91 protein-coding genes, 7 tRNA genes and 3 pseudogenes (1 of these 101 cut by a window edge) are annotated in these 115,343 nt (G+C 41.6%); 49 read left to right on the forward strand and 52 right to left on the reverse strand.

The window, feature by feature from the left end:
* The 5 genes from NG22_RS02480 to NG22_RS02500 all read right to left on the reverse strand — a co-directional run.
* A protein-coding gene (locus tag NG22_RS02480; RefSeq protein ID WP_053404252.1) for a hypothetical protein crosses the window boundary here: on the reverse strand, window positions 1–358 show its 5' portion. 17 nt of this gene lie to the left of the window's left edge; only the first 358 of its 375 coding nucleotides appear in the window; its start codon is at window positions 356–358; its stop codon lies beyond the left edge, outside the window.
* Window positions 359–396: 38 nt separating this feature from the next.
* Complete coding sequence (locus NG22_RS02485; RefSeq protein ID WP_053404253.1) at window positions 397–999, reverse strand: hypothetical protein; 603 nt, start codon at window positions 997–999, stop codon at window positions 397–399.
* Window positions 1,000–1,266: 267 nt separating this feature from the next.
* Complete coding sequence (locus NG22_RS02490; protein ID WP_053404254.1) at window positions 1,267–1,689, reverse strand: hypothetical protein; 423 nt, start codon at window positions 1,687–1,689, stop codon at window positions 1,267–1,269.
* Between the two features lie 58 nt (window positions 1,690–1,747).
* The gene (locus tag NG22_RS17965; RefSeq protein WP_053404255.1) at window positions 1,748–3,010 is read right to left on the reverse strand and encodes a hypothetical protein; all 1,263 of its coding nucleotides are present in this window, start codon (window positions 3,008–3,010) and stop codon (window positions 1,748–1,750) included.
* Window positions 3,007–3,456: a hypothetical protein gene (locus tag NG22_RS02500; protein WP_157600825.1), complete on the reverse strand. Its 450-nt coding sequence runs from the start codon at window positions 3,454–3,456 to the stop codon at window positions 3,007–3,009. Before NG22_RS02500 ends, NG22_RS17965 begins: the two co-directional genes overlap by 4 nt.
* Before the next feature lie 156 nt (window positions 3,457–3,612).
* On the opposite strand from NG22_RS02500, the gene NG22_RS17715 reads away from it, so the two are divergent.
* The 4 genes from NG22_RS17715 (at window position 3,613) to NG22_RS02515 (ending at window position 13,953) form a co-directional block, all read left to right on the forward strand.
* Window positions 3,613–3,786: a hypothetical protein gene (locus NG22_RS17715; protein ID WP_157600826.1), complete on the forward strand. Its 174-nt coding sequence runs from the start codon at window positions 3,613–3,615 to the stop codon at window positions 3,784–3,786.
* Between the two features lie 421 nt (window positions 3,787–4,207).
* On the forward strand, window positions 4,208–5,386 hold the full coding sequence (locus NG22_RS02505; protein ID WP_053404257.1) for an FISUMP domain-containing protein: 1,179 nt from the start codon (window positions 4,208–4,210) through the stop codon (window positions 5,384–5,386).
* A gap of 122 nt (window positions 5,387–5,508) precedes the next feature.
* Window positions 5,509–12,708 carry a T9SS type A sorting domain-containing protein gene (locus tag NG22_RS02510; RefSeq protein WP_172674308.1) on the forward strand — a complete coding sequence of 2,400 codons (7,200 nt, stop codon included), beginning with the start codon at window positions 5,509–5,511 and terminating at the stop codon, window positions 12,706–12,708.
* A 75-nt stretch (window positions 12,709–12,783) separates the two neighbouring features.
* Entirely contained in the window at window positions 12,784–13,953 is a 1,170-nt protein-coding gene (locus NG22_RS02515) for a hypothetical protein (RefSeq protein WP_053404259.1), read from the forward strand.
* Window positions 13,954–14,075: 122 nt separating this feature from the next.
* Here NG22_RS02515 and NG22_RS02520 read toward each other — a convergent pair whose 3' ends face one another.
* Window positions 14,076–15,398 (reverse strand): ATP-binding protein, encoded by a 1,323-nt coding sequence (locus NG22_RS02520; RefSeq protein ID WP_053404260.1) that lies wholly within the window; start codon window positions 15,396–15,398, stop codon window positions 14,076–14,078.
* 93 nt (window positions 15,399–15,491) lie between these two features.
* On the opposite strand from NG22_RS02520, the gene NG22_RS02525 reads away from it, so the two are divergent.
* The 8 genes from NG22_RS02525 (at window position 15,492) to NG22_RS02560 (ending at window position 21,528) form a co-directional block, all read left to right on the forward strand.
* On the forward strand, window positions 15,492–16,406 hold the full coding sequence (locus tag NG22_RS02525; protein ID WP_053404261.1) for a hypothetical protein: 915 nt from the start codon (window positions 15,492–15,494) through the stop codon (window positions 16,404–16,406).
* The gene (locus NG22_RS02530; RefSeq protein WP_053404262.1) at window positions 16,403–16,990 is read left to right on the forward strand and encodes a hypothetical protein; all 588 of its coding nucleotides are present in this window, start codon (window positions 16,403–16,405) and stop codon (window positions 16,988–16,990) included. The genes NG22_RS02525 and NG22_RS02530 overlap by 4 nt, the downstream gene beginning before the upstream one ends.
* Window positions 16,991–17,043: 53 nt before the next feature.
* Complete coding sequence (locus tag NG22_RS02535) at window positions 17,044–17,946, forward strand: hypothetical protein (protein ID WP_053404263.1); 903 nt, start codon at window positions 17,044–17,046, stop codon at window positions 17,944–17,946.
* A gap of 297 nt (window positions 17,947–18,243) precedes the next feature.
* The gene (locus tag NG22_RS02540; protein WP_053404264.1) at window positions 18,244–18,555 is read left to right on the forward strand and encodes a hypothetical protein; all 312 of its coding nucleotides are present in this window, start codon (window positions 18,244–18,246) and stop codon (window positions 18,553–18,555) included.
* 43 nt (window positions 18,556–18,598) lie between these two features.
* On the forward strand, window positions 18,599–19,354 hold the full coding sequence (locus NG22_RS02545; RefSeq protein WP_053404265.1) for a hypothetical protein: 756 nt from the start codon (window positions 18,599–18,601) through the stop codon (window positions 19,352–19,354).
* 107 nt (window positions 19,355–19,461) lie between these two features.
* Window positions 19,462–20,403 (forward strand): hypothetical protein, encoded by a 942-nt coding sequence (locus NG22_RS02550; RefSeq protein ID WP_172674309.1) that lies wholly within the window; start codon window positions 19,462–19,464, stop codon window positions 20,401–20,403.
* Window positions 20,385–20,837, forward strand: coding sequence for a hypothetical protein (locus NG22_RS02555; protein WP_053404267.1), 453 nt, complete (start codon window positions 20,385–20,387; stop codon window positions 20,835–20,837). Before NG22_RS02550 ends, NG22_RS02555 begins: the two co-directional genes overlap by 19 nt.
* Before the next feature lie 280 nt (window positions 20,838–21,117).
* Entirely contained in the window at window positions 21,118–21,528 is a 411-nt protein-coding gene (locus NG22_RS02560; protein WP_157600828.1) for a hypothetical protein, read from the forward strand.
* A gap of 37 nt (window positions 21,529–21,565) precedes the next feature.
* On the opposite strand, the gene NG22_RS02565 is transcribed toward NG22_RS02560, so the two are convergent.
* The 12 genes and pseudogenes from NG22_RS02565 to ilvD all read right to left on the reverse strand — a co-directional run bounded on the left by NG22_RS02565 (window position 21,566) and on the right by ilvD (window position 37,089).
* Entirely contained in the window at window positions 21,566–21,766 is a 201-nt protein-coding gene (locus NG22_RS02565; protein WP_053404269.1) for a hypothetical protein, read from the reverse strand.
* 137 nt (window positions 21,767–21,903) lie between these two features.
* Entirely contained in the window at window positions 21,904–23,205 is a 1,302-nt protein-coding gene (locus NG22_RS02570) for a phospholipase D family protein (RefSeq protein ID WP_053404270.1), read from the reverse strand.
* A 402-nt stretch (window positions 23,206–23,607) separates the two neighbouring features.
* Window positions 23,608–25,344 (reverse strand): NACHT domain-containing NTPase, encoded by a 1,737-nt coding sequence (locus NG22_RS02575; RefSeq protein ID WP_053404271.1) that lies wholly within the window; start codon window positions 25,342–25,344, stop codon window positions 23,608–23,610.
* 470 nt (window positions 25,345–25,814) lie between these two features.
* Window positions 25,815–26,603: a ParB N-terminal domain-containing protein gene (locus tag NG22_RS02580; RefSeq protein WP_053404272.1), complete on the reverse strand. Its 789-nt coding sequence runs from the start codon at window positions 26,601–26,603 to the stop codon at window positions 25,815–25,817.
* Complete coding sequence (locus NG22_RS02585) at window positions 26,600–27,265, reverse strand: ParA family protein (RefSeq protein WP_082305119.1); 666 nt, start codon at window positions 27,263–27,265, stop codon at window positions 26,600–26,602. Before NG22_RS02585 ends, NG22_RS02580 begins: the two co-directional genes overlap by 4 nt.
* Before the next feature lies 1 nt (window position 27,266).
* Window positions 27,267–27,569: a hypothetical protein gene (locus NG22_RS02590; protein WP_053404274.1), complete on the reverse strand. Its 303-nt coding sequence runs from the start codon at window positions 27,567–27,569 to the stop codon at window positions 27,267–27,269.
* Between the two features lie 214 nt (window positions 27,570–27,783).
* Window positions 27,784–30,906, reverse strand: a complete 3,123-nt coding sequence (locus NG22_RS02595) for a DNA primase (RefSeq protein WP_053404275.1) — start codon at window positions 30,904–30,906, stop codon at window positions 27,784–27,786.
* Between the two features lie 317 nt (window positions 30,907–31,223).
* On the reverse strand, window positions 31,224–31,445 hold the full coding sequence (locus NG22_RS02600) for a hypothetical protein (protein WP_053404276.1): 222 nt from the start codon (window positions 31,443–31,445) through the stop codon (window positions 31,224–31,226).
* A gap of 531 nt (window positions 31,446–31,976) precedes the next feature.
* Window positions 31,977–33,034: pseudogene (gene ilvC / locus NG22_RS02605) on the reverse strand (ketol-acid reductoisomerase).
* A 47-nt stretch (window positions 33,035–33,081) separates the two neighbouring features.
* A complete protein-coding gene (gene ilvN / locus NG22_RS02610; RefSeq protein ID WP_053404277.1) occupies window positions 33,082–33,633 on the reverse strand; it encodes an acetolactate synthase small subunit in 552 nt (183 codons plus the stop codon).
* Between the two features lie 40 nt (window positions 33,634–33,673).
* Window positions 33,674–35,398, reverse strand: coding sequence for a biosynthetic-type acetolactate synthase large subunit (gene ilvB, locus NG22_RS02615; RefSeq protein ID WP_053404278.1), 1,725 nt, complete (start codon window positions 35,396–35,398; stop codon window positions 33,674–33,676).
* 11 nt (window positions 35,399–35,409) lie between these two features.
* On the reverse strand, window positions 35,410–37,089 hold the full coding sequence (ilvD, locus tag NG22_RS02620; RefSeq protein WP_053404279.1) for a dihydroxy-acid dehydratase: 1,680 nt from the start codon (window positions 37,087–37,089) through the stop codon (window positions 35,410–35,412).
* 704 nt (window positions 37,090–37,793) lie between these two features.
* Here ilvD and NG22_RS02625 point away from each other — a divergent pair.
* The 3 genes from NG22_RS02625 to NG22_RS02635 all read left to right on the forward strand — a co-directional run bounded on the left by NG22_RS02625 (window position 37,794) and on the right by NG22_RS02635 (window position 39,738).
* Complete coding sequence (locus NG22_RS02625) at window positions 37,794–38,042, forward strand: hypothetical protein (RefSeq protein WP_053404280.1); 249 nt, start codon at window positions 37,794–37,796, stop codon at window positions 38,040–38,042.
* Window positions 38,043–38,086: 44 nt separating this feature from the next.
* Window positions 38,087–39,262, forward strand: coding sequence for an oligosaccharide flippase family protein (locus tag NG22_RS02630; RefSeq protein WP_157600830.1), 1,176 nt, complete (start codon window positions 38,087–38,089; stop codon window positions 39,260–39,262).
* Window positions 39,263–39,447: 185 nt separating this feature from the next.
* Window positions 39,448–39,738 (forward strand): hypothetical protein, encoded by a 291-nt coding sequence (locus NG22_RS02635; protein WP_053404282.1) that lies wholly within the window; start codon window positions 39,448–39,450, stop codon window positions 39,736–39,738.
* 202 nt (window positions 39,739–39,940) lie between these two features.
* Here NG22_RS02635 and NG22_RS02640 read toward each other — a convergent pair whose 3' ends face one another.
* From NG22_RS02640 to NG22_RS02650, 3 genes are all read right to left on the reverse strand, one after another.
* Window positions 39,941–41,200 carry an outer membrane beta-barrel protein gene (locus NG22_RS02640; RefSeq protein ID WP_053404283.1) on the reverse strand — a complete coding sequence of 420 codons (1,260 nt, stop codon included), beginning with the start codon at window positions 41,198–41,200 and terminating at the stop codon, window positions 39,941–39,943.
* Window positions 41,201–41,460: 260 nt separating this feature from the next.
* Entirely contained in the window at window positions 41,461–41,847 is a 387-nt protein-coding gene (locus NG22_RS02645; RefSeq protein ID WP_053404284.1) for a hypothetical protein, read from the reverse strand.
* 120 nt (window positions 41,848–41,967) lie between these two features.
* Complete coding sequence (locus tag NG22_RS02650) at window positions 41,968–42,675, reverse strand: DNA alkylation repair protein (protein WP_053406869.1); 708 nt, start codon at window positions 42,673–42,675, stop codon at window positions 41,968–41,970.
* Window positions 42,676–42,765: 90 nt separating this feature from the next.
* Here NG22_RS02650 and aat point away from each other — a divergent pair, with 90 nt between their 5' ends.
* From aat to NG22_RS02665, 3 genes are all read left to right on the forward strand, one after another.
* Complete coding sequence (gene aat / locus NG22_RS02655; RefSeq protein WP_053404285.1) at window positions 42,766–43,485, forward strand: leucyl/phenylalanyl-tRNA--protein transferase; 720 nt, start codon at window positions 42,766–42,768, stop codon at window positions 43,483–43,485.
* A gap of 94 nt (window positions 43,486–43,579) precedes the next feature.
* Entirely contained in the window at window positions 43,580–44,776 is a 1,197-nt protein-coding gene (locus NG22_RS02660; protein WP_053404286.1) for an MFS transporter, read from the forward strand.
* A 209-nt stretch (window positions 44,777–44,985) separates the two neighbouring features.
* Window positions 44,986–46,218, forward strand: a complete 1,233-nt coding sequence (locus NG22_RS02665) for an IS256 family transposase (protein WP_053404287.1) — start codon at window positions 44,986–44,988, stop codon at window positions 46,216–46,218.
* A 105-nt stretch (window positions 46,219–46,323) separates the two neighbouring features.
* Here the strand turns inward: NG22_RS02665 and NG22_RS02670 are convergent, their stop codons facing one another.
* The 3 genes from NG22_RS02670 to mgtE form a co-directional block, all read right to left on the reverse strand.
* A complete protein-coding gene (locus NG22_RS02670) occupies window positions 46,324–46,554 on the reverse strand; it encodes a hypothetical protein (RefSeq protein ID WP_157600831.1) in 231 nt (76 codons plus the stop codon).
* Window positions 46,555–46,725: 171 nt separating this feature from the next.
* Window positions 46,726–47,604, reverse strand: a complete 879-nt coding sequence (locus NG22_RS02675; RefSeq protein WP_053404289.1) for an Rpn family recombination-promoting nuclease/putative transposase — start codon at window positions 47,602–47,604, stop codon at window positions 46,726–46,728.
* 182 nt (window positions 47,605–47,786) lie between these two features.
* Window positions 47,787–49,163: a magnesium transporter gene (mgtE, locus tag NG22_RS02680; RefSeq protein ID WP_053404290.1), complete on the reverse strand. Its 1,377-nt coding sequence runs from the start codon at window positions 49,161–49,163 to the stop codon at window positions 47,787–47,789.
* 768 nt (window positions 49,164–49,931) lie between these two features.
* Here mgtE and NG22_RS02685 point away from each other — a divergent pair.
* Window positions 49,932–50,003: transfer RNA gene (locus NG22_RS02685), tRNA-Arg, on the forward strand.
* 550 nt (window positions 50,004–50,553) lie between these two features.
* Window positions 50,554–50,898, forward strand: coding sequence for a hypothetical protein (locus NG22_RS02690; protein WP_053404291.1), 345 nt, complete (start codon window positions 50,554–50,556; stop codon window positions 50,896–50,898).
* Here NG22_RS02690 and NG22_RS02695 read toward each other — a convergent pair.
* Complete coding sequence (locus NG22_RS02695) at window positions 50,882–52,114, reverse strand: IS256 family transposase (RefSeq protein ID WP_053404292.1); 1,233 nt, start codon at window positions 52,112–52,114, stop codon at window positions 50,882–50,884. The two genes, NG22_RS02690 and NG22_RS02695, sit on opposite strands and share 17 nt — an antisense overlap.
* Between NG22_RS02695 and NG22_RS02700 the strand changes: the two genes are divergently transcribed.
* Window positions 52,113–52,406: a hypothetical protein gene (locus NG22_RS02700; protein WP_053404293.1), complete on the forward strand. Its 294-nt coding sequence runs from the start codon at window positions 52,113–52,115 to the stop codon at window positions 52,404–52,406. The two genes, NG22_RS02695 and NG22_RS02700, sit on opposite strands and share 2 nt — an antisense overlap.
* Window positions 52,407–52,609: 203 nt before the next feature.
* On the opposite strand, the gene NG22_RS02705 is transcribed toward NG22_RS02700, so the two are convergent.
* From NG22_RS02705 to NG22_RS02775, 16 genes are all read right to left on the reverse strand, one after another.
* Window positions 52,610–53,449, reverse strand: a complete 840-nt coding sequence (locus tag NG22_RS02705) for a hypothetical protein (protein ID WP_053404294.1) — start codon at window positions 53,447–53,449, stop codon at window positions 52,610–52,612.
* A 2-nt stretch (window positions 53,450–53,451) separates the two neighbouring features.
* Complete coding sequence (locus NG22_RS02710; protein ID WP_053404295.1) at window positions 53,452–55,080, reverse strand: glutamate synthase-related protein; 1,629 nt, start codon at window positions 55,078–55,080, stop codon at window positions 53,452–53,454.
* A 190-nt stretch (window positions 55,081–55,270) separates the two neighbouring features.
* Window positions 55,271–55,714, reverse strand: coding sequence for a 50S ribosomal protein L9 (gene rplI / locus NG22_RS02715; protein WP_053404296.1), 444 nt, complete (start codon window positions 55,712–55,714; stop codon window positions 55,271–55,273).
* Between the two features lie 31 nt (window positions 55,715–55,745).
* The gene (gene rpsR / locus NG22_RS17320) at window positions 55,746–55,997 is read right to left on the reverse strand and encodes a 30S ribosomal protein S18 (RefSeq protein WP_071932170.1); all 252 of its coding nucleotides are present in this window, start codon (window positions 55,995–55,997) and stop codon (window positions 55,746–55,748) included.
* Between the two features lie 3 nt (window positions 55,998–56,000).
* A complete protein-coding gene (rpsF, locus tag NG22_RS02720; RefSeq protein WP_053404297.1) occupies window positions 56,001–56,372 on the reverse strand; it encodes a 30S ribosomal protein S6 in 372 nt (123 codons plus the stop codon).
* A 210-nt stretch (window positions 56,373–56,582) separates the two neighbouring features.
* A complete protein-coding gene (locus NG22_RS02725) occupies window positions 56,583–57,503 on the reverse strand; it encodes a chromosome segregation protein SMC (protein ID WP_157600832.1) in 921 nt (306 codons plus the stop codon).
* A gap of 57 nt (window positions 57,504–57,560) precedes the next feature.
* On the reverse strand, window positions 57,561–58,337 hold the full coding sequence (locus tag NG22_RS02730; protein WP_053404299.1) for an O-methyltransferase: 777 nt from the start codon (window positions 58,335–58,337) through the stop codon (window positions 57,561–57,563).
* Window positions 58,338–58,851: 514 nt separating this feature from the next.
* A complete protein-coding gene (gene apaG, locus NG22_RS02735; RefSeq protein ID WP_053404300.1) occupies window positions 58,852–59,238 on the reverse strand; it encodes a Co2+/Mg2+ efflux protein ApaG in 387 nt (128 codons plus the stop codon).
* A gap of 304 nt (window positions 59,239–59,542) precedes the next feature.
* Complete coding sequence (gene lepB / locus NG22_RS02740; protein WP_053404301.1) at window positions 59,543–60,640, reverse strand: signal peptidase I; 1,098 nt, start codon at window positions 60,638–60,640, stop codon at window positions 59,543–59,545.
* A gap of 11 nt (window positions 60,641–60,651) precedes the next feature.
* Window positions 60,652–61,368, reverse strand: coding sequence for a 4-hydroxy-tetrahydrodipicolinate reductase (gene dapB, locus NG22_RS02745; RefSeq protein WP_053404302.1), 717 nt, complete (start codon window positions 61,366–61,368; stop codon window positions 60,652–60,654).
* Window positions 61,369–61,397: 29 nt separating this feature from the next.
* On the reverse strand, window positions 61,398–62,057 hold the full coding sequence (locus NG22_RS02750) for a DUF5683 domain-containing protein (protein WP_053404303.1): 660 nt from the start codon (window positions 62,055–62,057) through the stop codon (window positions 61,398–61,400).
* Between the two features lie 5 nt (window positions 62,058–62,062).
* The gene (locus NG22_RS02755) at window positions 62,063–62,968 is read right to left on the reverse strand and encodes a ParB/RepB/Spo0J family partition protein (RefSeq protein ID WP_053404304.1); all 906 of its coding nucleotides are present in this window, start codon (window positions 62,966–62,968) and stop codon (window positions 62,063–62,065) included.
* Between the two features lie 74 nt (window positions 62,969–63,042).
* Window positions 63,043–63,816 (reverse strand): ParA family protein, encoded by a 774-nt coding sequence (locus tag NG22_RS02760; RefSeq protein ID WP_053404305.1) that lies wholly within the window; start codon window positions 63,814–63,816, stop codon window positions 63,043–63,045.
* A 6-nt stretch (window positions 63,817–63,822) separates the two neighbouring features.
* Complete coding sequence (locus tag NG22_RS02765) at window positions 63,823–64,503, reverse strand: metal-dependent hydrolase (RefSeq protein ID WP_053404306.1); 681 nt, start codon at window positions 64,501–64,503, stop codon at window positions 63,823–63,825.
* A gap of 309 nt (window positions 64,504–64,812) precedes the next feature.
* Complete coding sequence (locus NG22_RS02770; RefSeq protein ID WP_053404307.1) at window positions 64,813–66,315, reverse strand: sigma 54-interacting transcriptional regulator; 1,503 nt, start codon at window positions 66,313–66,315, stop codon at window positions 64,813–64,815.
* A 99-nt stretch (window positions 66,316–66,414) separates the two neighbouring features.
* On the reverse strand, window positions 66,415–67,515 hold the full coding sequence (locus NG22_RS02775; RefSeq protein WP_053404308.1) for a VWA domain-containing protein: 1,101 nt from the start codon (window positions 67,513–67,515) through the stop codon (window positions 66,415–66,417).
* Between the two features lie 506 nt (window positions 67,516–68,021).
* Here NG22_RS02775 and NG22_RS02785 point away from each other — a divergent pair.
* From NG22_RS02785 to rplT, 5 genes are all read left to right on the forward strand, one after another.
* Window positions 68,022–68,828 (forward strand): formate/nitrite transporter family protein, encoded by an 807-nt coding sequence (locus tag NG22_RS02785; protein WP_053404310.1) that lies wholly within the window; start codon window positions 68,022–68,024, stop codon window positions 68,826–68,828.
* Between the two features lie 363 nt (window positions 68,829–69,191).
* Window positions 69,192–71,141 (forward strand): threonine--tRNA ligase, encoded by a 1,950-nt coding sequence (thrS, locus tag NG22_RS02790; protein ID WP_053404311.1) that lies wholly within the window; start codon window positions 69,192–69,194, stop codon window positions 71,139–71,141.
* A gap of 286 nt (window positions 71,142–71,427) precedes the next feature.
* Window positions 71,428–71,955, forward strand: coding sequence for a translation initiation factor IF-3 (gene infC / locus NG22_RS02795; protein ID WP_053404312.1), 528 nt, complete (start codon window positions 71,428–71,430; stop codon window positions 71,953–71,955).
* A 99-nt stretch (window positions 71,956–72,054) separates the two neighbouring features.
* Window positions 72,055–72,249: a 50S ribosomal protein L35 gene (gene rpmI / locus NG22_RS02800; RefSeq protein WP_053404313.1), complete on the forward strand. Its 195-nt coding sequence runs from the start codon at window positions 72,055–72,057 to the stop codon at window positions 72,247–72,249.
* A gap of 108 nt (window positions 72,250–72,357) precedes the next feature.
* A complete protein-coding gene (gene rplT, locus NG22_RS02805; protein WP_053404314.1) occupies window positions 72,358–72,702 on the forward strand; it encodes a 50S ribosomal protein L20 in 345 nt (114 codons plus the stop codon).
* Window positions 72,703–73,195: 493 nt separating this feature from the next.
* On the opposite strand, the gene NG22_RS02815 is transcribed toward rplT, so the two are convergent.
* Window positions 73,196–73,819 carry a hypothetical protein gene (locus NG22_RS02815; RefSeq protein WP_053404316.1) on the reverse strand — a complete coding sequence of 208 codons (624 nt, stop codon included), beginning with the start codon at window positions 73,817–73,819 and terminating at the stop codon, window positions 73,196–73,198.
* Between the two features lie 635 nt (window positions 73,820–74,454).
* Between NG22_RS02815 and NG22_RS02820 the strand changes: the two genes are divergently transcribed.
* Both NG22_RS02820 and NG22_RS02825 read left to right on the forward strand, forming a co-directional pair.
* Entirely contained in the window at window positions 74,455–78,222 is a 3,768-nt protein-coding gene (locus NG22_RS02820) for a T9SS type A sorting domain-containing protein (RefSeq protein WP_053404317.1), read from the forward strand.
* 2 nt (window positions 78,223–78,224) lie between these two features.
* Entirely contained in the window at window positions 78,225–79,877 is a 1,653-nt protein-coding gene (locus NG22_RS02825) for a hypothetical protein (protein WP_053404318.1), read from the forward strand.
* 298 nt (window positions 79,878–80,175) lie between these two features.
* Here the strand turns inward: NG22_RS02825 and NG22_RS02830 are convergent.
* The 6 genes from NG22_RS02830 to NG22_RS02855 all read right to left on the reverse strand — a co-directional run bounded on the left by NG22_RS02830 (window position 80,176) and on the right by NG22_RS02855 (window position 80,877).
* Window positions 80,176–80,249, reverse strand: a tRNA-Met gene (locus NG22_RS02830).
* Between the two features lie 57 nt (window positions 80,250–80,306).
* Window positions 80,307–80,383 (reverse strand) — tRNA-Met (locus NG22_RS02835).
* Between the two features lie 45 nt (window positions 80,384–80,428).
* Window positions 80,429–80,505: transfer RNA gene (locus NG22_RS02840), tRNA-Met, on the reverse strand.
* 46 nt (window positions 80,506–80,551) lie between these two features.
* Window positions 80,552–80,628 (reverse strand) — tRNA-Met (locus tag NG22_RS02845).
* A gap of 39 nt (window positions 80,629–80,667) precedes the next feature.
* Window positions 80,668–80,744: transfer RNA gene (locus NG22_RS02850), tRNA-Met, on the reverse strand.
* 59 nt (window positions 80,745–80,803) lie between these two features.
* Window positions 80,804–80,877, reverse strand: a tRNA-Met gene (locus tag NG22_RS02855).
* A 216-nt stretch (window positions 80,878–81,093) separates the two neighbouring features.
* Here NG22_RS02855 and NG22_RS18260 point away from each other — a divergent pair.
* The 9 genes and pseudogenes from NG22_RS18260 to NG22_RS02900 form a co-directional block, all read left to right on the forward strand.
* Window positions 81,094–81,576: an LptF/LptG family permease gene (locus NG22_RS18260; RefSeq protein ID WP_053404319.1), complete on the forward strand. Its 483-nt coding sequence runs from the start codon at window positions 81,094–81,096 to the stop codon at window positions 81,574–81,576.
* A 35-nt stretch (window positions 81,577–81,611) separates the two neighbouring features.
* Window positions 81,612–82,943: an LptF/LptG family permease gene (locus NG22_RS02865; protein WP_367379216.1), complete on the forward strand. Its 1,332-nt coding sequence runs from the start codon at window positions 81,612–81,614 to the stop codon at window positions 82,941–82,943.
* Window positions 82,944–83,063: 120 nt separating this feature from the next.
* Window positions 83,064–83,339: a 30S ribosomal protein S15 gene (gene rpsO / locus NG22_RS02870; protein ID WP_053404321.1), complete on the forward strand. Its 276-nt coding sequence runs from the start codon at window positions 83,064–83,066 to the stop codon at window positions 83,337–83,339.
* A 243-nt stretch (window positions 83,340–83,582) separates the two neighbouring features.
* Window positions 83,583–85,804: pseudogene (pnp, locus tag NG22_RS02875) on the forward strand (polyribonucleotide nucleotidyltransferase).
* Between the two features lie 183 nt (window positions 85,805–85,987).
* Window positions 85,988–86,851, forward strand: coding sequence for an RNA polymerase sigma factor RpoD/SigA (locus NG22_RS02880; protein WP_053404322.1), 864 nt, complete (start codon window positions 85,988–85,990; stop codon window positions 86,849–86,851).
* Window positions 86,852–86,985: 134 nt separating this feature from the next.
* Window positions 86,986–87,939: a thioredoxin-disulfide reductase gene (trxB, locus tag NG22_RS02885; RefSeq protein WP_053404323.1), complete on the forward strand. Its 954-nt coding sequence runs from the start codon at window positions 86,986–86,988 to the stop codon at window positions 87,937–87,939.
* A 26-nt stretch (window positions 87,940–87,965) separates the two neighbouring features.
* A complete protein-coding gene (locus tag NG22_RS02890) occupies window positions 87,966–88,979 on the forward strand; it encodes a M23 family metallopeptidase (RefSeq protein ID WP_053404324.1) in 1,014 nt (337 codons plus the stop codon).
* Window positions 88,980–88,986: 7 nt separating this feature from the next.
* Window positions 88,987–89,712 carry a bacillithiol biosynthesis deacetylase BshB1 gene (bshB1, locus tag NG22_RS02895; protein ID WP_053404325.1) on the forward strand — a complete coding sequence of 242 codons (726 nt, stop codon included), beginning with the start codon at window positions 88,987–88,989 and terminating at the stop codon, window positions 89,710–89,712.
* A gap of 172 nt (window positions 89,713–89,884) precedes the next feature.
* Window positions 89,885–90,235: pseudogene (locus tag NG22_RS02900) on the forward strand (GNAT family N-acetyltransferase); the annotation flags it as partial.
* On the opposite strand, the gene NG22_RS02905 reads toward NG22_RS02900, so the two are convergent.
* The 4 genes from NG22_RS02905 to NG22_RS02920 all read right to left on the reverse strand — a co-directional run bounded on the left by NG22_RS02905 (window position 90,232) and on the right by NG22_RS02920 (window position 95,109).
* Entirely contained in the window at window positions 90,232–90,726 is a 495-nt protein-coding gene (locus NG22_RS02905) for a hypothetical protein (RefSeq protein ID WP_157600833.1), read from the reverse strand. The pseudogene NG22_RS02900 and the gene NG22_RS02905 sit on opposite strands and share 4 nt — an antisense overlap.
* A 303-nt stretch (window positions 90,727–91,029) precedes the next feature.
* Complete coding sequence (pflA, locus tag NG22_RS02910; protein ID WP_053404328.1) at window positions 91,030–91,803, reverse strand: pyruvate formate-lyase-activating protein; 774 nt, start codon at window positions 91,801–91,803, stop codon at window positions 91,030–91,032.
* Between the two features lie 144 nt (window positions 91,804–91,947).
* Window positions 91,948–94,200 (reverse strand): formate C-acetyltransferase, encoded by a 2,253-nt coding sequence (gene pflB, locus NG22_RS02915; RefSeq protein ID WP_053404329.1) that lies wholly within the window; start codon window positions 94,198–94,200, stop codon window positions 91,948–91,950.
* 33 nt (window positions 94,201–94,233) lie between these two features.
* The gene (locus NG22_RS02920; protein WP_053404330.1) at window positions 94,234–95,109 is read right to left on the reverse strand and encodes a formate/nitrite transporter family protein; all 876 of its coding nucleotides are present in this window, start codon (window positions 95,107–95,109) and stop codon (window positions 94,234–94,236) included.
* 488 nt (window positions 95,110–95,597) lie between these two features.
* Here NG22_RS02920 and NG22_RS02925 point away from each other — a divergent pair, with 488 nt between their 5' ends.
* The 12 genes from NG22_RS02925 to NG22_RS02975 all read left to right on the forward strand — a co-directional run bounded on the left by NG22_RS02925 (window position 95,598) and on the right by NG22_RS02975 (window position 115,118).
* A complete protein-coding gene (locus NG22_RS02925; protein WP_053404331.1) occupies window positions 95,598–96,134 on the forward strand; it encodes a hypothetical protein in 537 nt (178 codons plus the stop codon).
* Between the two features lie 40 nt (window positions 96,135–96,174).
* On the forward strand, window positions 96,175–97,029 hold the full coding sequence (locus NG22_RS02930; protein ID WP_053404332.1) for a hypothetical protein: 855 nt from the start codon (window positions 96,175–96,177) through the stop codon (window positions 97,027–97,029).
* A 108-nt stretch (window positions 97,030–97,137) separates the two neighbouring features.
* Complete coding sequence (locus NG22_RS02935) at window positions 97,138–100,167, forward strand: ATP-binding cassette domain-containing protein (protein WP_053404333.1); 3,030 nt, start codon at window positions 97,138–97,140, stop codon at window positions 100,165–100,167.
* A 3-nt stretch (window positions 100,168–100,170) separates the two neighbouring features.
* A complete protein-coding gene (locus NG22_RS02940) occupies window positions 100,171–100,923 on the forward strand; it encodes an EI24 domain-containing protein (RefSeq protein ID WP_053404334.1) in 753 nt (250 codons plus the stop codon).
* A 41-nt stretch (window positions 100,924–100,964) separates the two neighbouring features.
* On the forward strand, window positions 100,965–101,459 hold the full coding sequence (locus tag NG22_RS02945) for a YkgJ family cysteine cluster protein (RefSeq protein ID WP_053404335.1): 495 nt from the start codon (window positions 100,965–100,967) through the stop codon (window positions 101,457–101,459).
* 237 nt (window positions 101,460–101,696) lie between these two features.
* Window positions 101,697–102,245, forward strand: coding sequence for a carboxypeptidase-like regulatory domain-containing protein (locus tag NG22_RS17970; protein ID WP_216597583.1), 549 nt, complete (start codon window positions 101,697–101,699; stop codon window positions 102,243–102,245).
* A 2-nt stretch (window positions 102,246–102,247) separates the two neighbouring features.
* On the forward strand, window positions 102,248–104,683 hold the full coding sequence (locus NG22_RS02950) for a SusC/RagA family TonB-linked outer membrane protein (protein ID WP_216597584.1): 2,436 nt from the start codon (window positions 102,248–102,250) through the stop codon (window positions 104,681–104,683).
* A gap of 13 nt (window positions 104,684–104,696) precedes the next feature.
* Window positions 104,697–106,337: a RagB/SusD family nutrient uptake outer membrane protein gene (locus NG22_RS02955; protein WP_053404336.1), complete on the forward strand. Its 1,641-nt coding sequence runs from the start codon at window positions 104,697–104,699 to the stop codon at window positions 106,335–106,337.
* A gap of 27 nt (window positions 106,338–106,364) precedes the next feature.
* A complete protein-coding gene (locus NG22_RS02960; protein WP_053404337.1) occupies window positions 106,365–107,447 on the forward strand; it encodes a SusE domain-containing protein in 1,083 nt (360 codons plus the stop codon).
* Window positions 107,448–107,748: 301 nt separating this feature from the next.
* Window positions 107,749–111,279, forward strand: coding sequence for an alpha-amylase family glycosyl hydrolase (locus tag NG22_RS02965; protein ID WP_053404338.1), 3,531 nt, complete (start codon window positions 107,749–107,751; stop codon window positions 111,277–111,279).
* Window positions 111,280–111,509: 230 nt separating this feature from the next.
* Window positions 111,510–112,577 carry a class II fructose-bisphosphate aldolase gene (gene fbaA, locus NG22_RS02970; protein WP_053404339.1) on the forward strand — a complete coding sequence of 356 codons (1,068 nt, stop codon included), beginning with the start codon at window positions 111,510–111,512 and terminating at the stop codon, window positions 112,575–112,577.
* Window positions 112,578–113,228: 651 nt separating this feature from the next.
* On the forward strand, window positions 113,229–115,118 hold the full coding sequence (locus NG22_RS02975) for an alpha-amylase family protein (RefSeq protein WP_053404340.1): 1,890 nt from the start codon (window positions 113,229–113,231) through the stop codon (window positions 115,116–115,118).
* Window positions 115,119–115,343 lie beyond the last annotated feature (225 nt).

The following is a 115,343-nucleotide window of genomic DNA, read 5'->3' on the forward strand; positions in this document are numbered from 1 at the left end:
TGGTTAATCTGAAGACAAAATCATACACCAATTTTTCAGTGGTTTGCTGGTCAAATTGTGTATTGATTTTTACAGTATGTCCATTCGCAGGAATATCCACTTCCTGGAATCTATCATTGAAGGGCAATGATTTATCAGCCGTGAGCGCATCCTGATGCGTGACCTGCAGCAGGGCGCCACCATTGTCTTCCAGCCCTACCCGAAAGGCATCCAATCCGCCTTGCTTGATGGGGTAAATCGCTACGCCCGTGCAGCGTTCGTAGGAAGAATTGAGCTTGACCTCTGAGCGAATTACGGTAGAGGCTGTGCCGGCCGGTACTTCGATGGTCTTGGTCTGGAGGAAGGTTTCTTTTCTCATAAGAAGGAAAAATGGGGGCCGGAGCCCCGATCATCAAATTATTTCGGCATGGTCTGGGCGCCCATGAGTCGAACCTGGAAGAAATGTCTTCCGGCAGATTCATCCATGGCCTGATCCGGATTGAATTCGATCACCATTTCAATGATCTTCTTTTCAATCAAGAGAATGGGGGTGTCCAGGTGATAAGTGTCTTCTTCACCCTGCACCTTGGTGGATTTGGCCGCGTGGGTGAAGCGCTCCACCGGCAGCGATAAAAGCGTTTTTCCATCCTGTTTGATCAGGAATTTGGAGTTGAGCAATTCGGCCGGAAAGCTGGCATAATCCGAAGAGTACTTTACCGATGCCGGGGAGCCGACATAGTCTTTGGCCTTCATGATATAACCCAATTTGATTTTATCCACCGCCACATTTTGGCCTACATCCAGGGTATTTTCATTGAAATCAGAAACCCCAACCACCTTTTGATTGGTAGATCTTAACAGTGGATGTACCGAACCGGCATTGCTGATATCGGAGGCATGCACCACATCGGCATCCGTAATTCGGATAGATTTTTTGGCAAATTCCTCCTGCGTCTGACGCGGTAATCTGCCTTTTCTTTTGTGCAAAAACTGAATTGCACGGGAGAATTGTTGAGTCATGATTTGATAGTATTAGATATCTTTTTTTATGGAGCTTAGCCGAATTATTCACCGCTAAATTGATTTCGATTTTGTAATCTCCTTAGATTATTGGTATAGATTGAATGCATTAAAAAGCTTGAATAATTTATATTTGGCCTTGCTTACTTTCTCACCATTCATCTGCTTCGTTGAAAAAAAATCGAAATAGAGGCCTATTCCTTCATTTTTTCCGCCTCGCATCTAAATGATGATTTAAGTATGAATAATCCGGCTACGACCTCCGAATTAACCTACAGTGTCCTCTAGTCCGATGAGCTCGTCATCGTAATCAATGGCCCCCACGGTATCTTCGATTTCTCCACCTTCGCCACCATTGAGCATATAGGTGTTGCCGTATTCATCCTGCACCAGGGAAGGATTTCCCAGGCCGTCAATCTGATAGATGTTGCCATCCTCATCCTGAATGAGTTCTCCCATTCCATTGATGCCTACCCCAACGGTGGGGACATAAGGTTTCAATACGGATACCTTCTCGGCCACTTTTCCGGCCACCCCGATGGCACCTTTCACCGCCATGCCCACTCCTATGCTGGAGAACTTTGGAGACTTCAGTGCAATGGCCATTCCGGCTGCCAATAGTCCTATTTCAGCTAAGGGATTGTTGATACGATTTCCGATTACGGAGGCGATGGTAATTCCTCCGGCCACCCCGCGATTTCTTTTAATTGAGTTGAATATTGTTTCATGGTAAATATGATAAGCGAAACTATTTTTTCATTACAGCGATCAAGGCCAAAGCGCCCATTCCCATCATCATCATGGTTTGAGGGTTCATCTGGCTGCCTTGTTGGGTTTTCATGATTTCAAAGGCCGCAGCATTGGCGGCAGCTTCTCCCTGTGCTTTGGCTATGGAAGCACTTTCATGCACCGACATCCCATTTCCTTGTTGCGGACGAATGATATTCATAACCGTATCCAAAGTGTCCTTCAGGAAGTTACCGCTACTTCCGCCACTGGGCATCAAAGCATTTGGTGTAATTCCAGGAAGCGTCGGTGCAGTATTCAAGGTTTGTATTCCTTTGGGTTGTAGCGGAGCGACACTCACCGGTTTAGGCGGAGAAATCCGGGCCATTTTTTTGGCTTTTCTGCGTTCTCGGATTTTCTTAATTCCTTTTCCTATGGCTTTTACTCCTTTGCCTACCAGACTGGCGACTGGTGCTAAGAAAGAGAGTAATCCCAACTGTCCCAGTCCGCCGAGCCCAAGCATTTGCCGGGGCTGCATTTCATAATAGGTGGTACCATCGAAGAATAGCATGTCGTCTTCCGGTCCGTAGATGCCCTGAATTTCTTCCGAATAATAGAGCTGATGGCTTTTTGAGGTGGATTTAACCAAAGGCTGGAATGATTCTTCCACTCCCTGCAATCCATTGAGATAGCGAATGGGTAACATGCTTTTATCGTATTTTTTACTGAATGGCTTTTCCTGATCGAACTGGCTGAGCACCGGATCAATGGTGGCATAGGGCTTGGGCATAGAGCCGTCTTTATTCGGAACAATCACATAGACATGCTGATAACTTTCCCGGCCATTGTAGGCCGTTTTTCGAAGCTTGTGCGCAATGCCCAAATTGTACAAAATGGAGCTGGCTAAAATCGAATAGCAATCACAATCCACGCCTTCGGCCCGGTCTGCCCATGACCTTGCAGGTCGACGCAATTGTTCTTCGTGTCGGGCGTCAGGGGTGTATTGGATATGGTGATAGATGAAATTCCAAATGTTTCGGGCCGTCTCGTATTCATTCTTGCCTTTCAAAACAGTGGAAATCCGTTGGGTATCTTTTAGGGTTTGCTCAATGATTTGCCCCATGAATTTGAGGGTATCAAAGCTATCGCCCGAATGTGTCAATAAAGGATTGGTCCTTTCCGGTTTGGGGAAATACCGATCGAACTCCCTGCCGGATTTAATCTTCCGCTTACCACTGGCCACAAGGCCCAAATGATCATTGCCGTTCAAATATCTCACAATCATAGCTGAAAGGTTTTGGTGTGAGACAATGACTGCCCATTCAGCTTTCCGGTGACTTTCGCCACGATGGTGGCTCCTTTCAAACTGAAATTGCTCAGCATATTCCGAACGGTCGAAAAGGGCAGCTCCAGGGTGATATTATTGATGCGCTGGGTGGTTCCGGCTTTGATCTCAAATGACTGATGGATCGAATATCCTTCCACCAACGGATTCAAAACACCAGGAGCCTTCTGGTGAAAAAGCTTCACAAAAACATCCTGCACACGAGCATCAATATTCGAAACATTGATCACCTGCAGATCCACCTTGAAAGTCAATTTGGTCAGGTCCACCGAATGAAGTCGAACCGCTTTTAAATCCAATTTCACCTGATCAGATAAATGAGCGAATTGGTTGTAAAGCATGCCCGCACCTATAATTGCCGATATGATAAGTCCTGCTTGGATCATATCGATTTAACTGCATCCCCTATCGCTCATCAGGCATTTTTAGGCAAGCGCGACCATTTTCAGGCTATAAAGTGCAACAAAGTGCATTATAGTTCATGAACTGCCGAATAATTTGCGCAAAAGATAGTTATTCTACATGAACCAACATTTAACCTGATGAATGCAGAAGAACTCAATGGGATGTACACAAGGATTGAAGTGGCTCGTATGCTCAATATTCACCGCAACACACTGCGCCTTTATATGAAACGCTATGGAGTGGAAGTCGAAAAAAGGCGGTTGTCGATAAAGGATGTGAAGCGGATTTTTGAGGCCTTGGGGATGGGGTGAGGAGTTAAATTTACTGCCTTATTAAATATAAATAATCCAAGATTAATAAATATTGGTGCGCATGAGGTACTTTTTAATATTTTTTAAGTTTAAAGTCGGTTATTGCGCTTTTTGTTTTATGTAGGTAATTACCTTTAATACTTAATCATAAACTAATGCTCAATAGGGATTAATTTGATATAAAACTAAATTATACCCTAAAGGATTAAATTTGGCCATTTAATCTCCGAAAGGCCTATATATCTATTTTTATTTTTGAAGATGTATGGTTTTTGAGTGTTTCTGATTAATCTGAATGTAATGTTTTATCTATTAAATCAATTTAATTCTTGTTTTAGTGTAATTATTGGTTAAAATTCGCCTAATGTTCATAAACTTCACAAAGGTGAAAAAAGGTTAAATTATAAAATTTCCAATAATTATGAAGATGGAATTAAACCAAATGTTTTTTAAAAAAAGCCTGATAGCAATGACGGCTATCGCAGTTCTTTTTACAGGTTGTGGTGATGAGGGTGGAGACCCACCGGCCCCAACACCGGATCCGGATCCTGACCCGGAAACAGAATTAGTGCTTCCCGGCATGAAAGTAAGTGTGTTAGATGATTATCTAAATAAAGAGGCTTCTAATACCGAATCAGATTGGCATTTGTATGCCGATGTCATGAAGCTGAAAGTGGAATTTTCTGCACCAACGGGTGAGAATGAGGAAGCAGCTACTGTAGATGCTCCTGTTTTAACATTTACTGCCGGAGAAGAGGAAGTAAAATATGATTTAGTGAAAGAAGGCGATTATTATGTCACGACGGAAATTCAGGATGAGTTTGCTGACCAGTATTTAACCGGCTTTGACATGGTCATTACCGCAAAGGTAAATGATGAGGATTACGAAGGAACAGAAACCGAAATTGTTCAGGACATTACGGTAACCACCGGTAAGTTTGGTTCTGTAGTTTTCTCTTTTGACCCGGATAACCGCTACAAAACAGTTCAGATTTGTGATGAGAATGGAGAGAATTGTCAGGTATGGATGGCGGAGAATTTGAGGTGGACAGGAACAGACGGTAGTATTGCGAATCGAGTATATCAAATTGAGGGTGAAAGTGATGTTATTCCTGATTATGTTAAGAATTATGGGCATTTGTATACTCAGGATGAGAAGTTTGAATTAATGAATGACTATTTAGAGGATAGTGACTGGAGAATACCAACCTGTACAGTTGTCGATAGAACTAACTTTGAAGGTGATTGGGCACAACTTTGTAAAAATGTTGTGGGTGGTGATCCAGAAGAAGGAGGCGATGTTCTAAGTCCAGCATACTATTCTGGAACTTTTGAGAAGTTGAACAATGCTGAATTTTGGAGTGATAGTTTCCAAAAAGAAAACTGGACTAATGAATATGGCTTTTCTCTTTTAGGCGGAGGGGCCATTATATATGATGGTTATGTTGTCAATTTTAAAGATAGGGCATTGTTTCATGTTGATCTTCAAGATGTAGATGATAGTAAAAACCATAAGGCAGTTCATTTTTATAATGATAAAACTAGAGTTTATACTGGAGATGTTTATACTACCGCAATTAGACTAGTTAAAATTCTATAATGATGAGGAGAGGATTATTTGCTTTCATTTTTACCTTTTATTCATTTCTAAGTTTTGGTTATGGGGTAAGACACTCTAGTCCAGATGTTCCGAAGTATTCTGTTTTGAAGGTCACCAACTCAATGTTAGAAATACTAAACGAAGGATCGCCTATAGAAGCGGCTTATCGTGAACTATTTAGATTCAATATTGATAGTTTCTCAGAAAACTGGGATGGAAACTTATACAAAAAAGAAGGAAATACATGGACTCCTTTAGAGGTGAATTCTTATTTTACACAAAAGGATATTAGTGATGGTAAAATAATCCTATCTCTTCTAAATTCCGGAAAGACTCATGGGCAGTCTATTAGCTTTGTTTATACAGCAAGTTATACTGGTAGTGGAACTGTTCCCATCGACCCCAACACCGGTACATTTACCTTTAATGTCGTAGACGAAGGCGCCCCAACCTTTAATTTAGCGCATACAGGCGCCAATATCTTGCTTGATGACCATTCTTTTAATAGTGGCGCTTCTAATGATGATTTTTACCTAATTAAGTCGTTCAGCCCAAACTTTAGTGGTACTATTAAAAAGTTTAAGAATCAAAACTGGATTGATTTAACTAATGGTGAGATTAATGAAAGTCAAGAGGAGGAACAGCCTATTGGATGGACTCATTCTGAGATAATAAATAATAAAGTCGGATTTTTCTCTAATGAATCAGGTAAGTTTGCTGTAGAAGTTGAGGTTTATGAATGGAGTAATGGCTTCCTGTGGTGGGGTAAAGGATATTCTAAGAAGAATATTACGAAATGGTTGTATTTCGATGTAGACGGAATTACTGAGCCCTTATTCACCATGAGTGCCATAGGAGCACGAGAAGATATTCAGGTAGGAAGTACGACCGGAACAGCAATTTTTTCAGACATTAATAACTTATTATCTTATAATGCTGCTGCTGGCAAACACTTGGTTAAAGAATTAGAGATTAGTGGTTTACCAAAAAGTGTTGGGAATTCTTTATCCAAAAGTGGCGGTGCAGGAGATTATAATATCACAATTACCGATAGCGGAGATAAGTGGAAGTTATCCGGCACTAAATTTATGCCTATAGCAGAGATGAATGCTGCTTTTAAAGCGTTGCTGTATTCGAAAGGCTGTGGGACTTCCAATTTGTTGACGAATAGCTTTACGGTAAAGGTCAATAATCCAGCAGGTAACGACCTGATGTCCGAAGACGGGAGTATTAATTATCAATATCAACCAATATTGTCTACATTGAATCCATCTAGTCGGCAAGCCTTGGTTCAATCTCCTTTTGAGTACCATATTCGTAGTACTAATGCTTGTGATAATGAAAGCGAGCTATCGGTTTCCTATACTGTGAAAATATCAAAAAACGAATCCAATCCAGAAACAGGTGGGATTGCTTGGCTTTTCTATGACGCTACTGAGCAAAAGATTTATGGTTTCCCTTTTCCCCAACACAAGAATGAAATAGCTTACGTCTTCATCACGGCTAACTACCAGGATGGGCACAATATTCCATCCGATACTTTTGTTATGCAGATTTCAGCGGTAGAAGGAGGGGTTGATGTAGCTTTGGATGGTGGAGATTTTGAGTTAAACAGTTGTGAATATGATGCACTTCCTCAGGTAGAAATCCAGGGGAAAAACACCAATTCATTCGAAAATGGTATCTACTATACGATTGATTTAGCTTTAGGCTATGAATTTTATAATTCTGATAAAACTGGCCTAAGTGTTGAGTTTCAAAAATCAGATGATAGTTGGCAATCAATTAATTTAAGCAATTTTTCATTTGAAGGTACAGGCACCATTAAATTTAGGCATCAACATGGTGAGGGTAGAAAGGCCGTTAGGATAAATGGTTTGAAAGTAAAGTATGCAGGGAGTGAAGACATTGTAGCCAAAGAGTATTTATTTTCAAATTTCACCAAAAAGGCGGCCTCGGAGGATGAAGTGATCCCTATTGGTTCTTGCCAAAGTATCTCTTATTATCAACCTTATTGCTTTATCAACTATTTTCCAAACCCTGGATGCTCCGGAACGAGTGTTGATGTTACTATTCTGAGTAAGAGTAATCATGACTTTCAACTAAGGGTTTACCAAGGAAGCCCTTCCGCTAATGATTCCTATTATGATTTTTCTTATGATGGAAATGCAGATAAGTATTCATTAAATATTCCAAAGGAAGATTTACACGCTGGAAATTATGTCCTGGAGCCTTATTATGTTCATGGTGGTGAACCTTTATGTTCTATGGGAACATATAATTTGGAGATAAAGGAAAGCCCTACCATTATTGCTTTAGAAGACGAATTTCAATTTAACACAAATGTTCCTGCTGAGGAAGAATTATTTTCAAGTAAATACTTGGTGACCTGGTCTGAAAATGCCGAAGGATATACTCGGTTTGCTGATGGAGAAGGAGTTTATAAGGTTGGAGAAAAATATTATTTTGACCCTGCTCGGGTGAATTTGGACAAGGGGGCAGATGATATTGAAATTGTACTTACAGAGTACAATACGAACGGATGTAGTAACTCAGACACTCTAATCTTTAAGGTTTTCTCGGATTTATATGCAAATGATATGATTTGTTTTTCCGATCAAAATAGAGATGTGGCCATCAGGAAATTAGATCCAGAGGAAGGGACAGATATCGATAACATTGAGTTTAATTATTCCTACCTTGTCGAGGAAATAATGGAAAGCTACTATCGGGATAATGATAGGGTTCCCCAAGAGTATTTGGAAGCGGCATATTTACAGGCCTATAATAAAATTAAGAGTGAGATTAGCACCAGTATGGGATTTGGCTTTTATCAATCCATGTTGAAAGGCGGATTTTCTTTTAATGCTATTCCTGATTCTATTTCCTATAACTTTGGAGATGCTTTTATGAATCTTAGTGGTTATTTGAATTCTTCTCTGAGTGGGTATGTAGTAAGTCATAATTTTGGCTCGGTTTACCCGGTGTTTCTATTTGAAAAAGAGTATTTACCGAGTTCTTCGGATCAATATTATCGGGTGAATCTTAATTTCGCTCCCGAGGAAAAAGCTTTTTCTTTCGATTATACTTTTAATAATCAATCGGTATCCTTGTCGTTGGGGGATTTAAAAGACCATGTCGATTTCACATTTATTCAGGATAATTATTGTAATACCGATACTGCATATTGGGTATTTCATAGTTATCTGGACATTTTAGATGTAGAACTTTTTGAAGTTATTGCTGAAAAAGACATTCCAATATTAAACATTGCGGAGAGGGAAATTGCTCCCGCTCAAACGACAACATCTTATCGGATAAATTTTCCCGGAATCGAGGTAGCAGAAAATGCCCGAAAGGTTTTGAAAGCAAAGATTCATTATCAACAAGGCAATTGTAAAGAGACATTCCAGAAGGTATTTACGCTGCAAAAAGGGGTAGTTCGTCCTACCATAATGTTCGATGATTTTTTATACAGCGCCAATGACAATGAAGAGGTTAAGGAATTAAAATTCTGTAAAAACACTTCCGAAGTAGCTTTAAAAGTGAAAGATGCCACCGAAAATATTTATTGGGAATTAGATTATCCGGGCGATCCTACCGTTAAAAAGACCATTGTTCCTTCAGATTATATCTCTATAGCCCCTAGGGATGGTACTCAGGAATTAATGGTACGATATGCAGTGGGTTGTAAAGCTAACGATAATGATGGTGACCTTGAATTACATCTGAATATTTCTCCGGCAAGCCAAGGGACTTTAAATTTCACCAAAAAGGATTTTACTTTTGAGCCTGAAGATTATTTGGAGCATACTGTTGATTTATCTTATTGGCTGGACGGAGTTAGTGGAACTGCGACTGCAGGCTTAGAGATATTGTCACCTGAAGGGATCAGTGAGCGGGTATATTTTAGTGAAGATATATTTTCTGCCTACCCTGTTAGCCAATCTGGGGTTTATCAAATGAAGCTACTGAATCAAACAGAAACCGTTACGGATGACAATGATGAAAATGAACCTTTGTTTTGTGATTGGGAAAGTGCATCACAGGCAATAAGAATCTTTAGAAAGCCGCTGATTGAAGGTGTTCCTGTAAAATACATGTGTCCAACAGAACAAAGTATTAATTTATCCTCCTTATTTACAGCAAAGTTGGGTGATTCGGAATTTGAATTGAAGGAGCATGGTTCATTAACATTTAGGCTTTATAAATATATTCTAAACGAAGATGGTGATGAGGAATTGGGTCCTTTAATAGAAGTGGCAGAAAGTTTTACCCCTGAAGATAATTCTAAATATTTGGTTGAAGCGGTTTATGTTCAACCAGATGGTGCCGGTGATAATTTTCCGGAAGTGGTGTCAAAAAGAGAAAGCTCTACTACATTAATCAAGGAAGAAATTTCCATTTCTCTGGATTATTATAATGAGGATTTACAGCAAAATAAATTATGCTTTGGCGCTCCGGACTGGGAGCTAAATCCTTTAGTTTATATGGGTAATGAGCTTATTGAACAAGATGTTACTGGTACAAAGCAAACACTTCAATTTTTTAATTACCAAATCTTAAATAGTGCGGATGGAGATGAATCCGATAATTTATTAGTTTTTGGTTCAGATACCAGCTCGGTACATGTAAAAACGAATAAGGTTGGAGAGTTTACTTTGAAAATGGAATTACTTACCCAACGGATCAATAATCTAGCGGATGGTTGCGTGGTTCCTTTTGAAGTTGATTTGGAGACTTTTAATAACCCTCGTTCGATCATCAGGAATTTTCCAGATAATGAGTGTCAAACAGAAGGAGGCCAATTGGATTTGAAGCCCGAGGCGTTCACCTATGAAGGTAACAATATAAGTGTAACAGATAATAATTCTACTTTTCAGGCCATTGATCAGGATGGAAAAGAAAGATTGATTTTTCAGAGAAGCGGAAAAGATACAGAGGTAATGCTCGATTCAGTTGGGCACTTTAATATCATTTTTAATTTTATTGATGATAATGGTTGTTCTGCCACGACCAATGAGTTATTAAAAGTTAAGGCTCGACCAACCGCAGATTTTAGGGTTGATAAACCGATTATATGTATTAATGATGAAGAAGCTTTTAGCTTTCATAATGAATCTAAGTTATTAGATCTTGATGCATTATTTACGGGTCATATCAATAGATTGGCTTGGGATTTCGATAATGGTTTCAGTGCAGATAGCGGCATGCCAGATGAGGATGGCAATGGCAATTTGGGGGGAACTATTTCGGAAGAAGGCAATGAAACTAATACAAGCGGAATTTATACTGATCCTTCTCACTTTTATACTCGTGCCAATAAATTCAATGTTAGTCTGATCGCTTACAGTTCATTTGGTTGTTCAAATAGGATTGAAATACCCATTGAGCTAGGCGCTAACCCAAAAGTTGCTTTTGATGTAGAAAACTTTACCATTGGAAGAGCAACTAATTTCATCAACAGCACAGATATTGAGGGCTATACTGGAAAGAGATTTATTGATAAATTAACATGGGATTTTGGCGATGGAGAGTTGCAAACTGATTATGGCGATGAGATCACAACAGATTACTCCCACCACTATGCTATGGAAGGGGCAAAAACAGTGACACTCTATGCTGAAATTGATTCTATTGGGTGTAGTGATGAGTTAAGTCGTGTAATCCCGGTTTTTCCTCTAAAAAACCCTACTTCTGAGAATAATTACAGCACTTCCTTCTCTAAAGTAGATGGGGCTAACGACCCCGCCGGCTGGCTACACTCTGGCCAATGGGATACCGAATATGCATTAAGCTCCTGGAGTCTAACAGACGGCAGTTGGCAAACAAACACAGGAAACCATGGGAATGAAGATGCGCAAAAGGAGCATACCTATTATGCGGCTGAGAATTCCTGGATTGAAAGCCCGACTTTCGATTTAACTGATTTAGATCTTCCCATGTTGTCGATGAAACTGAATATCAATTCCGCTCCGGGAGTAGATGGTATTAGTTTGCGCTATACTTGTAATGAAGGGAAGACCTGGAATACGGTGGGTAATATGGGAGAGGGCCTGGATTGGTTTACCAATGAGACCGTACTAAGTCTTCCTCAGGATAATGTAGAACGTAAAATTCAGGGATGGTCCGGGGATACAGGGGAATTATATGCCCGTATTCCCTTGGATGCGGTTCAAAGCGATGCCTTGACCCCGAGTATTGAGGCGGAAAATCCGGGCGATGGCCGGGTTCGTTTCCGACTTTGGTTTGCCTCAAATAACAGGGTAGATGCCACGGCAGACTACACAGGCATTAAGCTGGAAGAATTTACCGTGAGTGCTCGTAACCGCCTGGTGGTGGTGGAAAACTTTACCCATGATGATGTTCCGGAAACACAAACCGATGCTATTTTAGAAACGGTTGGCGTGAATCCGGAGGAGTTGGTATTGCTTCAATATGGTTTCCAAATTGTGGGATCGGTGGATGAATTATATAAATATTGCTGGATGCCCTCCGGTGCGCGCGCCCTACATTACAGTGTCCCATATCCGGAAAGAGCGATGGTGAATGGGGTGCATTATGAAGATAAATTATGGAGTGAAAGTGATCTTCCTTTGGTGGTTAGTCAAGAGAAGCTTGAAGTTGCCCGGGTTAATATTCAACCCATTAACCCACAAGATTTAGTGGATAATTTGAACCCTAAAACCGGGCAGACTAGCATAAACGTTGGCTTTGAAACCACCGGCCTTCCGCTTGAAGAAGAAGATACCAGACTGATTCTTCGTCCGCATATGGTCGCAGAAAATTTTGAATTACCGAATTCAGGACGTGTATTTAAAAATTTAGCGCGTGAAATTCTTCCAAATACTGCCGGGATTTTTGTTCATATTGATGAAGCGGATGAAAAAGGTATCTTACAGTTTGATGCTTCCTTTGACTGGACTCCCGATCATGCTTGGGCTTATGCTGATAAGGTTAAAATGGTGGTAACGGTGCAGGGATTTGAGTCGGATAAAATTTATCAGGTTCGGGTCTTTGATATTGATAAAGCTTTGATAGCGGAGCCTCCTTTGGATGCAGAAGAAATGGCGAAAAAGCTTCAATTGTATCCTAATCCCAATGAAGGACACTTTACTTTGGAGTGGTCTTCTGAAGGCCTGGCAGATGCCTGGAGCCTGTATACTGTAGACGGCAGAAAAGTAGCGGATGGCCACTTCCAATCTCCTACGAATCGCCAACAACATATAGTTGTTGAAGATCTGGCAGATGGAGTTTATATACTCATGCTATTAAAGGAGGATAAAATATTGACCAATAAACGAATGATGGTCGCTCATTAAGAAAATGTAAAACGGATTTTGAGATTGGGAGATTAAATTGTCTCCCAATCATTATTTCTTATTATTTACTATACAATGACTTTTAAAAAAACACTTATATTCAGTCTTTTTATTGGACTTTTTTCCTGTAGTGAAAATCTGAATTTGCCTGAAAATGATTATTTCCTGAAAATTTTAGGCTATAACGGTCAGGATGAAGCCGTAGCTTTGCAGCTGTTGGAGAACGAAGATTTACTATTAGCTGGGAACTTAAATTTAACAGCAGGTGGTTCAGCTTTATTTTGGACCAAGTTGAACAAGTATGGGGTGACCCAATGGCAGTTTACCTGGAATGAGCAGGAGAATCAGGAAATGAAGGACTGGATTCTGAGAGATGATCGTATTTTGGCGACCGGTTTGGTGAAGGGTGATAGTACCTACCTGGGATTATGGGAAATGGACGCCACTTCAGGCAAATTGATTCAGTTTACTAAACCGATCAAATCCAAGGTGGAAAGTTGGGGGCAGAAGTTACTGCAAACTCAGGACGGAGGTTTATTGATCGTGGGTAATTACTCCGATACTGATCAGACTGTTAGATATGAAGGCATGATTTTTCAATGTCAAAATTCAGATGGAACTGAAAAATGGGAAACTCAACATCACCAATTAGAGCCGTTTGAACAGTTAATTGCCGCTGCTGAGATCAATAATCAGTTTTACCTTTTTGGGAATGTGGGTAAAAATGCAGATAAAAAGCTTCGCATCATTTGCCTAAATAGCGATGGGCAAATATTGTATACCAATATTTACGGAGAAACAGGTGGAAATGTGGAAGCCGTTTCAGCATCATTCAATAAGCAAGGAGTCCAATTCCTGGCTACTGAAGGCACGGGCAATAACCGCAGAATGCTCCTTGGCGAGCTAAATCTTTCAGCGGAACTAATAAAAGCAAATACCATTGATAGTGATTTAACCGAATTTGCAGCTGACTTCTGTCGTGATACTCAGGGCAATTATTTTGTGATCGGAAATCGGATTATTGATGCCCGAAAAACAGACTGTTTGCTACAAAAACGAGATGTCAATTTTAACTTGATTTGGGAGCAGACCTATGGATCGGAATGGCAGGATAAAGCAGAAAAAGTATTTATTCGCTCCACCGGCCCCGGCTTTCTGGCGACCGTTAACTTTGACAATAAAAACGAAAATGCCAATACCAATATGGCCATCTATAGTTTGGACCAGGAAGGAAATTTGAAATAACTTTTGGGAACAATGCGCTCGCTTGCAGGCAAGCGGGCGAAATGTTCAATTAGTAATTGAATATTTCCATCTTCAAATTATTAGAATTTTTGAGAGCCCGGTCTGAATAGCCGGGCTTTTTGCTATTTCACCATTTTCCCACTCTTCTTAAACTCCCTCACAATGGCATAGCGCAGGTCCTGCTCATTTACCATATGGTCCTGATTACTCAGAGATTTCAAAACACAATAGCGGATGATATTCGTAATTGCACCTCCGGCTAGCTCATAATTTCTGGCAATATCCCGAATGTCAATTTCTTCATGGAGTCTGAATTCTTCCGGAAAGGCCTTCTCCCAAAGCATATAGCGCATGTCTTCATCCGGCATTGGGAAGTGAATGGTCGCCTGGAATCGTCGGTTGAAAGCCGTATCGATATTGCTTTTCAGGTTGGAGGCTAGAATCACGAGTCCGGGGAAATCTTCTATGCGCTGCAAAAGGTAAGAGACTTCCTGATTGGCGTATTTATCGTTAGAGCTGTTGGTCTGGGTACGTTTACCAAAGATAGAGTCCGCCTCGTCAAAGAACAGGATCCAGTTTTTGTTTTCTGCAATGTCAAAGAGTTGCTTCAGGTTTTTCTCCGTTTCACCCACCCATTTGGAAACCACCATGCTCAGGTCCACACGATAAACCGGAAGGTTAAAAGTTTTGCCGATCAGGGAAGCCGTCAAGGTTTTTCCGGTACCGGAAGGGCCATAAAAAAGCACTCTGTAGCCCGGCTTCACCTTTTTCAATAACTCCGGATGGGCATTCAGTTTTTTTCCATGCTCCATCCACATATTTAATTCTTCCAGACTTTCCAGCGTATCATGCGGCAGCACCAGGTCTTCCCAATTCATTTTGGTTTGGATTCTTGATGCCGGAAAATTAGTAGAATATTCCGGCTCGAATTCCTCCCCTTGTAGCAGGGCCATTAGCTCCGCGGTGGGATATATTTGCCGGCTGGTGGGTGACTCCATGGGATTGAGTGGAGAGAGCTGGAGGAGGTTGTGTCGGAATAAAGGGTTGGTGGGTTTGAAGAGGGAGAGGAGATCGAGCCTTTTTTCAAGACTATGACCAAGAAGGAAAAACAAAATACTTTCTATGGATGGATAAAAAGTTAAAGTCTCCTGATTTACTTTTCCCCCAAAGGAATTGTAATACATTTTGTCTTTAACAAGGAGTGCCGATATTTTTTTAAAAGTAGCAGGATATAGAAAGGGAGCTGCACTACAAATCAGAACAAAATATTCAATAGGATGCAAGTCGATTTTTAGACGGGCTTTAAAGTCAGACTTTTCCATTATGGAATGGACTTGCTGTTCTTCGAATCCTTTAAATGATTTGAAATTATCATTTGAAAATTCCGTTTGCGCAAAAGATTCCTCTATTGCTTTCATTAATTCAATAATCTCTCTATTTATCATGAAATTTATAGGATATATATCTGTCAAATTAAGGCCGAAATTACATTATAGATAAAAATAATAATAACTTTATCTCCTTATATTTATAAGGAGATGAAATCATTTGAGAATAAAGATAACGCAAGCTCCCCCTACAAATGGGATCTGGAGCAACAAGGAGCTTCCAAAGCAGAATATATAAGCCCTGATATTGAAACATTGCAAGGGCAGCCAAATATTGATTTTGATGAGCTTTTGGCACTTAGAAATGAAAAAGACACTCAGGCTACTCCGAATCAGGAGAATGAAGAGACGGTGGAAGTCTATAATCAATTTGGGAATTATGTAACAACCACCGGAAACCCAGACAAGGCAATTGAAAAAAGAGTCATAGCACTCTCCAAAAGCACGGCCAAAGCCATTAAAAAAGGGGCGAGCTGGAAAGACTTTGCAGATGTAATCACCCTACCCTCCGAGGAGGTGATGAATACTGCGCAGGAAGCAATAGACCGGACTCAGAGCACATCTGTTCAAATTGAACAAGGTTTTGTTGTGGGGATTGATGGAACTACCTCTGAGATAGTTTCAGATGGAGAGAATGGGAAAGTTAAAATGGGACCAGCATATGAGGAAATGGAAAAAAGAGGCGTAAAAACAGCCTTTGATGTTCATACGCATCCTGAGGGGGAAATTTCTGGTGAATCTTTTAAAAGTACGCATTATCCATCAGGGGAACCTGAATCTATTTACATTGATAAAGATTTTGGCTATCGTGGGTTAAAAGAACGGCAAAAGGCTGTTACCGAGCCGAGTTGGGTTCTTGGGGAGAGAAATGAGGTTAAATATGAAAAAAGGGAAAACCAGGTTGCCGGACCAGGAGAAAGGATAGAAATTAGGGAAAGGTATATCTCTTTTTACACATCAAAGGGTATTGTTGGGGAAATGACCTGGGAGGATTTTAAAGCTGTGGTGGATAGGGTAAATAAAAAATCAACGAAAATGTCAAAAAAAAGTAAATCGGCTAAATGAGTATACTGTTTATCTATCTTATTTTCGGCTTCATAAATGTGGGCGAGCCAAAAGAAGCTACTCCAGAATGGCTTACTAAATGTGAGGAAAATTTTAAAATTAAAAGCAAGCCTAGCGATTTGTATCAATTGACATTGTATTATACTGATCAAGGCGTTTTACATATCAGATGCAATAAGAATAATGAATTAGAAGTCGTGCTTATCCCAAGACTATTTAAAGTGAAAAAGTCTCTACGATATGACAAAATAGCCTACAAGAAAATCAAAATCAAAGACGAAGAATTGCTAAACCAGATATATAGTTTGCTGAAATCATCTGATATAGAGAGCTATACTGAGGCGGGCTTTTATTTTAAATATAAAGAATCAAAAAGCTGTCACTCATACTATCACAGCCGAAATGTTGGCAAAAATCAAGAGTTCGATTTTGAGAAATTTAAACACTTGGCTGATAGTCTGTATAGGTGTACGGAATTTGATAAGCATTTTTATGCATTTTTTAAAGAATTGCCACCTGGTGAATATGGTGATACCTATATAGTTTTAGGAAAAGTGAAAAAACCCAGATGGTATAAAGATTAAGGATTAAGGGTGAAGAAATAAATTGGCCTACTTTTAACTATTGTGCTCAAAAAATGAAATCATTTGAGAATAAAGATAATGCTAGCTCCCCCTATAAATGGGATCTGGAGCAACAAGGAGCTTCCAAAGCAGAATATATAAGCCCTGATATTGAAACATTGCAAGGGCAGCCAAATATTGATTTTGATGAGCTTTTGGCACTTAGAAATGAAAAAGACACTCAGTCTACTCAGAATCAGGAGAATGAAGAGACGGTGGAAGTCTATAATCAATTTGGGAATTATGTAACAACCACCGGAAATCCAGACAAGGCAGTTGAAAAAAGAGTCATAGCACTCTCCAAAAGCACGGCCAAAGCCATAAAAAAAGGGGCGAGCTGGAAAGACTTTGCAGATGTAATCACCCTACCCTCTGAGGAAGTGATGAATACTGCGCAGGAAGCAATAGACCGGACTCAGAGTTCATCGGTTCAAATTGAACAAGGTTTTGTTGTGGGGATTGATGGAACTACCTCTGAGATAGTTTCAGATGGAGAGAATGGGAAAGTTAAAATGGGACCAGCATATGAGGAAATGGAAAAAAGAGGCGTAAAAACAGCCTTTGATGTTCATACGCATCCTGAGGGGGAAATTTTTGATGATTTTATCAATAGTACACATCAACCTTCTGGGAAAGAAAGAATGCTGACTATTGATGAAGATTATGGTTATCGTGGTTTGAAAGAAAGGCAAAAGGCAGTAACCGAGCCGAGTTGGGTGTTAGGACAACTGAATCAGGTGAAGTATGTTAAAAGAGAAAACCAAGTTGGAGGTGAAGGAGAGCGAATCGAAATCAGGGAGAATTATATTACATTCTATACTCATGAGGGAATTATGGGGGGGATGAGTTGGGAGGATTTTAAAACAACCGTGAATAGGTGTAATAAAAAAGCCGATAAACTAGCCGCTAAAAAATAAAGTAAGAAATAACATTATGCTCTTAACCGTCCTAAGTATACTATTGTGTTTTTCATCTCTAAATTATCAGGATAATATTAAGCCTGAAGACTATTGGGTGCCCATTTATAATAAGAAAATGCACTTGAAGTCTAAGGCCTCTGATTTATTTCAATTGAGGCTATATTATGCAGATAAAGGAATTATTTATATTAGACAAACAAAGGGGAGAAATTAGAAGTCGTTGCCGTTCCAAGGCTTTATAAAGCAAAAAATCATAGACCTTTAGATAAGATTGTATTTAAAAAGAAAGAGATTGTGGATTTGGAAATGATCGAAGAAGTACATTCGATCATTATTTCGTCTAACATTTTAAAGGCTGCTGAAATTAGCCATTCCTATAGTTATGATAGTAAGTCCTCCTGTTACGTAAATTTTCAAAGTGAAAATCAGGTGAGTGATGGAACAATAGAATTAAATGAGGTTGAATTGGTGGCTAACCAAATATACGATACAATTGATTTTGACAGTTTGTACCAGGATTTTTTTGATAACCTGCCTTATGGCCAATATTTTAATTTTTATATCGTCATAGAGAAGTTAAAAAAGCCTAAATGGTATAAAGAATGATTTTTGGCTAATATTAGCTCTATCTTTTTATTTGACTAAATATATGAACGCCTGTATTTTTCAGACCTTTCTGCTATCAATTTTTTCATTTGGTGTCATGGGACAACACTCCTTCCAAATAAGCCAGCTTGATTTGATAGATAGTTTGGATTGTAATTTTGCCATGGTTTCACCCAGTTCAGACAAAGCCTTCTACCAAGACGATAAATATATTGTCAGAGAAACATGTCAGGGAGAATGGGGCGGGTCGATATGGTTTAAAAATAAGCATACAGGAGAAGAAACCTCTGCCAAGGCAAATTGTCCACTGATTCTAAGTAAACTGAATGGAAAATACCTTCTGACCACTACTAGTTTTCACATGATGGGTTCTTCCAAGGTTTTAGAAATTGTACCGGAAGAAATGAGTGTGTTTGAAAAACCTAAGTTTAACCCGGAGACTGGCTACACTCCATCTGACCTTGAATCTCAGTCCGATTTGGGTACCCATGTATTATTGGATACAGCTGGAATAACGATATTGCTCAGTTTTCCTTACGATAACGAATTGTACCATATTTATTCAAATCAAAACAAGCTTTTCTTAGGTGTAATTGAATCCAAGGCCCTAAGGACTATTGATACCTTAAATATTGATTTAAAGTCATTTTATCGAAGGGAAAATGGTGTGATTTATGGCTATTCCTCTGTAGTAAAAAAACTTCCAAATGATCAATACGCTTTGCTATTTAAAAATGCCAATCTATTAGCTTATGTATTAGTCAAGGAGGATGAAATCAAAGTAGTGACAAGAAAATAAGATTACCCATTTTTTAACTTAGCCCTTAGGAAATGAAGTCAATTGACAATAATAAAGACAACGCAAGCTCCCCCTACAAATGGGATTTGGAGAACCAAAGTTCCTCCATGGCAGAACAGATGAGCCCCGACTTTGAAACACTTTATGGTGCGCCGAATATAAATTTTGATCAGTATTTAGCAAATCCCGCCCATGAATTAACAACTGGTGATGAGGGAGTGGCTTCTCAAGACTCCACTCAATATACAGGTAATAATAAGGTATTAGAAGACTCCCCCTCACTTGTGGATGACTATCTGACACAGTATAGAATAATGATGTTTAAGATGTTCTATTATGGTCAGAAAATGTTTGTTCCCTCTACAGGTAAGGGAATTTTTGATGTTTCCTTGGACCCGAATACAGGCCAAATGGATGTTTTAACCAAAGTTAACTTTGATTATATAAACGGGGATGCAAGGAAGTTTGCGGGCCTTAAAAATGAAAACCCACAATGGACAGGAGCTGAAAAAATTGATTGGACAAGAAAATTTAAAAAGCTCGTTTCCGAGAAATGGAGCAATAATTTTGGTTTCATAAATAATAAGTTGCCGGGCATCAATGTCTTTGTGAATGTGAATGTTATCGAGGCCAAATCAGATTGGCATTATCAACTTAGAGTGAAAAAAATACCAGAAGGGACATTTGATCAAAGTTATGTGCAACATAAACCAAATGCGAGGGATGGGAATAAACGGCTGAATGAACATTATGCTGCCTTGGATTCTGAAGACCTTACTGGCGTTGTAAAAAAAGATGGCTTCGAAAAACAGTACCCAGCCTCACATGAGTATGGCCATATGATCGGTTTGTCGGATGAATACCCCACTTCCTCAGGGATAGTTTCTCATAACGCTTTAGTTAAAGATGCTTTAGGAAAGGAAATAACTCAGGGGCTTACCAATGATATAATGTCACTTGGAAATACGATAATGCCACAGCATTATGTGACTTTTTTGGAAGCACTTCAAACCATAACCAAGGATAAAAAATGGGAATTCAAAAAATAATCGCGGGCTTTCTTTTTATTTTGCTACCTGGTTGTAATCTGATTGAGAAAGAAAAGGAAACAAAGTTTAACCAAGAAAATGGTACTATGAAACAATGTGTGGTTCCAAAAGAGGTAACCTCTCTAATTAAGAAAGAAACAATATTTCTTTTTGCAGAGATAGCGATTCATGAAGTTGATAATATTGGTAACACGGTTTTTTCATTGGATGCAACGGGAAGCTTCAAACGCATGTATAATAAAACCAATTCATTACCTACAGGGGTATTTGAAGAGGATTCGGATCGTAGCTATTCGACTTTAATTAATTCGGATAAAGTAGGTTCTTTTACTAATTACCTGGAATCCCTTGAAAAGGAGAATATTTCATATTACCCGACTTCTCCTAACATTGATGTTTCTGGCGGGCAAAAACTTACGTCTATGTTAAAATAAATTCCAAGGGTAAATGGTTTTGCTTTGAAGTGGAATCTGGGCCTAAGTTAAAAGAAGTGGAAGATCAGTTTGAAATGATCTTTAAATAAATGTGAGGGCTTTCTGAATGAGTTTTATTGGAGCAGGTATATTTCAAAAATTATCGATAATAAACACCATCTGCTTTTCACTAATGATTACACAAATACTGTCTATTTCTTTAGCTTGTGGTAGTAAAAATAAAAATGTCCCCCCTTTGTATTTGGGAGAAATAGTGGAGAGGCCAACATTACCTGTTGGTATGGAGGCGATAATCCCAGCTGATGCCCTATTTGCAATTGCCAAAGTTTCGGATGATCCTAACGATAACCGGGGAAATTCGATTCAATTGTTAAAATCAAATGGCGAAATGGTCTATAAGGAAAATATAGATCACCCTCAAAATGTAGTTTTCAAGGAAGATACACTGAAAACGGTTAAGAGGCTTGTTGTAAAAGAAAAGGTAGATAGTTTTAAGTCTTACCTTCAAGAGGTGCTAGAGAATAATCCAGAGGAATATTATCCTACTCCGGAAAACTGGGATATCACGGAGCGGGTAATTTATTTCCTGTATATCAATCCCAATGGCCAAGAAAGGTGGATTTGCATTGAGCCTATGAATGAGGACTTGTTAAATCAAATTCAGGGGCAATTTTCAAAGTTGCTCCAATAATCACCTCCTTCTTCCTATTTTAAAGGAAATGGGCTATTTATTTTTCCTCTGCACGAATGCAACTCAGCTTCATCAACCGTAAGCGTATGTAAGCTATCGCGCGCTCTAATTCTTCAATGGCTAGAGCGGTCTCGGCACTTTTATGTCCCTCACTCAAAAGTGCTTTGGTGATTTCAAGGTGCTTTTGAGCAAGGGTGATTTGGGATAGCTCGGAGGTGCTGTTTATGGTAGATGGCATAATAAATTTTAAAGGGGTAGTGAAAATCTTATCGGGGATAATCTTAACTCGCTGAAGCCTAATGATATAATAGTGATTGGTTGTGTAAATTGATTTAGTATGGTCTAATTATTATTAAATCTAGGTGCTAACTTATTTTAGGACGAGACAATCCCAAGTTGAGTTAATAATTTCATTCCATTTTCAATAAATTCTTTTTTCCATTTCTTCTTGTAATCAGATATAATTTCATTAAAAGATTCCCCATCTTTTAATCTTTTATATAATTCAATTGTATACAATATTTGATATGAAATTTCTGATTTAATACTATTGCCATAGGGCAAATCACTCATTTTATGAGTAAGATAAGTAGTGTAAGCAAATAACCTTTCTCCTTTTGTTTTAGCATTTGTCTTTAATCCCAATGCATCACAAACTTTCTTTAAATCTTCTAACTTAAATATTGGAAGAAAAAATTCTGGATAGAAATACGAAGCAAGGCGAATTGGCAAAGCTTCTGTGTAACATTTTATTTCAAAATCAAAAATTCCGTTACAGAACTCTTTAAACTCATCTCTGTTGTTCAGATTCCATGGTTTCATCCCTATCGATTCTGGCAATATAAACGAAATCACATTTTTAAAATCAGAGTGTTGGAAAGCAGTTCTAAAGTGTTCTTCTCTTAATCCTGTTCCCGCAATTTTAACTTCAGGGCCATATGATAATTCATAAAACAAACAGTCCTTGCGATTTTCATGACCAACTGGCACATAAAAAATTTTTGTTTCAAAACCCAAGGAAATTCTTGACAAAGTTTTTTTTCTTAGTTTATTCGAATCAAAGATAGGTTTCAATCTCCACGAATAGTCATGGTTTTGATTAAATATAGAGGTTATTAATTTATCAACTTCAACTTCTTCAACATTGACCTCACTTAATTCAATATTCTTAGGAGCTGATTTTGCGTATTTATCTCTCTTTCTTAGTAGCTTATATTTCTCCCATGATTCTTCTATTTGCTCATATGTTACATCTTGATTTGATAAATCAGTCCAAACCTTTTCAAATATACTATTACATCTGTCCGAATTAGCTGAATCAATTCTTACAGTGAGTTCGACATTATTTTCAAATCCACTCTTTGTAAAATTTGATGAAGTTACATAAGTATCCCTATCAGCGATATATAATTTCAAATGAATTGTATTGTTATATTTAATCAAAAACCCTAAATCAAGTAGTTCTTTCAATATTGGAAGGTCAAAAGAACTTAGACTAGATTCATCAAACCTTGTAACGATTCGTTTATCAATTATGCTATCAGTGTTTTCCGTATTCAAAACTGTATTTGCAAAGGTGGATAAAAAAGGAACTGCAAAGTTCAATCTTTCTTTGCTGTTATTAATTGAGGTTTTTAACCAATCTGTTATTGGGTTTTCTATTATTATTTCATTCATAGGACGAAGTTTATTTGCCTTTCGCCTCTAGAATATTATTCTAGAGGGTACAAGTTTCTTAAGCGGATGTGTGACACCTAGAAGCAGTAGCAAGTCTCAAGGTGGTTTACTGTGAAGTATTATCGAAATTACCATAAGCGGGAGCTTATATGGTATCGCGCGAAGCGTCGAGACCGCAAAACTCCGTACTGACAAACAGGAACCAAATATGAGGAAATGCCCCCATTTGCTCAATATAATGGCGAAGGATTTTACCAACTTATTCTATCAATGGCCTCTGGGTTATAGTTTCTTGTAGCGCTCTGTATGACAAGATCCGTATGAATTGAGAAGTTCATGTACGGTTCTGTGAGAAGTCAGGGGTGAAATTCCCCTGGCTTATTCGACTGGAAAGCGTTATTATTAAATTATATCAATTATTGCAGCATCGCTTTTCTCTTGTTCTTGAACTTGGTTATTCAAACTCTCAATCCACTTTTTATATCTTTCTTTTATGAACCGCGCAGAACGATTTACTTGTTTGATGTCGATTTCATCAATATCTTCAGCTTTTGGAAAGAGAATTTTATCTACACTATTGCCCAATATTATAATTGAAGGCCTATCGCTTTTTAAAAATTCTTTGTGAATCAATTCCTCTTTTACTTCCTTATTTAATAATTCAACCGAAACTAAAAATGTTTTACTTATAATATCGTATTTATCGTCATTATTTAATTGTTCAATATCATCCAATCTCCCACCTAATTCATCTAGCATAGGAATAATTAGATTAGATAGCATTGGAATATAATCTTGCTCACAAAGCAAGGTTAAAAAATGTGAGTTTTCTAAAACATAAAACCAATTTCTATTTATTATGGATTGAATCTTCTTATAAATATTTTTTTTATTTGATTCATTCAAATTACTAATATAGTTTGCTGCAAAATACTCTTGTAACGACCTATGTGGGAATGCGTAATCAAGACCTTCTTTATTAAGTACACCTATTGCTACTTGTAAATCATTAATTATTTTATCATTATCAAAATCAATATTAGTCTTTTTTTCCTTTATTGTCTGAAGTTTTTTATCTAAATAGTCAGACTGAAAAATAAAGCGCTCTTCAAAAAATGAGATAAAACTAAATAATCTTAGGACATCCTCGAACCCCTGTTTGGATAACCCTGATATTTTCTCTCTCACATATGACAACTTTGAAACACTATCATGAACAGAAAATAATGTATCAAATACTTGCTTATAAAAATCACTCCTTTTCTGAGGAATCTCAGAGTATGATTGAAATGTTAATATAAACATTGACAGTAACAAAGGATTACTTAAGAATGATTTATAAGAACTACCATCTATTTTTGCTACCGCTTTGATTATTTTTTCAGCTAATTCTATTTCGTTATTATAAATCTGCTTTTTAATAAATGGCGGAATTTCTTTTTCGTCTAAATCACAAACATAATAGTTAGTAAAAAGTGGCAAAGTATCAATGTTTGTATATGGTCGTGATGTAATAAGAAAATAATTCTTAGGAAATCTGCTAACAAAACTATCTATCTCTTTTGTTATTTGTTCTTTTTTATTTGTACTTATTTCATCATAACCATCAAGGAAAAAAACAAATGAATCATTATTTAGGAGCCTCTCAATTATAGAAGCTGTAAACCCTAACTTATGAAAAAGGAATATTTCATTGTAAATATATTCAGTAAATGAATGTTTATATTCATTTAGATACCGAAGTTCAATTTTTATTGGGATCTTAAAAGATTTTTCTACTGAATTTATAAATAAATATTTGACAATTGTACTCTTGCCGCTACCTGCACTGCCAATTAATGTTATATAATTTGATTTACTAAAAATTTCAGAAATGTTATTAGTTGATTTTTTCTTTATATTTACATGATGGTTATGTAATCTTTCTTTAGTATATATATGTAACGGAAGATAAAAGTCACTTAGTTTAATAGGTTCTGAACGATGTAATAATGTCTTTGTGTAATAATTGCGCTTAAATTCTATGGCTTGGTATTCAAGCAACCTATTTTTAGCTAACTGTTGCAATTCATTACCTACTAATTTTAGAGCGGAATTAATAGGTGATTCCAATAGGCCTTTAAAATCAGAAATATTCATATTGATTATGTTTTATTAATTATACTGTATAAGTAATTCGTGCTACTACTTCACGGAATTGGAGTTTGTTTGCCTATATCCGTGTATCGATCACCTAGTGGTGGATAGCCAAACAAAACGATTATAAGACTGATAGCCACCAAGTAATAAACACCATTCATAATTACGCATAGCCGTACAATACAGCAGCTAAACGCAATCTTAAAAATACTAAACAATCGCTCAATATTCCTAATGTGGTAAATCCAACAATCCCCTTTTTATATTGCACTTTTAAATTCTATTTAACATATCGGATTTTATCATCATTTTTCCGAGTCGGTTAACTCACATAATGACAATTAGTTAGGGTTCTTGAGTAAAGGCAAAAAAAAGCCATCAAATTTTCTAATGCTCGATTTGATGGCATAAGTAAGTTAATTTTTTTCTAAATACTCCTCAACCTGAATTTTATTTTCTGATGCACCTATTTATTTAAAGAGCCTGACTATTTCACTTTTTTGATCTTCACTTAATAGCCCTTCCTCCTCTGCCTTTACCAAAGTTCGAATAGCTCGCTCTATTTTCTTCATAAATAAGGTATTAGCGTTTTCTTTTGGGGCTTCATCAGCCAATCCAGTAGCCCATTCCCGTATTTTGGCGTCAGATATTTTCTTCTTGCCGCTTAAGACTGCCTCTTTGATTCCGGGCTCTTTTTCATTCCAAAGATCCAAACCAATCTGATATAGCCCGTCGTTCCGAATCGTTTTTTCGGAAACCCCTTGCTCTTGGGCAATCTGTTCGGAAGCTTTGTTTTTAGGAGTGGAAAAATTTTCCACTCCTTTCGAATATTGGTTTGTGCCATGCTTTTTCTTCATCCGATTATACAGCAATCCCCGATAATACTTCAGCTGTTTGGCGTTCAAATTCCGGCGGCTGAACTGGTTCAGAATCATCCAGTCTTTGGCTTCTTCCAAAGATTGGAAGTCTTTTTCTATCCAGGGATAATCCTTGATGCCCATCTTTTGAATGGCCTCATATCGGTTGTGGCCGTCAATAATGACATGGTCTTCCTCCCGCTTCCAGAGAATGAGCGGGTCCCGAATGCCATCAGTCTTAATGCTTTCAAAAAGGTTAAACTTTTCTTCCGAAGTGAGTGGCTGAATGAATTGCTTCAGCTCTACCAACTCGGTGATGATAAAAGGTTTCTTAGGCAATTGGTCGATGTGCTGGATTTTATCAAAATCCATATCACGCATCATATTGAGGATTTTACTCATAGCGCAGGTATGTTTTCAGGTTCTAAAATAATTTTATTGAGATGTTCATATAGGATGTTGAATTCATCGTCTATTTCCGCGCCTGCAATTATTTTGTCAGCTTGGGTGAGTTGATAGCGCTTCAGCTGACGTAGGCCCTGTCCATAAACCGGGATTTGGCGCTTGTTGAAAAATTCCATGGCAGCGCCAAAGTCTTTGCTCCGGTCTCTTTTATTGAGAATCACCCCGATTTCAGTTTCCAAACCATAGGAAGCGCGGCTTTCTTTTACCGCTTTCAGCTGCTGGATGAATTGTATGGTGGTGTAAATTTCCAGGGATGCGGTGGAAGTGGGGACAATAATATGATCCGCCATGGTCAGGATAATCGATACGTCTCCACCTTCCAATCGGCCGGGCACATCAATGATGGTGATATCATATTGGGCGGAAAGTGATATCACTTTTTCCTTTAATGCATTCCTTTGGCCGGTGGTGTCGAGGAAAATGATATCAAAATGCTTCCTTTTGGTATTCATCTTCATCACTTCAAATGAACGTTGAGGGTCGGCATCAATAACCGCTACTTTGAGTCCTTTCCGATAGTAGAGTGCTGCGGCGTACATACAGGCGATGGTCGATTTCCCAACGCCACCTTTTTGATTCGCTAATGCAATGATTTTCATATTATTCACTTAAGATTTGGATTTTATATTGGATGTTTAAATGCTTGTATTGGAGGATTTTTGCCAGTATATTAAAGGTTTCAAAATCCTGAGACTCACTGTAAATCACGATTTCACCGTCTTCTTCCAGCAGGCTGGAAGAACGTACCATGATGAAGTTGTTCAGCTCATAGCACTTAGGGGAAATGTCAATGGCGTATTCCATGGCTTTGATAAGCGCCAATTCCTTTTCGGCTATGCCGGAGAGTAGCACAAAGAAATTTCCGCATTCAATGATGTGTTGGTCGAATTGTGTAATCACCATATGCTTTGGTTTGATCAATTGAATCCAATTTTGGTTGAGGAAACCTTATTTGTATTTCCTCATTTTCATTTCCTGTTTCCTCAAAAATGGGGGCTGTTTCCTCACTATCTCCTCATTAAATAATTATATAAATATTATTTTTATTGTATTATTATTTGATTTGAGGGCCAAGAAGGCTGAAAGATTGGTCCAATGAGGAAATAGCAAATTTTCCTTACGCGTGTATGAGCTCTTCTTTTAGAAAGTGATTGATTTTCTCAAATTGGTCTCTGAAGCGGATATCATGTTCCTGGTATAATTTGAGGTAGTCAAAGACAAATCCGGAGGATCGGCTGCCCGTTTCAGTGTACAGCAGATTTTTATCCTTAAATTCAATAAAGCTTTCGTGTGATTTTAAAGCCTCCCGAATGGTCACTTCTTTCTCCGGTTGAATCCCTCTATTTCGGCATTCGGGTAAATACACATCTTTATGAATTTCTCTTAACTTGAAGTAAATGTGTAGCTCCTTATCATCCTTTGCGCTAAAATCATAATGAACACCCTGATGTAGGTGAGCGCTATTTCTAATGGTAAGGAAGAAGTCGATGGTGATATCATGAACATTCGCCAGGTCTTTCTGTCGAGAAATCAAATCCAGGAACTTATCAACCAATGTATCCGGATCGATGTATTCCGCCAATACCGGATACTTTTCCGCTACCAAAAAGAAAATAGCAATCAAAGGAGAGATATTATTCGAATCCCGATCAATGAGCTCGATCTCCCTTTCTCTTGCCCGCTTATAAACCTCTCTTGAAATCGTTTTTCGGGTTTTTCGATATCTTTCATTGACATGGGCGCTTAATGACAAAAATTGATTGGTGAGGAAGGTCAATTTTTTGGTCTGGAGTATTTCCTTAAAGTCCTCAAACTTATCCCGATCCCAGTTTGGAGCATCTTTCAATGAGTAGCATAAAAGGATACAGCGGGAGTAAAGCGCATCATCACAAAGCGGATAGGCGTTGCCAGTAATAATCACGCTACCTTTCGGCATGCTCTTATTCGTTTGGTTGTCATTGCTGAGTTTACCCCTGACATCTCCGGAGCCATCGGCCAGTCCCTTTAAGAATTCTATTTTCTTCTGATCCAGGTGGTTATTGAATTCAGAAAGATAAAAAGGGATATTTGAAGTCATATTCATAGACCTTCGGATTCCCACCGTGGTACCTCCGGCAGTTAAGTTGATCCCATCGCGGTGCAGTAGCCCGCCGAAGAGGTAAAGAATAGTGCGGGCAGCATTGGTTTTTCCCGCTCCCTTTTCACCATAAAGAAAAAGTAGCGGGAAATATTCATCATGCTCGAAGATCTCATTCCAAAATAGAGAGCTCAGATAGTAGAGGATCAAAACCTCCGCTTTTTCCTGGTGGATGTCCGTCAAATATTGGAGGAATTCTTTTATCGATAAATCACACTTTTGGTGATATTGATGCACCAGAGCGGCACTGTAGCCGCTGAGGTTATTGTCCTCTACATAGCCTATTTGCTGTACTTTCCATGGGAAATAATAATTTTCTGGTCCATCCTCCCCTGGGAGTTGTACCACTCCGTTTTCATCCACTGGATAAAACTTTTGGTCTTTGCTAATGCCATTTCCCCATACCCAAAAATCACGCTTGACATTTCGACCAATGGTTTCTAACTGATAAGCGGTTTCACTTTTTCTCATTGCCATGTCTTTGGCGGATTGAAAAATGGTCTCAGTGGCATTGGATCCATACCAAATCAAACCCAGACTATTGGAAATTAATTTCTTGAATGCGTTTAGGTTAGCGGTATCAATAGCAGAAGCCAACATGGTCGATTTTTTGCCATCATACTTTTTGAAATGAATGAGTAATCGATTGGATTCCCCTTGCTGCTCCAGATAGTATTGGATATGGAAGGTAAAGTTGGCCACGCGTTTGGGGCCTTGCGGGGTGGGGCTCATCATAAAGCCATCTTCTACATAGTAACCCTCCGCTTCCCATTGTTCCAATGAACTTTCCGAAAGGTCATTGTCTTTGGAGAGTAAATCCTGTTGTTTGGGCAGTTTGATCTGCGTTTTGAACAGCCGCCATTTTTTGGCTATCAAATCATAATAAGCTGCTCGTTTGATGGTATCCGGGATAGAAAGAATGAGCTCGCCCATTTCTTTGACTTTCTCCGCTTCATATATAGGGCCCTGAACTTTTGCCTCCAATAGAGTGGGTAACAGCAAGTAATCTTCAATATAGGCCTGAGCGGAATCAAGAAAATCCGTAATCTTTTCTTGCGTATCAAGCGTTTGAAAGTAATCATCCGGATCACCCTTTTCAGGAATTAAAATAGAAACATTTAATCCCTGAGCCACAGCCTTTTTTGCAATTTTGTCTACTGCTTTAATGCCTTCTTCTCCGTCATTATCTGCGATGAAGCAGATGTTTTGCGTAAGCCTTTTAATCAATTCAATTTGACCATCGTGCAGATCTTTTCCGAGTAATGCGCAAACGTTAAAAATGCCTTTAGACCAAAGCCTTAAAACATCCGTAGCGCCTTCGCAAAGGTAGAGTAAATCTCTTTTCTCCTGTTTAATACCCTCGTAGTTCACTTTTCCTTTCCCCACAAATCGATAGGCGATATGAATGCCATAAAGCGCTTTTTGTTTGTTCCAAATTTTGGTGGAAGAATGGCGGTATTTTGGGCCGGTACCTTCCACTTTTCTACCTGAAAAGGCTATAGGTTGACCCTGTATATCCAGAATGGGAAACATGACCCGATTAGCAAAATTGAATCGTCCCGATTTGTTGATTAGGTCCCCCTGTAATAATTGCGTTTTGGATAGCTCTTTCAATTCCGATAGGCTGGACGCAAATCCAATCTTCGCCCATTCCAATGCTCGATCATCATAAGCCCGATTGAGGAAAGCTTCCGGAATTTCATTCTGGATGAAGGATTCCATGGCAGATATCAAGGTGGACTGTAGTTCGTTCTTTTGATGGCGAGCGGTTTCAATGGCTTTGGCTTGCTCAGCGGATAAGGCTTCATATTGTAATGCAATGCCATATTTTTGCCCCAGGTATTGAAGTGCTTCCAAATAGCTCATTTTCTGATGATTCATCAAAAATGAAATGGCGTCTCCACTCTTTCCGCATCCATAGCAATTATAATAATTCTTAGCCCGGTGGATTTTAAAGGAGGGCGTTTTCTCTTCGTGAAACGGACAACAGGCTTCATAATATTGTCCGGATTTTTTCAGCGGTACAAATTCATTGACTACCTCATGGGTTACCATCGCTGACTTGATTTGCTGAATGGTATCAGTAGAAAGAAAGTTCTTCATATTAAATTACATGAATATTACATGTATTAATTGAATTAAAATAAGTGATTGATTTAGAATTGGTAAAAAAATCCTGTCACTGAGCTGACTTTCAATCTTTGATTAATTATATTTAATTCATCAAATCAATCAGAAGTACTCAGTGCTTTAACCCTCGGATGGAGGATGGTTTTTAACCAATCATGATGCGCTTTGTTTCCTTTGGTTTGAGTCGTACAAGAAATTGTACTTTACTAGTATTGAGGGTCGGATTTCAATACTAGTTCTCTAAACTTACAAGAGCTAGCGCAGCAATGTGTTAGCTTTTTTTATGCCGTTTAACTCACAAATTGGCCTATTTCGACTTTAAGCCAGTCACTTAGGCTTTTAGCTTCTTCAATTGTGATCGGCTTGCCACTGTTGTTTAAAATACGGGTAAATCGCTTTCTGGTAAGTCCTAGTTCACTGAGTTTTTCATCAGTGGGTCTGGCCTCCAGACCAAACCTTTCTTCTATCAAATTCGATAGGATGTTGAGGGGTTTTTGCTTCGATAATGTCATATAATCACCTTAATTATGTACAATAATTTAAGCGATTATCGGCAATAGGAAATGGAAAGTCAAGGGGGAGAAAAGCGAGGCTCAAAAAATGTTTGAACTTAAAGATTTAGATAATTATATAAATACCTATTTAAATCCTACCCCAAAATGTAAGTCTCTTGCGAAATAATGCAAAAATAACCAAATAGATTAGGTATAAATGTACTTTCCATAGAGGAAAGTGATAGCTGTATCAATTTCTGTATCAAAAATTGATACAAGTTTTTTTCATCGCTAAGCTACTGAAATACAATGTAATAAAAATTTAGAATTGGCTTTACGTTTTCTATCAAGAAAAAATGAAAAAGAAACGATTGATTATTAGAAATAAGGTGTTGAATGATCGATCTAGCTTTTTATGAAAAGCCCTGTCTGCTCAGGCGGTGGACTTTCTTATTGCAATGATTTTCTCCATAAAAAAATCCGGGACGAACGCCCCGGATTCAGGTATAATCACAGATGATTGTTGTAGATTATTGCTTGTTTGTATTTTTATGCTTCTACTTTATCGTTTTCCGGACGAAGCTGGCGAACAGCAGCACCTGCCTGCCACATTTCAGAATCATGCAATTCTTTCAATTCTTCTTCCAGCCCTACACGGTAATCCGCTTTGGAGTTGGCATCAATAGAACGCTGCGCTTCGTTACCCGCTGCTACTTCATCATACAATTCCTGGAATACAGGCGCTGTAGCATCACGGAATTTTTTCCACCAGTCCAAAGCACCACGCTGAGCGGTAGTGGAGCAGTTGGCGTACATCCAGTCCATACCATTCTCAGCAACCAATGGCATCAATGACTGCGTTAATTCCTCTACGGTTTCATTGAAAGCTTCCGATGGAGAGTGACCAGCCTTACGCAATACATCGTATTGAGCAGCGAAAATACCCTGAATGGCGCCCATCAAAGAACCACGCTCCCAGTAAGGTCAGAATATACTTCTTTCTTGAAAGTAGTCTCGAAAAGGTAACCAGAACCTACTCCAATACCCAATGCCACTACTTTTTCCCATGCTTTGCCAGTAGCATCCTGGAAGATAGCATAAGAAGAGTTCAAACCACGTCCTTCCAGGAACATACGACGAAGAGAAGTTCCTGAACCCTTAGGTGCAACCAAAATTACATCGACATCCGCAGGAGGAACAATACCAGTGCGCTCTTTGTAAGTTACGGCGAAACCGTGAGAGAAATACAAAGTTTTACCTGGCTTTAGGTACTTTTGTACAGTTGGCCAAACGGTGATCTGACCGGCATCAGAAAGCAAATACTGGATAATCGTACCACGATCCAAAGCTTCCTCGATTTCGAATAGTGTCTCACCAGGAACCCAACCGTCTTCTACTGCTTTGTCCCAGGTTTTGGAGTCTTTACGCTGACCTACGATCACGTTAAAACCGTTATCTTTCAGGTTCAATGCCTGACCAGGTCCCTGCACACCGTAACCAATAACCGCAATGGTCTCCTCTGCCATTACTGCGCGAGCTTTCTCCAATGGAAACTCTTCACGGGTTACTACATTTTCTTCTACTCCTCCAAAATTAATGATTGCCATAGTGATATATATTTTTAGTTTTTTGAATTAAATATTAAAATTGTTTATTAAACAGCGGCTTTTGCCTTTACCTCCTGAATGTGTTCCTTTAGTTCATCCATAGGCTTGGTGATGGCCACCCGCCCGGAGCGAACAAATTCGGCTACATTGTAGGCTTTCAGTTTCTCGAATAATTGACTTGTTTCTGAGCGGTGCCCGGTTTTTTCAATCACAAAGAAGTTTTCCTCCATGCTTAATATTCTGGCTCCCTCTCTTCGGATCATGCTTTCCAGCTCAATGCCACTCTTTAAGGCTGAAATGGGCAGTTTGTACAAAGCGATTTCCTGATGGATGGTCTCCTCCGCATGATGGTAAAAACAGCGGTACACTTCCACCTGCTTTTCAATTTGCTTGGTGATCAATTGTACTTGTCTTTCGGTGGTGTTAACCACAATGGTGAACCGGTGAACCCCCTCGACCTCAGATTGCGACACATTCAGCGCCTCAATATTGATGTGGCGTTTGGTGAATTGGTTGGTGATTCTGGCCAACAATCCGATCGCGTTTTCGGTAAAAATCGAAACGGTATACTCTTCGTTTAGGGCGACTTGTTTTACCATAGTTTTCTATTTTATTGAGGAAGGTTCCTCTTTGCCTCATTTATTTCAATCTGATGTCCGTTACGGTGGCGCCGGAAGGAATCATTGGAAAAACATTTTCTTGTTTCACAACCATACACTCCAGGAAGGTCGCCTCCTGACTATCACGAAGGTCAGTAAGGGCATCCTGCAATTGGTCTTGTTGGTTGATGCTGCTGGCACGAACACCATAGGCCTCTGCCAGCTTTACAAAGTTCGGATTCTTCAGTGGCGTGCTGCTGTAGCGGTTATCGAAGAATAACTCCTGCCACTGGCGTACCATGCCCAGGAATTCATTATTCAAAACCACAATTTTTACCGCTACCGGATGCTCCAGTAAAATCCCCAATTCCTGAACGGTCATTTGGTAACCGCCATCTCCGATAATGGCCACCACTTCCCGCTCCGGGCAGGCAATTTTTGCGCCGATGGCTGCCGGCAAACAAAATCCCATGGTTCCCAACCCCCCGGAGGTGATATGTGAACGGCTTTGCTTAAAGGCACTGTATCGGGCCGCTTTCATCTGGTGTTGCCCCACATCAGAAACAATGATGGCATTGCGGTCAAAAGTTTCGGCGATTTGATCCACCACTTGTGCCATGGTCAAACCATCGCCTTCCGGCTGGCACTCTGGTTGGATTACTTCTGCCTTTTCCTCTTTCAGCAGTTCATTGAACTCCTGATACCAATCCGTATAGGCATTCTTTTCCATGGCCGGAATCAGGGCTTGCAGCGCTTCTTTGGCGTCTGCATGTACTGCTAAATCCGTCGCAATGTTTTTATCAATTTCTGCCGCATCCAATTCAATATGAAGGACCTTGGCTTGTTTGGCATAGGTCTGGGTGTTACCCGTTACCCGGTCATCGAATCGCATCCCAATCGCAATCAAAAGATCGCAGGAATTGGTCAACATATTCGGAGCATAATTTCCGTGCATGCCCACCATGCCCACATAAGTAGGGTGATCTGAAGGAATCGCCGAAAGGCCCAACAGGGTGGAGGCGGAAGGGATATTGCTTTGATCTAAAAAGCTTTCCAATTCTTTTTCCGCTCCGGAAAGAATTACGCCTTGTCCCCAGATGACGAAAGGCTTTTCCGCTGCTTTGATCATTTCCACCGCCTGCGCGACTTTGTCCTGATCAAGTTTAGGCTTAGGAATATAGCTGTTAATCATTTGGCAGGGCTTGTAACTAAACTCTACCTCCTGAAATTGTGCATTCTTGGTAATGTCGATCAATACCGGACCCGGTCTTCCGGAACGGGCGATGAAAAAGGCTTTGGCCAACACCTCGGCAATATCATCTGCTTCCGTAATCTGGTAATTCCATTTGGTGACGGGCATGGAGATACCGGTGATATCCGTTTCCTGAAAGGCATCGGTCCCGATTAAATTATAGGCCACCTGCCCGGTGATACATACCAATGGAGTTGAATCCATCATGGCATCTGCTACCCCGGTAATAATATTAGTAGCACCCGGACCGGAAGTGGCTAAAAGCACACCTACTTTTCCCGACGCACGGGCATAGCCCTGGGCGGCATGAATGGCGCCCTGTTCGTGGCGGCCCATCACATGCTTAATGGTACCTTCCGCTTCATAATGATACAGGGCATCGTAAATCGGCATATTAGCACCACCAGGATATCCGAAAATGGTGTCTACGCCCTCAGCAAGCAATGATTTAACAAAAGCATCAGCTCCTGAGATGGTGGTGATTGTTTCCGTGGTGTTTTGCATTTCACTCATGGTCTCTTTTGTTAAAATCGGTCAGTTACGCAGCCTTGTGAAGCTGTAGAAACTGATTTTGCATATTTATAAAGTACGCCGCGGGTCTTTTTCAAGGGAGGAGCTATCCAGGCTGCTTTTCTTTCAGCCATTTCCTCCTCGCTGATGTGCAGCGTCAATTCATTATTATCCGCATCGATGGTAATCTTGTCGCCTTCTTTTACCAAAGCTAGTGGTCCGCCAACCTGAGCTTCAGGGGTGATGTGGCCCACTACGAAACCGTGCGTTCCTCCAGAGAATCGTCCGTCCGTGATCAGGGCCACATCGTTACCTAAACCTGCCCCCATAATAGCGGCAGTAGGCTTGAGCATCTCCGGCATTCCGGGACCACCTTGTGGCCCTTCATATCGGATAACTACAACATCACCCTTCTTAACCTTGCCGGTGGCGATGCCTTCGTTAGCGTCGAATTCTCCTTCAAAAACGCGAGCCGTACCGGTGAAGGAAGTTCCTTCTTTGCCGGTGATTTTGGCCACGGATCCCTCAGGAGAGAGATTACCTTTTAATATTTGCAAATGGCCGGTTTCCTTTATTGGATTATCCCAGTCCATGATAATTTTCTGATCGTCCGGTAGTCTTGGCGCATCGGCCAGATTTTCTGCCAAAGTCTTTCCGGTGATGGTCATACAGTCGCCATGCAACAGTCCTTTGTCCAGCAGAAGTCTCAATACTGCCGGCGTTCCACCGATCTCGTGCAGGTCTTCCATCAGGTATTTTCCGGAAGGTTTCAGGTCGGCCAAAAATGGCGTTTCGTCTGAAAGGCGCTGCATGTCTTCAATAGTGAAGGAGATATCCGCCGTATCTGCCAATGCCAGTAAATGAAGTACGGCATTGGTAGAGCCCCCCATAATGAGGGTCAGGCGAAAGGCGTTCTCGAAAGATTTTTTAGTGACAATGTCCAGCGGCTTAATATCGTTTTCGATCAAGTGCTTCATCATTTCTCCTGCTCTGAAAGCTTCTTCTTTTTTGAGCTTACTTTGCGCAGGAATAGAAGCATTGAAAGGAAGCGCCATCCCTAAAGCTTCAATGGCGGAGGACATGGTATTGGCGGTATACATTCCGCCACAAGCCCCGGCACCATTACAAGCTTTCTGAACTATTGCTTTATATTCTTCGTCGGAAATGGTTCCGGCTACTTTTTTTCCCCAGGCTTCAAAAGCAGAAACGATGTCCAGCTTTTGTCCATTGTGGTTCCCGGAAGCAATGGTTCCTCCATACATCAGGATGGAAGGGCGATTCAGTCGAATCAAACCCATCAAAGCACCGGGCATATTTTTATCACAACCTACTACAGTTACACAACCGTCATAGGCTTGTGCATTAACTACGGTTTCTACGGAATCAGCGATCACATCACGGGAAGGTAATGAATAACGCATTCCCGGCGTTCCCATGGAGATACCGTCTGATACGCCAATGGTATTAAAAATCAATCCCACCAGGCCGGAAGAAAGCACCCCTTTCTTAACGTCTACGGCAAGATCATTCAGGTGCATATTACAAGGGTTGCCCTCATAACCTGTACTGGCAATGCCAATAAAAGGCTTTTGAAGATCTTCCTCCGTCAACCCCAAAGCGTAGTGTTGGGCCTGAGCAGCAGGCTGGGCGTCATCGGTAGTAACTAAATGGCTATATTTTTTATATTGATTCATAATGATATGCTAGTAAATAGGAAGGGTAAATTTTTAATCTCTTTGGCAAGGCATTATCCGACATGCTTGTCGATAAATGAAAGGGTAGAATGAACCTATGCCAAAGAGCGAATGACGACGACAGCTAAAATATTAATGACGCGAATGCGTAGGCGGGAAATGAGGTTACCACCAATCAAAATCAGTCGACGCAATCGGTCGCTTGCCAGGGTTGGCAAGGAATTTTGTTGGTAATATGACTCTTTCGCGTATTCCATAATCTTGTAAAGGAAAAAATATCGTCTTGGTTTACTCTTCAAAAGTAAAAAGTGGAAAAAGTTTATGAGCTCCAATTTTCTTACATTTTACAACGGCTAAAAGGGGTGGTTTTAGGGTAAGCGACTGGTTTTGAGTTTATTTTGCTTTTGTGAAATATGATTGGTTAGCCTTTTATTCTGGTGAAATATTGCCTTAATTTTCATCATGACGCCTCTTTTTTATGATTTTTGACATACTTTCTGTCGTGATCGGTTTGGGATAGGGTTGTGGAGGGCCCGCCTGGCAGTGGGAGATTTTCCGAAGGCTAAGGCCGAATCTATAGGGCAAGAATGATGGGGAAAGCGGGTGGATCCGGCCTTTGGTGCTGGCAAATAAAAATATTTATTATTGTGGGCAGAATAGGCCTGCCTTCGTAACTTCGCCAAAATATACATCAATCATCATTTATGGGGGTCGTTATTAAGCAGGGGGTGCGTGCCTCATTGATTACCTATTTTGGGGTAATATTTGGCGCACTGAATTTTTTATACATCATGCCAAAAATTCTGGAGCCGGATCAAATCGGGATGATTCGTCTGTTGCAGGATCTGGCCATTTTGTTGGCCTCCTTTGTGCAGTTTTCCCTCCGACGGTTTTGGATCGGTTTATTCCGGTTTTTAGGAAAGAAGGAGTGTCCTCTATTCGGTTTGCGCTGATTTATCCGCTTCCTTTTGCGGGAATTTTTCTGTTGATTTTTGCAATGAATCCTGATTTTTGGTCCGCTTTATTGATTCCCGATAATCCGGAAATGCAACCTTACTTTCTTTTAGTTCCGCTATTGATGGTCATCCTGATCGGCCAGCTGATGATGGAGTCTTTTTATAGAGCGAATCTGAAGATTGCCTTCCCCAATTTTATTAAAGAGGTATTTATTAGAATGACTCAAACTTTACTGGTGGTGGGCCTGGCCTTAAAGCTATTTGGTTTTGAAACCATTATGCTGGGCATAGTGGTCTCCTATGGGCTTGGAGCAATTTTATTGTTTGCCTACGCCCATTTCAAGGGTTGGCTGGACTGGCGGGGTAGTGTGTTTCCACAAAAAGAAAAACAAAAGGAAATAGCCCATTATGCCTGGTTTGTATTACTTTCTTCCGCAGGTGCGCTGGTCGCTTCCAAAGTGGATACTTTAATGATCAGTAGTATGGTCGGGCTGGATGCTTTGGGGATTTATGTCATTGCTTTTTTTATTGGCAGTGTGATTGAAATTCCAAGAAGAGCCATTTCCCAAATTGCCATTCCGCTGATTTCTAAAGCCTTTAAAGAAGGGGAGATAGAAGCTATAAGAAAGCTTTACCGACAGACTGCCGGGGTATTGATTGTGGTAGGTTCCTGGTTGTTTTTGGGGATTTGGTGTAATCTGGACTTTGTGTATGATGTAATGCCCAATGCAGAAATTTATCGGACTGGGGCTATGGTGATGTTTTGGATCGGAATGTCTAAGGTGGTAGACATGGTATTTGGCTTGAATAGTGAAATTATCCTACAGTCTGATCAGTATCGAAAGCTGACCTATTTCACCGCAAGTTTAGCCGTTTTATTAGTGTTGACGAACCTATGGTTGATCCCTATATATGGCATTAGTGGGGCTGCCTTCGCGACTTTTCTCTCGATGATGATCTTTAATTTATTGAAGCTGATCTTAATCTTGCACGTGTGGGGAATTCAGCCTTTTGGCATGGGGCACTTGTATTTTATTCCTTTCATCGTCCTGCCTTACATCATTATTCAAAGCCTGCCGGAGTTTAATATGTGGGGGGAGTTTCTGGTACGCGGTATTATAATTACGCTTTCCGTGTATTTTGGAGCCGTTATTTCAGGTGTTTCGGAGGATCTTCAGCAATTAAATAAGCGTATCCTCACTTCTTTTTCTAATTGATTACTAAGCTTTTATTGATTTTGGCGCTTTTCTTGCGCCTGTAAGATTGAAGAAATTTTCAATTATTCTGCCTTTTGTATAACAATTTCTGTTCATATTTATTAGTTTGTGAACTGATTGCTATGGTATTGTTGAGCAAATCATAGTGCTACTTTGTTAAGACGAAGGTCAAATAAACAGATTGTATGAAAAACTTTATTAAGAACTTTTTAAAAGGATTCCAGCCGGAATACTCAGTGGTCGTAAAAATGTATCACGTCATTCCAGGCCAGCCCGTTAAAGTAATGGGCAATAAAGAAAAGTTCGGTAAGGGGGAGAAGGACGCTGCATCCGCCTACTTCAAACAGGTGTTACAAACCACTGGTGAGAACAAGTTTATGCCTGTAGAGGTACAACTGGTTAAAGGAAAGAAAGTAATTCGAGCGAAGTCTTTCGGTCCTGTACAGGAGATTAAAACGATGAAATTAGCGGCCTAGGCCGAGCCAAAACTCATAAAAAAACCTTCCGGAGTAATTCGGAAGGTTTTTTTTCTGTCCTTTTGTTTTTTCGACTAGCCCGAATGATGCATACTATTCTCCTCCCTCATCTGCTTCGTTGGAAAAAGCTTAAAATAGGGAACTACTTCTTCATTATTCCCGTCTGGCAACTCAACGAGGATTTAAGTATGAATCATCTGGCTTAGAAAATGAAACCAACGCCAAATTCAATTTGATCCGGCTCCGGAGCTCCCGCAAAGTTTTTACGGAACTGATAATTGGCTTTGAATACCACCGATTTTTTCGGCTGTGCATTAAAACCAATAGAGATTACCTGCAGGTCGTTCATGGCCAGGCCTTCATGAATGCCTTCCAAATCTTTATGAATACGTTGATGGGTATTCAGGCGCTCATAGCGGGCGAATAAGGGTAATTTCCAGTCTCCGCTTGCACCAAAGTGAGGCAGGATGTCGTAAGCGGCCTGCAGGTAATAACCGTAAGTTTCCGCTCCTAATATTTGGCCATCAATGTGGTATAATTGCTCGGTGCCCGTTAACCACCCTTTGGTGTACAGACCGAATAGTTCCAAATTTCCAATATTATAGATACCGTGTGCCGAGAACATTCCCATTTGAGAATTCAAATGCTGGCCAGCGTAAGGGTTTTCGTAGTTCTTCGCAAAGGTATACCCTTTAGAGGCATCGCCATAGTAACCGGAAAGTCCGATCAGGAAGTCATCCTCATCCCCATATTGCAATTTACCATTCAGCGCCCAGGAAGAAGGAACTTCAAACATATTATGGTTTCGTCCATTTCTGGCCCAGGTGCCGGAGGTGAAATTTGGTCCATTGAAACCATTGGTAAGTCCAAGGGCGTATTCCAGATCAGGAAGGGCGAAACCATAAAATAGTACCCCCATTTCCATCCAGGCAGTAGGGATGATCAGTCGCTCCACTTCTGGTCGGTTCACGGTTTTAAAGCCAATAGGCTCGTCATTTTGGTTGACCCAACCAATCCCCATCGGATAGTTACCCACACGGATATTGAATTGATTACTCAACAGGAAGTCTATCACTAATTCATAGGCGAAATCTAACTGACCCTCTCTGAATTGGTCGGTGATGTATTCGGTTTGCAATTCACCAACCATAATGATTTTATCAGTGAATTTATAGCCCAGCCAGATGCCTGTTCTGAAAAGGTTGGAATAATAAAGCTCCATGTCGCCGGAGCTTTTGTCTTTTTGTCCCTGAAAATTCACATAGTTGATTTCTCCGAAGCCACTTACCGTAAATTTACGCTCTGAAGTAAAGATTTTGGAAGAAGCATTCGCAAAACCCGGTTGTTTCTCATAAGTAAGTTCTTCAAGGAATTTTTTTTCTTCAACGTGTTGATCCTGTCCGAAAACAGGGATATAGGCCATCAATAGGCTTAATAAGCCCAGTAGAAATTGTTTTTTCATGTCTGATTTTTGCCGGGAAACTCTGTCTCCCTTTGAATATTTAGAAATTGAGGTGGAGGTGATGCATTCAAAAATTTCCTGTTTCCAGCCAATAGCATGCCTTGCCCTAATGGGTTTGGGTTCAAAGAAGTAGGAACCATAAGTGAAAAACCATTATGGCCCTGTAGGAAAATGAAATTTGAAGATGAAAGCTATTTCCTCCAGCTAAAGGCATAGCGATAGGTGTTGTCTAAGCCTAGCCCTAAACCTTAAAGGAAAAATCAGACCTGTTGAGGGGGAGGGGAAAGTTTCCCCGGATCCGGATCACTATACAAGGTCGCTAGAAAATCCGTTGGTTGACTTAATATGGGTTCTCCTATTTTAGGGCTTAAGTCAAATGGTTCCGTTACTTTTAGGTTTTTGACTACCTTGCCGTAAACCGTAGCAAATGGATTATCCGGAAATTGCTGGGACGTTTCTTCACCGAAAACCCAGCAGGCAAAAAGTTCCACAAAACTCTCTCGCTCATAAAGGGCATAGTAGTCTGAGTTTTTAATTTCCGGGCATAGCATGGCATCGTCTGCATCAATACTGAAGTTCAGTAATATGATGGCAGTCGTTAGGCCAAAGAGGCGAATGCTGCGATATGTACGGAAAAAACTTAACATTTTTGCGGCTGCGAAAGTGCAAAATAATTAGGGAAATTCTAGGCCATCCAGAGCAAAAAGTTGTCCGATTTAGTAAGCCTCATGCAATTTAACTGCATTCTAATCGAGGGCTAATATTAATCAGCATTTTGCTTTTTTACTTTTTACTCCAACTTTTCCTCTCGCCTTTATTTTTTGCAGATAATCCGGGATGAAAGGAACTTTACAAGCGGTTTCGCCCATATCTACTTTTACCTTTCCTATTTTTTTACCCATCTCCATTGCGGATTCAAAGAGGCTTTTGCAATAAGTGCCCGCCGCAATGATGAACCCATTTTGGGTATAAGCAACCCGATTTTGGAAAAGGTGCACTTCTCTGGCGGCTCTTTCCATCAATGATTGGATCAGTTCTAGGTCTAGTGCTTCATCGGGCAACAGTGCAACATGGTGGCTAAGAATAACCCATCCCGCTGCCTGTACATTTTCCTCAGCCTGCTCTATCCATTCCAAGGCTAGTTTTAATCCAAAGGGACTTTCAGCAGCCAAAGGAGCAACCGCATATTCCGATAAATAATACCAATAAGCTTCTTTTGCCATTTGGTTTAATTCCGCTTCGCTTACTGAATTGGCGTCGGCAATCATAGCTGCCAGGTACATGGCATCTGAATTTCCACTAGTCCATAATTGCATGGCCAGGGCATGGTTGACTATAATTTTTTTCTGTATTTTTTTGAGATCTGCTACCTGCACACCAAAAAAGGGTTCTCTTGCGCCATGCTTTTTCAAAATATTTTTGGTGCTTTCATTTCCATGGCTTTTCAGACTCGCCATTACTTCATCAAGGGTCATTTTTGTTGGTTTTAAGTGATTGTTGGTTAAATTTCGGTCTTGTCTTGCGGAATTCCATATGATATTTTCAATTTTCCCTATCTTTGTAAAATGAGCATATTCTTTCTCCAAAAAAATGACCTTACCTTTCCGCCGGGAGAACTGGCTCATGATTCCGGAGTATTGGCCATTGGTGGTGATTTATCTGTAGATCGTCTTATTCAGGCTTATGGGCAGGGAATCTTCCCCTGGTTTGACCCGCATATGGAACCTATGTGGTGGTGTCCGGATCCGCGTTGCGTCATTTATCCGGATCGAGTGCGGGTAACTAAAAGTATGCGACAGTTACTTCGGGCAAAAAAATTCCGTGTTACTTATGATCAGGCCTTTGAACAGGTGATAGAAGGCTGTGAAACCGTTTTTCGACCAGATCAGGATGGTACCTGGATCAATGAGGAATATAAAACATCATTTTCCGAATTGCATCGAATGGGTTTTACGCATTCGGTGGAGGTTTGGGAAGAAGAGGAATTAGTAGGCGGTTTATACGGTATGGCGATGGGCAATGTGTTTTTCGGGGAATCCATGTTTGCCCGGCGCAGTAATGCTTCCAAATTTGGTTTTATTCATCTTTGTCACAATTTGGCAGAACGCGGTTTTGAGTTTATTGACTGCCAATATCATAATGACCACTTATTTTCTTTGGGGGCAGAAATGGTTCCGCGTGATTATTTCCTTGAGGTGGTTCGTGATAATGCCATCGATCATCTTGAGAAGGGGCAGGATTGGAATGAAATTCATCATGGAGCATTTGACTGGAATGTCCAGTAAACTACTCAGTAATCTCCAGATTCCTTTTCCTATACTTAGCTCCACATTTTCTTTTTTCCAAATTTAATTCCCTGCCTACAGGCAGGGAGCATATATGAAAAACACCTTTGATGCGCAGGAGCGCCTTATTTTGATTATTCTGGCCGCGGTAAGTTTTACCAATGTATTGGATTTTATGGTGATGATGCCCCTCGGTCATGAGCTTTCTGCCATCTTTGAACTCAGTACCACTCAATGGAGTACGGTGGTTTCGGCTTATACCTTTGCTGCGGCATTGTCTGGATTTGCTTCTATCTTTTATATTGATAAAGTTGGTCGAAAGCAGTTTTTAGTTTTTTTGTACATCGGATTTCTTATTGGTACCTCCCTATGCGCATTGGCGAATTCCTACCATCAGTTGGTGGCCGCTCGTGCCTTTACCGGAATTTTTGGTGGGGTTATCAATGCCCTGCTTTTCGCTATTGTTGGGGATATTGTCGCCCCGGAAAACCGAGGAAAGGGGATCGGTTGGCTGATGATGGGCTTTTCCTCTGCTTCTGCTTTGGGGGTGCCCTTTGGTTTGTATTTTGGGGTGAAGTATTCCTGGAGAGTGCCTTTTGTTGCCATAGTTGGTGTGGGCTTGATATTGCTGGTTTTGGTCATTAACTACATTCCCCGATTGAGGGACCATATCGGTAAACAGTCTGCCATCCCAGTCCACCGACAAATTTTGATGGCTGGCCAAAATAAAAATCAGCGCAACGCACTTATCGGAGCGTTTTTAATGTTTTCCGGACACTTTTTTTTGATTCCATTTTTAGCACCTTATATGGTGGTAAATGTAGGATTAGCGGAAACAGATCTGACCTGGGTCTATTTTTGCGGAGGAGTAATTACTGTGTTTAGTTCACCTTTTATAGGGAAAATGGCTGATCGTCATGGGAAATTTCCAGTATTTATGGTCTTAACTTTGGTGACTGTGATCCCAATGCTGGCCATTAGTAATTTGTCTGTAGTACCTCTTTATGTGGTTTTGGCCATTACCACCCTTTTCTTTGTTGTCGGTGGTAGAAGTATACCCGCCAATGCTTTGGTTCTTGGTACGGCCAAACCAGAGCAGCGGGGGAGTTTCATGGGGATTCGGGCCGCCGTACAACAATTGGCCAGTGCTTCCGCTTCTTTTGCAGTAGGCTATGTGGTTACCCAAAATGTGGACGGGAGTTATGCGCATTATCCTGTGGCAGGTTTAATTGCCGTTGTGATTACCCTGAGCTCTATTTATTTTCTGAAAGAGGTGAAAAGTGAGTATTGATATGGTGCGCTTGGCTTATCACCTTGGCCTTTAGAAAAGGTCAATTCATTTCGACCAAAGTTCCTTGTACTATACTGGTGTTTAGGTAATGATTAAATTTGTTAAGGGTGAAACGAGTTATGCCCGAAACTGGTGTTTGGGGGTTGAAAAATAGCGGCAAAATTGGTTGATTTAAATGCGAATAAAAAACTAACCAAAAATTTGCCACCATGAGCGAAATTAATCAAATCCCACCTATTACAGAAGCAACTCACGATCTATTAACTGAAACTATTCGAGCGGGAGCCAAAGAAATCATACGCCTTGCGGTTGAGGCGGAGTTGGAGGAATATTTAAAGCAATTCCGCGACCTTAAAACTGATGATGGAAAAGCCGCAGTAGTCCGAAACGGTCATTTGCCGGAACGAGAAGTTCAGACAGGTATTGGCCCGGTAACGGTCAGAGTTCCAAAGATTCGTTCCAAAACAGGAGCCCCGGTTTCATTCCAATCGGTTCTGGTTCCGCCATATGTTCGAAAATCGAAATCACTGGAGGCTGCGATACCCTGGCTTTACCTCAAGGGTATTTCAACGGGAGAAATGAATGATGCCTTAGAGGCCCTCTTAGGCCCCGGAGCCAGCGGTTTGTCTTCTAGCACTATTTCCCGTTTAAAAACAGAGTGGGGCAAGGAATACGATGTCTGGCGAAAAGCCTCTTTAGAAGATAGAGAGTGGGCTTACATTTGGGTTGATGGCATCTACAGTGGCCTGAGGAAAGAAGATGATAAACTTTGTGCGTTGGTCGTTATTGGAGTTGACGGTCAGGGAAGGAAGCATTTTTTAGCCATAGAAGATGGGGTCAGGGAGTCTAAACAAAGCTGGAAAGAGGTATTACTCGAATTGAAGCACCGCGGTATGAATGCTCCTAAACTAGCGGTTGGCGATGGTGCTCTGGGCTTTTGGGCAGCACTGGAGGAAGAATTCCCTAAAACAAAGGCGCAACGCTGCTGGATGCATAAAACCGGCAATGTTTTGAATTGCTTACCCAAATCGGCTCAACAAAAGGCTAAGGACAAAATCCATCAAATATGGATGGCCGAAACCAAAGACGAAGCAGATAAAGCATTCAACTTATTCATAGACACTTATGAAGCAAAGTATCCAAAAGCTACAATTTGTTTACAAAAAGACCGTGATGAATTGCTGAATTTTTACGACTTTCCCGCCGAACATTGGCAAAGCATCCGAACCACGAACCCGATAGAGTCCGCTTTTGGGACGATCAGACATCGTACGAAGCGATCAAAGGGTTGCCTGGATCGGGACGGAATGCTCCATATGATATTCAAACTCGGCATGTGTGCGGAGAAAAACTGGAATCGAATACGGGGCTATAAAACCATTGAAAAAGTAATCAGAGAAGTTAAATTTAAAGACGGCGAAGAGATCAAACAAGCCGCTTAACTTCGACCTCCTGAACACCACTTTTGGGCATAGCTCGTGAAATGAATGAAGGAGATCAAATCGTAGGTGAAAAAAGGCGTGAATTGAAACGGTAAAATAAGATTATCAGCCTTTTGATTTCAACCACTTTTTCACTTCTCTTTCTTTAACATTTAGAATGTCAGCGATGGTTTTATAATCAAATCCTTTAGCGTACATATTTTGTGCAGTGAGAATTTGATTTTCTAAACGCCCTTCCTCTCGTCCTTCCAATTTTCCTTCTTTATGTCCTTCCTCTCGTCCCTCTTCACGTGCTTCATTTTTAGCATGTTGAATGGTGTTTTTGTAGTCTCCCATCTTCTCAAGGTTCATTTGATAATTTCTCGCTTCCTTCGGAGGCAATTTAGCAATTTTTAAGGGGTTTGGTGTTAAGATGATTTTATCGCATCGGGAGGAAAATGTTAATAGAGAAGGAGATCAAATTGCAGGTAAAAAAAGGCGTGAATTGAATCAATCAAAATAAGATTTTTAGCCTTTTGATTTCAACCACTTTTTCACTTCTCTTTCTTTAACATTTAGAATGTCAGCGATGGTTTTATAATCAAACCCTTTTGAGTACATGTTTTGTGCAGTGAGAATTTGATTTTCTACACGTCCTTCCTCACGTCCTTCTTCACGTGCTTCATTTTTAGCATGTTGAATGGTGTTTTTGTAGTCTCCCATCTTCTCAAGATTCATTTGATAATTTCTCGCTTCCTTCGGAGGCAATTTAGCAATTTTTGCGCGTTCAAAGAAACGTTGAAAGACCCTGTCCCTGAGAGCAGGTGGTCTTTTGTCCAGTTTTGCCAGATTTTTTAGCAGGAAAAGCCATTTATCTTGCCTGCTTTGAAGTTCATCAAGAGATTTGTTGAATTTTGGAACTTCTAAATAAATGAAATTGATTTTGTCAGTGATTGGCCTGCCGCTAATTGAATGCCTGATTTGGGCATAGTGTATGAGTTGCCTTTTTGAGAAGGCTTTTTCCTTTAGTTGGAATTGAAGGATGTTTATGGAATAAACCGTTTGTAATTCATAGTTCCAATCTGGACCTTTTTTTCCTTGTTCCTGCAAGAGAAAAGATAAATAGTAAATACTTCGATCAACGAGGAAGGTTTGCTTCGCGCGTTGTAATTCAATAATGAATTTTTTATTGTCCTGATTGGTACAAAGCAGGTCAAAAATGGCTATTCGGTCTTCCTCGGTTCTTGGGAGGTGTTCATTTTTACCATATTCCAGGCTATGAATTTGATCATGGGTGGGGAGAAATTGATTCAAGAAGTCAATTAGTGCTTCTTTGCTTTCTTCTTCTCCAAAGAGTTTTTTAAAGCCAAAATCCGTGAAAGGGTCAATGAATACATCTTTAGGCATGATGGGTTTTTTTATTTCCCCAACCAGAGGAGGCTTGCGAAGTTTTGCGTTTATGCTGATTCTCTGAGCGATTAGAAGTATGTTTTTCTGGTAAATTCAGTGAATTAAAAAGATCAGGAGCATTACCGATTATAGTAATGGTCCCGATCGTATTTATGGTCTTATTACTTTGCCTTATGGGGTTAAAAGAAAAATATTGTTGCCATGCCGAAATAAATCAATAGTCCTGTGATATCGACAATAGTAGTAATCGCCGGCGAAGCCACAACCGCGGGGTCGCCACCAAATTTTTTCACCGTGAGGGGGAGTCCGGTTCCAATAATGGCAGAAGTAATGACTTGAGTGCCTAATGCCAGGGCAATTACACTTGCGATCTCCAGCAGGCTGAAACCCTCGGGTATGTTGGCGGCGCTGGAGAGAAATAAAACTTTGGCCATGGTTAATATAGCCAATAAAAGCGCCAGCATGGCTGATATTTTAATTTCTTTCCAAATTACCTTAACCCATTGTTTTAAGTTGATTTGCCCCAAAGCCATTGCCCGAATAACCACCGTAGCAGACTGAGAACCCGAATTTCCACCGGTGTCGGCCATCATTGGCATGTAGAGGGCGAGAATAATCATTTTCTCCAAGGCATCCTCAAAGCGGTGAATGATCATACCCGAGATGATGCCCAAAGCAGCCAGGCCAACAATCCATACCACTCGTTTTTTGAAGTGTTGCAAGGTGGAGGTGTCAAAGTAATTTTCCGGATCTTCCTCCGGCATAATTCCCATGAATTTCTCCATGTCTTCCGTCTGCTCCTGACGAATCACCTCAATGGCTTCATCGTGGGTTACAATTCCGACTAACTGACCGAATTGATTCACCACCGGTAGGGCTACCAGGTCGTACATTTCAATTTTTTGGGCCACTAGCTCTCGGTCGTCACTTACTTCTGAAGCTACATAATTATGGTGCACCACCTCCTTAACCAAGGTTTCAGGAGTAGCCATGATTAAATCTTTCATGGTGAGAAACCCCTGCAAGCGCATATCCTGATCCACTGCGTAAATATAGTAAATCATCTTTTTGGAAGGCGCATCCCGACGTACTTTGTCAATGGCTTCGGCGCATGTCAGCTTTTCCATTACCGTGGCAAAGTCCGTGCTCATAATCCCTCCTGCAGTTTCCGCAGGGTATTTGGAAAGTTCCAGTACCTCCATTCTGACCTCTTTGTGTAAGAATGGGAGTAAATTGATTTGTTCTTCTGGCTCCAGTCGGCGATAGAATTCCATGCGCTCATTGGATTCCATAGCTTCAAAGATTTCCCCAAAGGTCATTTTTTCCGTTTGATGGAAAATCAATAGCTGTTCATCCTCCGGGAAATCTGCCAGAATATAGGCCCTTTGTTTAATAGAAAAGGCGTGGTAATAGGTGGGGATTAATTCATGAGGAAGGTCTTTAAGAATAGAAGCTACCTCTATGGTGGGCATTTCTTTCAGCTGCCCAATAATGTGATCCACATTTTGATGCTCAAGCAACTGGTTTAGCCATTGTTTTTTTTCGAATTTTGTCATTGCTATTCATTTTGCAGCGGCGGCTGCCGTATTAACCATTACAATCTAGAGGTAATGGCCCTTCATGGAATAGCAGGACGGTGGTGGAAGCGGGCTCCCTGGTGATTCTTTCTTATTATTACAAACGCCGTCACCAAAGCGTCTTTGGTAAAACTAGCGTTGCGGGGGTTTGCACACGCACGAAAAGGCACGTAGCAAATCCCTCTGCTCAAAGCGGGCATTGCTAATGTCATGTCCTAATGTCTGTGAATGGGGCTCAGGCTCCATAATCTTTGTTTTGTTATGCCAATAAACCCGTCAGTGATAAAAAAGACCGACAGATCCTTATTTTTTACAAAGTTTCATAAATTTTCCCGAATATTAAAACCTCCTTTCCCTTAATTTTCTTTTATCGACCGAATTGTGCACTCCATTATTAACCAAATCCAACCAAATGGATTGTTGCAAATTTATTATGGGTGTTTTCCTAATTTTTTATAGTCCAATTTGGGGTAAGCATGCTTGTTCCTCATTCTTCTGCTCCCTTGGAAAATACTCGGAATATGGAAATCCCTTTATTTATCCCGCCTCACAGCTAAAGGAGATTTTTGGCAAACATGAGCCGGGTTAAGTATCTTCTATTTTGTGAAAATCTTTGAAAAAAAAATATGTCCGGAAAAATCTGCTGTTCAGTTACTTGCTTGAGGTTGCTACATAATCCTGTCAAAAATCCTCGAGCAAGCCTTTGGAAAACCGTTTTAGTCCTTATATTTGCAATCCCAAATGACTGGCCCCGTAGTACAATGGATAGTACGTGGGTTTCCGGAGCCTAAGATCTTAGTTCGATTCTAAGCGGGGTCACAATTGGATTATCAAAAACCTTCATCTTACCGATGAAGGTTTTTTTGTGCCAAGATTTTTCTTGGTTTTCTTCAATGAACTACGGGATGCTTTGCAGCACTGAGTAAGGGGATTATTGAATTTAAAGAAGAAATGGAGTCGGGCATTAAGGCTAGGGCCGCTCAAAGAAAGGGCGATTTCTTTAGTTTATATCCTTTTTTAAATCATTGCTCATCTGTCGTTTGGTTGAGAAAATATGAAAAAGCCTTCAGGGTATTCTAAGGATACCAAAGTTGGCTGGGTGTTAATTTCATTTTTTATTATTTCCTTCCGGACTGCCTTTAGATTTTATCATTAATTTAATGCTGCTTTGTTGGATTCTGATAGTTCAATTTCTCAGCTGAATTGATTATAGCCTTGATTTTTATCTTTTTCGAGGAGTCCCTTTGATTTTGGAAGTTCATCCCCTGATTATCAAAACTTGCATTTCGATTTTAGGTCAATAAATGGGAATTCAAATTTTGAAGCATTTCGGGCTCTTCGTCGTAAGCATTGATAAAAACAAATTGCTATGCCCGATTCATTAACCGTTTGCCTGCAAGAGATTGAAAATGCCATTCCCCTGGGAGATCTATTGATGGAGGAGGTGTCTGCTGTATCCACTTTCTGGCATCTGTCTCATAGTATGTTGGTGATCATGGGCATTGTAAGGGTGCTGGAACACTCGAAGGCGGATCATTACCGATTAACTTTAAACCTGAAATGGTGGTTTATCCGGCTTCGCGGGAGTATTCCAAGTGGTAGAGGGCAGTCACCGAAAATGGTCAGGCCTGAGGGAGAGATCGGTGTTTCCCGATTGGAAGGAGCTATGCCCAAAAGTGGTGTTCAGGCGGTCGAAGCTAAGCGGCCTGTTTGATCTCTTCGCCGTCTTTAAATTTAACTTCTCTGATTACTTTTTCAATGGTTTTATAGCCCCGTATTCGATTCCAGTTTTTCTCCGCACACATGCCAAGTTTGAATATCATGTGGAGCATTCCGTCCCGATCCAGACAACCCTTTGATCGTTTCGTACGATGTCTGATCGTCCCAAAAGAGGACTCTATCGGATTGGTGGTTCGGATGCTTTGCCAATGTTCAGCGGGAAAGTCGTAAAAATTCAGCAATTCATCACGGTCTTTTTGTAAACAAATTGCAGCTTTCGGGTACTTTGCTTCATAAGTGTCTATGAATAAGTCAAATGCTATATCTGCTTCTTCTTTGGTTTCGGCCATCCATATTTGATGGATCTTGTCCTTAGCCTTTTGTTGAGCCGATTTGGGCAAGCAATTCAAAACATTGCCGGTTTTATGCATCCAGCAGCGTTGCGCCTTTGTTTTAGGGAATTCTTCTTCCAGTGCTGCCCAAAAGCCCAGCGCCCCGTCACCAACCGCTAGTTTAGGCGCATTCATACCGCGGTGTTTCAGTTCGAGTAATACCTCTTTCCAGCTTTGTTTTGACTCTCTGACCCCATCCTCAATCGCTAAAAAATGCTTCCTGCCTTGACCGTCAACTCCAATAACGACCAGTGCACAAAGTTTATCATCCTCCTTCCTCAGACCACTGTAGATGCCATCAACCCAAATATAAGCCCACTCTCTATCTTCTAAAGAGGCTTTTCTCCAGACATCGTATTCCTTGCCCCATTCTGTTTTTAAACGGGAAATAGTGCTAGAAGACAAACCGCTGGCTCCGGGGCCTAAGAGCGCCTCTAAGGCATCATTCATTTCTCCCGTTGAAATACCCTTGAGATAAAGCCAGGGTATCGCAGCCTCCAGTGATTTCGATTTTCGAACATATGGCGGAACCAGAACCGATTGGAATGAAACCGGGGCTCCTGTTTTGGAACGAATCTTTGGAACTCTGACCGTTACGGGTCCAATACCTGTCTGAACTTCTCGTTCCGGCAAATGACCGTTTCGGACTACTGCGGCTTTTCCATCATCAGTTTTAAGGTCGCGGAATTGCTTTAAATATTCCTCCAACTCCGCCTCAACCGCAAGGCGTATGATTTCTTTGGCTCCCGCCCGAATAGTTTCAGTTAATAGATCGTGAGTTGCTTCTGTAATAGGTGGGATTTGATTAATTTCGCTCATGGTGGCAAATTTTTGGTTAGTTTTTTATTCGCATTTAAATCAACCAATTTTGCCGCTATTTTTCAACCCCCAAACACCAGTTTCGGGCATAACTCGATTGGAAGAGCAGCTCGTTCAATGTCAAAAAGCATTGTTGTTATTGGATAGTTTACCTGCCAGGGCTCATTTCAGGCATCCATATTTTGGTGTATTGAATAAGGAGGAAAGTATTCGTTTCATGACGATTCATAGCCGTCATCATTTAAGTATTGTGCAGGATATTCAGCAGCCAAAAGGGCGTGTGACAAAATAAAAGAGCCGCAATTGCTTACGACCCTTTGGTGATTTTATTCAAGATATGGTTTAAAACCATCCAGCTGCCTGCAAATTCAAATTATGGGAAGTGATTTTGGATAATTACTCAATAATAGCCCTACTTTTCTCACAGAATATTCGGGCATCGCCTCTTCAAAAATCAAATTTTCGCTATGGATTTGGACTTTTTCCAGGCTTTGCCTAAACGTTTTCTGTTTTGCTGACCGCTGCCTGAATGGTTTCTATGCCTGATTGGAAAAACTTAAAAACTTCTTTGGGTTGGTGGCTTTCCTGATTCAGAAAAACATCCACCGGGCAAATAATGCCCTGCATACCTTCTTTCACCCATTGACCATACAGGGGAGAACGATTCGGGATTTCTAGTTCTTTGCCCTCTCCGAAGTAGTTGATATAGCCGTATGGGTGAGGGGAAAGGCTATCCGGAATGGCGAGGCCGAAACCAATACTTTCGGTAATATTCCCCTGCTCATCCTGATTTAAAATAATATAATTCCCTAAATCGAAATGGTGTGGCCAAACCCTGGTTTTGCCATGTTGGGTATGGCCCTCCAATATAGATTCCATTGCATCATTAAACTGATCGATTAATAATCCCCACTGTGCCAGCCATCGGTGATCCGGGGAAATAAAAGCCTCTTCCTGGGCTTTAGGGTAAGGGATTTCATAAGGAAGTGCTGTTTCCAGTGGTGTTTTCCTGATTTTCCAATAGGCCAGGCGATCATTCATCCATTGTAAGATTTCTGTCGGTGTCCAGCCTTCGGTAGGTTGTAAAACCTCTTTTTTGTCACAACTGATGCCTAGTAGTCCCTCATTGATTTGCAAAAACATTCGGGCACGTGGGTCTGTATTGGAGCCTTGTGTGTAAAGGCGTCCGCGGTCTTCATCCCAAAGAAAGTTGGTGTGACTGGTGTCTTCTTTAGCATTTACCAACTGGTTCGCGAAGATGGCCATAAACTGAGAGCACTGGTGCAGGTAAGTAATGGCGGCGTTAAAGTTTTCGGTATTGGTTTTTATTTCCATTGTTATTGATTAGGGTTGATACCTCCATAAGCAATGCCGGTAAGGTGGTGCATCTCCCGGTCGAAGGTGGTTAAATCATGGTGGTTAAAAGCATTAATATCAGCATACCCACAGGCCCGGCTGATCACCTTGAGCAGCGATTGAGTACCCGTGAGATAATTGTATAACTGTTGAGCGGACTTTTCGATTTGCAATCGGGCTCTTAAATGATCTTTTTGTGTGGCAATACCCACCGGGCAATTATTGGTATTGCAGGCGCGCATGCCCAGACAGCCAATGGCTTGTAAGGCTGCATTGGAAATGGCCACTGCATCAGCACCCAGCATCAGGGCCTTAGCAAAGTCTTCTGCCAGGCGTAAGCCTCCGGTAACGATCAGGCTAACGGACTTTGCACCTCTTAAATCCAAATGCTTTCTTGCCCTGGCCAGCGCTGGGATAGTCGGTACATTAATATTATCTCGTAAAATAAGCGGTGCTGCTCCGGTTCCCCCGCCACGACCATCCAAAATGATATAATCCACCCCTATGGCGAGTGCAAAATCAATATCTGCTTCTAAATGGGCCGCTGACATCTTTACTCCTACCGGAATGCCTCCGGTCTTGTACCGTACTTCGGTGGCAAAGGCTTTAAAGTCTTCCACCGTGACCAAATCCGGAAAAGTGGCAGGCGATACGGCATCTTCCCCTTCCTTTAGTCCGCGAACTTCTGCAATTTCCGACGTCACTTTATTGCCGGGTAAATGGCCACCGGTGCCAGTTTTGGCACCTTGCCCGGCTTTAAAATGGAAGGCCTGACATTTCTTTACTTTTTCCCAGCTGAAGCCAAATTTGGCCGAAGCCAGTTCATAGAAATAATGTCCGTTATTTTCCTGCTCCTCGGGAAGCATTCCACCCTCGCCGGAACAAATTCCGGTGCCGGCCATTTCGGCTCCTCTGGCCAGTGCTATTTTCGCTTCCTTGCTCAGGGCGCCAAAGCTCATGTCTGAAATGAAAACCGGCATGGACAGCTTTAAAGGTAAGTCTGCTCCGGGGCCAATGCTGACGGTCGTATTCACCACCGCGTCATCAAATAATGGGCGTTTGTGTAATTGGGCAGGTAAAAATTGTAAACTAGACCATTTGGGCAAATTATCCCGCTCCACTCCCATAGCGGCAGCTTCTCCGTGTTGGTGGTGCAGCCCGCCTCTTGCCAGGGACTGAATTTGTCGGGTAAAAGGTTCTGGAGCTTCCGGATTCGTATCTGCATATTGTCCTAAATATACATCCCGGTCAAAGGGCTGGGGGTGTTCCTTCAAGTAGGCTTCAATTTCTGCCGAAGACACTTTCAGCCAGCCCTCTTCTATTTTGTGATGAAACTTGTGAAGGGCTTCAGAATTGTTGTATTCTGATACTCCCGTATCAATCCGGTAGTCCCAGTAATGCAGTCCGCAAATCAAATTATGCCCGTCCAAATGCCCGTCCGCGAGTAGTGCGCCGCGATGAAGGCACCGGCCATAGAGGACGGAAATCATTTCCTGATCTTTAATGATCACCAGGTCTAGCCCTAAATGTTGGGCTCCAACGGGTTGGCGTTCGGGAAGGTCTTTAATTTCAAGGAGTTGGTGGTCGCAAGGATAGCTTTGTAGTCTCATAATTTTATTTACGGAATAATACTATTAACAACCGTAAATTGAATTTTTCTTTCGCTAGCCCACTTTTTTTTTGATTCTCCCCTGTGTCAGTGGTTGACTTGGATGGTTTTTCTGTGTTCCTCCGGAAAATATGGATATAAAAAAAGCCCGAACAACAGCTCGGGCTTCAATTTTTTTGGGAAGTGGCTAATTACTCAGCGATCACTTCGAAAGCAACTTCGTGCTTCACGTCTTTGTGAAGATCGATAGATGCAGTGTACTCACCAACGAATTTCACTTCACCGTTGATAGAGATTTGCTTACGATCTACATCGTAACCTTTTTCTTTCAACAATGCAGAGATTTGCGTAGTAGTCACAGAACCGAAGATCTTACCGTTGTCACCCGCTTTAGTAGCGATAGTCAACTTAGTATCACCGATGTTCGCTGCAAGAGCTTCTGCATCAGCTTTAACCTTCTCTGCTTTGTGAGCAGCTTGCTTAATGTTTTCTGCAATCATCTTCTTGTTAGAAGCGTTTGCGATGATCGCGAATCCTTGAGGAATCAAGTAGTTACGACCGTATCCAGGCTTAACGTCAACGATGTCATTTTTGTAGCCTAGACCTTTGATATTTTCTTTAAGGATAATTTCCATTTCAAATACAGGTTTTTAAAAACTACAAATCTTATTTCAATGAATCAGTTACGTATGGTAACAACGCCAAGTGACGTGCACGCTTAACCGCCTGAGAAACTTTTTTCTGGAATTTTACTGAAGTACCAGTGATACGACGAGGCAAAATTTTACCTTGATCGTTCACAAACTTCAATAGGAAGTTGGCATCTTTGTAGTCGATGTACTTGATACCATTTTTCTTGAATCGGCAATATTTTTTGCGATTCTCGTTACGATTTACTGGTTCGTTAATCAATGTCATGACTTAGCCTTCTTTAGTTTCAGTAGTTTCTTTCTTTTTGTTGAACTCGCCTTTACGACGCTTCTCGTTGTATTCAACGGCAGCTGGCTCTAAAGCAGTAGTCAAGAAACGCAAAACGCGATCATCACGACGGAACTCAGTTTCCAAAGCATCAACGATAGTTGCAGAAGCTTTGAATTCTACTAGTGAATAGAAACCAGTCTTTTTCGCTTGGATAGGGTAAGCTAATTTGCGAAGACCCCACTCCTCGCGGTTGATGATTTCTGCATCATTGGACTTCAAAATGTCCTCAAATTTGGTAACGGCTTCCTTCATCTGCTCATCAGACAAAACGGGAGTTAAAATGAAAACCGTTTCGTAATTTTTAAGTTGCATTGTGCTAAAACTTTAAATTAAGATTATCGAAAGACTTTTCTTTCGGCCTGCAAATATAGGGCATATACTTTAGAAACAAAAGCGAGACTTCTAAATTTCAAAAGATTATGCCCCCGGATTGCCAGCGGGGGTAAAAAGAAAAAATCCTGCCAGTTTTTTAACCAGCAGGACTTTTGGGAGGATTTTCCCTTTATTAATAAATACGGATGCTTATCGCACCGAAAATGGTATTTCGCCCATTTTGTAGTCATCAGTGAATACTTCCAGTATGTATTTTCCCTTATCATATTCACTGCCTTTGTCGTAAACGAAAGTCAGGCTCTGCTTGGAGTTATCGAAAAGGATGTTTTGCTTTTCGGTGTAAAAGGTCTCGCGGCCATTGTACATAAAAGTACCCCCTCCTTTGGAAACATCGAAAAGAACGTTGTCATTCTCGTCGATCAGGCGGATCATGATATCACGGCCACCCACAGGAGCCACTTTATTTTCCGCAATTTGGAAGCTTACCTTCAGCTTGTCCAAATGGCGCTGGCGGAATTCGCGGCCTTCTCGCTCTTTGCCAGTTTCACTTACGGCAAATACTTCCAGGTCTTTTGTTTTTAAACGGGAAGCGAATGCGACTTTATCATTCAGTTTCTCTCTTTCTGCATTCAGGTTTTTAATATTGCGGTTCAGCTCGTTTTTCTCTTCTTTCAGCTCCACATTTTCTGTCACCAGCTGGTCATTAATTTGCTTGAGCTTGGCAATTTCCTTTTCCTTGCGCAGCAGCAACTCACGATAGCCTTCTGCTTTATTTTGGAATTCCATCAATTGGCGGGTGGTCACGGAATTTTTGTTTTCCAAAGTGGATTTTTCTTCTTCTAATTGGGCACGGATGGCTTGCAAATCCTCCACGTTTCCTCCCAGCTCCTGAATCTCGGCAATTTTATTGTTCAGGTCAGCCTGAAGCACCTCAACATTTTTCTGAGATTGCGCCAGTTCTTCCTGTGAAACAGTGTTCACTTTGTGAAGGTAAAAAATGTATCCCAGGCTGGCGACTAATAGCACCGCCAGGACAATAACTACGGGCAATAGATTGGCCCCTCCCTTTTTTTCTTCGGACATAATGGTATTCTCTAAATCTTTAGCCACAAAAATATAAAGGCCGCATTAAAATTCAATAGGATACATGAATTGGCCGCAAAATATTTACCACCATCGAAACTCCATCCGATAGCTTTTGGGGTTTTGGCGGGGGGAAAAGCTGAGGATACCGAATCGGTAATAATCAAAAACACAATGGACTTTGGGGTGCGCCTTAATTTCCTCCCAGGCCCGGGTCATGGCTTTGGAATAATACAGGTCGTCAAAAATCAGTAAGCTGTCCTCGTGCAGGAAGGGAAGTAGTAGTTCAAAATACCGCATGGTGGCGGCATAGGTATGATTGGCATCTATAAAGGCGATATCAATTTTGGTTTGCTTTTCTGTCAGCCAGCGCGGCAGGCTTTCATCTATATTGCCAGGAATGAGTTGAATGTTGCGAATTTTAAGTTTTCCCCAATTTTTTTGAGCGATTTCCCCAATCTCAGGAATGCCTTCAAAAGTATAAAGCTGACGGTCGGCATTTTGTGCTAAATAGGCTGCATTTATACCCAGGCTGGTGCCTAGTTCCAATACGGTTTTAGCTTTTCGCCAATCCAGCAGTTTTCGGAAGAAAACCGACATGCGGAAAGAAGACAGGCTGCTCTGCGCAATCTTTTGAATGCTGGTGGTTCTCTGACCTGATTTGGCACCTAAATCATGAAAGGTAATGGGGGTAGGGTCCTGTAATAATTGTTTTCGAATCTGTTCAATGGCAGGTTGGGCAGGCAATGGCTTTCCTTGCGTCTGTTCAAAAAGCTGAAAGGCGAAGCTCCCTTGCAGGGAGTGGCGATCTACTGCTAATAAAAAATGCTGGATGAAATGTAATGCGGAATGTAGTGACATAAAAAAAGCCTAATTGCGGTGCAAATTAGGCAAAAAGGTCGCCTCCTACAAATCTCATTTACTTGTTAAATTGGTAGCTACAAATGTCCATTCCCACTCATTCCTGTAGCAGACCATTCTCTTTTATTCCCGAACCATGGTGTCATTCGTGGTAAAAGCTCGAGTCCTACAAATCTGATTATTTGGCGAATTCGTGGCTAAAATGGTAATTTCAACTCATTCCGGTAAAATACAATTTCCTTTCATCCGAGCACCTTCGCGTCATTCGTGGCAAAAATCTCGGCCCTACAAATACTAACAATAGGGCGTAGCAAATTGCCTGTTTGAAGTTAGATTCAAGTCAGTGAATAATAAAAAGAACCGGTGGAATATTTAATATAATGTATTGAATGACCGATTTAGCTTTTTAAGAAAAATCCTGGGCCTCACTTAATACCATGGAAACACACTTCCCAAACTATATTCGAGATAATCCTGGAAATTCGTGCTTTCAAACTTTTTACTCCAATTTTATCTAATTCATCCTGAAAGGCACCATCATATTGAATTCCGGTATGGCAACGTCAAAACGCTTGCCATCCAGTTGCCTTTCCATATTGTATTTCCCGAGCATTTTTCCAATGCCGGTTTTAAGGTTGCATCCGGAGACGTATTTATGGACTGCTCCAGGCTCCAGTACAGGTTGCTGACCTACCACACCATCACCATCCACTTCTCTTTTTTGTCCGTTACTGTCGTGAATTTCCCAATGACGGCTCATCAACTGGATGGTGTATTCACTTTGATTTTCTATGGAGATACGATAGGTAAAGACATAGTGATGCTGGATAGGACTGGAGTAGTCGGGCTGATATTCCGTTTCAACGGTAACTTTTATTCCGTGGGTGATTTCTGTAACCATAGTTCCTATTCCGTTTACTGATTCCGTGGCTGATGCACTTTTCTATAACGGCGAAGATTGTTCATGGTTTAATCTTCATACCTTACACTTGGCATTATTAGCCCATTTTCAATAAATCCGTTGTATTTAAGGATAAAATGAGTCCAAAGTGAAAAGAAGAGATGCGTTTCAGCTAAAATGGTTTTCCTTCATTTACAATAATTTATTAAAAAGAAACAGGAAATGGTAATGTCATTATTGTTTTTTTGGAAATAAAAAAGCCGATTCCAGTACGAAATCGGCTTTATGTTATATTTTCCTGAAATTAGTCGATCATTCTAAGGATTCGGTCAAAACGCCACTTTTCCATACCTGAAGCGGTAGGATCCATGGACCAGAAAGTGAAGTATGCTTTACCCACGATGTGGTCCATTGGGACAAATCCCCAGAAGCGAGAATCTTCAGAATTGTGACGGTTATCTCCCATCATGAAATAGTAATTCTGCTTGAAGGTATATTCGCTGATTTTCTGCCCATCCATGAAAAGTTCATCTCCTTTGATTTCTACATTTTCATTGTGCTCGTAATTTTTGATCACGGCACCATAGCGTTTGATATTATCCGCATCTAATTGGACGGTCATATCTTTGGCCGGAATGGTCAGTGGTCCCCACCAGTCCGCATTCCATGGAAAGCGAGTGGCATCTGGGTAAATGCGAGATTCCGCGTCGTCTTTGTTTTTCTTCAGGATGACTACATCCTCAATGAAAGGAAGGGCACGCATTTTTTCAGCAGTGATATTGGTCAAATCGGCCAAAAATCCGCCTCTCACGCGAATGACGTCCGCTACATTCACATTGTGCTCTCGCCAAACTCTTTCCTGTACGGTTTCATTGGTTTTGATGTAATACTTGAATTGCATCTCCGCAGGGTTTTCAATCGGCTGTCCGTTGATATAAACCTGCGTGTCCTTAATTTCGATGCTTTCCCCGGGTAAACCAATGCATCGCTTGATGTAGTTGGTCTTGAGGTCTACCGGATACTGAAACTCCGTAGGGAAATTAAACACCACGACATCATTTCTTTTTACTTCAGAGAAACCCGGCAGTCGATATTGCGGAAGTTGAATCTTATCCGAATAAGATGGAATGTCCGTTCCCCAAATCTTTTGGTGGGTTAAAGGCACCTGTAAGGGCGTTGCGGCAGTTCGCGCGCCATAGTGCATTTTACTTACAAATAAAAAGTCGCCTACCAACAAGGAATGCTCCATGGATGGGGTAGGGATGGTGAAGGCTTCCATGAATAACCATCGGATAAAAGTTGCGGCAATAACCGCAAATACGATGGCATCTGCCCATTCTCTAAAAAATGATTTTTTCTTTTTGGTCTTTTCCACTTTGTCCTTATTCGTCAGGATTTCCATATGGTGTAAAATTATAATTTCAAGAAGTCATCCATGCTGCACACTCCCTTTTGTTTTGGTAACCATTCGGCCACTAAAACAGCGCCCAGGGCAAAGCCTTTTCTGCTATGAGCGGTGTGTTTGATCTCAATATCGTCCACTTCTGAACGGTAGTGTACGCTATGAGTGCCCGGAACTTCTGCTTCACGCAAAGAGATAATGTCTAATTCTTCCGCCTTTTCGGAGGTTTCATTGACCCATTTGGCTTTGCGTTCTACATTATCCAAAACGCCTTCAGCAAGCGTAATGGCTGTTCCGGAAGGAGCATCCAGCTTTTCAGTATGGTGAATTTCCACCATGTCCACCTCATATTCTTTCTGAGGATTCATCAATTTAGCTAAAAACTCATTGACTTTGAAAAACAGATTTACTCCGATGCTATAATTGGATGCATAAAAAAACGTGCCATTTTGTTCGGCTACCAATTGCTCCAGCTCAGGAAACTTGTCCAACCAGCCCGTAGTGCCGGAAAGTACCGGGATGCCATTTTTGATACAGGTGGTCAGGTTATCATAAGCGACAGCGGGCATGGAGAATTCAATGGCTACATCCACGGTATCCCCAGTCAGATTGGCCAGGTCTGCTGCATTATCTTTGTCAATTTTAGCCACGATTTCGTGTCCACGGTCCAGGGCAATCTGCTCAATGATTTTACCCATTTTTCCGTATCCTAAAAGTGCGATTTTCATAATAATAAAGGTGTTTTAATTGCCGACGTTTATTTAAAAGTAAAGTTAACGGTTAATCCCGGAGCCGGAACTCCGTGAAGCGTTGGCAGGAGTGAGGGGGTTACCCCCATCGCTAAGTCAGGCGTGATTTCGAAATCCCGCAGGTGAGAATCCACATGGGCATCCACAATCTGAAGGGCATAAAGCGCGACCATAAATACCATAGACCATTCCCGGTTACGCTGGGCTATATCAGCCCTTTGCTCCAGCTGTTCTAAGGTGAAATTATCGGCTAATGGGTTATCAACTCCATTGGCTGAATCAAAAGCCGCGGTTCGAAATAACTGATAGTATTGATCATTATAGGCAATGAAGTAGCCTATGGCAATTCCACCTCCGTAAATGATCGGTAATTTCCAGTATTTTTTATTATAAATCTGTCCCAGTCCCGGAATAGCGGCGGAATACATCGCTGCCCGGATGGGTACATTTTTATATTCCCGCACAGCGGGTTCATTGAGGTCTCCTTCAGGAACTTTGCCGTCGGGGGTGTAGCCCTGAATGACGGCTTGCTTTTTTGCTGATTTCAAAGTGTCCTGAATGGCCTCATATTCTATAGGCCCTGTGGGCGTGTTGAAGTTATTCTGTGCCCAAAGTGGGGCGCTACAAAATAAGCTGATGCACAGGGTGAAAATCAGACGGTTGATCATTCAGTCTAAAGGTCTAGGATGTCCATGATGCGGTTGAAATCTTCTGCGGAAACAAAAGGAATTTTAATGAACCCTTTGTCTTTGTCGTCAGAAGCAATGGCCACCTTGGTACCAAAGTGTGAGCTTAGTCTTGACTGAATACGTTTGATCTGATAGGCGCGTTCCGGATCCAGTGATTTTGCTTTTCCTTCCGCTCCTTTTCCGTTGGCAAGTTCACGAACCAACTGTTCTACTTTTCGCACGGAAAGATCTTCCGCAATAATTTTTTTGAAGATGCTCAGCTGCAAATCAATATTGTCAATATTGATGATGGCGCGGGCATGTCCCATGGAAATTTTCCGATCCCTAACGGCGACCTGAACTTCCGGAGGAAGCTTCAACAGACGCATATAGTTATTGACCGTGGTCCGGTTTTTTCCTATTCGAGAACCTAATTCTTCCTGCTTCAGTCCGCACTCTGCCACCAATCGCTGGTAACATAAGGCGATTTCGATCGCATTCAGGTCTTCTCTCTGGATGTTTTCAATCAGAGCCATTTCCAGCATTTGCTGATCATTGGCCTGACGGATATATGAGGTGATGTGCTTTAAGCCGGCCAATTGGGCTGCCTGATATCTTCGCTCACCGGAAATGATCTGGAATCGACCTGCTTCCACCTCCCGTAGGGTGATCGGCTGGATGATGCCTTGTACCTTGATGGAATCTGCTAATTCCTGTAAGGCTACCGGGTCAAAGTCGGTCCTTGGCTGGAAAGGGTTAACTTCAATTTGATCAACGGCAATTTCATTGATGCCCATTGGGGTATTGAGGGGTTCTGCATCAATGCCCGCTTTGCTGAAATTTACCGCTTTGGAATCCTCCAGTAATGCTCCTAATCCTCTTCCCAAAGCGTTTTTCCTTTTTTGACTCATATTGTCTTATTCAAAATCAGTCGGAACTGATATGTTGCTCTCTAAATTAAAATGCCTGGCCTTAGGCCCAATGGTTATTTCACCAATTCGTTTTTCTCCAAAATCTCTTTGGCCAGGTTCAGGTAGCTGATCGCTCCTTTACTTTTGGCATCATGCGCAATGGCCGGCAGGCCAAAGCTCGGAGATTCACTCAATTTGATATTCCTTGGAATCAGGTTGCGGAATACCATATGCTGGAAGTGGGTTTTTACCTCTTCCACCACCTGATTGGAAAGGCGCAAACGCACATCATACATCGTTAATAGGATCCCTTCAATTTCCAGGTTTGGATTCAGTCGGGTCTGAATGATTTTGATGGTGTTCAAAAGCTTCCCTAATCCTTCCAATGCAAAATACTCGCATTGTACCGGGATAATCACAGAATCCGCCGCAGTAAGCGCATTAACGGTAATCAATCCCAGTGATGGAGAACAATCGATGATGATAAAATCATAGTCATCTTTAATTGGAGCAATGGCATTTTCCATTTTCTGCTCCCGGTTGCTTTCATTGACCATCTCTACTTCCGCACCCACCAAATTGATGTGTGAGGGCAGTAAATGCAAATAAGCAATGTCGGTTTCTTCTACCGCTTCCTGAACGGTGGCATCTCCCACCATGCATTCGTAAACGCTGATTTCGATGTCTCTGGGGTTTCTGCCCAGTCCGGATGTAGAATTGGCTTGGGGGTCGGCGTCAATCACCAATGTTTTAAACTCCAAAGCCGCTAAACTCGCCGCTAAATTAATAGCGGTAGTGGTTTTTCCCACGCCTCCCTTTTGGTTGGCAATGGCAATTACTTTACCCATAAATATTTAAAGATTAACGCTTTTTCCGATTTCAATAAAATGCAACGCCTTACCTGCCGCCTTTGCTTTTTCCAGGCAGCTCTCCTTTTCGATAGCGATAGGAGGGAAGGTGTCAAAGTGCATGGGAACGATCTGAGTGGTGCCAACAAAGTCGGCTGCTTTTAGGGCGTCGTCGATGCCCATGGTGAAATGATCTCCAATCGGCAGAATGGCGAATTTGAGATCAAACTCTTCTGCGATTAATTTCATATCGTAAGTCAGTGCCGTATCACCTGCATAGTAGAAGCTTCCTTCTGCTGTGGAGATGACAAATCCTGCAGGATTACCGCCATAGCTCCCGTCCGGAAAGCTACTGGTGTGGATGGCATTGACCATTTTTACCTTACCAAAATCAAATTTTACGGTGCCGCCGTGATTCATTGGCGTCACTTTTTCTACGCCCAGACCTGCAAAGTAATTGGCTACTTCAAAAGTCGCCACCACATTGGCATTGGCATTTTTAGCAATCGCCTCAACATCCACAATATGATCCTGGTGCGCATGGCTCACCAAAATAATATCCGGCTGAAGGCTATTAATATCAATGTCTTTGGCCAGTTCATTTGGTGTAATAAATGGATCAAAAAGAATTTTTTGTCCACCAACTTCTACCATGAATGCGGCATGACCGAAATAAGTGATTTTCATAGCGGGTTAAAATTTAATGATGGGTGAATAAAGCTCAGTTTTCACACGTTCCACGCAAATATAAGAGATCGAAAGGGGAAAACCGTGGAAACCGTGGAACTATTTTTGTGAATATTTCAAGAAAAAATTTTGCCACAAAATCAATCTAATTTAAGGTGTTGATTGTGAGTGGTGTAGTGGTTTTGCCTTGCTTTGAGGAATAAAATATAGTTTAAAAAAATGGGAAAAGCATGTAAGAAATATAATTGTCTTTTAAAATAAAAAACCACCCACTGTACGGTCATCAGAAGGTGGTTTTTTTGTTTGTTTTTATGGTTCCTCTTCCGGAAAGTCCGGGCTCATGTCCAGCATGCCGGAGAGAAAATCGCCGAAATGTGCGCCACCGCTGAGGGGTTTTTTACTGAGCATGCTGTAGGCGGCCAGGCCATGGAGCAGGAATTCCACAAATAGCGGAATTTCTTGCTGCGGTATATGGGTCAAATGTGTTTTTATGAAATCCGTGAGTGGGCTGATGGCCAATAATTCCCCGGTAAAATCATCTTCAGAGAATTCATCCATCACATCCACTACATTTCCTTTTTCGAAATAATCGCTGATTTTTCCATAGGGGTTTATCTCCTCCTTTCGGGCTTTTTCCGGGGAGGGGAAATATTTTTCAAACTGAATACGAATGGCTTTGTCCATTAAATTAGCGGCTACCGCAGCAGCGCCCTCTTGTTCTCCTTCATAAACCAATTCTACCTTTCCGGTAATGGCCGGGGTGATTTTGAGGAAGTCAGCAATGCGTGCCGCTCCTGTGGACTCTCCATTGATCAGCATTCTTCTTTCAATGGTGGAGTAAAGGGTTTCCAGCGCGGAAATGGTCAATCGGGCGGAAACGCCGCTTTTGCCATCTACATATTCGGACTCCCGGGCTTCGGCAGCAATTTGTTCTATCAGGCTGAAAAGAAGTGGCGAAATATGAATCTTCTCCTGCAGCTCTGCGCTGATTTTGGCTTCTTGTCGGGTGATTTTCTCCCCGATGTCCAGCGTTGGTGGGTAGTGGGTGATGATCTGGCTTTCGATGCGGTCTTTCAGTGGGGTGACGATGCTTCCGCGGTTGGTGTAGTCTTCCGGATTGGCTGTGAAGACGAACTGTAAATCCAGAGGCAGGCGTAGCTGGAAGCCCCGGATCTGGATGTCGCCTTCCTGCAGAATGTTGAACAACGCCACCTGTATGCGCGCTTGCAGATCGGGAAGCTCATTGATGACGAAAATGCCGCGGTTCGATCTGGGGATCAGTCCGAAATGGATAATGCGTTCGTCAGAATAAGAAAGCTTTTGGGCAGCGGCTTTGATGGGGTCGATGTCACCAATGAGGTCAGCTACCGTAACATCGGGAGTGGCTAGTTTTTCCACATAGCGAAGGTCGCGATGCAGCCAGGCAATAGGTGTTTCATCGCCCAAATTCAGTATTTGCTGTCTGCCGAAAAAAGAGAGGGGGTGAAAGGGATCGTCATTGATTTCAGAGCCTTCGATATACGGAATGTATTCATCCAGGAGGTTGGTCATCAGGCGGGCTATACGGGTTTTAGCTTGTCCCCTTAAACCTAAAAGGTTGATGTTGTGCCCGGCTAAAATAGCTCTTTGAAGTTCCGGAATCACAGTTTCTTCATAGCCATGGATGCCCTTGAAGGGATTCACGTCGTTTTGCAAAGCCTGAATCAGGTTTTTTCTTAATTCGGCTTTGGTGCTTTGCGGCTGGAAGCCCGCTTTTTTTAATGCTCCGAAAGTTTTGATTTCAGTCGGAGAGGGTTTGGGTGTATTGGTCATGGTTTTGAGTTTCGGTTTTCTGCTACTGAATAATAATAGGAGTTGGTTCGGGCGCTTAAGCCCGATGATGCGGTTTGGGGTAAGTTTGGCTTAGCGGCACTAAATATTTCTTCTTCGATTTCTTTTGTAGTCTTCAAAAACCAGGTCTCCCAGTCCCTGAAGACCGGAGAAATAGGCATTGCCCTGGTTGACTTCCGTAAACTCCCGCACAAATTGTTGCAGGTAAGGATCCGAAGCGATCATAAAGGTGGTGATCGGAATGTGAATCCTTCTGGCTTGTGCGGCCAGATTCAGACATTTGTTGACAATTTTCCGGTCCAGGCCAAAGCTGTTTTTGTAATACCCACGGGGCTCCTTCAGGCAGGAAGGTTTGCCGTCGGTAATCATAAATATCTGCTTGTTGCTGTTTTTGCGCCTTCTTAATAAATCCATGGCAAGTTCCAGCCCCGCTACGGTATTGGTGTGGTAAGGGCCCACCTTTAAATAGGGTAGGTCTTTGATTTCAATTTGCCAGGCGTCATTTCCAAAGACTAAAATGTCCAGGGTGTCCTTGGGATATTTTTTGGTGATCATTTCGGCTAAGGCCATCGCCACCTTTTTGGCCGGAGTGATGCGATCTTCTCCGTAAAGGATCATGGAGTGGGAAATGTCGATCATCAGTACAGTGGAAGTTTGTGTTTTGAATTCCTTTTCTACCACTTCCAGGTCATTTTCCTGAAGATTAAAAGCGCTGATGCCATGATTAATTTGTGCATTCCGAAGGCTGTCCGTCATGGAAATTTGTCCGGGGGCATCACCAAACTGCCAGGGACGGCGGTCAGCGCCCAGCTCATCTCCCTGTTGTCCGGGGAAAGGAGTGTGGTGATTGCCTCTCTTGCTCTTGCGTAATTTGCCGAAAATTTCTTCCAGGGCATTCTTCCTGATTTTTCCTTCACTCTTTGCAGTGATCTCAAATTGCCCATCCTGTGGATTTTCCCGGATGTAGCCTTTATCTTTCAGGTCCCGGTAGAAATCACCCATGCCGTATTGATCGTCCGTCAACTGATATTGCCGGTCCAGGTTGTTCATCCAGGCCATAGCCTCAGACACATCACCCGAGGTGATTGTAGAGAGTTGGAGGAAAATATCCAGCAATTTTTGAAAGGGAGATTGTTGATTTCCGGAGCCTATTTGTGGGGGAGAGAATCTGTATCCGATCATATTGTGGGTGAGGTATTTAGCTTTGAAATAACAATTTATTTGATATTTTAATTAAACAATGATATTTCGGGGACAATTCCCTATAATTTTCATTAAGCCGGATAATTCATACTTAAATCCTCGTTTAGCTGTGAGTCGGAAAAAATGAAGGAATAGTTGCCTGTTTCGAGTTTTTTTCAACCAAACAGATGAATGAGGAGAAAGCAAGCTTGCCAAATTTGGGCTATTTTAAATCAACGAAAACAAACCGTAATGCACTGAAGATAAGTCGCTTACAATTAAGAGGCGAATTAAGTGCTGAATAATTCGGCTTAAGAGCGTGTTTAATACCACACCATCCGACTGCAAATTCGAATTATTGAAAGTGATTTTAGATAATTTAATTACAATAGCGCTGCTATTTTTCTCAAAATAATCGGGTATCGTTTCTGTAATAATCAAATTTTCGTCACGAATTTTGGATTTACACATGATCTAAGCGCTTTGTGGAACTCAAATGAATAACTATGAATAAAAAAAATAGGGATAATGCCCTGATTGAAAAAAAAGATCAACCCAAGCCTTTGGATCAAATTCTTGATGAACAGATCGAAATGAGCCTGCATGAATTTAACCGTTCTTCCATTGGGCTTTTGCTGTCGGCCTTCTCAGCAGGGCTGGAGATAGGGTTTAGTTTTTTACTAATGGGGCTGGTCTATACTATGCTGGGGTATGATGCAGATCCGGTAACGGTCAAAGTATTCCTGGCTTTGTGTTACCCGCTGGGCTTTCTGTTTGTGATATTGGGCAGGTCAGAGCTATTTACCGAACATACTGCATTGGCGATGTTGCCCGTTTTAAAAAAAGAAGTGGGAATACGACAGCTTTTTTCCCTTTGGGGGCTGGTGTATGCCGGGAATTTGGTGGGAGGCTTTTTGTTTAGTTTCATTATTGTGCATTACGGACCTGAAATAGGTTTTTTGGATGCCTGGGTGTTTGGGGAAATTGCTCATCATTTAGTGGATTACCCGATGTCTACCATTTTCATGAGTGCGATTTTTGCGGGCTGGTTAATGGGGCTTTTGGGTTGGTTGCTGACCTCCAGTAGAGATACGATTTCCCGTATTTTCATTATATTTTTAATCACGACCGTAATCGGACTTGCCGGTTTTCATCATTGTATTGTCGGTTCGATAGAGGTGTTTTCCGGTGTGCTCAGTGGAGCGATTAGTCTGGGGCATTATTTTAATTTCCAGATTTCGGCCACTTTCGGAAATATTTTGGGGGGTGCGTTTTTTGTGTCTTTGTTAAAATACAGCCACGTAAGGGCCTGAGTGAGGTTGTTCAGAATGGGTTTGGATTTTTTTTCAATGATTTGGTTACATGGCAGAGGATCAGGAGAACTTGGTTGCTGTTCAGTCACAGGTGAAGCTATGCCGTTTAGCGGTCTGGTATCGCTGCTGAATTACCACCCCTTTTGTTTCGTATTTAGTATTTTCAGGCTCTTTTTTGGGAAATGGGTTGCCGGTTAATGCGGGAGGCTGATCCTCAAAGGATTTGGAAATGATTTTTTGCCTGCAGAAATTTATTGGTATCTTTGGCAAGCCATACTGTGCGCCTCTTTGTAGTCGGGCGGCATTATGAAGCGATTAAGTCAATAGTTGTAATATTGAGTAAATCGAAAACTAAAAAATATTATGTCTGAGCAAATTAAAATTACACTTCCTGACGGATCTGTCAGGGAGTACGACAAAGGGGTAACGTCCCATGAAATCGCCCTGAGCATTAGTGAAGGTTTGGCGAGAAATGTATTGTCTGCAAAAGTGAATGGAGAAGTTTGGGATTCCAACCGGGCTATTGATGAAGATGCGGAAGTACAATTGCTAACCTGGAATGACGAGGACGGAAAGAAAACCTTCTGGCACTCTTCCGCTCACCTGATGGCAGAGGCGCTTCAGGCGCTTTATCCTTCCACTAAATTCGGTATTGGTCCTTCTATTGACAACGGATTCTACTATGATGTAGATTTCGGTGATCAGGAGTTTGATTCCGCAGATCTGGAAAAGATCGAGAAGAAAATGACCGAATTGGCGCGTCAGAAAAATACTTTTGACCGTAAGGAAGTTGCCAAAGCGGATGCGGTTGCCTATTTCGAAGAGAAGGGCGATGAGTATAAGCTGGAGCTATTGGAAGGCCTGGAAGATGGTAGCATTACTTTCTACACACAGGGTGAATTTACGGACCTTTGTCGTGGGCCACATATCCCTAATACCGGTGCCATTAAAGCGATCAAATTGCTGAACGTTGCAGGTGCTTATTGGCGAGGAGATGAGTCTCGTAAGCAGTTAACACGTATATATGGTGTTGCTTTCCCGAAAGCTAAAGAGCTAAAAGAGCATTTGGCGATGCTGGAGGAGGCTAAAAAGCGCGACCACCGTAAGTTGGGGAAAGAGTTAGAGCTTTTCACTTTCTCTGAGAAAGTAGGTATGGGCTTGCCGCTTTGGTTGCCAAAAGGTGCAATCCTGCGTGACCGCCTGGAGTCTTTCCTTAAAAAGGAGCAAAAACGCGCCGGTTATTTGCCGGTAGTGACGCCTCATATCGGAAATAAGAATTTGTACATTACTTCCGGCCACTATGAGAAGTACGGAGAGGATTCTTTCCAGCCTATTCATACGCCATCTGAGGGAGAGGAATTTTTATTAAAGCCGATGAACTGTCCTCACCACTGTGAGGTCTACCGTTCTCGCCCTCGTTCCTATAAAGAATTGCCTTATCGCCTGGCCGAATTCGGTACGGTTTATCGCTATGAGCAGTCTGGTGAGTTGCATGGCCTGACCCGTGTTCGTGGTTTTACCCAGGATGATGCACACATCTTCTGTCGTCCGGATCAGGTGAAAGAGGAATTCAAAAAGGTAATTGACCTGGTGTTGTATGTTTTCAAATCTTTAGGTTTTGATAATTATACTGCGCAGGTTTCTTTGAGAGATCCTGAAAATAAAACCAAATACATCGGTTCAGATGAGGACTGGGCATTGGCGGAAGCGGCCATTCAGGAAGCAGCGGATGAGAAGGGCTTGGTTACTGTGGTAGAAACTGGGGAAGCAGCCTTCTATGGTCCTAAGCTGGATTTCATGGTGAAAGATGCTTTGGGGCGTTCCTGGCAGTTAGGAACCATTCAGGTGGATTACCAGTTGCCACAGCGCTTTGAATTGGAGTATACCGGTTCAGATAACCAAAAGCACCGTCCGGTGATGATCCACCGAGCGCCATTTGGTTCTATGGAGCGTTTTACAGCAGTGTTGATTGAGCATTGCGCGGGTAATTTCCCATTATGGCTGGCGCCGGAGCAAATTGCGGTATTGCCAATCTCTGAGAAATATGCCGATTATGCCGAGCAGGTTTACAATGCATTCACAATGGAAGATATCAATGGCTTCATTGATCACCGTGATGAGAAGATTGGTCGTAAGATCCGTGATGCAGAGGTGAAAAAGATTCCATACATGATTATTGCAGGTGAAAAAGAGGCCGCGGAAGGAAAAGTTTCTTTGCGTAAGCATGGTGAAGGAGATATCGGAACCTTTACTTTGGAGGAAGCCGTGAAATATCTGCAGGAGAAAATTCAGCTCTCCATTGCTGGAGAATAATAAATGAAAGATAATTAATGAAAACCACCCGCTCCTTACAGGGTGGTTTTTTTTATTTGCTGTCAACTGATCCTTTGAAATTGGTATGATTATCGCTAATTTCTAGCATCTGTGATTCGATTTCGTCCTGAAGACTTTGCCTTTAGAGAATGTTGCTTTAATATTTTGTAATTTGATTTGCAAATATTCCATTCCTCAGAAAATTTCCTCATATTTGCGATTCGAATTTAAGTTTAACCATAATTAAATACATACTATCAGACCGAGAAGATCAAACCGCGGACGTATGGTGAGGCAAGAAGAGCCTTATCGCGTTAATGAAAAAATTACCGTACGTGAAATTCGTGTGGTGGGGGAGAATATCGAAGTGGGTATTTACTCTACTCGTGACGCCCTTAAAATGGCCAAAGAGCAAGGTTTGGACTTGGTAGAAATCTCTCCAAAGGCCGATCCTCCTGTTTGTAGAATCATTGACTACTCTAAGTTTAAGTACGAGCAGAAGAAGAAGCAAAAGGAGATTAAAGCAAAAGCTCAGAAAACCGTATTGAAGGAAATTCGTTTTGGTCCAAATACGGACGAGCACGATTTCAATTTCAAGTTGAAGCATGCGGAAAAGTTTTTGGAAGAAGGTGCGAAAGTGAAAGCCTATGTGCATTTCGTGGGCCGTACGATTGTCTTCAAAGACCGAGGTGAGGTATTGTTGCTTAAATTCGCTCAGGCTTTAGCGGAATTGGCGAAAGTTGATCAATTGCCGAAATTGGAAGGTAAGCGTATGACGATTATGCTTTCTCCAAAGAAAAAAGCGGGGAAATAAGATTTTTGAATATTCACGTGACGGGCGGTTTCTTTGGGAGCCGTCTTTGTTGTGTCAATATATATCTGACTATTTTATTTACTTTAAACGATTTGTATTATGCCTAAGGTAAAAACCAAATCAAGTGCTAAGAAACGTTTCAAGTTGACTGGTACTGGAAAAATCAAAAGAAAGCACGCTTTCAAAAGTCACATTTTGACTAAAAAAACAACGAAGCAGAAGCGTAATTTGACTCACGCAGGTTTGGTACACAAATCTGATGAGGCGAACATTAAAGCTCAGCTTCACATCTAATCTATTCCGGTCGGGTACCGGGATTCGGTTTATTTATTAATTCACCAGATGTTTGGTCTTTAAGATAAGCACCCCTAGTGGTCACCAAAGGTCAAAAAATTTATTATTATGCCAAGAAGTGTAAATCACGTTGCATCTAGAGCTCGTCGTAAAAGAGTTCTTAAATTAGCCAAAGGTTATTTTGGCCGCCGTAAAAATGTTTGGACAGTAGCTAAGAACGCTGTTGAGAAAGGTTTGGGATATGCTTACCGTGACCGTAAGGTTAAGAAGCGTGACTTCCGTTCTCTATGGATCCAGCGTATCAACGCAGGTGCTCGTCTAGAGGGTATGTCATACTCTGCTTTGATGGGTGCATTGAAAAAGAACAACATTGAGCTAAACCGTAAGGTATTGGCTGATTTGGCGATGAATCATCCTGAGGCTTTCAAAGCAATCGTTGCGAAAGTAAAATAAGATAGTTCTATTTCAATATAGAGGCCCGTTCATTAGTTTGAACGGGTTTTTTTATGTCAAATTATTCGCTCGCTTGGTTTAGTGCGTCATGCTCATGAACTTTATGGTAGTTTGTTAATATGGGTTCTGCTAAGCCGAATTGTTTATCGCTAAATCTATTGATTGGGTGTAAGTGATTTATTTTCAGTCTAATAAAATTTATTTTCTTTGAATTATAATAGCCTAAATTTGGGCAAGCTAGCTTTCTCCTCATTCATCTGTTTCATTGAAAAAACTCGAAATAGGAAAAATTCCGTCATTTTTTCCGCCTTCCGGCTAAACGAGGGTTTAAGCGTGAATAATCCGGGCTAATTTTTTAACAGCCCAAATTGGGGCAAGCTTACTTTCTTCTCCTTCCCCTGTCTTCTTGGGAAAAAATTCGATACAGTAAACTATTCCTTCATTTTTTCCGGCTAAACGAGGATTTAGGATGAATAATTCAGGTGATGTTAAATTATTCCCGGGGAAGAGGATGGCGTTGATTATACTCCTCTACAATGTCTTTTAGGTCATCAAAACGATAAGTGCGGTTGTTGACTTTTTTCACAATTTCCTGATCGTCGCCAAAGAAGTTTTGGATGATGATTTTAAAAAAGGAGCGTTCCACTAAGGTGAGGTCCCGGCTCTTGTGGCGGTTCAGATAAAGATTGTTTCCGTCATTAGCATTGGGGATGCCTTGCGGGGGTTCCACGGTTTTGAAGTCCTGGCTTAAGGCAGGGGTGGTTTCGGTGTCTGAAAATTCCACCTCGACATAATACAGATTGACCGCTCCGGCGGCTTCCAGTCTTAAGAAAGTCATTTTATTCTGTACACCGGAAACCAGCGGGAAGCTGTGGTAGGTGGTGTTGCTGATTTGGTAGGCGCTGAGCTCGCTTGCGCTTTTGGTGGATTTTTTACCTTTCAGATTAATGAACTTAACCGAAGAGGCCATTTGAAGGTCTCTGCGAGCTTTTATTTTTCCGTGGAGGGTGTCGCCTTCGTTAGTGACGATGTATCCTGTTTCATAATTTTTTTGGGCAAGGAGGGGGTGGTTGAAAATAAGTAAAAGGGCAATAAAATATAGTAAAGGTTTGATCATACTTTAAACAAATATAGATAGTCCTCTAAGTTAAAAGAAATGTTCGATTTGCTGCTTTTTTTTACTGGATAATATTGAAGGATAAGCTGCTATTTCTTAATTCAAATTATGCGCCGCGGCCGTGAATGAAATGATTTAAGGGGTTTAATTTCAAGGCATTGAATGTATTTTTTGGCTCTTATGGGATTGAGCCTGTACGCTCCTTATTTCTTTGTTTAGTCGGATAAATTTCGAAAGGGAGCATTATGCGGCATTTTACCACCTTTACCTAAAAGGAGGATTTCTCCCGAATTATGCCGAATTAGATTCAGGGGCGCATCATAAGCGCTGACGAGTGAATGTGTATGGTGGGAAATTACTGATTTTTAAAAAAATCTGAACTTGGGTGAGCGTGCTTTCTACTCATTCCTCTGCATAGTGGGGGAAAGCTCGATTGAGAAGCTGTTCCTTCATTTTAGTCTCCAAGGAAAACGAGACTTTGTGTATAATGAATACGGGTGAGTTGTTTTTAGGATTTTATTTATTTTTAATTTTTAAATACAAGTGAATAGATTTGTATTTGTTTATTTTGATTATTTATATATTCAATTTTTATTTGTTTTTTAATTGAGAATTTAAACTATACTAACCTATTTATGAAAATTAAATACCTGATCATTACAGGTCTGATGCTATGGTCTCAAGTATTAATAGCACAGCAAAGGCCACCAGGTATGGGGACTGCATCAAGTCCCTTTATTATCACGGATTTATCCCATTTGGTGTGGTTGTCGGAGGGGAGTGGAGGCTTGGAGGAAATCACGGCTGAACAGCGTTTTAGTGCGAATTACAAGTTGGGACAGGATATTGATGCGGTAGATAGCCAGCATATGCACAATGGGAAAGGCTTCAAGCCTATCGGGGGATCAAATGGATTTAGAGGGGAATTCGATGGCAATGGGTACTGCATAAAAAATCTGTACATCAACCGTCCTGAGGAGGATAAAGTCGGTTTTTTTGGTTATTTGGGATATCAGTATAATTATTTAAAGCTGAGTGCGCATAATATTATACTGGAAAATGCGCAGGTAACTGGGCGCAATGAGGTAGGTGTTTTGGCAGGATTTTCCCGGGTAAGCACCTCTGACATTGTCATCAAAAACAGTGAAGTTAATGGCCAGCAAGCCTGCGGCTTATTAATAGGTCAAACCAGTTATAGTACTATGGAGAGGGTTGGTCTCCAGGGGGCGGTCAATGGAAAAATAGGAGTAGGAGGGATGTTAGGCGCTGCCTCTGATGGATTTAGGGCGAATGATATTTATACCGAAGTTGATGCTGTCGGTCAGCAAAACGTAGGCGGGGTATTTGGTAAAAGTGTTCGGGTCACTGGTTTTAAAGGTATTTTAAATAATAGTTCGGTGCAGGGCGACGATTCCGTTTATGTTGCGGGAAATGTAGGGCAAATTTCTCAGGGTGCAGTAAAAGAGGCCTATTTCGTTCAATCAAAATTTTCGAATTCAGGGATTATGATGATGGAGGGGGAGTTGGGTCTCAGTGATGCTGAGTTGAAGCAAGATACGCTGTGGCAAAAATTTGATGCTGATTATTGGAGTCCGGGAGGTTATGGCGCTTATGATGGCTTGGTGTTATCGACTTTTCAATATGACCGACAAGTGAATGCGGCTTCCAATATTAGTGGCTATGGGCCTGAGGGTAGTGGGGATTATACATTTGGGGATCAGGTGCGGATTTCTGCCGTGAAGCAATATGAAAATCAATACTTCTTGCATTGGGAACAAAATGGACAGGTATTAAGTCGTCAACGGGAGTATTCCTTTAATTTGTCTCCCGCATCCCCTTTACGGCCGAAAGCAATTTACGAAATCTTAAAGCCATTGAATAAAGGGGTGGGGACTGCCGAATCTCCTTATTTAATCGAGACCCTGGCTGATTTAAGGGAGTGGTCGGAGGAAGTGCCGGCTTTGAGTAATGTGCATGTGGCGCTTGCTGCGGATCTGGATGCTGCCGAAACAAAGAATTGGAACGATGGGCAGGGGTTCAAGCCGATTAATTTTGCCGGATTTTTTCATGGACGGGGGCATACTATCTCCAATTTATTCATTAATCGCCCGGGTAGTAATGTTGGTTTTTTTAATAAGCTTGATGTGAGTGTTTTGCAGGATTTTCATTTGAAAGATGTTGACTTTACCGGTGAAAAGGTTGGGGGAATAGCCGTAGATCTGAATTATATCACCTCGGTACGACATGTTTCTGTAAGTGGGAAAATGGCGGGAAAAATTGGGGGAGGTCTATTCACGTATATGAAATGGCCTGGCAAAAATGCTGAAATTTCCAATATTCATGTCAATGTCAATTTCAAGAAAAACACTTATGGGAGTGCTTTTGGAGGCTTGGCTTATAATTACCGAGACCCAAGTTTCTTTTATGTGCCGGATGGTCAGCAACGCAAAATTAATAAATTTCATCTGGAGGGACAGATTTCAGCGGATCAGATAGGGGGACTATTTGCAGATACCAATAATTCCATTTATCAGGACAATGATTTCCATTATGATCAAATTTTCCTGAATGCTACCTATGACTACAAGTCCAGCCCGGATTTCAAAGACCCCTTTATTGCTACTCAATGGGTCATTGAAACCTCTAGTAAGGCGGCCTATTGGAGTCAGGATAAAACCGGTTTGGATACGGCCAATTTTGTCGGGGTGAGAAATAATGCCCTGTCTGATCTGGAAATTCAGGATAAAGATAATTTTGAGGGTTTTGATTTTGATCATACCTGGAGTTTAATTTCCGAGGCTCCTGAGCTTAAGCAAAATGTACGTGAACTTTTTGTAGTGGAGCAGCATTTCGAGGGGGTCCACCTTTCCGTTTCGGAGTATTTTATCCCTGCCGGAGAGCGCTTGTGGCTTCATGCTCCCCTGGTGGATGGTTTTAGTTTTTCTCATTGGGAATCGGTAGGGGACCTGCAGCAAATCAGTCAGCAAGATAGTTTGGAGGTTGTAGTAGCCGGTAATGATTTAGCGTTTAAGGCGGTTTATCATGCGCTTGATGATACGCCTCCATTTGAGGGGGAAGGCACTGAATCGGCACCTTATTTAATTAAAGAGGCGGCGGATTTGATATGGTTGTCTCAGCATGCCGATTATTGGGAGGCGGTTTTTCTACAAGCCCAAAATATTACTTTTTCGGCCGAAGAAAGCGAAAAGATGCAGCCTGTAGGACGGTTGGAGACGCCATTTTCAGGCATTTATGATGGTGGTCATCATCAAATAAAGTCATTGCAGTTATGGAGATCTTCCTCTAACTACCTGGGGCTATTTGGTTATGCTTCAAATGCGGAAATCAGGAATTTACACCTTGAATCCTTCCGTGTGTTGGGCGAGGATCATGTCGGGGCATTGCTCGGAGGCGGATACTTCCGGGTCTATGTTGAGAACTGCCATGGAAATGACATTGAGGTAGAGGGAAGCCATAGTGTAGGTGCTTTGGTGGGAAGTCTAAATAGTGGGGAGATTAGCTCCTCTGCAGCTACCAATCTAATGGTGAAAGGTAGGGCTGCTGTCGGAGGTTTGGTCGGCTATGGCTCGTATTTAGGTGTGGATAAGGTTTTTGCTATTGGAGAGGTAAGAGGGAAAGAGGTTGTGGGAGGATTAATTGGGGCGGTGGACTTTGGGCTTCCTGTGATCAGTCAATCTTATGCTTTGACCTCCGTAGTGGGGGATAGCCAAGCGCAGGCGCTTTTTGGTTATTTGGATACTGAGGCAAGCCTGACTTCCGTTTACTACGCTCCTCAATATCAGGATCAATCCGTTGTTGAAGGGGTGGTGGCGCTGGGCGAATCCGATTTTGCGCTGGAATCGAGTTTCATTGATTGGGATTTTGAATCAGACTGGTTGATCGCTCAAAATCCGGGCGTATATGCTACGGCAGTCCCACAGCTTCAATCCTCGCAATTTGTCACGATTACTGTTACCACCTCAGAAGGGGGAAGTGTTTCCTCGTCACCGGAGCGATTGAAAATAGGAGAAGATTTAACGCTTGATGTTAGCGCAGAGGAAGGCTATGTATTTGATCGTTTTTTAGTGAATGGCAAACCCCTTTTTACGGAAGATCAGATTGTTATTACTGATGTACAACAGGATCTTAATATTTACTTAAGCTTCAAAAAGTACCTCGCTGGTTCGGAGGCCCAAACATTGGCGGCTTATCCTAATCCAACTTACGGTACTGTTTATTTGCCAAATGTAGAGGCACAAAGGGTAGAGGTTCGAAGCTCTTCCGGAAAATTAATAGCGATCCAGCAGGTAAAAGCAGGAGCGATTCATCTCGCCGGATGGCCGGCCGGGATTTATTTCCTTCAAACCACTGATGGAAGAAATGCTAAAATTGTGAAATATTAGTTATGAAAAACTCATTATTATATATCGGGCTATTGATGATTTTGCTTTCCTCTTGTGATTTATTTAAGGAGAGTGAGCCAGAGGTTTATAAATCAGTGAAATATCCTGTCTTCCTGTCTGTCAACCCTATGGTTGATGGGGAGGAGATTAACCTTGAAAAGGTCAATTTGTGGTTGTCAATCACCAAATTTGGGAATCCGGTAGATACGCTGAGTGTCAGGGCGGCAGAAATTGAATTATCCTTGTCCAAGGGTACCTATGGTTTTCAGATTATTAGTGAGCCAAATAAAGGTCTAAGCAAAGCCGGTTTCTTTACCTCTGAAGTGCAGGAGCTTATCGTTCAGGAAAATGAAGAGGTGCCTGCCGTTGAGTTGGGCCTACAAACCAATCATTATGAATTACCTGTTCAGTATTCTTCCTCTGTTTTGGCGGTTTATCCGGATCTGAAGCAGCGCATTCTTTTTCAGGGACAAAGTATGGAGTTGGGGGTCACAGATAGTATGGCTTTTATTCAAAAAGACTTGCTGGATATTCATGAACTGGTAGAGATTGAAGTAGCGGCTCAGGTGGAAGGAAAGCAAAAATATCTATCAAGACCGGTACACCTTTCTGCTATTGCAGAAGGTAAATTCCTGAGGCTGGAGGATTGGTTTCCTTTGGAGCATGGGTTTAGTGATTACTCCACACTGGTGTTTTTTAATTATTATATTGCCGATCAGGGTGATGGGCCAGGTTGGAATTTTTTTACGCCAAAAGATGATCTGGCATTTACGAAATGGGAAGGGGAGCATTTGGTGGAAGTCATTTTTGGGCGCTCAAGTTCGGGTCTGTATTATTCTTATGATTATGTAGACGTTTTGGAGGTGCCCAGGATGATAGGGAATTTGAGTCATTTAAAAGAGTTGACGATGGTAGATGGGCCTGCGGGCCGCAATATGTGTTCAGCATTTTATCAACTGACGGAGTTGGAGGTATTACGTTTTTGGTACGGAGCGTTTGATTTGACCGAGGAGGTTTCCAACTTTAAGAATCTAAAAAAATTGGAGTATCGATACCTCTATTATGGTGATCTGGTAAATCCTCTGAATTCAGGATTTGCAAAGTGTTTGAAGTTAGAGAGCCTTGAAATAGAAAGTGCCGGTAATTTAACTTTTGCAACCACTGATTTTGAACATTTACAAAATTTAAAAAAGATTACTTTTTATGAGTCAGGTCTGAATTTTATTCCAGCCTGGGTGTTGAAAATTGAAGGACTGGAGAGTTTTAATATTATCCACAATGAGATCTCCAATATCTCGGATCTGCAAAAAATGACCAATCTTAAGCGTTTATATGTGCAGGCCAATAAGCTTTCAGGAGATATTCCGGAGTGGATTTGGGCGAAAAAAGACTGGGAAGCCTTAGGTCTGGGGGCAAATCAATGGAGTAAAACATTGCCTGATCGTTTTGGGGATTTCACTTCCTTAAACCTTTTGTCTTTAAGTGGGGTCGGTTTTGAAGGGGCTATTCCAGCCTCCATTGGGCAATGCACAGCCCTTACTTATTTAAACTTGGAAAGGAATAACTTTTCAGGAAAGGTGCCGCAGGAGATTGTTGAACTGCCTAATTTGAAATCTCTGTATTTAGACGAGGAAAATAAGCTGGAGTCGAATTAAGCCGGTTTACTCTTGCTTAAATCCGCGTTTAGCTGTCAGTCGGGAAAAATGAAGGAATGGTTTTCTGTTTTAAATTTTTTCCGACGATGTAGAAGAAGAAAGCAAACTCAGCCAAATTTTGGTTGTGGAAAATCAATAAAATCAGTTGAATCCATTAATAACCAATCTCTTAGGTTGGTGCATTGATTAGGTATTATGACTTAAATTAAGTAATCTGGGGAAATTCCGGTTTCCCGCTTTTTTGCTTTCGGTAACCCAATAAAAAAAGCCATCCTCAAATAGAGAATGGCTTTTTTTGTGGCGAGAACGAGAGTTGAACTCGTGACCTCCGGGTTATGAATCCGACGCTCTAACCAACTGAGCTACCTCGCCGATTACCTTTGGATAAAAGATGATCCTTAGGTTCCCTTAAATGTTTTCAAATAAAATTGGTGGCGAGAACGAGAGTTGAACTCGTGACCTCCGGGTTATGAATCCGACGCTCTAACCAACTGAGCTACCTCGCCTTTGAGTGATCAACACCAACAGTAATATATACTGCTAATTTTATTTGGTGGCGAGAACGAGAGTTGAACTCGTGACCTCCGGGTTATGAATCCGACGCTCTAACCAACTGAGCTACCTCGCCTTTTGGGTGATCAACACCGACAGTAATGCATACTGCTGATTTTATTTGGTGGCGAGAACGAGAGTTGAACTCGTGACCTCCGGGTTATGAATCCGACGCTCTAACCAACTGAGCTACCTCGCCTGATGATGAAATGAATTCATCCTCAATATTTACAAGAACTGGTGGCGAGAACGAGAGTTGAACTCGTGACCTCCGGGTTATGAATCCGACGCTCTAACCAACTGAGCTACCTCGCCAAATCTTGCTTTCTTTAATCTCGTAAATATTGATAAATCTGCCCTTTTGACCGATTTTGTGGCGAGAACGAGAGTTGAACTCGTGACCTCCGGGTTATGAATCCGACGCTCTAACCAACTGAGCTACCTCGCCTGTTCCGTTTGGGAGTGCAAATATAGGGAAATCCTGTTTTAAAAAACAAAGCCCTGAAGCATAAAAAGGGAAATTTTTGAATCACCTTTTTTATAACTAATTGGGCAGTAGTGGAATTTATGTCGGAAAAAAAATTAAAAAATTGTAGGGAGGCGGGCTTGTTTAGATAAAAGGTTAAAATTTTTAATTTTGTAGCCGACAGGCCTGTGTGCAAATATGAAAAAACTAGATAAGTTAATCTTAAAATCTTTTATTGGTCCTTTTATCGGGACCCTGGCGGTAGCAGTATTCGTACTGTTGGCGCAATTTTTTCTTCGTTATTTTTCGGAACTGGTCGGGAAGGGCCTTGGAGCCGGCACCTACTTTGAATTGGTGGGGTATTTTGCCATTTTCATGATTCCGCAGGCATTGCCTTTGGCGGTCTTGCTGTCTTCTCTGATGACTTTCGGTAATCTGGGAGAACATTTCGAACTGACGGCGATCAAGAGTTCCGGCATTTCCCTTTTGCGGGTTTTACGCCCCATATTTATATTCTCGGTTTTGCTCTCCATTTTTGCATTTTACTGTAATGATCAGATCGTGCCGAAGGCGAACCTGAAAGCCTGGAGTTTGCTGTACGATATCAAGCGTAAGAAGCCCGCGATGGAAATAAAGCCCGGGTTTTTTACGGAGATTTACCGGGTTATAAGATTCGGGTGAAGGAGGTTTCAGAGAATGGAAAATCCATGAAGGACATGATCATTTATAATCATGCTGATGGGCAGGGGAATAAGGAAGTGATTTTGGCGGATTCCGGGGATATGTACATGATCCATAATGAACGCTATATGGTGATGGAGCTTTATCATGGAAATTCCTATACAGAGTCTAATCCCGATGGGGTGCAGTCCGGTTCGGGTTATCATGATATTGCGCCCTTGATGCGGAATAATTTCATTCGCTCCAAAATGGTGTTCTCCATGCAGTCTTTTGATTTGGAAAGAACCAGAGAGGATTTATTCTCCGGTAACCGGATGATGAAAAACGTGGCCCAGTTAACGCATGATATTGATTCTTTGCAAATGGATGCGGATGCCTTCCGCTACGAGCTTTTTAATGGGGTTAACTCCTATTTCACTTACCATATGAGGGGCCAGGTGGAGGTGCCTTCCCGATATGCGGAACAACATGCGCAGCGACAGGAGATTATTCGTCAAAATAATTTGATTAAAAAAGTCGCGAAAGAAGAGCGAAGGTTGGATTCTCTGGCGCAGAACGGAACCGATACCACCGGAATGATGGCCTTATTCTGGGAAAAACAAAAAAGTGGAAAAGAAGATAAGGAGAAGGTTTCTGATGCTAAGCTGCAGAAAATATCGGAGGGCGCAAAGGCTGCTGGTGCTATAGTCGGAGTGAGTGGGGATTCAGTGGCGGCCATTATGGATAATGCGGAAGGGTTGTTAGCGCAACAGGAAATCGAGGCGCCCGAGCAAGAGGAGAAGGAAGAGATGATCACGCCAAATTATTATGCAGATTATTCTTTTGAGGAGGCAAAGTTGACCGAAGCAAAAGTGGATTCACTGCTATTGGTGAAAAAGCGTAACGCCCGTATGTACCGATCCGCTTTAAGTCAATCGAGATATGTGAAAAACACCATCATGTCTCAGGCAAATAAAATTAAGAACCGCAATAAGTCGCGTTATGGTTTCCAGATCGAATATCAAAAGAAATTTGCCATGTCCATGGCTTGTCTGATCATGTTCCTGATCGGGGCGCCACTAGGGGCGATTATTAAAAAGGGCGGGATTGGTTTTCCGGTGCTGATCTCCATCGTTTTCTTCATTTTCTACTTTATCGTCTCCATGACAGGGGAGAAATGGGCGAAAGAAGGCGTGGTTTCGGCCTTTGCCGGGATCTGGGCAGCGGATTTTGTCCTGCTTCCCTTTGGGTTGTTCTTCCTGCGTCAGGCCAGAATCGATGCCCGACTGTTTGATACCGATTTCTACGCTGTGGTGTTTGATCGCGTGAAGCAGTTGTTCATCAAAAAAAAGAAAAAAGAACAAGCTGAATCGGAAATTGCGGAATAATTTTTGTTAAATGATCAGCCACAGAGGTGGAAAAATGTTTTACATCACCTTGTAGTAGGGGATTAATTTGCTACCTTTGTGTTTCTTAAATTTATTATCAATCCTAAATTTTTGCTAGCTATGTATTTGGCGAAGGAGAAAAAACAAGAAATCTTTGAAAATCATGGTCGGTTGAAATCTAAGGGTGATACAGGATCAGCGGAATCGCAAATCGCGCTTTTCACGTACCGTATCAACCATTTGACCGAGCACTTGAAGCAGAACAAAAAAGACCACTCGACTCGTTTGGGTCTTTTAAGATTGGTTGGTAAGCGTCGTTCTTTGTTGGATTATTTAGCAAAGAAAGATATCGAGCGTTACCGTGCGATCATCGCAGAACTTGGAATTAGAAAATAATTTCAAAATACTGAAAGGGAATCCATTTCACAGGATTCCCTTTTTTTGCTAAGAATACCTCCCCCTTATTTGGATAGTTGAAACCTTTTTCGAGGTGATGCTTAAAGATTAAGAGAAATTTTGGAAGTGACATAACCCAAGTTTTGAGCGGATGCGTCTGGTGGGGTAAATGCTGGACGAAAGGGGTTATCTTTTTTGCCTCGAATATAGTTTTTAGAAAGATTCGATTTATAAAATATTAATATGTATCCAAACGTAATTAACAAAACCTTATCGCTACCTGATGGCAGAACCATCAGCGTGGAAACCGGTAAATTGGCTAAGCAAGCCGATGGATCCGTTGTTGTTCGCATGGGAGATACCATGTTGTTGGCCACAGTGGTTTCATCGAAAGATGCTCGTGAAGGTGTAGACTTTTTGCCATTGTCGGTAGACTATCAAGAAAAATTTGCTTCTGCCGGGCGTATCCCTGGGGCTTCTTGAAGCGTGAGGGTAAGCTTTCCGATCATGAAGTATTGGTGAGCCGTTTGATTGACCGTGCATTGCGTCCATTGTTTCCTGGAGATTATCATGCTGAAACTCAGGTAATGGTTTCCTTGATTTCTGCAGATGAGACTGCCTTGCCGGATGCTTTGGCTTGTTTCGCAGCTTCAGCAGCGATCGCTGTTTCGGATATTCCTTTTGCTGAGCCGGTAGCGGAAGCACGTGTAGCGCGTGTGAACGGGGAGTTTGTGGTGAATCCAACTCCTGCACAAATGGCGGAGGCTGATTTGGACTTGATCGTAGCGGCTACGATGGAGAATATCATGATGGTAGAGGGTGAGATGAAAGAAGTTTCTGAGCAGGATATGCTGGAGGCTTTGAAAGTAGCGCATGCCTCCATCAAAGAAATGTGTAAAATTCAGATCGAGTTGACCGAAGAAACCGGTAACACTGAAAAGCGTGAGTACTCTCACGAAACACATGACGAAGAGTTAGAGAAAGAAATGTTTGAGCAATTGTACGATAAAGTATACGCAGTTGCTAAACAATTGATTAGTAATAAAAAAGAGCGCTCTGCTGCTTTTGCGAAAGTAAAAGAAGAATATATCGAGTCTCTTGGTGAGGATACGGAAGTAGATCTAGGTTTAGTGAGTACTTACTTCGGTAAAATCAATAAAAAAGCGTCTCGTAATTTAGTGTTGGACGAAAAAATCCGTTTGGATGGTCGTCAGCCAGAGCAGGTTCGCCCAATCTGGTCAGAAATTGATTACTTGCCTTCAGCACATGGTTCCGCGGTATTTACCCGTGGGGAAACGCAATCATTGTGTACAACAACTTTAGGTACAAAGCTGGATGAGCAAATGATTGATGGTGCGATGCATCAGGGAACGAATCGTTTCATCCTGCACTACAACTTCCCGGGTTTTTCTACTGGTGAGGCAAAGCCTAACCGTGGACCTGGACGTCGTGAGGTAGGACATGGTAATTTGGCATTGCGTGCATTGAAGCAGGTATTGCCATCTCATGAAGAAAATCCATACACCATCCGTATCGTTTCTGATATTTTGGAATCAAATGGTTCCTCGTCTATGGCGACCGTATGTGGTGGGTGTCTTTCTATGATGGATGCTGGTGTGCCGATTAAAGCCCCTGTATCAGGTGTTGCAATGGGGATGATCTCTGATGTAGAAACAGATCGCCATGTCGTATTGACGGATATCTTGGGTGATGAGGATCACTTGGGAGATATGGACTTCAAAGTAACCGGTACGGAAGATGGTATCACTGCTTGTCAAATGGACATCAAAGTAGAGGGTCTTTCTTATGAAGTATTGGAGCAGGCATTGATGCAAGCGCGTGACGGCCGTCTTCATATCTTGAATGAGATGAAGAAGACCATCGCTACTCCTCGCGGAGAGATGAAGCCGCATACGCCAAGAACGGTAAGTTTGAAAATCGCTCGTGATATGATCGGTGCGGTAATCGGGCCTGGTGGAAAGATTGTTCAGGAGATTCAAAAAGAAACCGGTGCTACTATCGTGATCGAAGAAGTAGAAGCTGGTGGATTGGTGAATATCTTTGCCGCTTCTCAAGATACCATGGATAAAGCCGTGGCTTGGGTGAAAGGTATTGTAGCGATGCCGGAAGAGGGCGAAGTATACGAAGGTAAAGTGAAATCAATCACTGCTTTTGGTGCTTTCGTTGAATTTATGCCTGGTAAAGAAGGATTGTTGCACATTTCTGAAGTGAAGTGGGAGCGTCTGGAAAGCATGGAAGGTGTAATTGAAGTAGGCGAGCAGATTCAGGTGAAATTGATCGAAATCGACAAGCGCACTGGAAAATATCGTCTTTCTCGCAAAGTATTGCTAGAAAAGCCTGAAGGATATCAGGAACGCCCTCCTCGTCAAGACAGAGGAAATCGTGGTGACCGTGGCGATCGTCGTGGTGGACGCGATAATCGTGACCGAAGAAGAGATTCTTAATTTCCTGATTTTCAGGAATATTGGTTCGATATTTGTAGTTTGTTAAGAGGTTGACGAAATAAAAAGTAGGAAAATTGATTACACCTTGAAACCCGCTTTTTCTTTTGTCGTATAATAAATGATGCACTTCTGCCTGAAGGCATATTTCGTTAACCTCGGATTTCAGTAAACGCTTAATTACGGATGAGACAACTTAAGATCAGTAAACAGATCACTAACAGGGAAAGCCAGTCCCTTGATAAATATCTTCAGGAAATTGGTAAAGTTGACCTACTAACTCCAGAAGAAGAGGTAACGCTAGCAAAGAGAATCCGCGAAGGAGACCAAATGGCTTTGGAGAAATTGACTAAAGCTAACCTTCGATTCGTAGTTTCTGTAGCCAAGCAGTATCAAAATCAGGGTTTGTCCTTGGGTGATTTGATCAATGAGGGTAACCTTGGTTTGATCAAGGCCGCTCAGCGTTTTGATGAAACTCGTGGTTTTAAATTTATCTCTTATGCGGTTTGGTGGATTCGTCAGTCCATCCTACAAGCTTTGGCAGAGCAGTCTCGTATTGTTCGTTTGCCATTGAACCGTGTAGGGTCTTTGAATAAAATCTCCAAGACTTTCTCAGAGTTGGAGCAGCGCTTTGAGCGTGAGCCATCTCCGGAAGAATTGGCAGAGGTATTGGATGTAAATACTTCTGAGGTGGTGGATACTTTGAAAATTTCCGGTCGCCATGTGTCTGTAGATGCTCCTTTCGTTCAGGGAGAGGAAAACAGTTTGTTGGATGTATTGGAAAATGATACAGAGGAAACGCCGGATTCAGAATTGATCAGTGATTCATTACGTCGTGAGGTGCAGCGTGCGCTTTCTACCCTTACTCAACGTGAGGCAGATGTGATTTCGCTTTATTTTGGACTGAATGGAGAGCAGGCCATGACTTTGGAAGAGATCGGGGAGAAATTTAATCTTACTCGTGAGCGTGTGCGCCAGATCAAAGAGAAGGCGATTCGCCGTTTACGTCATACTTCACGTTCTAAAGCACTTAAGCCTTATTTGGGCTAATAGAATATTGATTATTTCATCATTAAAAGGTCTCAGTAGAGACCTTTTTTTTGTAACTTTGGAGCTATTATTGTTCGTTTTTTACAAGAAAAAGCGCTTTTAAGCAATAGAATACTATAAAACAAAAAAATAAAATGACAACCGAATCTGTTGACGTATTAATCATTGGTTCTGGTCCTGCGGGTTATACTGCAGCCATTTATGCTTCGCGTGCTGGTTTAAAGCCAGTATTGTATCAGGGAATTCAGCCTGGTGGTCAGTTGACGATCACTAATGATGTGGAAAACTTCCCAGGTTATCCTGAAGGAATTAATGGTCCTTCTATGATGATGGATTTCCAAAGTCAGGCGCAGCGTTTCGGAACAGACATTCGTACCGGTATTGCCACTTCAGTGGATTTCTCTTCTTACCCTCATAAAGTAGTGATCGATGAGGCTCACGAGGTAACTGCTAAGTCGGTGATTATCTCTACTGGTGCTTCTGCAAAGTGGTTGGGGCTTCCTTCAGAGGATGAATATAATGGAAGAGGAGTTTCTGCCTGTGCAGTATGTGATGGTTTCTTCTATCGTGGCAAAGACGTTGCGGTAGTAGGTGGTGGTGATACCGCTGCAGAAGAAGCGACTTATCTTTCCAAATTGGCCAATAAGGTTTACTTGATTGTTCGTCGTGATGAAATGCGTGCTTCAAAAATTATGCAGGCGCGTGTTGATCAAACGGAGAATATCGAGGTTTTGTGGAATACTTCTACAGATGAAATTCTGGGAGATGAGAGCGGCGTGAATGCAGCTCGATTGATCAATAATGTAACGAAGGAGAAATATGAAATTGAGGTTTCAGGATTTTTTGTTGCCATTGGTCATAAACCGAATACCGATATCTTTTCTAAATATGTTAATATGGATGAGAGCGGCTATATCCAAACGGAAGCCGGCACATCCAAAACCAATGTGGAAGGGGTATTTGCAGCCGGAGATGCGCAAGACAATGTTTATCGTCAGGCCATCACTGCTGCAGGAACAGGATGTATGGCAGCCCTGGATGCTGAACGTTTCTTAGCCGCCAAAGAAATGGAAATGACAGCTGAATAAGTAGCGTGAAAAAACATTATTTAATTATGATTTTGGCCATCGTCGTGAGTATTCCGGCGATGGCGCAAAAATCCCAAAAGAAGTCTTTCTGGGATTTTTTTAGGTTAAAAAAACAGAAAACACCATCCGAAGTATACTTTGTTCCAGATTCATTATTGGAATACAGTATGGAAGAGGCTTATTTAAAGGAAAGTGAGGCCATTGACGATTTTAATTTCGTTTTTGATTCATTAGAAATAGCGGAAATGGTGCGTCCTCCACGATCTGTTTTTGACTATGATGATAGTTGTAGAACGAATATAGGCACCTTGGATATCCCTTGTTTCTTTTTGGAGAGCCAGGATTATTATTCGGAATGGTCAACAGTAAACCTAAATCCTTATCAGGTAGATGGTACCAAATTTAAGGACACTTTGGATTTACCGTTGTTCGATGATAAACACGCTTATGTGTCTCCTTTGGCCAAGGATACTTACATTACTTCAGGTTTTGGCATGAGAAGATATCGTTGGCATTATGGAACGGATCTTAAATTGCAAACCGGCGATAGTGTATTAACCGTTTTTGATGGTGTGGTACGTATGGCTCGCTATGACCGTCGCGGTTACGGCTATTATGTGGTCGTGCGCCATTCCAATGGGTTGGAGACTTTATATGGTCATCTTTCGAAGATTTTAGTAAAAGTTGGGCAGGAGGTTAAAGCAGGTGAATTAATTGGGAAGGGGGGAAACACGGGGCGAAGTACCGGTTCGCATTTGCATATAGAAGTACGCTATAAGGGGATGGCGATTAATCCGGAAGAGTTTTTTGATTTTGAAGACAAAAGTATTCCTTTAAAAGAGGAAGTTTTGAGTTTGAATCCGGAAACTTTTGCCTATTTGAAAGAGGTTAGAAAGGTAGTTCACCACCGAATTCGTAGTGGGGATACTTTATCCCATATTGCAAGAAGGTATCATACTTCTATTAATAAGATTTGCAGGCTAAATGGGATGAGCCGAAATACAGTGCTCCGTGTCGGTAAGGTAATTCGGGTAAGATAAATTTTTTATGAAATTAGATATATTAGTATTGGCTGCGCATCCTGACGATGCGGAGCTTTCTTGTTCCGGGACAATTTTATCTCACATCGCTCAAGGTTATAAGGTCGGCATAGTGGATCTGACACGTGGTGAATTAGGTACGCGTGGTTCTGCTGAACTTAGGGATCAGGAGGCGGTAGCTTCGGCTAAGATCATGGGTTTGTCTGTACGTGAGAACCTGGCTTTTGAGGATGGGTTCTTTCAAAATGATCGGCAGCACCAATTGGAGGTGGTGAAAGTGATCAGAAAATATCGGCCAGAAATTGTTTTGTGCAATGCGCAGTCTGACAGGCATCCTGACCATGGGAAAGGTGGGGAATTAGCTAAAACGGCTTGTTTCTTGGCTGGATTACCAAAGATTGAAACCACACTGGATGGAGAAAAGCAAGAAGCATGGAGGCCGAAAAATTTATACCAGTATATCCAGAGTAATTATATTCAGCCCGATTTTGTAGTGGATTGTTCTGATTTTTGGGAAAAGAAGGTAGCGGCTATTCGGGCATTTTCTTCCCAATTTCATACTGGTGCTGCGGGCAGTGATGAAGGACCTCAAACCTTTATTTCCACCCCCGGATTCATCGATTTTATCAATGCCAGAGGGCGTGAATTTGGGCAGCATATTGGGGTGCAATATGCGGAGGGATTTACCACTATAAAGTTGATTGGGGTAAAGAATATATTTGACTTAAGTTAAAAGACCGGATTTCCGGTCTTTTTTAATGCCTGATTTTTTATTTCAATCGGATCGCTGTTTTTATCGATAGTGGGATAGGCAGGATGTTGCATCTTTATATCAACGGAACCTTAATCCAGCGGTTTTGGCCAGCACCGGTGACCGTCCCTTTGTCTAATAAGAGGAGGCGGAGAGATTCATTTCCATTTATGATCATTATACAAAATATGGATTTGGTCGATGGTCGATGGTGTTGAGGGAGTCGCTGGTCCCTATTGGTTGGGTGGGTTTAAAATACCATCCAATGGAGCAATATGCCGATTTGAGCTTTCGGTTTTTAGAAAGTCAATGGGGGCAGGGCTATGCTTTAGAGTCTGCTCTGGCCTGTCAAAATTGGGCCCGGGAAAGAGGAGTACCTAATTTGGTGCTTCGTATTCGAGAAGATCATCAACGGTCATTGAACATAGCCCGAAAAATGAAAGCTCAATTTAAATATGCATATAAAGAAAGTGGCAAGAAAGTCCACCTTTTCACATTAAGTTAATTGTAATTAGGCATGGATATTTGAATGATCTCCAATTTTCTTGCATCTACGATTCCTAATTTCTTTTCATCCAAGGTGTATACGTCAAAGACTTTACCTTTGGGGATTAGGGTGTTCAGCTTTCCATTATCATCCGTGGTCATCTTGCGGGCTTTACCGGATTGCTGCTCCTTTAGAATAATCTCCTGATTCGCTGCTTTTTGATTATTAATAGTGTATAGTGTCAATTTAAGTACGGAATTATTGGGCGAAGGCATCAATTGACCATCCAAGTAAAATGGAAGTACCACTGAAGTGTAATAACGCTGATTAGCAACATCTGGTACCGTTATTTTTTCAATTTTCGAAGTAGAGGGGGTAGAGATCCAATAATGCCCCCCTTTGGGCAGTTCTCCATTAATAACACCTCGATTATCTGTAGTCATCACGAAAATTTCATGACTTCGTAGATCTTCAAAGTAAATATCTCCCTGATAAGGAAGGTTCCTCAAATTCTTGAAGGTTATCTGAATTTTTGAGGCATTTTCACTTTGTGCCCAAGAGTTATTTAGGGAGCAAAGGTTAATAAGAATTATCGTCAGTAGGATTCTCATAATACTATCGTCAGCTTACTGGGAAAACAAAGAAAGTCCCTGATTGTCTCAAGCTGCGCTTAAGGTAAAGATTTTTCAGGAGAAGTCCGCTTGGTGTAATTTAAATTATATCAATTTATAATTGGTTTTAAGTAATTAGTTTGAAATAGGGATCTTCTTTTTTTGAAAATAAAAAAGGCTGTCAACCTGACAGCCCTGTAACTATTTTATTTTCACTTCTTTGAAATATTTTCTAAGAATTTCAGCAGCTTCTTCAATGCTTTCCTGGGTTGGAGGTTCCACATCCTTTAATTCATATTCCATGTTCAGAACTTCCCACTTATTTACCCCTAATTTGTGGTAAGGAATAAGTTCGATTTTCTCAATGGTTTGGTAGTCTTTGAAATGTTGACCAAGTGCTTCAATATGCTCCGGCTGATCGGACCAGCCTGGTACCAATACATATCGTAACCACATGGGCTTACCGGTTTCTTCCCGATAAGCGGCAAGCTTAAGGGTGGTATTATTACTTAGGCCGGTGAGTTTTTTGTGCCATTCATCATCAAAATGCTTTACATCCAGCATGATCAAATCTGTTTCTTCCAATAAGTCTTTGGTTTGTTGGTCCAACAAACGCCCGTTGGTATCTAAACAGGTATTGATGCCTTCTTCATGCAGCATTTTGAAGAAAGTTAATAGTTTCCCTCTCTGTAATAGTGGTTCTCCACCAGATACTGTAACCCCACCAGTTTTTGCAAAGTAAGAACGCATGTTTTTGGCCCGACGCAAAAGTTCACTCATCTCCTCGAATTTGCCACCATTCACATCGAGTGTGTCCGGGTTTTGGCAATACAGGCATCTGAATTGGCAACCTTGGACAAATATTACGAAGCGAATGCCCGGACCATCGTGCGTTCCGAAGGTTTCGAGGGAGTGAATTCTTAATTTATGGGGGTCTTGTTGATTGAGGGCTGTTGCGTCTTGAGCGGCTAGCATAGTTTGTGGAATAATTTGAGTTCTGTTGATCGCGGAGAATATACGGATTGCGAATGGAAATAAAAAAGGCGCCCGGAAGATCGAACGCCTTTTTGAATATTGCTAATCTTCAAAATTGACTGAGGTCAATTAAAAAGAATATGATTACATAGACTCGTGGAAAGTACGAGCGATAACTTCCAACTGGTGTGCTTTAGACAAACGAACGAAGTTTACAGCGTAACCAGAAACACGGATCGTCAACTGTGGATAGTTCTCAGGATTTTCGTAAGCATCCATCAAAGTATCACGGTTCAATACGTTTACGTTCAGGTGGTGTGCCATATCAGCTTCAGTTTCACCATTGAAGTAACCGTCCATCATGTTCACCAAGTTAGTGATTTGATCACCGCGATCAGCACCCAAAGCCTTAGGAACGATAGAGAAAGTATTGGAGATACCATCCTGTGCATCGTTGTAGTCCAATTTCGCTACTGAGTTCAATGAAGCAACCGCACCATTTCTGTCACGGCCGTGCATTGGGTTAGCACCCGGAGCAAAAGACTCACCTGCTTTACGTCCGTCAGGAGTAGCACCGGTTTTCTTACCGTACATTACGTTAGAAGTAATGGTCAACAAAGACATGGTAGGAACCGCGTTGCGGTAAGTAGCATGTTTCTTCAATTCGTTGAAGAAGTAGTGCGTGATTTCTTGTGCGATGCTATCTACGCGATCGTCATCGTTACCGTACTCAGGATATTCTCCTTCAGTTTTGAAATCAACAGCCAAACCTTGCTCGTTACGGATGGCAGTAGTCTTACCAAATTTGATTGCAGACAAGGAGTCAGCGATGATAGAGATACCAGCAGCACCGTAAGCCATATCGATACCTGGGTTGGTATCCAAGAAAGCAAACTGTGATTTTTCGTAGTAATAATGATCGTGCATGTAGTGGATCATGTTCATCGACTTCGCGTAAACACGAGCAACTTCATCCATCGCCTTTTTGAAGCGATCCATTACTTCGTCATAGTTCAATACATCGGAAGTAAGTGGAGCGATACCCTCAATACAAGTAACACCGTCTTTTTCCTCACGACCACTGTTCAATGCCAACAACAATGTCTTAGGCAAGTTAGTACGAGCACCGAAGAACTGAATACGCTTACCGATAGACTGCTGAGATACACAACATGCGATACCATAGTCATCAGAACCACGGTTTGGACGCATCAAGTCATCATTTTCGTACTGTACAGAAGAAGTATCGATAGAAACCTGAGCACAGAATTCTTTGAAACCTTGAGGTAAAGCCTCAGACCAAAGCACAGTCAAGTTTGGCTCTGGAGATGCACCCAAGTTGTAAAGGGTCTGCAAGAAACGGAAAGAAGTTTTCGTTACTTTGGTACGACCGTCATTGAATTGACCACCAATCGCTTCCGTTACCCAAGTTGGGTCACCACCGAAGATCTCATCGTAAGCGCCTGGACGCAAGTGACGTACCATACGCAACTTCATTACGAAGTGGTCGATGAACTCCTGAGCTTGTGATTCAGTCAAAGTACCTGCTTTCAATTCTGCCTCGATGTAGATATCAAGGAAAGAAGAAACGTTACCCAATGACATCGCTGCACCATCTTGCTCTTTTACGGCAGCCAAATATGCGAAGTATACCCACTGTACTGCTTCCTGAGCGTTTTTCGCTGGCTCAGTTACGTCAAGACCGTAGAATCCAGCCATTACCTCGATGTCTTTCAATGCAGAAATCTGCATGTTGATTTCTTCGCGTAGACGGATTTGATCTTTGATGTCACCGAATTCAACTTTAATGTTGTTGAAGTCAGCAGTTTTTGCAGCGATCAATTGCTTAGTACCGTAAAGTGCTAAACGACGGTAGTCACCAATGATACGACCACGTGCATAGTTATCAGGAAGACCAGTCAAAATTCCTTTAGAACGGAAAGTACGGATCTCTTTGTCGTAAACCGAGAATACCGCATTGTTGTGGTCTTTTACGTAGTTGAAAACATTAGTAACAGAAGGGTTAACTTCCATTCCACGTTCTTTAACAGCGTTTTCTACTACACGGTAACCTCCGTAAGGCTTCATTGCACGCTTCAACAATTCGTCAGTTTGTAAACCTACGATAGTTTCCAAACCTTCAACGATGTAGCCTGCTTTGTGACTTGTTGCAGAAGAGATAGTATCAGTGTCGATGTCGCGACAACCATCTTTCGCACGCTCTTCTTTCATTGCCACCATACAAGCTTCCCACAATTTAGTGGTCGCCTCTGTTGGGCCTGCAAGGAAAGATGCATCTCCTTCATAAGGAGTGATGTTCAATTCAACGAAGTTCTTTGGGTTGATTTCATTCACCCAAGTACCTTCTACAAAGCCAAGCTCTTTAACTTCTGCCATTTTTAAAGGAATTTGATATTTAAGGGATATACTTTATTTCTTAATTAATTCTCCTTCAGGATTAACTGCTGAGAACTGTTTGTGGTCTAACTTCTCGTCTTCTTTTTTAAGATAAATAAACCAATAGGCTAATCCAACAAAAAGAAAACCTCCCACTATATTTCCTAGCGTTGCCGCTATTAAATTATCAGTAATAAACTGTGTCCAGCTAATATGTGCGCCCTGCAAAATCGCGGCTGGAATTACATACATATTCGCTACACAGTGCTCAAAACCAAAGGCTACGAAAGTCATTACCGGTATCCATATTGCAATAACTTTACCAAAAGTATCTTTAGCAGAGTAGGCCATCCAGGCTGCCATACATACCATCCAGTTGGCGCCCATGCCTTTTACAAAGGTAACCCAAAAATGCGCTTCATCCGCTTGTTCTGGTAGAATTCCAACTTTATGTTCTGCAATGTGAATAAGCGTATGTAAAGCAGCGCTTCCTTCCGGGAAAATACCGGTTTGCTGAGTAAATAACCAGGCGGTCATTAATCCGCCGATGAAATTTCCGGCGTAAACTAAGCCCCATACTCTTAGTACTGGTCCAATGCCTGTTTGTTTTCTTAATAAAGGCATAGGCATGGCAGCGCATGCACTGGTGAAAATTTCTCCACCCCCAATCACACACATGATGAATCCGATAGGGAATGTTGCGCCCAGGATAAAACTTTTTAATCCCGGATTATTAGCTGCAAGTTCAGGGGAACCTCCCGCAACCAAAATAGCTAACATGAAACCTAAAGCGATAAATGCGCCTCCTAAAATGGATAACACTAACAGCCTTGCTGTGGAATGTCCATTTTTATCAAATGCGGAGTCGCTGAATACTTTAGCGATATCTTTTGGTTTTAATACTGACATTTTAAAATTTAGTGAATTTTCGCTAATTGAAATGTTTGTTAGGTTTCTTTTCGCTGTTTGATTACACTACAAATGTGCGGGCTTAAATTGTTTTAAAACATGACTATTGTCATCTTGAAACAAGATTTTTATCCAACTAAAGTGCGTGTACTAAGAGGAAACGCGTTTTTGTGCCTCAATCCCCCTTTTTGTACTTCCATTGTTGCAAGTGCAATCATTATGCCATAAAAAAATTTCCTTTCGTTTTTAGCGAAAATTCGCAGTTAGCATTGTGAGGCTTTTTGATTATGCGGAAAAATTATGATTCGCTATCGTGAAAAAGAGGGTCAAAAAATGATCAAGCGCATTTTATCATTATTAAATGATTTTTTTTCTTTTAAAAACAATAATGTGTGTTCATTTTGTTGTATAATCAGTTAATCATTTAATTTTTTAACTATATTTACCAACTATAGTAATTAACCTAATATTCAACCATAGTAAAGCGTATGAGATTCTTAACAACGCTCTGTTTATTACTGATTGGGCAATTTGCCCTTGGGCAGACGGTATCGCCTGGAAAAGGTGTGGGCGAGTTAACACTGGGGATGACGGTAGATGATGTTACCTGGGTGTTGGGCTTTGAGGGAAAAAAAATCAGTTATGATGATTACCTAATCGCCTCCGTTAGGGCTAATCCAAAATCATTGCCGGAGACCAAGATTGATTTTGATTATTGTTTGGATTACGTTTTTATTATGACCCTGCCTGTAGAAAAGGTGTTTGTGAAAGATGAAAAGGTAGTGATGATCCAGTTGAGTAGTTTTCCGGATTATAATAAAATCCTTTGTGAAGACATTCAAACAGATGATGGCGTGAAATTTTTTCAGGATGCTCAAATCCTGGACGGACATTATGCTGAAGGTGTTAAAGGGCCAGCGGCACTTCACAGCAATTTAAACAATGTATTTTACTATAATAAAGGCGTTGCCTTTGGCCTTGATAATGACAAAATACGTGCGATGTATATTTTTAATCCACAATAAGGCTTGAGCTAAAGATTGAAAACACCCAACGAAAACTGAAATGAAAGCAGTATATAAAAACATTTTGCTGGTACTGACCGCCGGCTCGATAGGTTTGTTTTCCTGCGAGTCCGCAAAAAAAGACAAATTGGCCAACGTAGGCGTGGAAAAGACAGAAGCTCAGCGTTTGGCGACGATAGCTGAGGCCATTCCTGCGCCATCCGTTATTCCGGAAATGATTAAAAAGACCGGAGTGGATTACCAGCAGGATTTGATTAATGATATTAATAAGTCTACAGAATATACCTCTTCCACGACTAAGGCGGCCATTAATTTGGGCATTTATGCTGTGGATGTGGCCTACCTTTCCTTGTATGATCGCTCCAATGAGGCTTTGAAATATATGAATGCCTCGGTGAAGATGACGGAGAGCATTGGTTTCTCCTCCGCCCTGGATTATAATATGATCAATCGCTTTGAGAAGAATATGGGGTCGAAAGATTCTCTTTCTAATATTGTCAACGATGCCATCGGTAATGCAGATGCTTACTTCGTGAAGACGAATCGCAAGACGCTGGCTGCTTTAATGCTTGGTGGTGCCTTTATTGAAGGCTTATATATTTCTTCGGAAACTATTAATAGAATTCCTACCGGAAAAGAAGTGCCGGATTTGATTCACGTCATGTTGGAGCAGGAAGAGGCAATCACGGAGCTGGTGGCGTTATTGGATCAGGTAGAGAAGGATGATTGGACGATGGCGTTAAGCAATTCTTTAGAGCAAATTAAAACCTCTTACGGACGTTTAGAATATAAAGAATTACCAAAAGGTCAGGCAAGCCTGAAGGCGCCTACCGACCGATCTTTAAAACTTTTATTCCGCCAGATATCTGCGGTAAGAAATAATTTTATTCGTTAAGCAGGCACTAAGTTATTTCGCCTTGCCACAAGAATTTATTGGGAAAAGCACTGCTTTTCCCTTTACTTTTTACGCTCATTTTTACAGCTCCAGATTTCCCGAATCACTATGAATGAGAAAACCCTGAAAGGGATTATTCGATTCTTCGCCGTTATTCTTCCTTCGGAAAGCATCAATGAGGAGGTTCGATCTGCTATAGCAAGATTTTCCGAATACCAGTCCGGCTCGGTGGCCTCGGAAAAATACCTCGCTATTTTAGAGGCAGAGCTTTCCCAGCCCTATTTGCATGAAGACTTTTTCAAGGAGTCTACCTTAATGACTATTAAGGAAAAATTCTCCTCAAAAGAGCGATTGATGATCATCGCCCTGCTGGCAGAAATTCTTTTAGTGAAGGCCAATGCTGGAGATCACCATCTAGAGATTTATTATGAAGTGTGCCAGTCTCTGGATATTCCTTTGGAAGCAGCTGAGGTGATGAAACGCTTTTCGATCGCTTCCAGTTATTTGGAAATGCCGAAGGAAAATGTCATGGTGATCCATGAGGAAGGAGCGGAGCAGGGTTACCGATTTTGGGCTTTTCGAAAGGTGAGGGAGCATATTTGTGTGCTTCGGGTTCCGGTTTTGGGTGGTTTATTCGTGAAACAATTGGGGCAGGGGAAATTATATCTTGATAATAAACCCGTTCCTGCCAATGAGGTCATTCCATTGCATAAAGGAGGATTTTTGCGTTTGGAAGGTTCCGACGATATGTATTATACCGATTTGGTATGGCACTTTTTCAATCAACAAACCGAGGATGCCTTTCTTTTTGAGGTGAATCATGTTGATTACGCCTTTCCCAATGGACATTTGGGCTTAAATGATATTCATTTTACAGAAAAGCATAGTTCTTTGGTGGGGATAATGGGGCTCAGCGGTGCCGGGAAAACCACCTTGGTCAATGTTTTAAACGGAAATAGCAAACCACTCGCTAATGCAGCACATCCAGAGGGCGGAACCATAAAAATTAATGGGGTTGATATTCATCAGGACCCTGAATCGGTTAAAGGAGTGATTGGTTATGTACCGCAGGAAGATGCTTTGATCGAAAAGCTTACGGTATCTGAAAACCTGACTTTTTCCGCCAAGCTGTCTCTGTCTCATTTGTCTGAGAGTGAGATTCAGTCATTAGTGCATGATAAGCTGCAGGAGCTCAGTTTATTGGAGATTGCGGATTTGCAGGTGGGTAATCCGCTGGAAGGAGGGATTTCCGGTGGGCAAAGGAAGCGACTGAATATTGCGATGGAGCTGCTGCGGGAACCTTCGGTATTGTTTGTGGATGAGCCCACATCAGGTTTGTCATCCAGAGATTCGGATAGGATCATGCGTATTTTGCGAGAGCTCTCACAAGCCGGAAAATTGGTTTTCGTGGTGATTCATCAGCCTTCCTCTGAGATTTTTAAAAGTTTTGACCGTATTCTTATTCTGGATCGTGGTGGCTGTCAGATTTATCATGGTCAGCCGATTTTAGCAGTTCAGCGAATTAAAAAATACCATACGGACCGCAGTGGTGCCGTTTGTGTGCAGTGTGGAAATGTGGATGTTGAGCATCTTTTTGAGGAAATTGATAAGCAAAAGTTAGTCGTTGGGGAAAATGGTCGTCCGGAGTATACCCGGGAGACCGAGCCGATGGATTGGAAGCGGAGTTTTTCGCCTTTTAATTTTCTTTTGGAAGATCAGATCGCGGATAAAATCAAGGCATCCTCCGCCAAGCCGAAGATTAATCTGAACGTTCCTTCCAAATTGAAACAGGCTCGGATTTACTTAAAACGAGATGTTTTATCAAAATTTCGCAATAAACAATATTTACTGATTACCTTATTGCAAGCCCCTGTTTTGGCCTTTGCCCTCGCGATGGTGGTACGTTATGCCCCTGAAGGACAGTCTTATTCTTTTGGGGAAAATATTAATATTCCTTCTTACCTTTTTATGTCTGTTTTTGTGGCCCTGTTTATGGGATTGGTGCAGAGTGGGGAGGAGATATTCAAGGATCGGCCTGTATTGAAGCGAGAGGCCTTTTTGAATTTGAACCGATCAGCCTATTTAAGTTCGAAGATCCTTTTATTGTTCCTGGTTTCTTTTGTGCAGTCTATGTTTTTCGTAACGGTCTCCATTATGGTTTTGGAAATTCCTATTTCCAATGCTTTTTTCTGGTTGATCATTTTTTCGATAACCTGCCTGGCGAATGTTCTGGGATTGATTATTTCTACTTTATTTAACTCCGTAGTAAATATCTATATCAGTATTCCCATCCTGATTATTCCTCAGCTTTTATTGAGTGGTGTGGTCGTGGATTTTAATGAGGTAAATCCGGTGTTGTCTAATCAAAATGCGGTACCGATGGTAGGAGAGATTATGCCTTCTCGCTGGGCTTTTGAAGGCGTTATGGTGGGCACATTTTTGTATAATGAGTATGAGGAGCAGGTCTATGATTTTGAACAAAAAAATGCCGAGGCAGAATATTATCAACTTTATTACACCCAGGAACTGAACGATATTTTAAGAAAAAGCTACGTGCTGCAGGGCGAAGTCAGGGAAAAGGCGGCGAAAGTTTTGGCGATTGAGATAAAGTACCTCAGCAGTGTATTTGAGGGCTTGCCCGAAGAGCTGCTTCAAAAAGTATTAAATAAAGAAGACCTTGTTCTGGCGGAATTTGAAATGGTGGAAGGTTATATCGACGGGGTGCGTTCCTATTATGCCAATGTTCAAAAGGAGGCATTGAAAGCGCAGAAGCTCTATCTGGAACATATGACTTTGGGGAAGGGGGATCGCAATTTATTTGAGGCTTATAAGAAGCAGTATTATAATGCGACTTTGGCGCGGTATGTTAAGGCGACCAGCAGTATTGCCAGAATTGTGGAGACTGAATCGGGTCTGGTGCAGAAAATCAATCCCATATTCATGACGCCTCGTCCATTTGGTGTACTTGGTTTTCGTTCCATCATGTATGTTCCTAAAAAGTATTTCATGGGGTTTTATATTCCTACACCGCTTTTTAATACCCTGTTTTTATGGGTCATCACCTTATTGCTCATTGGTGTTTTGTATACGGATGTTTTGAATAGGCTTGTTAGTCGAATTAGGACTAAATTTCATTAGCCCATGATTTTTGAGGAGATTATTTATTCTGTTAGGCAATATCCCAGAGCGTGGAAGTTCATTAAAGCGCAAGGTTTATGGTGGATATTTGTAATTCCTTTTTTTCTGGCTATTCTTCTATTTTTACTCTTCGTTTGGGGTGGGAATGAGATGGTGGACAATATGTGGTTATTTTTAGCGGCTTACTTTCCGGATAAAGCGTCCTCCGGCTTCATGAAATTTTTGGAAGGTCTCTTTCACATCGTGGTGAAACTATTACTATTATTATTTTACCTGAAAATAAACCGCTATTTTTTGCTGATTTTACTGTCCCCCTTTTTCTCCTATGTTTCGGAGGTAGTGCAGTCCAGAATTACCGGCAAAAAAAAGAAGAACAGCCTAAAGATCGTTTTTTCGGATGCTATTCGGGGCGTTCGAATAGCCGGACGCAACCTGTTTTTAGAGTTGTCTTTCTCTCTTCTTATTTTTGTAGCTTCATTTATTTTTCCTTTCGGCTTCCCTATTTATTCCATTTTATTGTTAGGAGTGGAAAGCTACTTTTGGGGTTTTTCGATGTTAGATCTTCGAAATGAATTTCATTCAGTGCCTGTAAAAGATTCTCTGGAAGAAGTAAAGAAACATCCTGGTTTAGCCATAGGAAATGGGCTCCCAATGATTTTAGGTTTATTAGTGCCGGTGCTCGGGATTACTTTTATGCCCATGTTAGCCCTGGTAGCAGGGGCATATAGTGCCAATGATCGCTTTCTGTTCCGTTAATCCCTATTTATTATCCCTGAAAATTTTCCTAATTTGCACCCATGCAGGAGGAGTTAGATTTAAAAAGTTTTAAAGAGGAAGCGGACAGTCGGTTGGCTCATAATAAAGAAATCGCAAAGAAATTACGTAAAGTTAAGCCCAGAGCCCTGGACGGTTTATTTCATGCGGCCCATGATCAGGTTTTTGAAGCAATGGATTGTTTGACTTGTGCCAACTGTTGTAAAACTACCAGCCCCATATTTAAACAGGGGGATATTCAGCGGATGGCCAAGGCTTTTAAAATGAAGGTGCCCGAATTCATAGATGCTTATCTGCATTTGGACAGCGAGGGAGATTACGTGTTGAATGAGGCGCCATGTCCTTTTCTTGCGGCGGATAATACCTGTATCGCGTATGAGTCCCGCCCAACGGCTTGTAGAGAGTACCCCCATACCGACCGAAAAAAAATGAGACAGATTGTAAATCTGACCGTAAGAAATACCTTGGTTTGTCCGGCAGTTTTAAGTGTTTTTAAAATAATTGAAGAAAAGATATAAATACAATTCTAAAAAATAATAGGATTATTTCAGTAAAACAGATTAAGATTTTTATTAAATCATAAAGACCCCCTTGTTTTTTTCCACAGTGCCGAACGATTAATTAAGTGCTTGGTTTAATGGTTAGTGGTGTAGAAAATCACCCTTTTTTTGTTTGATTTTTAAGATTGATTATCAGGATTTCAAGCAAAAAAAGTGGTGGTCAGATACCGGAATTTCACAAACTAATTAACCGTTATGACCAAAAATTATCTGTGGAGGGGATGGCTGATAACCTTAGGGTTGATGCTGGGAGCATTTACTACTTTTGCCCAGCAAGCCATTACCGGAAAAGTAATCTCTGGGGATGATCAGCAACCCATTCCCGGGGTCAATATTGTCGAGAAAGGTACCGCCAATGGTACCATCACCGATTTTGATGGAAATTACAGTATGAGCGTCAGCGGACCTGATGCCATTTTGCTATTTTCCTTTGTCGGGTATCAGGATACAGAACAACAAGTCGGTAGTCAGACCACCATGAATATTTCTATGGCCACTTCCGTGGAGGAGTTGTCGGAAGTGGTGGTAATTGGTTATGGTTCTGCCAAAAAAGAAGATCTTACCGGCTCGGTAAAAGCCATTTCAGCTTCGGACTTTAACCAGGGATCCCTTAACTCCCCTCAGGAGTTGTTGAACGGTAAAGTTCCCGGGGTGCAAATTACGAACTCCGGAGGTGCGCCCGGAGCCAATTCCACTATACGTATTCGGGGGGATCCTCTCTTTCGGCTTCCAATGATCCTTTGATTGTGATTGACGGAGTGCCCATTGATAATAATGAGATCGCCGGGATGGCCAATTCCCTGAATACCATTAATCCGAATGATATCGAGACCTTTACGGTATTGAAAGATGCCTCCGCTACCGCCATCTATGGTTCGCGTGCTTCAAATGGGGTGATCATGATTACCACTAAAAAAGGGACTTCAGGTGGGATTTCACTAGATTATAACGGTACTTTTTCGGTGAATACGGTTCCCAAAACCATTGAAAGCCTAAATTCCAATCAGTATCGGGAATTGATGAATACTCGATTCGAAACGACCAATCCGGCTGTGTTGGATTTGTTGGGAGATGCCAATACCGATTGGCAGGATGAAATCCTGAGAACCTCTGTGGCAACGGATCATAATGTTTCAGTTGGAGGAGAAATTGCAGAATTCCTTCCTTATCGTGCCTCTGTTGGGTATTCTTTGAATGATGGTATATTGAAAACTTCCCAATTGAAACGTTGGACGGGTAATATCAATCTGAATCCTAAGTTTTTTGATGATCATCTGGCCGTAAACATCAGTGCCAAAGGGATGAATATTGAAAACCGCTTTGCAGATACCGGTTCTTTGAACGGTGCAATAGGATTTGACCCTACGCAGGTGGTAAGGGATCCGGAACGTTTTGCTCCTTATGGCGGTTACTTTGCCTGGGCAGGCTCGACCGGTCTTCCGATTAATATAGCCCCTGGAAATCCCTTGGCGCTTTTGGAACAAAAGCTAGATAAATCCACTGTTAATCGTTTTATTGGTAATATCCAACTGGATTATAAGTTCCATTTCCTACCGGAGTTAAGAGCCAATCTGAATCTGGGAACTGACCGTTCGAAAGGAGGAGGGAATGTGATTATTGATCCACAGGCGGCTTTTGATTTAGGAGCTTTCCAAAATGGAGGTGCCAACAAGCGCTATGATGAGAAGAAACGAAATGAATTGCTGGATTTTTATTTACAGTATGTTCACAAGTTTGAAGGGCCGGATTTGAATTTTGATTTGATGGCTGGATATTCCTGGCAGCATTTCTGGAATGAAAAGATTGAAACGGACGTTTTTGGTAACGGAACCATTCGTAATCCGGAACTGATTCAACGCTCAGAGAACTTTCTGGTCTCCTTCTTTGGCCGTTTAAATTTGAATTTGAAAAACCGTTATTTACTGACGGCTACGCTGCGGAATGATAATTCCTCGAGATTTGCGGAGGGGAACCGTGAGGGAGTTTTCCCATCCCTTGCCTTTAGCTGGAATATAGATCAGGAAAGCTTTATGGGCGGAAGTGGAACCTTGTCTACTGCGAAAATCAGAGCGGGATACGGTATAACCGGTCAGCAGGATATTGGGGAGGACTATGGTTATTTAGGAATCTACACTCGTGGGCAAGAAACCGCCCAGGCGATTGGCTATAACCCGGATGGTAGTCCGATCTTCGTGTCTACGCTTCGTCCAGAAGGTTTCGATGCTGACTTAAAATGGGAAACTACTACTACCTGGAACGTAGGTATTGACTATGGATTTAAGGATGATCGCTTCACCGGTAGTTTGGATCTATACCTTAGAACTACTGATGATTTGTTGAACACCATTCCGATTCCTGCAGGTTCGAATTTAAGTAATGAGCTGCTGACCAATGTGGGTAGCCTGGAAAACCGTGGTATTGAGTTCTCTTTTGATGCCAATATTATTCAAAATCAGGACTGGTTCTGGAGTGCCGGCATTAATTTCACCTATAATGTGAATGAAATTACCAAGCTGACCCAGGTGGATGATCCGTCCTATAAAGGGGTGCCGACTGGAGGAATAGCCGGAGGTACCGGTAATAATATTCAAATTCACTCTGTAGGATATCCAGCCTTTTCCTTCTTTGTTTGGGAGCAAATATATGATGAAAATGGAAATCCAATAGAAAATGCCTATGTGGATCGGGACGGGAATGGTATCATTAATGATGATGATAAATATAGATATAAAAACTCCGCACCGGATGTATTGATGGGAGTAAATACCAAAGTGACTTACAAGAATTGGGATTTCAGTGCTTCTGGTCGGGCCAGCTTTGGCAACTACGTTTATAATAATGTGAATTCTGATGGTGCCTTTTACAACAAATTGCAGACCAACGGGCAGTTTACCGGTAATGTCACGACCAATATTTATGAAACCAATTTTGTGACTCCTCAATATTTCTCAGACTATTATGTGGAAGATGCTTCTTATTTCCGATTAGACAACATTATGATCGGATATAATTTTAATAATATTTTCGGAGGAAAGTGGAGAGCCCGGGTTTACGGAACCGTCAACAACGTGTTTGTTATTACAGGGTATGATGGTCTTGATCCTGAGGTTTTTGACGGGATTGATAACGAAGTTTATCCAAGACCGAGAACCTTTATGTTGGGAGTGAATTTGGGATTCTAAACTTAGCTTAACCATGATGATGAAAAAAATAACTGGTGCCTTTCTGGCCATTGTGCTGATGTTAGGCCTTGACTCTTGTATTTCCGATCTGGATGTTACACCAATTGATCCAAATCTGAATACAGCTGATAAAGTATATCAAACTCAAGATGACCTTCGTGAAGGTCTTGCAAAAATTTATGCCGGATTTTCGGTTTCCGGTCAACAAGGACCTGCCGGGCAGGGGGATTTGTCCGGTTTTGATGAAGGTCACTCCCAGTACTTGAGAGGATTGTTTGTGTGTCAGGAATTGCCCACCGAAGAAGTAATTAACGGCTGGAATGATGGTAATTTGCCAAAAGTCAGTCAGATGACTTGGGGAGATGGTAATGAATTTATCCGGTCATTCTACTATCGTGCAATTTATCAGGTTTCACTGGCTAATGAATTTATCCGGCAGGCCTCCAGATTTGTAGGCCAGGAAGGTTTTGAACGCGTTCCTGAGTTCATTGCTGAAGCCCGATACCTGAGAGCTTTTTCTTACTGGCATGCTTTAGATCTGTTTGGCAACGGTGTGCCCTTCGTTACGGAAGCCAATGAAGTCGGTGCCTTTCTTCCACTTCCGGCAGGGGAAAATGTGCGTGGTCCAGAATTATATGAATACATTGAATCCGAAGCTTTGGCCATTATTGGAGATAATCCGGAGGATAATGCCAATGTACTGCCAGATGCCGAAGCAGCAGTCTTTGGTGAGGCAGATAAAGCAGCAGCCTATATGCTGCTCGGGAAGTTGTATTTGAATCATGCCGTTTATCTGGGATCTGAAGATAATGGTGAATATCAAAAGGGACTTCAAATCCTTCAAAGACTCTATGATGCGGGTGTATATTCTTTATACACTACGGATGGCCCTAATTATTCCGCTTATGAAGCATTGTTTCTGGCCGACAATCAGCTGACCTCTAATGAAATTATCTGGGCATTTACCTTTGACGGCTTGAATGCCAAAACCTTTGGAGGAACCACTTATATTATTAATGCTTCCATGGGTGGTGCGATGGATCAGACCGATTACGGAACCGCTGATGCATGGGGAGGAAATAGGACCACCCCTGAATTTGTGGATTATTTTGAAGTAGACTCCCCTAACGATGGGCGTGCATTGTTTTTTACAGAGGGGCAATCAAAGGAAATTCAAAATCAGGATCAATTCACTGAAGGTTACGCGGTGGTTAAATTTAAGAATAAGAAACAGGATGGTTCTGATGGTAGCAACTTGTCAGAGGGATTTGCGGACACCAATTTCCCGGTATTTCGTTTGGCCGATGCTTATTTAATGACTGCTGAACTAGAATGGCGGATTAATGGTTCGATCTCGGCTGCGTCAATTGGGCGTATTAACGAGATTAGAACAAGAGGTGGGGCTAGTACAGTTAATTCCATTACTGATCCTAAGGACTTTCTGATCAAAGAAAGAGCACGAGAGCTTTATTGGGAAGGGCACCGAAGAACAGATTTGGTCCGCTTTGGAGAGCTTGTTGGGGATAATTATGTATGGGCATTTAAGGGAGGAATTCCTTCGGGTACATCGGTTAGTTCACGATACAACTTGATGCCTATTCCAAGTACGGATGTGAATGCAAATCCGAATCTTAAGCAAAATCCTGGTTACTAGGCTATTATTTAAAGAGATTTCAAAGCTATGAAAATAAAATTTTTAATTTTTGGATTGCTAGCCTTCTCCATAGGATTAGTGTCCTGCAATGATGATGATGACCGCTCCAACCCAAGGGTCAACGGTCCTGACAATAGAACTGCTCCTGTAATTGATCTCCCGGAGTCTATTGTCCTGACGGAGGAAAATTCCGGAGATACTATTCGATGGGAATGGACCCCAGCAGATTTAGGTGTGGGAATTATTACGAATTATACCGTATTTATGGATCCTGACGGTGGGGACTTTGCTAATGCACAGGCCTTAGGGACAGTAACTACTCCTTATTGGGAGTCCACCAGTAAACAATTGAATATTGGTTTGGTGTTAGCCGGAATTCAGGCTGAAACGCCTACTAATGTTGATATCATCATTCAGGCGCTTGTGCCTGGTGTGGATACTTTAATGTCCAATGCGGTTTCAACTACTGTAACTACCTGGAATGATCCGGCGGCCTTCCCTGTTGAGCTATTAATCGTTGGTCGCTTCCAGGGGTGGAACAATGCTGACGACAGAACAACCATCGATGGAAATGAAGGAATATATTCAGGTGTGATGCCATTTTATGCTGTCAATAGTGGGGATATAGCTGATGCAAAGGAATTCAAGATCTTGACGCAAAAAGGGAATTGGGATTCCCAATGGGGAGATAATGAACCTGATGGTGTATTAGATCCGAAGGATGGAGGTGATCCGGCAGCCATAATATTACCAGGTCCCGCCGGAGACTATCGAATTGATGTGGATTGGACCACAAAAGAATATACCCTTACCCAAACATCTTGGGGAGCTATTGGAGAGGCTTTCCCTGAGACGGGATGGAATTCCAGTAGACCTATGGCTTACAATGAGTCGGATTCTACTTATTCGCTGACTACCGATATGAATGCTGGTCCGTGGAAATTCAGGTTGGATGATAATTGGGATGTGAATTTGGGAGATGATGGTTCTGGAGGCTTAAGCTTTGGTGGGGATAATTTTAACCTTGATGAAGCAGGGAATTATACCATTATTCTTGATGTGAAGAAAACACTGGACGGTCAGTATTCCTTTACGATTACAAAAAACTAATTACTGTGAATACTTCAATAAAAAAGCCGTCCTCTTTGGGCGGTTTTTTTGTTTCGTTTTAGCCCATTTTGTCACTTTTTTAATTTTTAAGGGAAAAAAGTGTACCCTTTGTTTTTGTTGGGTAAGAAAAAATGGGAGGCAAGTGGGGGAATACGTTGCCTTATGGGGAGTCTTTGAGTTGTAAGAAAAACAGAGAGTTCAAACGTTTGCGTTTTAATATTCGCAAAAACGCGCACATAAAAGGGTTGAAAATTAAGGAATATGAGATATTGAATTAGTTATTTTTATAAATGGAATACTTATGAACAAAACCTTATACTTTTTAATTGGATTTTTCCTGTTTCTTTCTCAGAGTGTAAGTGCTCAAACTATTACGGCCAGCCCTGAGAAGTTTAAAGCTACGGATGAAGTAACATTTACTGCTGATGTAACCGGTAATGCTTCTTTGGAGGGCCTGACCGAAGCCTGGGCCTGGGTTTGGGTGCCGGATGGGGCAGGTGCAGCAACGAATGTCAATCCTGCTACAGATGCACAGGATGCAGCAAAATGGACCAAGGGAGCAGGGAATATTTGGACGATTACTTTCGTGCCTACTGAATTTATTGGGGCTTCAGCCGATCAGATTTCTCGAATGGGAATTATCCTGAAAGGAAGAGATTGGAATGACGGGCAAACCTCAGATGTCTTTTTTGATGTAGAGCAAGCAGGCGTTTTAAGTCTGGATTTTACAGCCAGCGTAAGTGGTCCGGTGGAAATTGGAGAGAGCGTGATCTTGACTGCGATACCTAATGAGGAAGCGGATTTGAAAATTAGTAATTCAGCGGGAGAGTTGGCATCCGTAGATGCAGAGGAGATACTTACCTATGAATTTATTCCTGAAGCTTCCGGTGCCTATAAATTTTTCGCTTCAGCGGAAACTGAGGATCAATCTTCTGAAAAGGAATTGGAGATCTTTGTGAAGCCTGATGTAGTAGATGCCGAATTACCCGCAGGCCTGAAATTGGGGCCGAATTACGATGCGAATGATGATACCAAAGTGACCTTTGTTTTAGTGGACCCATTGAAACAAAAGGAATTTGTGTATGTGATCGGGGATTTTAAAGAAACTGATTGGGAAGTTCAGGATCAATATTCCATGAAACGTTATGAGACCGATACTGCCAACTATTGGTGGTTAGAGGTGACCGGACTGACCCCTGGAGAGGAATATATTTATCAATACCTGATGGATGGTAGTGTGAAAATCGCAGATCCATACACCGATAAGGTTTCTGATTTTGATGATCAGTATATTGATGAAGCACGCTATCCCGGCTTAAAGCCTTATCCGGAAGAAAAGACGCAGTTCCGTGCCTCTTATTTTCAGACAGGACAAACGGAATTTAATTGGTCAAACGAAACCATTAATTTCCAAAAACCGGCATCGGAGTCTTTGGTCGTTTATGAATTGCATATTCGCGACTTTACCGAAGAGCAAACTTATGAAGCCGCTATCGCCCGTTTTGACTATTTAGAATCTGTGGGGGTGAATTGTATAGAGTTGATGCCGGTGAATGAGTTCGAAGGCAATAATTCGTGGGGTTATAATCCGAACTTTTATTTTGCAGTGGATAAATGGTACGGTCATAAAAATGATCTGAAAACCTTCATTGATGAGGCGCATAAAAGAGGGATGGCTGTAGTGATTGATATGGTATTGAATCACACCTTTCACTCTTCTCCTTTCAACAGAATGTACAATGAGGGCGATTATGGAGACCCAACCGCCGATAACCCATGGTACAATCCACAAGGAAATTTCCCGGATGCTGATTTAAATTGGGGCGTAGACTTCAATCACGAAAGCGTGTGGACGCAGGCTTTGGTGGACTCGGTGAATACCTATTGGATGGAAGAATACAAAGTGGATGGTTTCCGTTTTGACTTTACCAAAGGTTTTACCAACCATGTGAAGGAGGGAGATGATATGTGGGGAAGTCGCTATGATCAGGACCGTGTGGATATTTTGAAGCGTATGAATGCGGTGATTAAGGCAAAGGATGAGGATGCCTATGTGATTTTGGAACATTTGACTGATTGGGATGAGGAAGCGGAACTTGCCAAAGAAGGTATGTTGCTTTGGACGGGCGCCGGGCCTCATCATGAGTTCGCTAATGCTGCAAAAGGTGATGGCGCTAATTTGATTGATCAATATTATGGTCGTCGTGATGGTAACGGAAGCTTAGGTGATAATATGGCCCTGGTTTCCTATATGGAGAGTCACGATGAGGAACGCATGAAGTTTGAGTCAGATTATCATGGAAAGGCACTTCATGGATATGATTTGAAGCAGGACAAATATTCGATTGACCGTCAAAAATTATTGGCCGCTTTTTTCCTCCCGGTACCGGGTCCAAAAATGGTATGGCAGTTCGGGGAATTAGGCTATGATGTTTCCATTAATCAAATTGAAAAAGACGGGGAAATCAGCGGAGATTACCGTACGGCAGAGAAGCCGGTGCTTTGGGAGTATAATGATAACGCAGAGCGAGTAAAATTGCGTAAAGTGTATAAGGCCCTATTCGATTTAAGAAATGAATCAGCCTTGTACAAGGCCACGAAAGCCAACACGCAGCTAAAACTGGGCGGTGATCAGCAAGTAAAAACCATTCAGTTGATGTCAGAAACCGGCCTGAAAGTTCATGTAGTGGGTAACTTTGGCATGCAGGCAGCAGAGGTAGGAGCGGCAGATCTTCCTTCGGCAGGTACCTGGTATGAGTATTTCAATGGCGGCAATGAAGTGGTATTCGGTCAGGAAGATAAGAAATTATTGGGCCCTGGAAACTTTCAGGTATATGTAAGTGAAGTAATTGAATTTCCCGAGACGGGATTGATTAATAATGATTTGCCATTCTTTTCCGTAAATCCGGCATCTTTCAAAAAAGAAGAGACCGCAGAGGTGACGTTTTACCCTGAAGGCGGAAACGCAAACCTAATTGATGCTGAAAATGTGAAAATGATGGTGGCGCCTGTCATGGAGATTGGTGGAAATGCAGGGGAATTTTTGAGTGTCGATATGACAGAGGATAGTGGACGCTACATTGCTTCCTTCAATCCTATGGAGTTGTTTGGACTGTCCGAAGATGATGACTTAGTTGCTGTAGAGGTTTATTTTGAAGATGACCAGGGAAATAAGGGATTGTCCAAAGAGGAGGAGAATGGTATTCTGTCCGTGGAGGTGGAACGCGTTTCCATTAACCCTAAAGCATGGAGGGCTTATGAAGAGATCACCATTAATTTTGATCTGTCCGGTTTGGCTATTGGTCAGGAGGAAGATCTTTATCTATGGGCCTGGCATAATGGAGATGAGGAAGAAGACGTGCCTAATGGTGATTGGGGGGCTTCGGGTGAAGCCGCGAAATTAACCAGTTTAGGGAACGGGCAGTTCGAAATGAAAATGGTGCCCGCAGACTACTATAATTTATCTCAGGCTGCCATCATGGCAGATGGCATCGAGTTTTTAGTGAAGACCAAAGACGGTGGCATGCAAACCGAGGATTTTGGCCCATTTAAGGCAACGGTTGTGTCGGATTCGGAAGCTGCATCAGATGGCCTTTTGATCTACCCGGTTCCAACGAATGGCCCGCTATTTATCAGTAGTGAGCAGTGGTCCGGAGAAGAGCTGCAAGTGCGAGTGTTAGATGCTATGGGGCGACTGTTGAAACAAAACACCACCAAGGTGCAAAAAGGCGATCGCCTACAAATAGATCTTTCCGCTTATCAAACTGGATATTTCTTTGTTGAAATATTACAGGGAAGTAAGCGATCTGTTAGAAAAGTAATTAAACTTTGATGAGTTAAAAATAATTTTTGAAAAGCCTCAGTTTCCTTACTGAGGCTTTTTTGTTTGTATTTCAATCACTTCCGTAAAACCCATTCTTTGAGTAAATTAAATTTTAATTGAAATAATACTTTTGAATTTTCAGACTGTTTCATAAAGTCTGACCTGTATCATACCTATGACCACAAAATTCCCTAAATTTGCAGCCATAAAGACTTATTCAGTTTAATAAATACATTATCATGAAATTTCAACCAGGAGTATTATTCGGTGAAGAGTTGATGAAACTTTACCGTTATGCAAATGACAATAAGTTTGCGCTTCCAGCAGTAAACACTATCGGTACTGATTCTATCAATGCAGTTTTGGAGACTGCTGCAAAAGTAAACTCTCCTGTAATCGTTCAATTCTCTAACGGTGGTGCGCAATTCATCGCTGGTAAAGGAGCAGGTAACGCTGATCAAAAAGGTGCTATCGCAGGTTCTATCGCTGGTGCTAAGCACGTTCACTTGATGGCTGAGCTTTACGGTGTTCCAGTTGTATTGCACACTGACCACTGTGCTAAGAAATTGTTGCCTTGGATCGACGGTTTGTTGGATGCTGGTGAGCAATTCTTCAAAGAGACTGGTAAGCCATTGTTCTCTTCTCATATGATCGACCTTTCTGAGGAGCCATTGGAAGAAAACATTTCTATTTCTGCTGAGTACTTGAAGCGCATGGCGCCAATGGGTATGACTTTGGAAATCGAATTGGGTATCACTGGTGGTGAGGAAGACGGTGTTGATAACTCTGATGTTGATGAGTCACGTCTTTACACTCAGCCTGAAGAAGTAGATTACGCGTACACTGAGTTGTTGAAAATTTCTCCTAACTTCACTATCGCTGCTTCTTTCGGTAACGTACACGGTGTATACAAGCCAGGTAACGTGAAGTTGACTCCAACTATTTTGCGTGACTCTCAGGCTTATATCCACGAGAAGCACAACACTCCTGAAACTAACCCTGTACACTTCGTATTCCACGGTGGTTCTGGTTCTGAGAAAGCTAAGATCGAGGAAGCTTTGGGTTACGGTTCTATCAAAATGAATATCGATACCGATATGCAGTGGGCTACTTGGGAAGGTGTGATGAACTACTACAAAGCAAACGAAGCTTATTTGCAAGGACAAATCGGTAACCCTAAAGGTGCTGATGAGCCTAACAAGTCTCACTACGATCCTCGTAAGTGGTTGCGTACTGCTCAGGAGTCTTTCGTAACTCGTTTGGAAGAAGCATTCGCTGATTTGAACTGCATGAACCGTAACGCATAATTCGGTTTATTCCAAAAAAATAAATTTTAAGCCCGGGTATTTTGCCCGGGCTTTTTTTGTGGCCATTTTTTCTGTAATTGCTTGATGTAAGTCGAACTATGCGTGCCTAACTCGAATTATTCATACTTAAATCCTCATTTCGCTGCTAGGTGGGAAACATGAAGGGATATTTTTTATTTCAAGTATTTCCCAACTAAGGTGTGTGGTAAGGAGGGAGCAAGCTCCCCCCAATTTGGGTATTAAATAATCAGTAAAACTACTCAAATTAATCTGACAACTTAGATCTGAACGCGACCCTCTACATCAAGCGGTGAATAATGCGGATAAAGTCTGAAAGAAACCGGTTATTAAATGCAATTGATTGTGCGAATATTCATAACAATCGTTTACATTAACATTATTCTGGGATGTCGGATTACGATTTGTATGGATCGTTTAATTTTTTGTATCTTTATTAAGTATTGGCTATGAAAATCAACATTTCCCCAACCTGTTTGTTTTTCAGTAAATTAGCTTAATCCCGGCATCTGTGCTTTCCTGATAATTTCCTGCTTACAATAGTAGGAAAATGACCGCTCGGTCAAAAATTTCGCCTTCGTGTGAAATTTCAGTTTTGAATTTTATTTAGAAGAATCCATTATATTCTATCCTATGAAAAGAGCGATGATTTGGACTTGCGCGTTGGCATTAGGCTTTAGCGCTTGTGGTGGAGGTGCTGATAAAGAGCAAACCACGACATCCAATACAGAGAAAACCACCACTATGCAAACCAGTGAAGGAAAAGCAGTGGTTTATCAGGTATTTACCCGTTTATTCGGAAATACCAATACCACCAACAAACCATGGGGAACCATTGAAGAAAATGGGGTCGGTAAATTCAATGATTTTACAGACAAAGCCCTGGAAGAAATTAAGGATCTTGGCGTAACACACGTTTGGTACACCGGAGTTCCACATCATGCCGTAATTACTGATTATACAAAATATGGTATTTCTAATGATGATCCGGATGTGGTAAAAGGCCGTGCAGGTTCTCCTTATGCCGTGAAGGATTACTATAATGTAAACCCGGATTTGGCTGAAGATCCGGCGAAGCGTTTGGAGGAATTTAAGGCTTTAGTGGACCGTACGCACAAACATGGAATGAAAGTGATTATTGATATCGTTCCGAACCATGTTGCCCGTAAATATGAATCTTTGAATAAAGAGGCAGAAGGTTTCGGCGTTAGTGATGATACTTCTGTGGATTATAAGAAGGATAATAACTTTTATTATATTCCGGGAAAATCATTCAAAGTACCAGCGCCTTTGGATAACTATAAGCCGCTTGGAGGAGATGAACATGCGCTCTCGGATGGCAAATTTGATGAAAATCCGGCTAAATGGACCGGTAATGGTTCTCGTGAAGCGCAGCCTCATTTCCACGATTGGTATGAGACTGTGAAAATCAACTATGGTGTTCGCCCGGACGGTACCTATGACTTCTCAGCGCTTCCTGAAGGATTCGACAAAAAGCCGGCAGCAGATCATTATGCTTTCTGGCAGGATAAGGAAGTGCCATCTTCCTGGACTAAATTTCGTGATGTGGCCTTGTACTGGACAAAAATGGGCGTGGATGGTTTCCGTTTTGATATGGCAGAGATGGTGCCGGTAGAGTTCTGGTCTTATATGAACTCTTCCATTAAAAATGCGAATCCGGATGCCTTTTTGGTGGCAGAGGTTTATAATCCAGCGCAATACCGTAATTATATCCACTTAGGTAAAATGGATTATCTGTATGACAAAGTAGAGCTTTATGATACGTTGAAGCATATCATGCAGGGGCACGGTAGTACGGATAATTTGGCGCCAATTCAGGGCGGTTTGGCAGATATCGAACACCACATGTTGCACTTTTTGGAAAATCATGATGAGCAACGTATTGCCGCGCCGGAATTTGCAGGTGATATGATGAAAGGTAAGCCCGCTATGGTGGTTTCCGCTTTAATTTCCACTTCTCCAACCATGATTTATTTCGGACAGGAAGTAGGGGAGCCAGCGGCAGAAGATGCTGGTTTCGGTACCAATTCAAGAACGACGATCTTCGATTACTTTGGTGTTCCTCATCACCAGCGTTGGGTCAATGACGGTAAATTTGATGGTGGGCAGTTGACCGAGGAGGAAAAAGGTCTTCGTGATTTCTATGTTCGCCTTTTGAATTTCACCAAGAACAGCAGCGCGCTAATGGGTGAGTATGCCGATATCCATGCCTTCAACCGCCAGAATGCCGCTGATTATGGTGATAAACTGCACAGCTTTGTGCGTTGGGATGATCAGGAAAAACTGATAGTGGTGAATAATTTTGATGCTGCGCAGGGAGCGGAAGTGGAAATTCAGTTGCCTGCCGAAATTGTTAAAGCCTGGGGCTTAAAAGATGGGGATAAAGTGACCATGATGGATCAGTTGTATCAGCAGATTTCAGCTGATCTGAAAGTGGAGAATGGGGTAGGTAAATTCAATGTGAAATTAGCGCCTTTGGGTTCCTTTATTTTCAAATTGTAAAATTGATTATTAGGAATAAATGAAAAGAAAAGCCGTATGCTTGAGTTTACTCAGGGGTACGGCTTTTTATTTTTAATAATGAACCGCAGTTTTCCAGGGATTAAATAATGATGAAAGTCACCTTTTTTAGCAGTCCAAGAGCAATAGCAACCGTTTGCGTAAAGTTATATCGCTGGATTTTGACGGCTTTTTTGGCTTCCTTAAAATTGAGGTATATTTGTATTA

The sequence above is a fragment of the Persicobacter sp. CCB-QB2 genome (assembly GCF_001274635.1).
Taxonomy (GTDB): Bacteria; Bacteroidota; Bacteroidia; order Cytophagales; family Cyclobacteriaceae; genus Persicobacter; species Persicobacter diffluens.

Excerpts from the sequence above, each read along its gene's own strand:
- infC (WP_053404312.1), top strand. The coding sequence starts at position 71,428 with ATGGTGAGGCAAGAAGAGCCTTATCGCGTTAATGAAAAAATTACCGTA.
- NG22_RS02880 (WP_053404322.1), top strand. The coding sequence starts at position 85,988 with ATGAGACAACTTAAGATCAGTAAACAGATCACTAACAGGGAAAGCCAG.
- NG22_RS02785 (WP_053404310.1), top strand. The coding sequence starts at position 68,022 with ATGAATAAAAAAAATAGGGATAATGCCCTGATTGAAAAAAAAGATCAA.
- NG22_RS02670 (WP_157600831.1), bottom strand. The coding sequence starts at position 46,554 with ATGGGAGACTACAAAAACACCATTCAACATGCTAAAAATGAAGCACGT.
- NG22_RS02775 (WP_053404308.1), bottom strand. The coding sequence starts at position 67,515 with ATGATCGGATACAGATTCTCTCCCCCACAAATAGGCTCCGGAAATCAA.
- fbaA (WP_053404339.1), top strand. The coding sequence starts at position 111,510 with ATGAAATTTCAACCAGGAGTATTATTCGGTGAAGAGTTGATGAAACTT.
- NG22_RS02940 (WP_053404334.1), top strand. The coding sequence starts at position 100,171 with ATGATTTTTGAGGAGATTATTTATTCTGTTAGGCAATATCCCAGAGCG.
- NG22_RS02965 (WP_053404338.1), top strand. The coding sequence starts at position 107,749 with ATGAACAAAACCTTATACTTTTTAATTGGATTTTTCCTGTTTCTTTCT.
- NG22_RS02595 (WP_053404275.1), bottom strand. The coding sequence starts at position 30,906 with ATGAAGAACTTTCTTTCTACTGATACCATTCAGCAAATCAAGTCAGCG.
- NG22_RS02945 (WP_053404335.1), top strand. The coding sequence starts at position 100,965 with ATGCAGGAGGAGTTAGATTTAAAAAGTTTTAAAGAGGAAGCGGACAGT.
- NG22_RS02575 (WP_053404271.1), bottom strand. The coding sequence starts at position 25,344 with ATGAATATTTCTGATTTTAAAGGCCTATTGGAATCACCTATTAATTCC.
- NG22_RS02515 (WP_053404259.1), top strand. The coding sequence starts at position 12,784 with ATGACTTTTAAAAAAACACTTATATTCAGTCTTTTTATTGGACTTTTT.
- NG22_RS02935 (WP_053404333.1), top strand. The coding sequence starts at position 97,138 with ATGAATGAGAAAACCCTGAAAGGGATTATTCGATTCTTCGCCGTTATT.
- NG22_RS02650 (WP_053406869.1), bottom strand. The coding sequence starts at position 42,675 with ATGACCCTTGATGAAGTAATGGCGAGTCTGAAAAGCCATGGAAATGAA.
- NG22_RS02750 (WP_053404303.1), bottom strand. The coding sequence starts at position 62,057 with ATGATCAACCGTCTGATTTTCACCCTGTGCATCAGCTTATTTTGTAGC.
- NG22_RS17970 (WP_216597583.1), top strand. The coding sequence starts at position 101,697 with ATGACCAAAAATTATCTGTGGAGGGGATGGCTGATAACCTTAGGGTTG.
- NG22_RS02975 (WP_053404340.1), top strand. The coding sequence starts at position 113,229 with ATGAAAAGAGCGATGATTTGGACTTGCGCGTTGGCATTAGGCTTTAGC.
- NG22_RS02705 (WP_053404294.1), bottom strand. The coding sequence starts at position 53,449 with ATGGAAATAAAAACCAATACCGAAAACTTTAACGCCGCCATTACTTAC.
- rplI (WP_053404296.1), bottom strand. The coding sequence starts at position 55,714 with ATGGAAATTATCCTTAAAGAAAATATCAAAGGTCTAGGCTACAAAAAT.
- NG22_RS02890 (WP_053404324.1), top strand. The coding sequence starts at position 87,966 with ATGATTTTGGCCATCGTCGTGAGTATTCCGGCGATGGCGCAAAAATCC.
- NG22_RS02630 (WP_157600830.1), top strand. The coding sequence starts at position 38,087 with ATGAATCCTGATTTTTGGTCCGCTTTATTGATTCCCGATAATCCGGAA.
- NG22_RS02820 (WP_053404317.1), top strand. The coding sequence starts at position 74,455 with ATGAAAATTAAATACCTGATCATTACAGGTCTGATGCTATGGTCTCAA.
- NG22_RS02565 (WP_053404269.1), bottom strand. The coding sequence starts at position 21,766 with ATGCCATCTACCATAAACAGCACCTCCGAGCTATCCCAAATCACCCTT.
- rpsR (WP_071932170.1), bottom strand. The coding sequence starts at position 55,997 with ATGACATTGATTAACGAACCAGTAAATCGTAACGAGAATCGCAAAAAA.
- NG22_RS17715 (WP_157600826.1), top strand. The coding sequence starts at position 3,613 with ATGAATGCAGAAGAACTCAATGGGATGTACACAAGGATTGAAGTGGCT.
- bshB1 (WP_053404325.1), top strand. The coding sequence starts at position 88,987 with ATGAAATTAGATATATTAGTATTGGCTGCGCATCCTGACGATGCGGAG.
- NG22_RS02730 (WP_053404299.1), bottom strand. The coding sequence starts at position 58,337 with ATGTCACTACATTCCGCATTACATTTCATCCAGCATTTTTTATTAGCA.
- NG22_RS02550 (WP_172674309.1), top strand. The coding sequence starts at position 19,462 with ATGGCAGAACAGATGAGCCCCGACTTTGAAACACTTTATGGTGCGCCG.
- NG22_RS02505 (WP_053404257.1), top strand. The coding sequence starts at position 4,208 with ATGAAGATGGAATTAAACCAAATGTTTTTTAAAAAAAGCCTGATAGCA.
- NG22_RS02825 (WP_053404318.1), top strand. The coding sequence starts at position 78,225 with ATGAAAAACTCATTATTATATATCGGGCTATTGATGATTTTGCTTTCC.
- NG22_RS02635 (WP_053404282.1), top strand. The coding sequence starts at position 39,448 with ATGAAAAACTTTATTAAGAACTTTTTAAAAGGATTCCAGCCGGAATAC.
- lepB (WP_053404301.1), bottom strand. The coding sequence starts at position 60,640 with ATGGAAATCCTGACGAATAAGGACAAAGTGGAAAAGACCAAAAAGAAA.
- mgtE (WP_053404290.1), bottom strand. The coding sequence starts at position 49,163 with ATGACAAAATTCGAAAAAAAACAATGGCTAAACCAGTTGCTTGAGCAT.
- NG22_RS02960 (WP_053404337.1), top strand. The coding sequence starts at position 106,365 with ATGAAAATAAAATTTTTAATTTTTGGATTGCTAGCCTTCTCCATAGGA.
- NG22_RS02560 (WP_157600828.1), top strand. The coding sequence starts at position 21,118 with ATGGAGGCGATAATCCCAGCTGATGCCCTATTTGCAATTGCCAAAGTT.
- NG22_RS02600 (WP_053404276.1), bottom strand. The coding sequence starts at position 31,445 with ATGACATTATCGAAGCAAAAACCCCTCAACATCCTATCGAATTTGATA.
- NG22_RS18260 (WP_053404319.1), top strand. The coding sequence starts at position 81,094 with ATGAAAAAACTAGATAAGTTAATCTTAAAATCTTTTATTGGTCCTTTT.
- NG22_RS02645 (WP_053404284.1), bottom strand. The coding sequence starts at position 41,847 with ATGTTAAGTTTTTTCCGTACATATCGCAGCATTCGCCTCTTTGGCCTA.
- NG22_RS02925 (WP_053404331.1), top strand. The coding sequence starts at position 95,598 with ATGAGATTCTTAACAACGCTCTGTTTATTACTGATTGGGCAATTTGCC.
- rpsO (WP_053404321.1), top strand. The coding sequence starts at position 83,064 with ATGTATTTGGCGAAGGAGAAAAAACAAGAAATCTTTGAAAATCATGGT.
- rplT (WP_053404314.1), top strand. The coding sequence starts at position 72,358 with ATGCCAAGAAGTGTAAATCACGTTGCATCTAGAGCTCGTCGTAAAAGA.
- NG22_RS02675 (WP_053404289.1), bottom strand. The coding sequence starts at position 47,604 with ATGCCTAAAGATGTATTCATTGACCCTTTCACGGATTTTGGCTTTAAA.
- rpmI (WP_053404313.1), top strand. The coding sequence starts at position 72,055 with ATGCCTAAGGTAAAAACCAAATCAAGTGCTAAGAAACGTTTCAAGTTG.
- NG22_RS17965 (WP_053404255.1), bottom strand. The coding sequence starts at position 3,010 with ATGATTGTGAGATATTTGAACGGCAATGATCATTTGGGCCTTGTGGCC.
- NG22_RS02930 (WP_053404332.1), top strand. The coding sequence starts at position 96,175 with ATGAAAGCAGTATATAAAAACATTTTGCTGGTACTGACCGCCGGCTCG.
- NG22_RS02485 (WP_053404253.1), bottom strand. The coding sequence starts at position 999 with ATGACTCAACAATTCTCCCGTGCAATTCAGTTTTTGCACAAAAGAAAA.
- NG22_RS02710 (WP_053404295.1), bottom strand. The coding sequence starts at position 55,080 with ATGAGACTACAAAGCTATCCTTGCGACCACCAACTCCTTGAAATTAAA.
- ilvN (WP_053404277.1), bottom strand. The coding sequence starts at position 33,633 with ATGGTAAAACAAGTCGCCCTAAACGAAGAGTATACCGTTTCGATTTTT.
- NG22_RS02625 (WP_053404280.1), top strand. The coding sequence starts at position 37,794 with ATGGGGGTCGTTATTAAGCAGGGGGTGCGTGCCTCATTGATTACCTAT.
- NG22_RS02955 (WP_053404336.1), top strand. The coding sequence starts at position 104,697 with ATGATGATGAAAAAAATAACTGGTGCCTTTCTGGCCATTGTGCTGATG.
- NG22_RS02765 (WP_053404306.1), bottom strand. The coding sequence starts at position 64,503 with ATGAAAATCACTTATTTCGGTCATGCCGCATTCATGGTAGAAGTTGGT.
- apaG (WP_053404300.1), bottom strand. The coding sequence starts at position 59,238 with ATGGTTACAGAAATCACCCACGGAATAAAAGTTACCGTTGAAACGGAA.
- NG22_RS02760 (WP_053404305.1), bottom strand. The coding sequence starts at position 63,816 with ATGGGTAAAGTAATTGCCATTGCCAACCAAAAGGGAGGCGTGGGAAAA.
- NG22_RS02660 (WP_053404286.1), top strand. The coding sequence starts at position 43,580 with ATGAAAAACACCTTTGATGCGCAGGAGCGCCTTATTTTGATTATTCTG.
- NG22_RS02555 (WP_053404267.1), top strand. The coding sequence starts at position 20,385 with ATGGGAATTCAAAAAATAATCGCGGGCTTTCTTTTTATTTTGCTACCT.
- NG22_RS02695 (WP_053404292.1), bottom strand. The coding sequence starts at position 52,114 with ATGAGCGAAATTAATCAAATCCCACCTATTACAGAAGCAACTCACGAT.
- NG22_RS02815 (WP_053404316.1), bottom strand. The coding sequence starts at position 73,819 with ATGATCAAACCTTTACTATATTTTATTGCCCTTTTACTTATTTTCAAC.
- NG22_RS02590 (WP_053404274.1), bottom strand. The coding sequence starts at position 27,569 with ATGGTGATTACACAATTCGACCAACACATCATTGAATGCGGAAATTTC.
- NG22_RS02525 (WP_053404261.1), top strand. The coding sequence starts at position 15,492 with ATGAAATCATTTGAGAATAAAGATAACGCAAGCTCCCCCTACAAATGG.
- aat (WP_053404285.1), top strand. The coding sequence starts at position 42,766 with ATGAGCATATTCTTTCTCCAAAAAAATGACCTTACCTTTCCGCCGGGA.
- NG22_RS02510 (WP_172674308.1), top strand. The coding sequence starts at position 5,509 with ATGTTAGAAATACTAAACGAAGGATCGCCTATAGAAGCGGCTTATCGT.
- NG22_RS02500 (WP_157600825.1), bottom strand. The coding sequence starts at position 3,456 with ATGATCCAAGCAGGACTTATCATATCGGCAATTATAGGTGCGGGCATG.
- NG22_RS02665 (WP_053404287.1), top strand. The coding sequence starts at position 44,986 with ATGAGCGAAATTAATCAAATCCCACCTATTACAGAAGCAACTCACGAT.
- thrS (WP_053404311.1), top strand. The coding sequence starts at position 69,192 with ATGTCTGAGCAAATTAAAATTACACTTCCTGACGGATCTGTCAGGGAG.
- NG22_RS02520 (WP_053404260.1), bottom strand. The coding sequence starts at position 15,398 with ATGATAAATAGAGAGATTATTGAATTAATGAAAGCAATAGAGGAATCT.
- NG22_RS02580 (WP_053404272.1), bottom strand. The coding sequence starts at position 26,603 with ATGAGTAAAATCCTCAATATGATGCGTGATATGGATTTTGATAAAATC.
- NG22_RS02865 (WP_367379216.1), top strand. The coding sequence starts at position 81,612 with ATGATCATTTATAATCATGCTGATGGGCAGGGGAATAAGGAAGTGATT.
- ilvB (WP_053404278.1), bottom strand. The coding sequence starts at position 35,398 with ATGAGTGAAATGCAAAACACCACGGAAACAATCACCACCATCTCAGGA.
- dapB (WP_053404302.1), bottom strand. The coding sequence starts at position 61,368 with ATGAAAATCGCACTTTTAGGATACGGAAAAATGGGTAAAATCATTGAG.
- pflA (WP_053404328.1), bottom strand. The coding sequence starts at position 91,803 with ATGCTAGCCGCTCAAGACGCAACAGCCCTCAATCAACAAGACCCCCAT.
- NG22_RS02920 (WP_053404330.1), bottom strand. The coding sequence starts at position 95,109 with ATGTCAGTATTAAAACCAAAAGATATCGCTAAAGTATTCAGCGACTCC.
- NG22_RS02770 (WP_053404307.1), bottom strand. The coding sequence starts at position 66,315 with ATGACCAATACACCCAAACCCTCTCCGACTGAAATCAAAACTTTCGGA.
- NG22_RS02530 (WP_053404262.1), top strand. The coding sequence starts at position 16,403 with ATGAGTATACTGTTTATCTATCTTATTTTCGGCTTCATAAATGTGGGC.
- NG22_RS02700 (WP_053404293.1), top strand. The coding sequence starts at position 52,113 with ATGGTGGCAAATTTTTGGTTAGTTTTTTATTCGCATTTAAATCAACCA.
- NG22_RS02755 (WP_053404304.1), bottom strand. The coding sequence starts at position 62,968 with ATGAGTCAAAAAAGGAAAAACGCTTTGGGAAGAGGATTAGGAGCATTA.
- rpsF (WP_053404297.1), bottom strand. The coding sequence starts at position 56,372 with ATGCAACTTAAAAATTACGAAACGGTTTTCATTTTAACTCCCGTTTTG.
- NG22_RS02690 (WP_053404291.1), top strand. The coding sequence starts at position 50,554 with ATGCCCGATTCATTAACCGTTTGCCTGCAAGAGATTGAAAATGCCATT.
- NG22_RS02570 (WP_053404270.1), bottom strand. The coding sequence starts at position 23,205 with ATGAATGAAATAATAATAGAAAACCCAATAACAGATTGGTTAAAAACC.
- ilvD (WP_053404279.1), bottom strand. The coding sequence starts at position 37,089 with ATGAATCAATATAAAAAATATAGCCATTTAGTTACTACCGATGACGCC.
- NG22_RS02640 (WP_053404283.1), bottom strand. The coding sequence starts at position 41,200 with ATGAAAAAACAATTTCTACTGGGCTTATTAAGCCTATTGATGGCCTAT.
- NG22_RS02585 (WP_082305119.1), bottom strand. The coding sequence starts at position 27,265 with ATGAAAATCATTGCATTAGCGAATCAAAAAGGTGGCGTTGGGAAATCG.
- trxB (WP_053404323.1), top strand. The coding sequence starts at position 86,986 with ATGACAACCGAATCTGTTGACGTATTAATCATTGGTTCTGGTCCTGCG.
- NG22_RS02535 (WP_053404263.1), top strand. The coding sequence starts at position 17,044 with ATGAAATCATTTGAGAATAAAGATAATGCTAGCTCCCCCTATAAATGG.
- NG22_RS02545 (WP_053404265.1), top strand. The coding sequence starts at position 18,599 with ATGAACGCCTGTATTTTTCAGACCTTTCTGCTATCAATTTTTTCATTT.
- pflB (WP_053404329.1), bottom strand. The coding sequence starts at position 94,200 with ATGGCAGAAGTTAAAGAGCTTGGCTTTGTAGAAGGTACTTGGGTGAAT.